At 36.4% G+C, this 89,043-nt stretch carries 73 protein-coding genes, 1 pseudogene and 1 other annotated feature; of the genes and pseudogenes, 17 read left to right on the top strand and 57 right to left on the bottom strand.

Annotated elements, in window-relative coordinates; all coding sequences use genetic code 11:
• Nucleotides 1-29 precede the first annotated feature (29 nt).
• The 7 genes from pyk to dnaE form a co-directional block, all read right to left on the bottom strand.
• Nucleotides 30-1,793, bottom strand: a complete 1,764-nt coding sequence (gene pyk, locus OWO01_RS08175; protein WP_268779958.1) for a pyruvate kinase — start codon at nt 1,791-1,793, stop codon at nt 30-32.
• Nucleotides 1,794-1,839: 46 nt separating this feature from the next.
• Nucleotides 1,840-2,799 (bottom strand): 6-phosphofructokinase, encoded by a 960-nt coding sequence (gene pfkA, locus OWO01_RS08180; RefSeq protein ID WP_268779959.1) that lies wholly within the window; start codon nt 2,797-2,799, stop codon nt 1,840-1,842.
• 196 nt (nt 2,800-2,995) lie between these two features.
• Nucleotides 2,996-3,949 carry an acetyl-CoA carboxylase carboxyltransferase subunit alpha gene (locus OWO01_RS08185; RefSeq protein ID WP_268779960.1) on the bottom strand — a complete coding sequence of 318 codons (954 nt, stop codon included), beginning with the start codon at nt 3,947-3,949 and terminating at the stop codon, nt 2,996-2,998.
• On the bottom strand, nt 3,946-4,809 hold the full coding sequence (gene accD / locus OWO01_RS08190) for an acetyl-CoA carboxylase, carboxyltransferase subunit beta (RefSeq protein ID WP_268779961.1): 864 nt from the start codon (nt 4,807-4,809) through the stop codon (nt 3,946-3,948). The genes OWO01_RS08185 and accD overlap by 4 nt, the downstream gene beginning before the upstream one ends.
• Before the next feature lie 26 nt (nt 4,810-4,835).
• On the bottom strand, nt 4,836-5,450 hold the full coding sequence (locus OWO01_RS08195) for a FadR/GntR family transcriptional regulator (RefSeq protein WP_268779962.1): 615 nt from the start codon (nt 5,448-5,450) through the stop codon (nt 4,836-4,838).
• Nucleotides 5,451-5,489: 39 nt separating this feature from the next.
• A complete protein-coding gene (ystJ, locus tag OWO01_RS08200; RefSeq protein ID WP_268779963.1) occupies nt 5,490-6,671 on the bottom strand; it encodes an NADP-dependent malic enzyme in 1,182 nt (393 codons plus the stop codon).
• A 304-nt stretch (nt 6,672-6,975) separates the two neighbouring features.
• Nucleotides 6,976-10,314: a DNA polymerase III subunit alpha gene (gene dnaE / locus OWO01_RS08205; RefSeq protein WP_268779964.1), complete on the bottom strand. Its 3,339-nt coding sequence runs from the start codon at nt 10,312-10,314 to the stop codon at nt 6,976-6,978.
• 237 nt (nt 10,315-10,551) lie between these two features.
• Between dnaE and ytrH the strand changes: the two genes are divergently transcribed.
• Together ytrH and ytrI are read left to right on the top strand one after the other, a co-directional pair.
• The gene (ytrH, locus tag OWO01_RS08210) at nt 10,552-10,884 is read left to right on the top strand and encodes a sporulation membrane protein YtrH (RefSeq protein WP_268779965.1); all 333 of its coding nucleotides are present in this window, start codon (nt 10,552-10,554) and stop codon (nt 10,882-10,884) included.
• Nucleotides 10,884-11,387: a sporulation membrane protein YtrI gene (ytrI, locus tag OWO01_RS08215; protein ID WP_268779966.1), complete on the top strand. Its 504-nt coding sequence runs from the start codon at nt 10,884-10,886 to the stop codon at nt 11,385-11,387. The genes ytrH and ytrI overlap by 1 nt, the downstream gene beginning before the upstream one ends.
• A 333-nt stretch (nt 11,388-11,720) precedes the next feature.
• Here the strand turns inward: ytrI and OWO01_RS08220 are convergent, their stop codons facing one another.
• The 3 genes from OWO01_RS08220 to OWO01_RS08230 all read right to left on the bottom strand — a co-directional run bounded on the left by OWO01_RS08220 (nt 11,721) and on the right by OWO01_RS08230 (nt 14,341).
• Entirely contained in the window at nt 11,721-12,668 is a 948-nt protein-coding gene (locus OWO01_RS08220; RefSeq protein WP_268779967.1) for a DHH family phosphoesterase, read from the bottom strand.
• Between the two features lie 50 nt (nt 12,669-12,718).
• Nucleotides 12,719-14,035: a DRTGG domain-containing protein gene (locus OWO01_RS08225; RefSeq protein ID WP_268779968.1), complete on the bottom strand. Its 1,317-nt coding sequence runs from the start codon at nt 14,033-14,035 to the stop codon at nt 12,719-12,721.
• A gap of 75 nt (nt 14,036-14,110) precedes the next feature.
• Nucleotides 14,111-14,341, bottom strand: a complete 231-nt coding sequence (locus OWO01_RS08230; protein ID WP_268779969.1) for a hypothetical protein — start codon at nt 14,339-14,341, stop codon at nt 14,111-14,113.
• 359 nt (nt 14,342-14,700) lie between these two features.
• Here OWO01_RS08230 and OWO01_RS08235 point away from each other — a divergent pair, with 359 nt between their 5' ends.
• Nucleotides 14,701-15,171: a universal stress protein gene (locus OWO01_RS08235; RefSeq protein ID WP_268779970.1), complete on the top strand. Its 471-nt coding sequence runs from the start codon at nt 14,701-14,703 to the stop codon at nt 15,169-15,171.
• A 366-nt stretch (nt 15,172-15,537) separates the two neighbouring features.
• Here OWO01_RS08235 and OWO01_RS08240 read toward each other — a convergent pair whose 3' ends face one another.
• The 5 genes from OWO01_RS08240 to OWO01_RS08260 all read right to left on the bottom strand — a co-directional run bounded on the left by OWO01_RS08240 (nt 15,538) and on the right by OWO01_RS08260 (nt 19,383).
• Nucleotides 15,538-15,747, bottom strand: a complete 210-nt coding sequence (locus OWO01_RS08240) for a hypothetical protein (RefSeq protein ID WP_268779971.1) — start codon at nt 15,745-15,747, stop codon at nt 15,538-15,540.
• 227 nt (nt 15,748-15,974) lie between these two features.
• Entirely contained in the window at nt 15,975-17,162 is a 1,188-nt protein-coding gene (locus OWO01_RS08245) for an acetate kinase (protein ID WP_268779972.1), read from the bottom strand.
• Nucleotides 17,163-17,296: 134 nt separating this feature from the next.
• The gene (locus OWO01_RS08250; RefSeq protein WP_268779973.1) at nt 17,297-18,280 is read right to left on the bottom strand and encodes a class I SAM-dependent methyltransferase; all 984 of its coding nucleotides are present in this window, start codon (nt 18,278-18,280) and stop codon (nt 17,297-17,299) included.
• Nucleotides 18,281-18,400: 120 nt separating this feature from the next.
• A complete protein-coding gene (gene ytfJ / locus OWO01_RS08255; protein WP_268779974.1) occupies nt 18,401-18,814 on the bottom strand; it encodes a GerW family sporulation protein in 414 nt (137 codons plus the stop codon).
• Nucleotides 18,814-19,383, bottom strand: coding sequence for a DUF2953 domain-containing protein (locus tag OWO01_RS08260; protein ID WP_268779975.1), 570 nt, complete (start codon nt 19,381-19,383; stop codon nt 18,814-18,816). Before OWO01_RS08260 ends, ytfJ begins: the two co-directional genes overlap by 1 nt.
• 166 nt (nt 19,384-19,549) lie before the next feature.
• On the opposite strand from OWO01_RS08260, the gene OWO01_RS08265 reads away from it, so the two are divergent.
• A complete protein-coding gene (locus OWO01_RS08265; RefSeq protein ID WP_268779976.1) occupies nt 19,550-20,350 on the top strand; it encodes an NAD kinase in 801 nt (266 codons plus the stop codon).
• Nucleotides 20,351-20,447: 97 nt separating this feature from the next.
• On the opposite strand, the gene OWO01_RS08270 is transcribed toward OWO01_RS08265, so the two are convergent.
• The 8 genes from OWO01_RS08270 to ezrA form a co-directional block, all read right to left on the bottom strand.
• Nucleotides 20,448-20,972 (bottom strand): hypothetical protein, encoded by a 525-nt coding sequence (locus OWO01_RS08270; protein ID WP_268779977.1) that lies wholly within the window; start codon nt 20,970-20,972, stop codon nt 20,448-20,450.
• 90 nt (nt 20,973-21,062) lie between these two features.
• Nucleotides 21,063-21,560, bottom strand: coding sequence for a hypothetical protein (locus OWO01_RS08275; protein ID WP_268779978.1), 498 nt, complete (start codon nt 21,558-21,560; stop codon nt 21,063-21,065).
• Nucleotides 21,561-21,813: 253 nt separating this feature from the next.
• Complete coding sequence (locus OWO01_RS08280; protein ID WP_268779979.1) at nt 21,814-23,415, bottom strand: amidohydrolase; 1,602 nt, start codon at nt 23,413-23,415, stop codon at nt 21,814-21,816.
• 123 nt (nt 23,416-23,538) lie between these two features.
• Nucleotides 23,539-23,742 (bottom strand): alpha/beta-type small acid-soluble spore protein, encoded by a 204-nt coding sequence (locus tag OWO01_RS08285; protein WP_268779980.1) that lies wholly within the window; start codon nt 23,740-23,742, stop codon nt 23,539-23,541.
• Nucleotides 23,743-23,874: 132 nt separating this feature from the next.
• Nucleotides 23,875-25,077, bottom strand: a complete 1,203-nt coding sequence (thiI, locus tag OWO01_RS08290) for a tRNA uracil 4-sulfurtransferase ThiI (RefSeq protein ID WP_268779981.1) — start codon at nt 25,075-25,077, stop codon at nt 23,875-23,877.
• A gap of 6 nt (nt 25,078-25,083) precedes the next feature.
• Nucleotides 25,084-26,223, bottom strand: a complete 1,140-nt coding sequence (locus tag OWO01_RS08295) for a cysteine desulfurase family protein (RefSeq protein WP_268779982.1) — start codon at nt 26,221-26,223, stop codon at nt 25,084-25,086.
• 171 nt (nt 26,224-26,394) lie between these two features.
• Entirely contained in the window at nt 26,395-26,745 is a 351-nt protein-coding gene (locus OWO01_RS08300; protein ID WP_268779983.1) for a hypothetical protein, read from the bottom strand.
• Nucleotides 26,746-26,756: 11 nt separating this feature from the next.
• A complete protein-coding gene (ezrA, locus tag OWO01_RS08305; protein WP_268779984.1) occupies nt 26,757-28,463 on the bottom strand; it encodes a septation ring formation regulator EzrA in 1,707 nt (568 codons plus the stop codon).
• A 274-nt stretch (nt 28,464-28,737) separates the two neighbouring features.
• Here ezrA and OWO01_RS08310 point away from each other — a divergent pair, with 274 nt between their 5' ends.
• On the top strand, nt 28,738-29,217 hold the full coding sequence (locus tag OWO01_RS08310) for a GAF domain-containing protein (protein ID WP_268779985.1): 480 nt from the start codon (nt 28,738-28,740) through the stop codon (nt 29,215-29,217).
• A gap of 150 nt (nt 29,218-29,367) precedes the next feature.
• Here the strand turns inward: OWO01_RS08310 and OWO01_RS08315 are convergent, their stop codons facing one another.
• The 9 genes and pseudogenes from OWO01_RS08315 to OWO01_RS08360 form a co-directional block, all read right to left on the bottom strand.
• The gene (locus OWO01_RS08315; RefSeq protein WP_268779986.1) at nt 29,368-30,384 is read right to left on the bottom strand and encodes a glycosyltransferase family 2 protein; all 1,017 of its coding nucleotides are present in this window, start codon (nt 30,382-30,384) and stop codon (nt 29,368-29,370) included.
• A 100-nt stretch (nt 30,385-30,484) separates the two neighbouring features.
• Nucleotides 30,485-32,641: pseudogene (locus OWO01_RS16190) on the bottom strand (beta-glucosidase).
• A 399-nt stretch (nt 32,642-33,040) separates the two neighbouring features.
• A complete protein-coding gene (locus OWO01_RS08330; protein WP_268779988.1) occupies nt 33,041-33,490 on the bottom strand; it encodes a hypothetical protein in 450 nt (149 codons plus the stop codon).
• Nucleotides 33,490-36,570 (bottom strand): beta-glucosidase, encoded by a 3,081-nt coding sequence (locus OWO01_RS08335; protein WP_268779989.1) that lies wholly within the window; start codon nt 36,568-36,570, stop codon nt 33,490-33,492. Before OWO01_RS08335 ends, OWO01_RS08330 begins: the two co-directional genes overlap by 1 nt.
• A gap of 90 nt (nt 36,571-36,660) precedes the next feature.
• Entirely contained in the window at nt 36,661-38,268 is a 1,608-nt protein-coding gene (locus OWO01_RS08340) for an MFS transporter (protein WP_268779990.1), read from the bottom strand.
• Nucleotides 38,258-40,825: a family 78 glycoside hydrolase catalytic domain gene (locus OWO01_RS08345; RefSeq protein WP_268779991.1), complete on the bottom strand. Its 2,568-nt coding sequence runs from the start codon at nt 40,823-40,825 to the stop codon at nt 38,258-38,260. The genes OWO01_RS08340 and OWO01_RS08345 overlap by 11 nt, the downstream gene beginning before the upstream one ends.
• The gene (locus OWO01_RS08350) at nt 40,812-43,196 is read right to left on the bottom strand and encodes a glycoside hydrolase family 2 TIM barrel-domain containing protein (RefSeq protein ID WP_268779992.1); all 2,385 of its coding nucleotides are present in this window, start codon (nt 43,194-43,196) and stop codon (nt 40,812-40,814) included. Before OWO01_RS08350 ends, OWO01_RS08345 begins: the two co-directional genes overlap by 14 nt.
• Before the next feature lie 401 nt (nt 43,197-43,597).
• Nucleotides 43,598-44,914, bottom strand: coding sequence for a sensor histidine kinase (locus tag OWO01_RS08355; protein ID WP_268779993.1), 1,317 nt, complete (start codon nt 44,912-44,914; stop codon nt 43,598-43,600).
• 106 nt (nt 44,915-45,020) lie between these two features.
• A complete protein-coding gene (locus OWO01_RS08360) occupies nt 45,021-45,722 on the bottom strand; it encodes a LytR/AlgR family response regulator transcription factor (RefSeq protein WP_268779994.1) in 702 nt (233 codons plus the stop codon).
• A 697-nt stretch (nt 45,723-46,419) separates the two neighbouring features.
• Between OWO01_RS08360 and rpsD the strand changes: the two genes are divergently transcribed.
• The gene (rpsD, locus tag OWO01_RS08365; RefSeq protein WP_268779995.1) at nt 46,420-47,022 is read left to right on the top strand and encodes a 30S ribosomal protein S4; all 603 of its coding nucleotides are present in this window, start codon (nt 46,420-46,422) and stop codon (nt 47,020-47,022) included.
• A 51-nt stretch (nt 47,023-47,073) separates the two neighbouring features.
• Here the strand turns inward: rpsD and ligD are convergent, their stop codons facing one another.
• Nucleotides 47,074-48,858, bottom strand: a complete 1,785-nt coding sequence (gene ligD, locus OWO01_RS08370; protein ID WP_268779996.1) for a DNA ligase D — start codon at nt 48,856-48,858, stop codon at nt 47,074-47,076.
• Between the two features lie 91 nt (nt 48,859-48,949).
• Here ligD and ku point away from each other — a divergent pair, with 91 nt between their 5' ends.
• Nucleotides 48,950-49,783, top strand: a complete 834-nt coding sequence (ku, locus tag OWO01_RS08375; RefSeq protein ID WP_268779997.1) for a non-homologous end joining protein Ku — start codon at nt 48,950-48,952, stop codon at nt 49,781-49,783.
• Nucleotides 49,784-50,230: 447 nt separating this feature from the next.
• Here ku and OWO01_RS08380 read toward each other — a convergent pair whose 3' ends face one another.
• Nucleotides 50,231-50,899, bottom strand: coding sequence for a hypothetical protein (locus tag OWO01_RS08380; RefSeq protein ID WP_268779998.1), 669 nt, complete (start codon nt 50,897-50,899; stop codon nt 50,231-50,233).
• A 236-nt stretch (nt 50,900-51,135) separates the two neighbouring features.
• Here OWO01_RS08380 and OWO01_RS08385 point away from each other — a divergent pair, with 236 nt between their 5' ends.
• Both OWO01_RS08385 and OWO01_RS08390 read left to right on the top strand, forming a co-directional pair.
• Nucleotides 51,136-52,245 carry a hypothetical protein gene (locus tag OWO01_RS08385; RefSeq protein WP_268779999.1) on the top strand — a complete coding sequence of 370 codons (1,110 nt, stop codon included), beginning with the start codon at nt 51,136-51,138 and terminating at the stop codon, nt 52,243-52,245.
• Between the two features lie 84 nt (nt 52,246-52,329).
• Nucleotides 52,330-53,247 (top strand): cation diffusion facilitator family transporter, encoded by a 918-nt coding sequence (locus OWO01_RS08390; RefSeq protein WP_268780000.1) that lies wholly within the window; start codon nt 52,330-52,332, stop codon nt 53,245-53,247.
• Between the two features lie 193 nt (nt 53,248-53,440).
• On the opposite strand, the gene tyrS is transcribed toward OWO01_RS08390, so the two are convergent.
• Nucleotides 53,441-54,709 carry a tyrosine--tRNA ligase gene (tyrS, locus tag OWO01_RS08395; protein WP_268780001.1) on the bottom strand — a complete coding sequence of 423 codons (1,269 nt, stop codon included), beginning with the start codon at nt 54,707-54,709 and terminating at the stop codon, nt 53,441-53,443.
• 68 nt (nt 54,710-54,777) lie between these two features.
• Nucleotides 54,778-54,987 (bottom strand) — a binding site (T-box leader).
• Between the two features lie 131 nt (nt 54,988-55,118).
• Here tyrS and OWO01_RS08400 point away from each other — a divergent pair.
• Complete coding sequence (locus tag OWO01_RS08400) at nt 55,119-58,067, top strand: transglycosylase domain-containing protein (protein ID WP_268780002.1); 2,949 nt, start codon at nt 55,119-55,121, stop codon at nt 58,065-58,067.
• Between the two features lie 203 nt (nt 58,068-58,270).
• On the opposite strand, the gene motS is transcribed toward OWO01_RS08400, so the two are convergent.
• The 4 genes from motS to OWO01_RS08420 all read right to left on the bottom strand — a co-directional run bounded on the left by motS (nt 58,271) and on the right by OWO01_RS08420 (nt 62,318).
• The gene (motS, locus tag OWO01_RS08405; RefSeq protein ID WP_268780003.1) at nt 58,271-59,053 is read right to left on the bottom strand and encodes a flagellar motor protein MotS; all 783 of its coding nucleotides are present in this window, start codon (nt 59,051-59,053) and stop codon (nt 58,271-58,273) included.
• A complete protein-coding gene (motP, locus tag OWO01_RS08410) occupies nt 59,040-59,867 on the bottom strand; it encodes a flagellar motor protein MotP (RefSeq protein ID WP_268780004.1) in 828 nt (275 codons plus the stop codon). Before motP ends, motS begins: the two co-directional genes overlap by 14 nt.
• 89 nt (nt 59,868-59,956) lie before the next feature.
• Entirely contained in the window at nt 59,957-60,952 is a 996-nt protein-coding gene (ccpA, locus tag OWO01_RS08415; RefSeq protein ID WP_268780005.1) for a catabolite control protein A, read from the bottom strand.
• Nucleotides 60,953-61,247: 295 nt separating this feature from the next.
• Nucleotides 61,248-62,318 carry a bifunctional 3-deoxy-7-phosphoheptulonate synthase/chorismate mutase gene (locus tag OWO01_RS08420; RefSeq protein WP_268780006.1) on the bottom strand — a complete coding sequence of 357 codons (1,071 nt, stop codon included), beginning with the start codon at nt 62,316-62,318 and terminating at the stop codon, nt 61,248-61,250.
• A 209-nt stretch (nt 62,319-62,527) separates the two neighbouring features.
• Between OWO01_RS08420 and pilM the strand changes: the two genes are divergently transcribed.
• Nucleotides 62,528-64,666, top strand: a complete 2,139-nt coding sequence (gene pilM, locus OWO01_RS08425; RefSeq protein WP_268780007.1) for a pilus assembly protein PilM — start codon at nt 62,528-62,530, stop codon at nt 64,664-64,666.
• Between the two features lie 549 nt (nt 64,667-65,215).
• On the opposite strand, the gene OWO01_RS08430 is transcribed toward pilM, so the two are convergent.
• From OWO01_RS08430 to OWO01_RS08485, 12 genes are all read right to left on the bottom strand, one after another.
• Nucleotides 65,216-65,731, bottom strand: a complete 516-nt coding sequence (locus tag OWO01_RS08430; protein WP_268780008.1) for a YtxH domain-containing protein — start codon at nt 65,729-65,731, stop codon at nt 65,216-65,218.
• A 12-nt stretch (nt 65,732-65,743) separates the two neighbouring features.
• The gene (locus tag OWO01_RS08435; protein WP_268780009.1) at nt 65,744-66,175 is read right to left on the bottom strand and encodes a DUF948 domain-containing protein; all 432 of its coding nucleotides are present in this window, start codon (nt 66,173-66,175) and stop codon (nt 65,744-65,746) included.
• 510 nt (nt 66,176-66,685) lie between these two features.
• Nucleotides 66,686-67,978 (bottom strand): UDP-N-acetylmuramate--L-alanine ligase, encoded by a 1,293-nt coding sequence (murC, locus tag OWO01_RS08440; RefSeq protein WP_268780010.1) that lies wholly within the window; start codon nt 67,976-67,978, stop codon nt 66,686-66,688.
• Between the two features lie 118 nt (nt 67,979-68,096).
• Entirely contained in the window at nt 68,097-69,206 is a 1,110-nt protein-coding gene (locus OWO01_RS08445; RefSeq protein WP_268780011.1) for a nicotinate phosphoribosyltransferase, read from the bottom strand.
• 106 nt (nt 69,207-69,312) lie between these two features.
• Complete coding sequence (locus tag OWO01_RS08450; protein ID WP_268780012.1) at nt 69,313-71,445, bottom strand: DNA translocase FtsK; 2,133 nt, start codon at nt 71,443-71,445, stop codon at nt 69,313-69,315.
• 878 nt (nt 71,446-72,323) lie between these two features.
• Nucleotides 72,324-72,926, bottom strand: coding sequence for a YtpR family tRNA-binding protein (ytpR, locus tag OWO01_RS08455; protein ID WP_268780013.1), 603 nt, complete (start codon nt 72,924-72,926; stop codon nt 72,324-72,326).
• 1 nt (nt 72,927) lies between these two features.
• On the bottom strand, nt 72,928-73,752 hold the full coding sequence (locus tag OWO01_RS08460) for a DUF1444 domain-containing protein (RefSeq protein WP_268780014.1): 825 nt from the start codon (nt 73,750-73,752) through the stop codon (nt 72,928-72,930).
• A gap of 86 nt (nt 73,753-73,838) precedes the next feature.
• Nucleotides 73,839-74,153, bottom strand: coding sequence for a thioredoxin family protein (locus tag OWO01_RS08465; protein WP_268780015.1), 315 nt, complete (start codon nt 74,151-74,153; stop codon nt 73,839-73,841).
• Nucleotides 74,154-74,173: 20 nt separating this feature from the next.
• Complete coding sequence (locus tag OWO01_RS08470; protein ID WP_268780016.1) at nt 74,174-75,214, bottom strand: PTS sugar transporter subunit IIC; 1,041 nt, start codon at nt 75,212-75,214, stop codon at nt 74,174-74,176.
• A 407-nt stretch (nt 75,215-75,621) separates the two neighbouring features.
• Nucleotides 75,622-76,134: a hypothetical protein gene (locus OWO01_RS08475; RefSeq protein ID WP_268780017.1), complete on the bottom strand. Its 513-nt coding sequence runs from the start codon at nt 76,132-76,134 to the stop codon at nt 75,622-75,624.
• A 118-nt stretch (nt 76,135-76,252) separates the two neighbouring features.
• Nucleotides 76,253-76,771: a DUF84 family protein gene (locus OWO01_RS08480; protein WP_268780018.1), complete on the bottom strand. Its 519-nt coding sequence runs from the start codon at nt 76,769-76,771 to the stop codon at nt 76,253-76,255.
• Nucleotides 76,772-76,852: 81 nt separating this feature from the next.
• Nucleotides 76,853-77,920, bottom strand: coding sequence for a M42 family metallopeptidase (locus OWO01_RS08485; protein ID WP_268780019.1), 1,068 nt, complete (start codon nt 77,918-77,920; stop codon nt 76,853-76,855).
• Between the two features lie 187 nt (nt 77,921-78,107).
• Between OWO01_RS08485 and OWO01_RS08490 the strand changes: the two genes are divergently transcribed.
• Complete coding sequence (locus OWO01_RS08490; protein WP_268780020.1) at nt 78,108-78,425, top strand: PepSY domain-containing protein; 318 nt, start codon at nt 78,108-78,110, stop codon at nt 78,423-78,425.
• Nucleotides 78,426-78,765: 340 nt separating this feature from the next.
• Here OWO01_RS08490 and trmB read toward each other — a convergent pair whose 3' ends face one another.
• The 4 genes from trmB to thpR form a co-directional block, all read right to left on the bottom strand.
• Nucleotides 78,766-79,407 carry a tRNA (guanosine(46)-N7)-methyltransferase TrmB gene (gene trmB / locus OWO01_RS08495; protein WP_268780021.1) on the bottom strand — a complete coding sequence of 214 codons (642 nt, stop codon included), beginning with the start codon at nt 79,405-79,407 and terminating at the stop codon, nt 78,766-78,768.
• Nucleotides 79,408-79,433: 26 nt separating this feature from the next.
• Nucleotides 79,434-80,231 carry an aminoglycoside phosphotransferase family protein gene (locus OWO01_RS08500; RefSeq protein ID WP_272506076.1) on the bottom strand — a complete coding sequence of 266 codons (798 nt, stop codon included), beginning with the start codon at nt 80,229-80,231 and terminating at the stop codon, nt 79,434-79,436.
• Nucleotides 80,232-80,603: 372 nt separating this feature from the next.
• Nucleotides 80,604-81,506 (bottom strand): NERD domain-containing protein, encoded by a 903-nt coding sequence (locus OWO01_RS08505; RefSeq protein ID WP_268780023.1) that lies wholly within the window; start codon nt 81,504-81,506, stop codon nt 80,604-80,606.
• 10 nt (nt 81,507-81,516) lie between these two features.
• Nucleotides 81,517-82,089, bottom strand: coding sequence for an RNA 2',3'-cyclic phosphodiesterase (gene thpR / locus OWO01_RS08510; protein WP_268780024.1), 573 nt, complete (start codon nt 82,087-82,089; stop codon nt 81,517-81,519).
• A 162-nt stretch (nt 82,090-82,251) separates the two neighbouring features.
• Between thpR and OWO01_RS08515 the strand changes: the two genes are divergently transcribed.
• The gene (locus OWO01_RS08515) at nt 82,252-82,470 is read left to right on the top strand and encodes a helix-turn-helix domain-containing protein (protein ID WP_268780025.1); all 219 of its coding nucleotides are present in this window, start codon (nt 82,252-82,254) and stop codon (nt 82,468-82,470) included.
• Between the two features lie 46 nt (nt 82,471-82,516).
• On the opposite strand, the gene OWO01_RS08520 is transcribed toward OWO01_RS08515, so the two are convergent.
• Together OWO01_RS08520 and OWO01_RS08525 are read right to left on the bottom strand one after the other, a co-directional pair.
• A complete protein-coding gene (locus OWO01_RS08520) occupies nt 82,517-83,254 on the bottom strand; it encodes a pseudouridine synthase (RefSeq protein ID WP_268780026.1) in 738 nt (245 codons plus the stop codon).
• Nucleotides 83,255-83,265: 11 nt separating this feature from the next.
• Nucleotides 83,266-84,906 carry a putative polysaccharide biosynthesis protein gene (locus OWO01_RS08525; RefSeq protein WP_268780027.1) on the bottom strand — a complete coding sequence of 547 codons (1,641 nt, stop codon included), beginning with the start codon at nt 84,904-84,906 and terminating at the stop codon, nt 83,266-83,268.
• Nucleotides 84,907-85,129: 223 nt separating this feature from the next.
• On the opposite strand from OWO01_RS08525, the gene OWO01_RS08530 reads away from it, so the two are divergent.
• The 4 genes from OWO01_RS08530 (at nt 85,130) to OWO01_RS08545 (ending at nt 88,577) form a co-directional block, all read left to right on the top strand.
• On the top strand, nt 85,130-86,386 hold the full coding sequence (locus OWO01_RS08530; protein ID WP_268780028.1) for a BaiN/RdsA family NAD(P)/FAD-dependent oxidoreductase: 1,257 nt from the start codon (nt 85,130-85,132) through the stop codon (nt 86,384-86,386).
• 250 nt (nt 86,387-86,636) lie between these two features.
• Nucleotides 86,637-87,020, top strand: a complete 384-nt coding sequence (locus OWO01_RS08535; RefSeq protein ID WP_336283955.1) for a GntR family transcriptional regulator — start codon at nt 86,637-86,639, stop codon at nt 87,018-87,020.
• Nucleotides 87,010-87,867 carry an ABC transporter ATP-binding protein gene (locus tag OWO01_RS08540; protein ID WP_268780030.1) on the top strand — a complete coding sequence of 286 codons (858 nt, stop codon included), beginning with the start codon at nt 87,010-87,012 and terminating at the stop codon, nt 87,865-87,867. Before OWO01_RS08535 ends, OWO01_RS08540 begins: the two co-directional genes overlap by 11 nt.
• The gene (locus OWO01_RS08545; protein WP_268780031.1) at nt 87,864-88,577 is read left to right on the top strand and encodes a hypothetical protein; all 714 of its coding nucleotides are present in this window, start codon (nt 87,864-87,866) and stop codon (nt 88,575-88,577) included. Before OWO01_RS08540 ends, OWO01_RS08545 begins: the two co-directional genes overlap by 4 nt.
• The last annotated feature ends 466 nt before the right edge of the window (nt 88,578-89,043 follow it).

Below are 89,043 nucleotides of genomic sequence, written 5' to 3' on the forward strand. Positions count from 1 at the left end.
CTGCATAAGCACTTTACGCTGGAACAGAATTATAAAATGCTTGCGTGACCTACGTAAATGTCACCTTTTTTCGCATCAATCGTAATTTCTTTTCCATTTTCGATAGATGTCATTGCTTTTTCAACACCTACAATTACTGGGATGCCAAGGTCTAAACCAACTACTGCTGCGTGAGAAGTTAAGCCGCCTTCTTCCGTAATAATACCACTTGCTTTTTCTAAAGCAGGCATCATTTCTTTGCTGGTTCCGTATGTTACAAGAATATCGCCATAGTTTACGAGTTCGTTTGCTTCTGTTGCATTCTTGGCAACTACAACTTTACCATAGCTACTCCCTTTTCCTACACCTTGACCTTTTGTTAAAACATCTCCAATAATATGGATTTTCATAAGGTTTGTTGTACCACTTTCTCCTACTGGTACACCAGCAGTAATAATAATGCGATCACCTTTACTGAAGTGTCCAGCCTCTAAACCACGTTCGATAGCTAAATCTAATACTTCATCTGTTGTGTACGCGTATTTCCCAATGATTGCTTGAACACCCCAAACAAGAGAAAGGCGACGAGTTACTTTCTCATCAAAAGTAACAGCAATGATTGGTGCTTTCGGACGATATTTAGAAATCATACGAGCTGTATGACCACTTACAGTTGGTGTAAGAATTGCTCTAACATCTAAATTCATCGCAGAGTGATTCACGGATTGGCTGATTGCATCCGTCATAGTCATCTCACTTGATTTTGAACGACGCTCTAGGATTGCTTTATGATCTAAGACAGTTTCAGCTTTTAATGCAATGTTATTCATCGTTTGTACAGATTCTACTGGATAATCACCGGCAGCTGTTTCTCCGGAAAGCATAATTGCATCTGTACCATCAAAAATAGCGTTTGCAACATCAGACGCTTCCGCACGTGTAGGACGTGGGTTTCTCTGCATAGAATCAAGCATTTGTGTTGCCGTGATAACAGGTTTACCCGCAGTATTACATTTTTTGATCATGTCTTTTTGTACAATTGGTACATCTTCAGCTGGAATCTCTACTCCTAAGTCACCACGAGCAACCATTAAACCATCACTTACTTGAAGAATAGCGTCTAAGTTATCGACACCTTCTTGGTTCTCGATCTTAGGAATAATGTTAATATCCTTACCACCATTGCTATCTAAATGTTCTCTAATTGTTAAAACGTCAGCAGCACGACGAATGAAAGAAGCTGCAACAAAGTCTACACCTTGCTCAATACCAAATTTAATATCAGCCGCATCTTTATCCGTCATTCCTGGTAGGTTCACGCTAACATTAGGAACGTTAACACCTTTTTTATTTTTTAATAGACCAGAGTTTAATGCGATCGTTTTCAATTCTTTTTCTGATTCTAAAATTTCAACAACTTCTAATTCAATTAATCCGTCATCTAATAAAATCTTTGAACCGACATGAACGTCATCGATCAGCTGAGGATAAGTAACAGCAAATTTTTCTTTTGTTCCTAGAACTGTCTCATCCATGGAGATATTAATATAATCTCCTCTTTCAATATCAACTTTTCCATCTTTCATCGTACCTGTACGAATTTCTGGTCCTTTTGTATCCAAAAGAATTGCAACAGTTTTACCAGTCTTCTCAGAAGCTTCTCTGATGTTTTTAATTCGAGCACCATGTTCTTCGAAATCTCCGTGTGAAAAATTCAGACGAGCTACATTCATACCAGCCTCAATTAATTGTGTTAGTTTTTCAACCGTTTCTGAAGCCGGTCCAATCGTACAAACAATTTTAGTTCTTCTCATTTTAGATATTTCCTCCTTAGATTTTCAAAAACAATTTATCTTTTAATTATATAGATAATTCACATGAAAGCTTGTACAAACTCATATCAACATTGTGCGGTTGCTTTAGCACTTCAATAATATCATGATCTACAAGCTGATTATTTTGAATTCCTACCATTTTACCCGCTTTTCCTTCTCGAAGTAAGTCTACTGCTTTACCACCTAATCGGCTAGCAAGCACTCGGTCAAAACCGGTTGGGCGACCGCCTCGTTGAATATGACCTAAGACAGTTACTCTTGTTTCATAGTGTGTAGCTTCTTCTATTCGTTTACCGTAATCAATGCCATTTCCAACACCTTCAGCTAAGATGATGATGCTATGTTTTTTCCCACGATCATGTCCACGTCTTAGACGGTCAATCACTTCATCAAAGTCTTGATCACGTTCAGGAATTAAAATACTTTCAGCACCATCAGCTAATCCAGCCCATAACGCTAGATCACCGGCATTTCTTCCCATTACTTCAATCACGTATGTACGTTCATGTGAAGTTGCTGTATCTCGTATTTTGTCTACTGCCTCTACAATTGTGTTTAAAGCAGTATCAAAACCAATCGTAAAGTCTGTCCCCGGAATATCATTATCAATAGTTCCTGGCACACCAATACAAGGATACCCTTTAGCCGTTAGCTTCGCAGCTCCTTGAAATGAACCATCGCCACCAATTACAATTAGCCCTTCAATCCCATACTTCTCTAATTGCTGAATAGCAATTTGCTGGCCTTCTTCTGTTTTAAATTGTTCCGAACGAGCGGAATATAACATAGTTCCTCCACGTTGGATAATATCTCCTACAGAACCAAGCTCCATCTTTACGATTTTACCTTCCATTAAGCCTTGATAGCCATTGTATATACCATAGACCTCAAGATCATGGTAAATCCCTTTTCGCACTACTGCACGTATTGCAGCATTCATCCCAGGGGCATCCCCACCACTAGTTAAAATACCTATCTTTTTCATTTCTTTCACCTCAATCAAATTGTATCATTAACTACCCTATCCATTCTAGCATAAATATATCCTAATTTAATTTCAACTAAGATTATACATGAAAGCGTACAAAATCACACCCCTAAATATGTCGATTTAGGGGGAAATCTGAAAAAATTATTTATTTTTTTCTCTAGGAGCCGAAAATAATGGACAATTTATCATTCTAGATATCAAAGCCACCAATTTTTTTGTACTTACACCATCTTTTTTCAACCAAATCGTCTGGATCTATTTTTGTTAGAAAAGAAAGGGACTTTTGAATATAAACATCCAGATAAGCTACTTGCATAGTCAGATCACGATGAGAGCCACCTCTTGGTTCTGGAATAACTTCATCAATTACCGCTAAAGATTTTAAATCGTTCGCTGTAATTTTCAACGATCTTGCTGCTTGTTTTGCTTTACCAGCATCTTTCCATAAAATACTAGCAGCTCCTTCCGGCGAAATAACGGAATAGGTTGCATTTTCAAGCATATGAAGATGATCAGCCAAGCCAATTCCTAAAGCTCCACCACTACCACCTTCACCAATCACAACAGAGATGATTGGAACACGCAAACTTGCCATTTCCAAAAGGTTACGAGCGATGGCCTCCCCTTGCCCCCGTTCCTCTGCAGCTTTACCAGGGTGAGCACCTTTCGTATCGATCAAGGTTATGATCGGACGATTAAATTTCTCTGCCAATTTCATCTGGCGTAACGCTTTCCGATATCCTTCTGGATGAGGACTACCAAAATTACGGTATAAATTTTCTTTTGTATTTTTCCCTCGTTGATGACCAATTACAGTGACTGGTTGACCTTTATACTTAGCGATTCCTGCTACTATTGCTGGGTCATCCCGATAAAGTCGATCTCCATGTAATTCAATAAAATCAGTAAATAATTGCTCTACATAATCCAATGTTGTTGGTCGTTCAGGATGTCTAGCAATCTGCACACGATCCCAAGACTCTAAGTTCCCATAAATATCTTTTTCTAACTTTTCCAAACGAGATTCTAATGTGCTAATCTCTGCTGTTAAATCCATGTCACTTGCTTTGGTCATCGTTTTCAATTCTTCGATTTTTTCTTTCAATTCAATCACAGGTTTTTCAAATTCTAATACTTGTTTCAATTTTGTATCCCCCCTGATTGATGTAAATCTAATACTGTCGTGAGCATTCGCTTCATCTCTTCTCGAGCAACCACTTTATCAATCTGTCCATGCTCTAATTGAAATTCTGCCGTCTGAAAGTCTTCTGGAAGTTTTTCGCGGATTGTCTGTTCAATAATTCGTCGCCCTGCAAATCCAATCAGTGCACCTGGCTCAGCAAAATGATAATCACCAATAGAAGCAAAGCTTGCCGAAACTCCTCCAGTTGTTGGATTGGTCATTACTACAACCATACAGCCGCCAGATTGATTAAATCGCTGAACGGCCATTGAAGTTTTCGCCATCTGCATGAGACTAATCATCCCCTCTTGCATACGTGCTCCGCCGGAGGCTGTGAAGATAATGATTGGAATCTTTTGTTCTTTTGCTCGTTCAATTGCCCGTGCAATTTTTTCCCCAACAACGGATCCCATACTTGCCATTCGAAATCTTGCATCCATTACAACGATTGCTGTTTCAAAATTATTAATTTTCCCTTTCCCTGTTACTACCGCATCTTTCAATCCGGTCTTTTCCTGATCTTTTTCTAATTTTTCTTGATAGTTAGGAAACTGTAAAGGGTTATTTGATTCAAGATCCCGATCCCATTCTTCAAAAGTATCTATATCCATTAAACTCTCTATTCGTTGGTATGCGCCTATTCGATGATGGTGTCCACACTCTGGACAAACATGTAGATGTTTCTTCCACTCTTTTTCATAGAAGATCTTCGAGCAACCCTGGCATTTTTCTACCAAACCTTCTGGTATATCTTGTTTCGCTTTTTCACTAGGAATAGCAGCATATTTTTTCTTTTTAGAAAACAAGCTTTTCATTTGCATGGATAACGTCCCCCTTTATCAGCGTCTTATCCTTCAGCTGTTTCAAAAATCTTCTCAATTTCTTGATAATGATCCTGGACAAAAACATTCTTTACTTTTAAATAAAAACGATCAGAATATTGCTGGACATGAAAAGTCTCAACGAATTCGTCCATTAAACGCCACATTTTTTCTAATAAATCATTTTTTGCCGATTGAAAAACTACTTGATAAAAAGCACGATGCTTTGATATTGTTTGTCCATTTTTTACTTGGGCTATTTCTTCCCACTGTTCAACTACACCCAAACGATCAGACGCAAATGCCATTTTCAATGCTTCTTTTTCGATTAGTCGCTTTACTTCCAAGATATCAATTTTTGTATTTGGGTCTTGAAAGATAAACATTGCTAACAAGGATAAGGTTCGATATGACTGATAAGAGCGTAAAAATGTTCCTTCACCAGTTTTTGTTTCGATTAACCCTAATAGCTCAATTGCACGCAATCCTTCTCTAATTGATGAACGACTCACTTGCAACTGATCAACCAATTCTCGTTCAGACGGCAACCGATCTCCTGGCTGTAATTCATTCTCTTTTATATAATTTTTCAATTTATCCAAAACATTTTCATATGCTTTTGTTTTTCGAAATGATGTCATAACCAAAACTTTACCCCTTGTCTAATTTATGAAATAACTTTAGTCGATTCGTGCGACACCAGTGTTTTTTGCAGCTTTTGCTACTGCTTTTGCTACTGCAGGTGCAACTCGCTCATCGAATGGATTAGGAATGACATAGTCTGCTCTTAATTCATCTTCCTTAATTAACATGGCGATCGCTTCTACTGCAGCAACTTTCATTTCTTCATTGATGTCTGAGGAACGAACGTCAAGCGCCCCACGAAAAATACCAGGAAACGCCAATACGTTATTCACTTGATTTGGATAATCCGAGCGCCCTGTTCCTACTACAGCAGCACCAGCTTTTATTGCAAGTTCTGGTAAAATTTCAGGATCTGGATTTGCCATTGCGAATACAATTGGGTCTTGTTTCATCGAACGAATCATCGCTTCGTCGACTAGGCCTCCTAGAGATACACCAATAAAGACATCGGCATCTTCCATCACTGTACGGAGATCACCAGCGATATTATTTTTATTCGTAAAACTTGCAATCTCTTCCTTCATTGTATTCATCCCATTTGAGCGTCCTTGGTAAATCGCACCCTTGGAATCACATAAAATCATATCGTTTACTCCGAAATGAGCTAACAATTTTACAATCGCAATGCCTGCAGCACCCGCCCCATTAATAACTACTTTGATTGTCTCAAAAGATTTATTGACTAATTTAAGTGCATTGAAGAGGCCAGCTAATGTTACGATTGCTGTACCGTGCTGATCATCGTGAAAAACAGGAATATCTAGTTGCTCTTTTAATGCTTCTTCAATAGCAAAACAATTCGGTGCAGCAATATCCTCTAAATTAATACCTCCAAAGGTTGGAGCGAGTAATTTTACTGTTTCAATAACTTGATCCACATCTTGGGTATCTAGACAAATAGGAAATGCATCTACATCTCCAAAGTTTTTAAATAAGACCGCTTTCCCTTCCATAACTGGCAATGCTGCTTGTGCACCAATATTACCTAGGCCTAAAACAGCAGAGCCATCTGTGACTACACCGACCATGTTAGCTTTCATTGTATATGTATATGCTTTGTCTTGATTCTTCTCAATTTCCAAACAAGGCTCTGCAACACCTGGTGAGTATGCTAAACTAAGGTCCTCTTCATTTGCTACAGGTACTTTAGCTTGTACCGATAGTTTCCCTTGTTTTTCCTCATGCATTTGCAAAGCTTGATCTCGTAATCTTGTCATCAATTTCTCCCCTTATTCTATGTAAAATGAAACGATAATCAGTTAGAGGTATTAACATCTAACTGATTATTATCCTATTAACCCTGCACGTTACTTCTCCTGAAGAAATGTTACTTTTCCAATAGTGAGTGATCGCTAAGCATGAGTTAGTCATAGGAATATATAAGAATCTTGTTCAGCATTCCATTGGTCTGACCACTCAACCACTCTATTATATCAGATAACATAAGTGTGTAAAGCAGAAGATATAAGCAAAAAAAGTCGAATAGCGCTTAATCGTTTCCTCTCTTATTCAAGTAGTCCATTAAACCTTTTTTACAACAACATTTTCACGTTCAAATAATTGATATAGCTTATTTAAGCATTCCCTTGTAATTTGTAAATTATAATCAGTAGCTAACTGATACGTTTGTTTCTTTTCAACTTGATAGATAAAAATCGGTGTATCTCCCGGATATTTGTTGGCAATTTCTTTCAATTCTTGAAGAAATTCATCCTTTGATCTCGAATCAGTTATTCGAATAAACAAACGTTGTCTTTGTTCTTCGGGGTGGAAATTCTCTATATCAAAGATTTCCATTTCATTGATCACAAGTTGTACCGACTGTTGCCTTTCTTCGGTTTTACCGACAATTCTTACCAACGATTCTTCTTTCAACCACGTTTTTACTTCACGAAAAAGATCAGGAAATAGGACAGCGTCTAGCTCATCTTCTTCATCAATTAAGGTAAGGAATGCCATTTGATCTCCGCGTTTCGTCCGAATTACTTTTATTTCTTCAACAGCTAGCACTGTTTTTTGTTTATTTCTACCTAACACACTTCTCAGTTGCGCAATGCTTAAATAACCACTCGAACGTAAAGATATTCGAACATTGGCAAGAGGATGGTTAGAGACATACATCCCTAATATCTCTTTTTCATAAGCCAATTGTTGCAAAACGGTAAAGGGTTCTACCTTCTGGTAGCTTCCATCCAAGTGCAAATCATTTCCAAATAAACTTTCTTGATCTTCAAAATCTCCAAATAGCTCTCCTTGCTCCATCGCCTGGTCTAGAGTAGCTAAAAGTGTTGCTCGATCAACATTTGTCTCATCAAAAGCACCAGAAAGAATCAATAGTTCAATCGCCGAACGATTTACCACTTTCAAGTTAACTCGTAAACAAAAATCAAACAAATCTTTAAAACGTCCCTGTTTCCGTACTTGTAGTAATTCCTTTACAACAGGTTGCCCAATACCTTTAATGGACCATAATCCCATCCGAATATTTTGTTTATCCACATAAAACCTGCCATAGCTATAATTAATCGAAGGAGGTAATAAGGAAATCCCACGATCACGTGCTTCTCTAATATATGCTTGCATTTTCTCTTTTTGACCGACCACTGCGTTTAGTAATTCAGTTAAAAAATATGCTGGATAATGTGCTTTTAGATACGCTAATTGATAAGCAATTAGGCTATACGCTACAGCATGACTACGATTGAAACCATAATCAGAAAAACGAACAACCCAAGAAAAGATTTCTTCCGCTACATTTTCTTGATACCCATTTGCTTTGCAGCCTTTCATGAATTGATCGCGCACTGTTTCCATATCAGAAGATTTTTTCTTACTTACAATTCGTCGAAGCACATCAGCTTGCCCTAAAGAAAATCCTGCAATTTGATTCGCAATCTGAATAATTTGCTCTTGATAAACTAACACACCGTATGTTGTGGAAAGAATTGATGCTAGGTCAGGATGAATATAAGAAACGTTTTCTTTTTTGTGTTTGCGTTTGATATACGTATCAATAAACGCTAACGGCCCAGGTCGATATAGCGCGTTTACGGCTACAATATCTTCAAAAGAGTTGGGTTTAAGTTCTGTAAGTACCCGCTTCATCCCTTGTGATTCTAGTTGAAAAACACCATTCGTCTTCCCTTTCTGAAGTAAAGAAAATGTCGCTTGATCATTTAATGGTAGTTTATCTAATTGAATTTCTTGATTTTTGTCCCGTTTGATTGATTGAAGAATCCGTTCAATGGTTGTTAGATTACGCAAACCTAAAAAGTCAATTTTTAATAAGCCAACCGCTTCAACATCCCCCATAGCCATTTGGGTGAGGCGGACATCCTGTTGCCCATTGATCAACGCCACCGAATCTACTAGTTTTTGTTCACTAATAACAACACCGGCCGCGTGTGTCGATAAATGCCGCGGTAAACCTTCTAATATTTTTGCCACCTTAAACAATTGTTGTAACTTACTTGACTGTTTCACATACTCTAACAATTTAGCAGATGCTTTTACACTATCCATTACTGATTTGGAACTTTGTTGATTGATTTCATTTAAGATAAAGGTTAGATCTTCTGTTGATATCTCCATTACTTTTGCTAATTCCCGAAGAACAGAGCGCGTTTGAAATGTGCCAAACGTACCAATTTGAGCAACGTGTTCACTTCCATATTTATCTTTCACATAGCTTATTACTTGATCCCTGCGATGATCAGAAAAATCAATATCAATATCCGGCATAGAAACCCTTTCCGGATTCAAGAAGCGCTCAAATAATAGATTATATTTGATTGGATCAACTGCTGTTATCCCCAGTAGATAAGCTACTAACGAACCAGCCGCTGATCCACGACCTGGCCCGACTAAAATCCCTTGTTCTTTTGCATAACGAATAAAATCCCAAACAATTAAAAAATAATCACTGAACTGCATAGAATCGATAATCGATAGCTCATAATCTAATCGTTCAACTACTGCATTCGACCTATTAGGATATTTGACAGGTAGTGCTTCTAAACATCGTTCACGTAGATATGTATCTGCTTTTTCTCCTTCTGGTAGTGGGTATCTTGGTAATCTAGATTGATTGAGTGTTAATTCTACGTTACATAAATCTCCAAGTTGGTTTGCTTTTTCCATTAAGTTTGGATGCTCGGAAAAAGCAAGTTGTGCCTCTTTCGCATCAAAAAAATAGTTACAAGGATTCTTTTCAATATCATTCTCTTTACTTTTCCATGAATCTTTCTTATCCATTGCGCGTAAACACTGATAAGCATCATAATCTGCATCATGTAAATAGCGAACATCCCCAATCGCTACTAATTCGAACTCAGCTTGAACCAAAAAAGGAACATATTGTTGTTCTGTTCGTTTCACACCTAAATGAATAGTATCGTTAAAGCCTGCATCTCTCCATGTTTGTAAATAGGCACGCAGTGCTTCTTGATCATTATTGGTACATAGTTTTTGTAGTACAGTGGTTTCGATCGGAAGAACGACAACTAGATCCTTACAGAACGTTACAAAATGGTTCTTATCTATTTGCCCTTCTGTTTCTGTCTGAATATATGTACTTAGTTGCAATAACTGTTGATAACCTTGATTGTTTTTCGCTAAAACAATTGCATTGATAATTTCCGTTTCAGTTTCTGCAATCGAAACAATCATACCGATAATTGGTTTGATTCCCTGTTTCACACATTCACGATAAAAAGTAATGGCTCCATGCATAACATTTTCATCCGTTAATGCTACTGCTCTCATGTTGTTTTTTTTCGCTTGTAATACCAATTGTTCAATTTTCACCGTACTATTCATCATGCTGTATCCACTACGGACTTGTAGATGAGTAAATGTCACAAGAGCCCCTCCATTCTTTCGATACACTTTTCTTTTTATTATAGCTGATTTTTTCCTTTCTTGAAAATCAATAACATAGACAAGCTAAAGCAATCATAAGATGAAAGCATAAGGACAGCAGATCTAGTTACACTTCATTCGTACCGTTTTACGCGTTTTTGACCAAGTAAATCATTTACTTTTTGAACGATTTAAAAATTCATCTTCTATCTCACTTAGATAAAGGAGTTAATTTACATGGAGGAACGTTTCTTTGCTTCAATGATTCAGTGCTATTTCATTGCTTTAGGGGTTGTAATTGGTGGATCCTTTATTGGAAGTATTGGCGCATTCGCAACAGGCGAACCACCATTAACATTAATGGTCAGAATCGCTAGAAGTTTACGCATCTGGGCAATCGTCGCAGCAATCGGGGGAACTTTTGATGCGATAACGAATTTCGAACGTGGAATACTAGAAGGATCTACGATAGATTTAGTAAAACAAATAATTATTATTGTTACTGCAATGGGCGGTGTACAGACCGCATTATTAGTTATTGAATGGTTTACGCAAGAGGAGATTCAATAATGCACATTCCTCCTTATTATAAGCGAAAAGAATGGCAACGTTTTTTGGCCGGCACTTTTGTTGGGGCAATCTTGGCGTATGCTGTCTTCATTTATATGTATGGACAATTATACGAAAATTGGGTAGAACAAAATATGGATTTACGCGCAGATTTGCAAGAGCTAGAGGCAAGCTACGAAGCACTAGAGAAAAATAATGAAGAATTAGATCAAAGGTATCAACAAAGATTAATGGTTTCTTCGATTGATATTATTATTATGAATCATGAAACCTTTCGCTTAGATCGATTCATTTTACAAGATTTAGAAGAAATGATCAAAGAAGAAGTAAAAGAAATACTCGGGAGAGAAGTATCAAGCGTTACTGAGAATCACGTATTATTACTTCGAATGATTGAAAACAAGGTATACAATATTGAAGGTTCAAGTTATCAAGCGGAGGTAAGGCATTTGTTTATTAGTGAGTCGAGTGAAATTCACTTAGAATTAAAGATAGCCGATTAAGTTTAAAGAAAAGTGAATAGATAAAGTGAAACTTCAATCAGTGGGAATTTTTATGTGTTCTCCCACTAATTCTTAGACCAAAAGGGTCACCTAATGGCCCTTGAAGCCTTCGGGGGTGCTAGCGTCAGTTACTTCCACGTAAACAACTTGGTGTTCTCGTTGTTTTGAATTGGGAGTCTTACGGACGGTTGCTCCGTGATAAAGAAAAACTAACAATCAGTATAGCTGTCTGTCCACACCGCTGATTGTTAGTTTTAAAAAGGAACAAAGAGACGATTGGTTTTGGATAATGGATCTGGCTAACACAAAGGAAATAACTCTATTCCACCTAAGTTACTCACAGACGGCTGTTAACGCCTGAACGAGTTGTTCTGCTTCTTCCCAACTAAACACCGTTGCTCCTGATGCAAGCGGATGACCGCCTCCATTAAATTGTGCTGCAATCTCATTAATAGCAGGACCTTTTGAACGAATACGGGCACGAATTAACTCCTCTTCTTCCACGAAAATAACCCAGGCTTGAATCCCTTTAATATCACCGAGAACACCTACTAGCTTGCTCGTCTGTTCTGCTGTTATATTATAGTTTTCCAAAATATCTTTTGTAACACGAACAGAACTGACTCCATGCTCATTAATTTTTAATTTACTTAAAATATAGCCTTTTAATTGCGCTATCGAAGCATCCATCTCATATAATTGATTATAAAGCTTGGTCCGGTCAAAATTATATTGAACGAGCTCTGCTGCATATTCAAATGTTCGTTTCGTTGTACTAGGAAATAAAAATCTACCTGTGTCACCAATAATTCCAGCATACAACAACTTCGCAGCATGATCCGTGAATTGAAACGCTCTTGATTTACCCACTTGAAACAGTTGATATATCATTTCGGAAGTTGAACTTGAACTTGTATCCACCCAACTAATATCACCATAAGCATCTACTTCTGGATGATGATCTATCTTAATGATTTCTTTTGCCTGAAGATAGCGTTCATCGTCGATACGGCCTCGGTTAGCAGTATCGCACACGATGGCCAACGCTTCATGGAAAAATGCATCATCTACTACATCCATTTTTGCTAAAAAGAGCAGAGATTCTTCTTCCTCTCCCACTACAAATACATGCTTTTCTGGATAACTAGCTTTAATAATCTCTGCCAAACCAATCTGCGATCCGAAAGCGTCCGGGTCTGGACGAACATGTCTATGGATAACAATTTGATCATAATCAATGATTTTGTCTAATATTGTGTCTATTACTTCTATCTGCTTCATAAAATCACCTTTCAAAAATAGAGTCGTCAAGATTGGCCTCACCACTTCATTCAATATCGATCAATCAATTGAGCTATTAAGATTGCTTTTCCTACAATATCTTTATCGTGAAAAACTTCAATATCAATTTTCACCGATTTCCGACCAACTTCTAACATGCGCGGGCGAATTTCAATTGTGTTTTCTAACTGTACGGGCTTGATAAAATAAACAGATAAGTTCTCTACAACTAAATCACCCTTCTTTAATTGCTTAATCATACGACTACCAACTTCTGTAATAAAGGAAACAAACACCCCATAAGAAAGCGTTCCTAGTGCATTTGTCATCTGTGGGGTTACATTAGAACGAAAAATAGGCTCATATGAATCATTCGAAACGACCGTTAACCCGCTCGTTACAATGTCATCAATTGTCTCTCCAACTTGCGGTTGGCGCTGTACATGCTGTAATGCTTTTAGTACATCCTGGCGTGAGATTAGGCCTAGTAAACGATTATGATTATTCACTACTGGGACTATTTCAATCCCTTCCCAAACCATCATGTGAGCAGCATAAGCCAATGAGGTTTCTTTTAAAACAGTCATTGGACTTTTTGTCATGACCTTTTCAACATTTAATTCCTGGGGCTTACCAATAATATCCTTTGATGTGACAATACCGATAACTCTATTCTGTTCATCCACTACCGGGTATCTACTATGTGTTGTTTTTTCGTTTAACTCATACCATCTTTTCAATGTATTATTTTTTGTTAAATAAAACGTATCCTCAAAAGATGTATAAATATCTCCTACAACAACAATTTCTTTTTTGATTAATTGATCATAAATCGCACGGTTTATCATTGCTGCTACTGTGAATGTATCGTAGCTTGTTGAGATGATCGGGAGTTTCCGTTCATCTGCAAGTCGTTTGATATGCTCGTCAGTGTCAAATCCACCTGTAATTAATACCGCTGCACCTTCTTCTAATGCTAGTTGATGGGCCTCGACACGATTTCCGATGATTAGGAGAGAATCTTTTTCCAGATAACGCATCATCGCATCCAATTTCATGGCACCGATAACGAACTTATGTAAAGTCTTATATAAACCTTCTCTTCCGCCTAGTACTTGTCCATCAACAATACCAACAATCTCTGCAAAGGTAAGATGTTCGAAATTCTCTTTCTTTTTTTGTTCAATTCGAATCGTACCAACTCGTTCAATGGTACTCACTAGTCCCTGATTTTCCGCCTCCTTAATCGCACGATAGGCTGTTCCTTCACTAACCGCCAATTCTCGCGCAATTTGTCGGACAGAAATTTTGTTCCCTACCTTTAATGATTCAATAAACAATAAGATCTGTTCATGCTTTGTAGCCAAGGTTTGTCACCTTTCTTTCTACCTGTACTATTATTTCTTTCCCTATTGTTATTATACAGATGTATCAACAAAGTATCAATTTTTCATTCTTTGCATTTGCTTTTTTACCACATATTTTTCATTTGGTTGTGTTTGAATGTTTAATAGAACGGCGAGGTTCGCACCAATAATTAATAAAAAGAACAGAAACCAAACCAACCAAAATAAGTTTACTAATTGAACCGTTGTACTCCCAATCATCGGAAATGCCACATACAACAAAAATAACGCCAATAAAAGTTTTAATAATGCATATTGTTTTTTCATAAAATTCGCTCCTTTGCATGGTTATCATTTAAAAGTATGCGAAATGGAGTGAAATCATGTGTGATTGACTGTCTTTTAGATAGCAATTGGACAAAAGCATCTCAACTGAGAACGGAATAACCAAACCCTTTACAAGCTATTAAAGTGAAACTTCAATCAGTGGGAGTCTTACGGACGATTGCTGCGGAATAAATAGGAAAATCCATCATCTCTTTTTAACTTGAGGAACAGATGAGTATACATACTTTTTATCGCTGGAAGAATAACAAAAAAATAATTGGAATACACTAGACTAAATAGGTTTGGCACAAGTAAAATAGTGGTATAGAGCAATATAATATCGTGAAGGAGTGAGGAGTATGCCAGCAGAACAATACAAACGAATCGTCGTCGCAGTTGATGGTTCACAGGCTTCCTTAAAAGCTTTTAAAAGAGCTGTTCAAGTTGCAAAACGAAATAATGCGGATCTAATCATTGCTCATGTTGTCGATACTAAAACAATATCAACTGCTGAAACGTATGATCAATCGATGATTAATCGTTCTGAATCTTATGCAAATAAATTATTAGAGGATTATCAAGTTCATGCTCAAGAACAAGGTGTGAACAAAACGGAAACGCATATTGATTATGGTTCTCCTAAAGTAAGAATCCCAAAATATGTGGCCAAAACCTTTAAAGCAGACTTGATTATTTGTGGCGCTACCGGGTTGAATGCTGTGGAACGTTTTTTAATTGGTAGTGTTTCTGAAAATATTACTCGTTATGCTCCTTGCGACGTACTAGTGGTCCGAGCTGACGATGATGATGATGATGATGATTTAGAATAAAGTGAAACTTCAATCAGTGGGGGTTTTTAGGTATTCCCCCACTGATTGTTAGTCCTAAAGGATGACCTAAAGGCCTTTGAACCATTCGGGGTGATAGCGTCCGTTACTCCCACTTAAACAACTTGATATTTCTCGTTGTTTTGAAGTGGGAGTCTTACGGACGGTTGCTCCGGGATAAATTGAAGATATTTTATACTATTTAAAAAACAATAAGAAGCTCTATTCTGATGACAAACTATAGCGCAGAAGTAAACGACAGATGAACATGATGTTCATCTGTCGTTTTACTTATGGGAAGGCAACCATCAAACCCTACTGTATACGAGAAAATCTTTTGCGTCTCTTTAATGATGGATAACAGTATGACTAATGAAGCTCTTCGGTAATGAAAAATTCTCCATCCTTCGTATAAAGATATTGTGAGCCAGTAGTAAACGTGACCGAAATGTCACTACCGTTGTGGTAGCATCTATCAATATTGTCTAAAGCAAATGGTTTACCTTCTTCTCGTTGATGACGGGCATTTACGAAACGAACTAATTGCTGACTTTGTTCATCTAACATTTCAAAACCCATTGTCCTTACCTCCTTAGAAAATGATAAGTGATTTCAGACTCTTCTACAGCAAACTCTACTTATTCCTGAATCTCCATTCTAACCTGTTAGAACATACATGAAAGTTGTGAAATTTTAAAAGCGAATGCTAACGCTTACATTATTATTATACAATAAACATTACACTTAGTATAGTAAAAGGTAAGAAAAGTTTAAAAACTTTTCTTACCTTTCTGTTTTTCTATCTATTATTTCGCTAAACGTGCAACATCACGTGCAATCACAACTTCCTCATTGGTAGGAATAATAATTACTTTTACCGGTGAATGTGGATAGTTAATAAAAGTTTCTTTTCCTCTTACGTCATTCAGCGCTGGGTCCCAATAAACACCCATAAATTCTAATCCTTCTAGTACGCGTTCACGAACTGCTTTACTGTTTTCACCGATTCCTGCAGTGAAGACAATTGCATCAACACCATGCATTTTCGCAGCATAAGAGCCTACATATTGATGAATACGACCAGCGAAGATCTTTAATGCAAGTTCAGCACGGTCATCACCTTCACTTGCTTTGTCTTCAATATCTCTTAAGTCACTAGAGAAACCAGACAATGCAAGCATTCCACTTTCCTTGTTTAATACATGTAAAACTTCGTTAACATCTTTCCCTGTCTTTTTCATAATGTAAGGAACTAATGCTGGGTCTAAACTTCCAGAGCGTGTACCCATTGTTACACCTTCTAATGGTGTGAAGCCCATCGTTGTATCGATTGATTGACCATTTTTCACTGCTGCTACACTCGCTCCATTACCAATATGGCAAGTGATCAGACGTAATTTTTCTAAAGGAACGTCCATTAATTCTGCAGCGCGTTCCGAAACATATTTATGACTAGTTCCGTGGAAACCATACTTACGGATACCGTAATCTTGATAATAATCATACGGTAAGCTGTATAAGTAAGATTCTGGTGGCATAGATTGGTGGAACGCAGTGTCAAACACTGCTACCGCTGGAACATTTAGCATAATATCCTTAAAAGCCTTAATCCCTGTTAAGTTAGCAGGATTGTGCAATGGTGCAAGTTCGGATACTTTTTCAATCTCAGCAATCACTTCGTCTGTAACTACAACAGAATCACTGAAACGCTCTCCACCATGAACCACACGGTGTCCAACTCCATCAATCTCTTCTAATGAAGCGATAACTCCTGATGCTTGTAATTTTTCTAATAATAATTCAACAGCTTTTTCATGGTTTGGGATATCCATTGTAAGTTTATCTTCATTTTCCCCATATTCTAACTTGAAGACAGATTCACTGATCCCTATACGCTCTACTAATCCTTTTGCTAAAACTGTTTCTTCTGGCATTTCGATTAATTGAAATTTCAATGAAGAACTACCAGCGTTAATTGATAAAATATTACTCAACACATTCAATCCTTTCGGTTCCCTATTTATTCTATTAAATATACCTGTTACTATTTTAACTAACTAATCACCAAAAATGCAACTTCAAAGTATTTTGGTAGCGATTGCAATTTGTTTTCTTTATTTTCTAACAATTAATACCCTTCATTTTTAAACCATTCATTCATTTTCGCTACAATATTTTCTGTAGCGCGACTATCTTTGAAGGATGGCAATTTAGCCATTAACGCTTGCTTAGGCGGTTTGGTATGTTCTCCTTTTTTCTGTAAAACAAAAATACTTTTCGCTTGTTGATCGGAACGAAAGATGCTTGTAGGTAATTGTAATAATCCAACAACATGAACGTTTGCTTGAATGTATCCATGTAATTTCGTTGCTTGGTCACTATCGAACAAGCTATTTGGAATAACAAATAGTAAGTAACCACCTGGTTTTACATAGTGCACACTTTGTTCGATAAGTAAATGGTGAGCATACGTATGATCGTTTTTTACATGCACATCAAACTGGCTTGCACGTATGTCATCCGGATAATAACCAACTGGTAAATCAGCAACGACAAGATCAACCGGATCCAATAATAATGGTTGAATACTGTCTTGGTGAAAGTACTCTATTTCTGTTTTTTGTAAATTGGCACTCAATACGGCAAGTTGTATTAATGTCGGATCAATTTCACTACCATACACCTTGCCTTCTCTGTTTAATTGGTTAAAAACTGCTGTTAATAAGTTAGCAGTTCCACTGGTGGGATCAAACATACGTAACTGCTTTTTCTCTCCAATTAATTTTTCTGCTAAATAAGCGATATACATCGCTACTGTATCTGGTGTAAGTAAATGTTGCTGTTGTGTAGACCCTTTCATGCTTTTTAACATCGCAAATTCAAGGACTTTTCGAACTTGCTCTTTTTCCAGTTCATCGAACGTTACTTCTTGTACTAACTCTTTTATTATGTCAGTGGATGACTCACTTATACCCGTTGGCAATTCTCCGGTATGTATGTATTCTAAGCCTAGTACTAAGGCATCCATGTAGGTAATCTCTTTTTCTTTTTCGATTAATTCCACTAAGTTATCTAGATTCTCAAAATTTTTCTCGATCAAGGACATTTCCATCTGAGTTCCTCCTCATTTTTTTAAAATTATCTACCTTCTATGTAAAAAGGAATACCCATCATATTATGAAGGCATTCCCGTCTGGTGTCTAGCAATTTCCCCTGATGGTATGGAACCGTATTATCGACGTTTCTTGGATTCGAGCATTTCTTTAATTTTTTCTAGAGCAATTGGCGCAACGTCTACTAGCTTTTCATAAAGGTGCGAATGTTCGTGTAAATGAACGAGCTCTAACCCTTGTTTATGAACAACCAAAAATGCGATAGGTGTAATAGTAGCTCCGCCACCGCTTCCACCACCAAATGGTAAAATCTCTTCCAAATCTTGTTGATCCTGTTTATCATTACTCGATCCTTGAGGAGAAAACTCGCTCCCCCCTGCCGCAAATCCAAATCCCACTTTTGATACAGTAATAATTGTACTTCCGTCGGCTGACTGGATAGGGTCCCCGATAATTGTATTCACATCAATCATATGCTTTAGTTGTTCCATCGCTGTTGTCATTAACCCTTCAATTGGGTGTATTTGATTCATCAATTTTCCTCCTGATCGGTTGTTATTTTTTTCTTCCATTTATTCAATGTAATGAGTGTATGGATAGCTTGTCCGATTCGCATTGAAAAAATACACTGCATACTTGATTGCAAGAAGGTTTGATGATAATAGGGTTTCACCTCATATTTAGGCGTTGCTTTTAATGTGAACTGTATATCTAAAAGAGCATGGATGAATGCCTTTAGCATCCATAAAAAACTACTGACTATCGCAGTATCCGGTGCATCAGGCAAACCGAATTTCGTATCCCAACTGTATTGCTGAATTTTCATTCGGGAAAAGCAGTTGAATAATTGTTGTTTTTCTTTCCATACACGCTTCCATTTTTTTATTTTTTCCGGTTGGAATACATCTGTATTTTCTACGTCTAATTGCAAAAGGGAAAACGCCTTTTCTTGTCGATAAATGGTTAGACCTAGAACCTTTACGCAGATGTCTAATTGACAATTATTGTTTTGAATCTGAACAGTAAGGTCTCCTTTGCACGGTAGCACAAGAAAAATAATAATCAATAATAGGACAACGGCAGATAAAATAAACCAAATCATTTCTTGTACCTCCAAATCTACATGTAAAATGAGTAACGAATGTTTCACAAAGCTAATATGAGTTCGGTTTCTTAAAAAGTTAGCAATCAGAATAAGCTTAATACAGGTTTAGTTTTGTCTAAGATTGGTAATAGAATACTATCAAATTATTCAGGGGGGTTAGAGCATGGAAAACTTCCGTACTATATATCTTCATCACAAAAAAGAGAAACAAACCCAAGAGCAAGTGGACGAAATATCAACAACAGCAAAAAAATATGGTTTTATGCTCACAAATGAGCATAAGCAAGCCGATATTATTATTTGTTTTGGTGATGATGGAAATTTTCTACATGGCGTTCGTAAAACTGGCTTTCGATCATCCTGTTTGTATGTGGGAATGAGTAACACAGACTCACCTGGAATTTATACAAATTTTTCTTATCGTAATGTACAATCTTTCTTTTCCTTACTCAAGGAAAATTCATTTGACTTTGTTCGTTTTCCTTTACTGGAGGTCTCGATCAATAACGAGCCACCAGCATTATGTTTAAATGAAACCGTTGTGCGCTCTTCCATTATTAAGACTCTGGCAATTGATGTATATATTGATAACCACTTTTTTGAGCATTATCAAGGAGATGGATTGATTGTTTCCACACCTTCTGGTAGTACCGGATACAACAAATCTACAAAGGGAGCAGTCACTGATCCAGAGTTACCTTGCTTGCAGTTAACCGAATTGGCACCGCTCACCAATAAATCTTCTAACTCTTTAGGTTCATCACTTATTCTTAATCAAAATCGAACGTTGATATTAGAGATAAAACAGGACGGAAATGACCATCCAATCATCGGTCTAGACAATGAAGCCTATTCCATTCGCAATATTCAATCCTTATTAGTACGGCTCTCCAATCGATCTATTCAAACAGTAAATAATCCTGAGTTTTCTTATTGGGACAATATTACAGCTATCTTTTTGTAGCGCTAGATTTTTGTATCTACTTTCCAACACAAAAAGACAGATAGCCATAAAGGTCCATCTGTCTTTTTGATTGTTGACCGGGCGAGCATTCTTGTTTTTAAGATAACTCCACATCTGTAACAATCCACATATTTCCGTTTCTTTCTAGAACTAAGTTCATGAATACAAGATCTCCAGAATCAAGCTCATCGTCACCATCCAAGAAGAACGCAATATTCATGAATACCTTACCATTATTAACATCCATTAATTCAAAATCGTTAAGTACATAAGATAAATCATGGTTATGTTCTGCAAGGTAAGGTACATGTGTCTCTAATTCGGTAAACAGTATACCTTGCTCTTCAATCGTATAGGCATCTGACGTCAGAGCATGTAATACTTCGAAATCCAACTCGACATAGGCGGTAAGGAAGCGATCCGCAAAATCCCAAGCTTGTGGTAAAAGTTTCATCACTTTTTTTTGCTGGTTTAATTTTTTTTCAAGTTCTTCATTTAATTGATATAATTCATCAATCCTAGTTAGCAATTCTTCATTAGAAACACTTTCCTGATCCATTTCATTGGTTGTCTCATTTAGCGAAGCGTCTTGAACATCATCTTTGTTTGAACACCCCGCCAATACCAGTACCAGCAAAAACAAAGTTAGTAAGCCTTTAATAATATCACTCCTTCTCTTAATTTAGAATAAGTCTAAGATTAAACAGCGTGATTAAATACCACCATCCTCGTATGCTTCTTGTACTAACTCAAAATTCAATGTTCCATCACGATATTTTCCAAAGGGGTCCTCTATATTTTGAATCCAAGCTTTCCCTCCCCACGCATCTACCATTTCATGCCATACAAAACCCTCACCATCAACCTCACCATGGATTGTTACTTCAGCAAAAGCATGAGCTGCGTCTATATACGTAAAGCCTGTAATATCAAACCCAGTAATTTTGTAGTTGTTTTCTTTTAATATGTTTATTTTTTCCATATATAAGTTTTTAGCTTCTTTTTCGTTTAAGGTCGTTCCATCAGTAGGATGATTATCATCGTCCACATCATATAAATATACTGTTTCGAATGCTTTTTCATAGTTTTCTTTAACAAGCGCACCATAATAATCATTCGTCAATCTTCTTACTTCTCGTTCTGGGTTAGCACACCCTATTAAGGATAAACTTATAATTGCAATTGTAAAAACATAGACGATTGCTTTCATATGTTCACCCTCCCTTCTTTCCATTTAATTATGAGAATTACATTTCACTTTGGCTTTTAAATTGGTTAATCATTATCAACGTAACATATTAAGTAAATACGTTCAATGCACCATAACTATGTTTTTGTGTCCAGTTCATATTGCAATACTCACTCTAACCATTATTATTTCTTGCATATATAATTTGGTGAAAATAAAAAGAAACCAACGCTACTATTCAAACCTAATGAACGTTAGCTGTTGATTTCTTTTTTTATTCCGTTCTTTGATACATAATATCCCCATCAACAATCGTCATAACTGCTTTTATTTGATCTAATTGGTCAGGGTGTACATGAAATGGATCTTGATCTAATACGGTAAAATCAGCAAGATTACCTGCCTTTATTTCTCCTCTACTCTTTTCTTCCCCAATGATATAAGCGCTTCCTTTTGTGTATAGCGATATTGCTTCGTAAGTAGACAATTGTTGTTTTTCAATATAGATTTTTCCATCTAGCGTTGATCGTCTTTGAACAAATGCTTGGATTCCTAATAACGGATTTACTTCTTCAATTGGTGCATCGGAACCAGCGGCACAAGGAATATTTTCCTGTAAAAAAGTTTTCCAAGGATATGCTCTTTCTGCACGTTCCTCTCCAATACGATCTAAAACCCATGGAAAGTCTGATGAAACAAACGTCGGTTGAATATCTAAAACTGCGTTTGTCTTTTTCAAGGCATCTATAACATCTTGATTAACTACCATCGCATGAATAATACGATCTCTTCGTCCATTTTTCAGTGGATTTCTTGCCAATAATTTTGCAACGGTTAAAATAGCACGGTCTCCAATCGCATGAATGGCCACTGGAAGTTCTAAGCTTCGTGCACGTTTAATTAGTGCTTCCAGGTTCTCTTCTGTATGAATCGGAATACCGTAATTCGTAGGGTCGTCATGATAAGGTTCATTCAACCATGCTGTTCTTCCACCTAGTGCACCGTCTGAAAAAATCTTCATTGCGCCAAAATTAATATACGCATTACCGTCTCCATAAGAATAATGATGGCGCTCAAAATCATCAATTACTTCGTGATGCACTAACAAGTGAGCACGAAATTTTCGTTTCACACCATCTATACTTTCATGGTATGCATTCCAAGTCTTTTCAAAACTGTTTTCTCCATAATAAGCTAGATCTTCACTATGTCCGCCGACAAGACCAAGCTGCAACAAGTCATCAACCGATTTATCAATCAATTGTTTTAGGTCCGCTTGTGTACGAACGGGAATAGCAACCTTTACTAGATCTTGTGCGGTATCAAGAAAATATCCTGTCATTTCGCCACTAGAATCTCGAGCTATCTTTCCGCCTTGAGGATCAGGGCTATCTGATTTGATATTAGCTTGGTTGATCGCATTCGTATTTGCGATGATCGCATGACGACAAATTCTTGTTAATAAGATTGGATGGCCGTCTGAAATCTCATCCAATTCTTTTCGATGAATGACACGTGGAACCTCCCACTGGTTTTCATTCCATCCTTCTCCAATCAGCCACTGACCTGGGCTTAGAGTCTCTAATCGTTCTTTTATCGATTCTAACACGTATTCAGCACTAGTATGTTTTGATAAATCCAAATGAACAATTTTTTCTCCGTGACCAACAATATGTAAGTGGCTGTCAACAAATCCTGGATAAATAGTTTTTCCGTTAAGATCGATTGCTTCTGTGATTCGATCTTGATATGTATGCTTTAAAGATTTTAGATCACCTGTTGAAATAATTTTACCATTTTCCGTATAAACTGCTTCAATACGATCATTTTCTTCAATCATTGTATAAAATGTACCACCATACCATAACGTTCCCATCATACTCTTCCTTTCTTTATCCTATATTAAAAGATAACAAAATATTTCACTATTGAAAAGGGTAGTGCTCATTACTTGAGCACTACCCTCTTTTATTATCACATAGTCATTTTCTTGTTTAAATTAGTTAGATTGTCCACTTAGTTGTTGTTCAGCCATTTGTACTAAACGTTTAGTGATTTCTCCACCAACTGAACCGTTCGCACGAGATGTTGTATCAGCACCTAAATTAACACCAAATTCTTGTGCAATTTCATATTTCATTTGATCTAATGCTTGGCTAACTCCTGGTACAACTAATTGGTTACTACTGTTGTTTGTCGCCATGTTTGATTCACCTCCTCTTTAATACATTTCTAGAATGTGTACGAGAGGGGTTTTTCATACGGAAAAATTACTGGTAGTTCTTTCATGTGGCGCCTTTCATCGACAAGAAGTACCAATATTCGCTATATGAGATTAAAACAAATCTGCCATAGATCCCTCTACAGCACTGTTTTTCGAGACTGTAACTACTTCAATCGTTTTCATTATTTCTTCTATTTCTTTTGTAACATCTAATTTATTTTCAAACAAAATAACTTTTTCTCGCTTTGGTTTCGTTTTTGGTGCTATCGGAACAAAAATCGTACAGCAATCTTCAAATGGACGAATAGAGATATCATAGCTTTCAATTTGTTGTGCAATTTCAATGATTGCTTCTTTATCCATTGCGATCAGCGGTCGGATTACCGGAAAATTTGTCACATCATTGATCGCATGCATACTTTCCATTGTTTGACTTGCTACTTGACCTAAACTTTCTCCCGTAGTGATAGAAAGAATATTTTCTTGTTTTGCAATCTTCTCACTAATCTTCAACATCATCCGACGCATCACTGTCATCGAATATCCGTGAGGGATTTCTCTGTGAATCTTTTGTTGTAATGCTGTAAAAGGAACCATATGAACTTTAACATCGTGTCCAAACTGAGTTAATAACTCCGCCAGGTCTAGTACTTTTTGTTTAGCCGCTTCGCTTGTATAAGGAGGCGAATGAAAATGAACAGCCTCAATCTTAACACCACGGCGCATAGTTAAATAACCAGCAACAGGACTGTCAATTCCGCCTGATAATAACAACAAAGATTTTCCGGAAGTACCTACTGGTAGACCACCAGCACCTTTTATTTTTTGAGAGGTGATATAGGTAGCATCCTTACGAATATCAATATGCAATTCGATATCCGGTTGATGAACATTAACCATTATCTCTTCTGTATTTGTCAATAAATGCGATCCGATAACATGGTTAAATTCCTGTGAACCAATCGGAAACTCCTTATTTGCTCTTCTTGTTGTAATCTTAAATGTTTGTACGTGATTTGCTTCTTGTAGAGCAAACAATGCGGACTCTTTGATTTCTTCCACATCGTTCTCCGTTTTAATGGCTAAACTTAAATTCTGAATTCCAAAAATGGATTGGCAAATCTTCATAACTGGTTCTGGGTCGGTTCCGTTCAGCAGTATCGTCATGCGATCCCGCGTATTTTTTATTTTAATCTCTGGAAAATCGGTTAATTTATTTCGAACATTTTCATGTAATTGATTTATAAAAACTTTTCGGTTTTTACCTTTTAGAGATAATTCGCCATAACGAATTACAATATGATCATATAACATTATTATCTACCCCATTGTTTGACTTAATTTCTTAATCACTTTTTTTAAAGAGCGTGAAAACAATTCAATCTCACCTGCTGTATTTTGATACGATAAACTAATTCTTAATGCTGATCTTGTGCGATCACGTGGTAAGTTAATTGCTTTTAATACGGCACTATCTACTGATTTCTTTGAAGAACAGGCAGATTTAGTTGAAAGAAAGATATTTCTTTCTTCTAATGCATGTAAAATTACTTCTGGCTTATACCCCGGTATAGAAAAATTCAGAATGTGTGGCGCTTGACCCTCGATTGTGTTTATTTTCACTTCTGGAATGACGGTTAATTCTTTTCTCAATTGTTCATGTAAATCCACCAAATAATCTTGATGATTCTTTTGATGTTCAACAATCAAACGCATTGCTTTTACAAAAGAAACTGCCCCAGCTAAATTTTCTGTGCCGGAACGATAATTCATTTGTTGTGTTCCTCCATGGAATAATGGAAATAAGTTAATTCCTTCTTTTACATACAACAATCCAGTACCTTTTAGCCCATGAATTTTATGTCCAGAAATGGTATAAAGATCAATCCCACTATTTTCGAGTTTTAATTTTGTTTTACCAAACCCTTGCACATCATCGACATGAAAATAGGTTGTCGGTAAATCTTTCACTAGCTGCCCAATCTCTTCGATTGGTTGAATTGTACCTAGCTCATTATTAATATGCATAATACTAAGTAAAACCGTATCTTTCTGAATCGCTTCTTCTACATCTTTTACTTTTACAACACCCGTTTGATCAACCGGTAAATACGTGACAGTAAAACCTAACGATTCCAAGGCTTTACAAGAAGCAAGTACGGAAGGATGCTCAATTTCTGAAGTAATGATGTGTTTTCCGCGATGTTGATTCGCCAACGCTATTCCCTTTATTGCCAGATTGTTGCCTTCCGTTCCACCTGATGTGAAAATTATTTCTTTCGATTTCACTCCAAGCAAATCAGCAGCTTGTTGATGTGCTTTCCTTAATAGCTTGTCCGCTTCCATTCCAAAACGATGGATAGAAGATGAATTTCCATAATATTCTTGAGAAACTTTTTGAAAACTTGCTAAAACCTCTGGTAATGGTTTTGTTGTTGCACTATTATCAAAATAAATCATTACATAACTCCCTTATGCCTTATTGCATTGAAATATCTTATCATAATATTTGCTGGATCAAAACAGTTAATTATTGATTTTTTTCCGATTTCAACCTTGTAAAGCTTGAATAGAGATTTCTACTAGGGAAACATAGCGAAAGTCCCATGCAACAGTGCAAGGGACTTTTCCTTATTGAAGTTGAATACCTAATGCGGCCAACAAATCGTCAACCGAAACTGGGTTGGATCGTTCAAATTCATAAAGTATTTCTTGATTTTGATTACTGCTAGCCATTTCTTCTAATGAAGGCTTGTCGTCATCGTTCGAAATACTAGTAGGACTATCCTCTGGAACTTCTGTCTGCTCCGTACTTGCTTGTTCGAGACGATGTAAAGAGGAGTGAAGCTCAAATCCCAATCGACTAACTCCTTGTAAATCATTACTTTCAAACGTTGGTGTGGGCTCTTGAATTAAAACAAAAAAGCTGGCCCAAACACTAATTGTAATCAAACTAGAAAAAACGAGACTTACTATTTTCATCGCACTCATTCCTAACTAGGTATTTTAATTCTTGATTCTAACCTTTTGATTGCACCAGGCTCAATCTCTTCAAGTGCATGGGTAGCTGTTTCTAAGGCTTGCTCGTAAGCGTAACTTCTAAACAGCTCCTCAGCTTCGAGTAAGTTAGCCGCTAACAATGGATATCTACTTCGGTAACGGTTAGCATATTGAATAACTCTCTCCACTAAATACGCCTGCTCAATTAACAAATTGGTTTTCTCAAGCATGGTTTGAACAGATATTTCAGCTTCTTTTAATGCATGGCTTACTGCTCCCATATCTAGAGGTTGTTGTGCTAATTTTTCCAACACTTGTTCACTTTTTTCTGTAGCTTCATCAAGGGTATTCCAGACAAAGGAAGGAACACCTGGCAAATTACTTTTTTGTAATTTACGATTCGCATCAAACAACTCTCGCTTTAATTGCTGAATCTTTTTCTTTGCTTCGAGCTCTTCTTTACGGATCGTTCTCACTTGTGCTTTAAACTCCTGGTGAGATTCTTTTAATTTTTTTAAATCTTGATAACTCGACTCTAGTTGATCACGCATTGAAATATACGTTTCTTTATCTGCTTCTAAATCTGATGTTAATTGGTGGTATTGTCGCTCTAATTGATGTATCCATTTTTCTAAATTACGATAAAGTTCCATATCACTTTCTTCTAAGTAATACGTTTTTTGTAACTCGGTTACTTCTTCATTTGTCGCATCAAAATCTGCAGCTACTTCTTGGATCAAATTATCAAAAGGATCAAGATGTTTCTCAAGGTACGTTTTCGCTTGCGCCTCTTTTTCAAGTAATAAATATATTTCGCTAATTCTCTCTTCAATCGTTTCTATCATGGAATATAAATCATCGACATCTTTCTTTTCCAAAAGTTCCACTTGTTTTTCTAATTGTTCTTGAAAACCTTTTAACTCTTTTTCCAAATTATGATGTTCAATTCGATACCCTTCCTCTTTCATTTCTTGAATTCCTATTAACAGTTCATGAATTTGGTCTGGTACCTCTCGTTTACATTTTTTATAAATAATCGGAAATTCTTCTATTTTTTCAAATAACAAGTTTAGATTTTGCCGTATTGAATCAATGATTTTTCTCGCTTCATAGTAGTTACCCGAGTCACTAGCACTATAAAATTCATCCAATAATTCTTGTTGTTCATTTATTTCTTTTTCAAAACGATATTCCGCCTGTCCATACAGATGACGGTTCTGAATCAACAGATTACGCAACTCTTTCATTAGTGGTAAGACCTCAGCAACTTCTTTGCGACTTTGTTTTTCGGAGTCTAACAACGCATCCAATTCCGTATACATACGTTCAATTGTCTCTTCGATGTCATTTAACGTTTGCTCAACGGCTTTTAAATTTTTCTTTGCAGTTCCCATACGAAAACGGTCAGCTGCTTCTTCTGCATCTAATAAAAACTCTTCTATATCAGGAAGTGTTCTTGTTAGAATCTGATCCCACGTTTCTTTCCACGACTCAAATTTCTCTTGTGTTTCTCCGGATAGATTCAAAGCCTTGACTCGTTGCAATTCTTTCGTTACACTTCGATTCATAATATCCATTTTCCATGCTTCTAAGCGATCAACTTCATCATATACTTTTTTGCGTAAGATTAATCCAACAATAATTAACGCGATGATTATAAGAATAAAACCTATGATATAGGCAACTGTGTTTTCACCCATGTTAATCCTCCCCAAATGATTTTTCTCTATATCTAAAAATAAATCATTAACTTTATCTCTTTATTTCTTTGATTTGCATAGAATTCTGCTAGTTTATGTATTATCCCTATCATACCATGAACCACTTCTTTTTTGCTAAAAAAAATCAAATTATTTCGTTATCTGACAAATTTCCTAGTTTATTTCCTCAAATATGGAAGCACCTATGTATTGCCACAAGAAATAGGGACGGCTATAATGAATGATATAGATAGAATACACAAGGGGGATATATATGTTTGAAACAAAAGGTTACTCAGAATCTCGAGAAAAAAATTATCAACTCTTACTAAAACAACTAGAAGCACTCATTGAGGACGAAACAGATCAAATCGCAAACTTATCCAATAGTGCTGCATTATTAAATCAATTTCTAACTGAAATAAATTGGGTCGGTTTTTATTTATTAAAAGATAATCAACTTGTCCTCGGACCGTTCCAAGGACTACCGGCGTGTGTAAGGATTCAGGTAGGAAAAGGAGTCTGCGGTACTGCCGTTTCAACGAATCAAACACAGCGTATCGCTAATGTACACGAGTTTCCAGGACATATCGCTTGTGATGCTGCTAGTCAATCAGAAATTGTAGTTCCTGTTCATAAGAACGGCGAGATATATGGGGTATTAGACATTGACAGCCCAATTAAAGACCGTTTTGATCAATTAGACCAAGAATATTTAGAACAATTTGTTGTGAAATTAGAGAAATATTTATAAGAAATTTTAAAATCCTCACCATATTAATGATGAGGATTTTAATTTTTATAAAATCACAAAAGCAACTTAGCTATATCCACCATTTAAATTCTTAATTCCTTATCAACTGTGTATTACCTATCGAAATAGTGCAACTTTAAAAGCGTTCATTTAGTTAAAACCAATGAGTTTTTGAGATACTTTATATGCCATGACACTAATCTTTCTTCCTAGCTTTCCAGGAAGGTTAATTAACCGACCCATCAAACCAAACTTCAGGTTACGATATAATTCAATATTTTCTTCTTTCACATATTTCATCAACATACGTTTTTTTTGGATATTCTCTTTTGTTCCAGAACGAATTAATAGAATCGCTGAAATAACGGTAACTATCTCCAAGTGTTTCAGCATATAATCACGTAATCGCTCTTCTTCAACTGCATCTAAATCAACAGCTTCTATCATAAGCTTATTCACCTTAATTTGTTGATCAATCTGTCTAATCATGACACTTTCATTAACTGATTGGTCGTTTCTTCCTATAAAATAGCGGTAAAAGTCCACATCAATATAAAACATACGTGTAGCATACTTTAATGGTGTATAAACATATAAATTATCTACATAGAAAGTATGTTTAGGCAACTTTAGTTCACTTTTTCTTAATAAGTTGGTTCGGTAAATCATCGAATGCATTAAAATAAATTGACCCTTCTTAAATGGTTTTACTTGTTCCCAACCAAAAACAGTGTCTTCAGGTAAAACCTTTCTGTATTGCATCACTTTTCTATATTTGCTTCCCTGTTTTTCATAAATAAAGTTACTAATAAGAATGTCGATCGTTTCATTAGTTCCGGAAAAACCCCTTAATGTTTCAAGGACTTTTAGATACGCACGTGTATCCACCCAGTCATCACTATCAACAATCTTAAAATACAGACCAGTTGCATGGTCTAGCCCTGTATTAATCGCTTCTCCATGTCCACCGTTTTCTTGATGTATTACTTTAATAATTGCAGGGTATTTTAGAGCATAAGTATCTGCAATCTTTTTCGTCTTATCCACAGATCCATCATTTACTATCAGTATTTCGATATCCTCTCCACCAGTAAGTAATGATTCTATACAGTAGTGCATATAATCTTCAGAGTTGTAACATGGGATAACGACTGTTAAAAGTTTCATTTATTACACAACCTTTACTATACCTGATCACTAGGTACTTGTATAAACTTGACTATCTTTTGAATATAATTTAAATCACTTTATGTATGACTTATTACTCTTATAGTTGATTCATCAAACTCACTATTTTTTTCTGCTTTTTTAGTTTCTTCATCTTTCGTGTTTCTTTAAAGATATGCGCTAATCCTTTAAAGAAATGACCATTGACAATCATGAGAATCCCACCAACCATTGGCATATTTATTGCACCACCAGTCATTCGAGCATATCCACGAAATGGCATATGGTAGACAGACATCATGATAAGGTTTGCGGTACTTTGCTTACCAATCTTCCATAAGAATTTATGCACAAAGCGTAAAGCATGAAAAATAAAACGAGCAAATAGTCCTTTAGCGTATTGGCACTGTGCGATCGTGTCGTTATAATCCAACGGTTGAGTCCGATTCCAGTTTGCTTGCGGTAGCTTTCGTTCAATTAATTTTTCAAACACTTGATCTGCAATGTTCGTAATATCACCATTATAATACGGTGATAACTTAGTAGGTTCATATGGCATGATGCTGGTTGTGCCTTTCACGAATAACTCTGCAGACAATCGAATCTCTTCACTTGAAGAACCAATCATGATTTGATAATTATTTTCTTCTATTTCCCATTGAGATGTTTTTACGTTATAATATCTAAATGTCTGCTCGTTAAATAAAATCGATACACGCTTTGATTCTCCAGGCATTAGAAAAACTTTTGAAAAACCCTTCAACTCTTTTTTCGCTCTAAAGATTTGATTTGATACTGATCCAATATATAATTGTGCAATTTCTTTTCCAGCTTGTTTACCTGTATTCGTTAATGTGAATTCAACACGATTATGTGCAACTTTGATATCATAACTAAATGATGTATAACTTAACCCATAACCAAAAGGATAACGTACCGGTATATTATTTGTATCATAATACCGATAGCCAATAAACTGGGCTTCTCGATATTCTACACTGACTTCCTTGCCTGGAAAGTAATGATAAGTTGGTGTATCTTCATATTTAATTGGATAACTCTCCGCTAACTTTCCCGACGGATTTACCAGTCCAGTTATGATTTTTAACATTGCCTTAGCTCCCGCTTGCCCACTTAGATATCCATGAAGCAAACCTTTTGTTTGATTAACCCAAGGCATTTTAACCTCTGAACCACAGGAAAGAACAACAATAATGTTTTCATTCACTTGATTAATAGCTTCTAGTAATTAAATCTGATTATCTGGTATCGACATATTTGTTCGATAGAGACCTTCTGCTTCCGTTACTTCGTCTAATCCGAGATAGAGTAAAATAACATCCGCTTTCTTTGCCAAACGACAAGCTGCGTCTAATTTTGTCGATTTTTTTTGCCGTAGCGTTGAAAGCCTGCTTCATAACCAATTACATTGAGGTTTAATTCATTTGCACTTGATAGGGTATTATCGAGCTTTGTCAGGTTAACAACGGATGAACCAGCTCCTTGATAGCGAGGATTTGCTGCAAAATCTTCAATGATTGCAATCTTTTTTTCTTTCTTAACAGATAATATCTGTTCATCGTTTTTTAAAAGAACGATCGATTCATCCGCTACTTTTTCAGCAAAATCATGATGAAGGTCTTGATCAAAATCTTGAACGTCATGTTTTAAGCGACATTACAGCCTTCACGTCTGCTTCTTTAATAGCCATTTCAAAAGCGGTTAAATATATTTCACGTAATGTTCTTTCATCTACAATTGTGTCAATCGTCATTCGTCGTTCTTCTTGATTATTAACGGCAAAGTGTTTCACACAGGCAGATATACCTTGAGATTGAATCCCTTTAATATAGGAAGAAGCCAATTTTCCTGCGTGATATGGATCTTCACTGAAATATTCAAAATTCCTTCCACATAAAGGATTTCGCTTCATATTTATACCTGGACCAAGTAAAACATTTACTTTTTGTGATACCGCCTCTCGACCTAAATGTTCTCCAATCTTTTCACCAAGTTCTATATTCCAACTATTCGCAACGGTTGCAGCGGTTGGGAAACATGTAGCAGGAATACTTTCATTCAAACCAAGGTGATCGGCCGCTGCTGCTTGTTTACGAATCCCATGTGGACCATCTGCAAGAAAGATACTTTTAATTCCTAAATGCTTAATGTCTTGTGTTTGCCAAAAATCTTTTCCGGACATTAAACTAGCTTTTTCTTCTAGTGTCATTTGTTTAATCAAGTCATTATGCTTCATTGCATTACCTCTTATAAATAGTGTAGGATGATTCGCGCTTTAAATACTTGAAATATTTTTTTGAAAGTGTTAAATCAATTTGAAAGGGTATTCATTTTATGCTTTTTTAAAAGAGCTTATTCAAATTTTAACACACAGCCTTTTAAATAGATCATTTATTCATCAACGGTAGGTTTTCTTTAATGAATGGTAATCATATTGTGTAGCTGTTGCATTACAACATTTTGGGTTCCACATTTAGTTATTTTCAGTAAGTTTTAAAATATGTAAAAAAGAGGAAACAGCGGTGATAGTGGTTTCCTCTTTTATTAACTACAGATTCGATTTTAATATGTTCTAACAATTCCTAAGCTTCAAACATGAATCCTTTTCATCAGGCCTAGGACCAATGTAAATAATTTAGTAAGCTTTTTTACCAATATCAAAGAATGAAGCAAGGATCGATAATACCCATGTTATTACAAAAATAACTATAAGCATTACTGCTTGCTCTCCAGCTTCGAAAGCTGCCTCATTTCCTAATTCAAGATTTGATCCAAAAATATACCCGAAAGACTCAACTCTCATACTAATGAATCTTACACCTGCCCAAATAATGAGGACAGTTGCAATGATACGACTTACATCTACTAGAATTTTTACGCCTTTAGAGTCTCCTAATTGCGGTAGAATGATTGAAACCAATATAGCCACTATAGCACCGATCAGCATGAAAAGTACATTCATACGCATATCCTCATAATAAGGCTTATTCACATTAGAAATGTAGATGCTTAATGTTGTGATTGTCATCAATCCAACAATTATATAAGCGAAAAATCCTATTTTTTGATTTTTTAAGAAATTCATTATGCTTCCTCCTTCTTAGCTTTTAAGATTGCTAACAAATAGAGTGCAAAACTTAATATAGCAAGTGCCATACCACCATAAATACCTATATTCATAGCTGATTCCCACCAAGGCGTCACTCTAGTTGTTTGAACATTTTGAGCGGCACTTTGAGCATAAGCATACAATTGATATTTCATATTTTCTCTTGCTCTCTCAACAAACGTTTCGTCTTGCGAAACACGATCGACTGTAAAATACGGCCATGAGTCTCTCACTTGTTCCATCGTCTCATTAGAACCAAAGTCTGCCATCATCGTCACACCTGCATTGATAATAGACTCAGGACGGAAGTAACCCATGTTATTAACCATATCAGTTGAAAGTAAGCCGTTAAAACCCCATTCTTCACGTAAAATATTGATTAGAAGTGGTACGGAGTTATTTCCATTCGTCGCACCTATACGGCTAAAGGTGACCATACCACCCAATGCTCCACCATCTTCAAAAGGTCCTTGGAAGGCACGAAGATCTCCCTCACGCGCTTTTTGTTCTGTCATATAAGGAGCGATACCACTACGTTGTGTTTCTTGATCATTAAATGCAAAGTGTTTAGGTCCAACAATAACACCGTAATTAAGTGCTCCTTGAACTGTAGCTATAGACATATAATTTGAAACCATTGGATCTTCAGAATAATATTCGTGGTTTCGTCCATTATAAGGTGTTCGGTGTATATTAGACGCAACACCCCAAATAAGATAATTACCACTCCAAAGACCGTCATTACCCATTAATTCGCCCCACTCATGAGCAAGATCTTTGTTGAATGTACTTGCGATCAATGTTGCATTAGCCATTGTTCCCAATGCATAATCAGCATTTTCATCGTCTTCATTTAAGCCTCTACCACTAAGTGTTCCACCAAATCCGTTTGGTCCATCATTTTGATAAATTAAAGGTGAATTAATTTCTTCGATCACATCACTTGTACTACCACCTTTTGCAATTCTCGGAATCAAAATGTCTAAAGGTATTTGATTTACTAGATGATCCCAACGAATATCATCAATATCATCAACACCTGCCATATCAGTAAAGTTTAATTCATGTTGAATCCCATCTACATTAGCGTCACCATTTTGTATAAAATGATAATTTTCATTGGCAAGATTTTGAACCCATTCATCCACTTTATCACCGTCAATAGCGAGATCATCATAGGTTCGAGGAAATGTACCTTCCCAATCATTTCTAGTTAGATAAGTAGCATAACCAGGTTTATAATAGTTGATATCTGCATCTTCTAATTGATTAACTACAGGAGTACCATTATCAGAATATGCAAAGGTTGTTTCATCTACAAATCCCTCTTCACCGATTTCTACCACAGATACTAGCATATCGTCACCATCAACCGAAAACCCTTGTTCTACAAGAATGTTATTTACTGCTGCATGTGCATTTTCTGCTAATGTAAAGAAGTAATCACCACCATCAAGGATGTAACCACCTTCTCCATCCTTAGCTGACGAATCCCAACTTGCCATATACTTTGCGTCAACAGTAATCGTAACGGTTTCTTGTTCCCCTGGATTAAGTGTATTCGTTTTCTCAAAACCTAATAAGTCAACTGCTGATTTTTCAATATTTTGCTCTCTATTATAATCTGTATAAGGTGTTTGTACATAAAGTTGTGCAACATGCTTGCCACTTGTCTCACCTGTATTTTCAATTGTAGCTGTTGCCGTGATTGTACGCTCATCCATATCAACTTCTAAACTATCAAGTGATTGACTAAATGTTGTATACGATAAACCATAACCAAAAGGATAGGTAACTTCATTTTCATACATCCATGAGGATGCACCATTACCTGCACCTACTGAGCTATCTGCATTTCCAGCTCCAATAATGCTATCATAGTATCGTGTCTCGTAATATTTATAACCGGTATAAATACCTTCCGCTTGGATTATATAGTGGTCAGCTGCCATCGAAGCATCTCCACCAAAACTACCTAACGGCGATGTTGCTGGCAGATCTCCCATCAAAGAACCTGGATAATTTATCGGACTTAAATCATCTAATTCTACTTTACCAAAATTCTGCATTGCAGGAGAATTTGCTGTATGCACAGCATACGTGTCAGTTAAGCGACCTGATGGACTTACTTCTCCTTTTAGAACATCTGCAATACCTAAGAAACCATAAGCCCCTGGAAAACCAACGTAGAGAATTGCATCAACCTCATCATCTTGTTTTAACTCTTCAATTTCCATCGTCGAACTACTGTTAATCATAACAATGACAGTATCAAAGTTACTCTTTGCTAATTCTAAAACAGCTCTTTCATTATTTGCTAAGCCAAGTGGGGTATCAGTTCCGTATTCTTCTGAATCAATACCTTTTTTACCTGGATAAAAGTCGCTTCCCTCAGATCCGGGACGTGAAAATACAACAATAGCAGCATCGTTATATTCATTAAAGCTATCCACATAATCTTCCGATGCACCAGCACCATCTGTAGAATCTGTATACACATTAAGTGCAGGTTCAGAAGGTTCATATGGTATTGAGAAGTTACTTGGTCTATATCCAAAAACAGGGATCGTGTTTCCAAATCTCTCGAATTCACCTGTTTGAATACTACCAAGTGCTGTGTAAATATCTAACATTGTTGGATTGACTTCATACCCCTTTTCTTCAAGTGACTGCGCAAGATTCTTTTGCTCCTCATTAGTAACAGTACTTCCCATCGTACCACCTAAAAATGGATAAGCACTACCCATACCAAGAAGTGTAACCTTAGGATTCTCATTATTTAATGGAAGCGCTTGATTTTCATTTTTCAATAAAACGACACCCTCTGCTCCCATCCTTTCCCCTAATTCCTCATGTGCTTCAATAAGCTCATCTGTTGTTTCATAATCAGAAATAAACCTTGCATCATTAATTGTCTCTGTACTTGTTGTTCCAAAGGCTTGATCAATGATCGGACGCCATTGGTCTGCAACACTTGTTAACCCCATCAATGCAATAGACAATGACAAGAATAATGCTAATAGACCTCGCCATAAACGGATAGATTTCTTTTTCATTTACCTCTCTCCTTTAATAATATTTATTGATATTAACGCTCCTCAGGTAGATTCACAATAGACGTGCACTCACTGAGGAGTGTTAAGTAATCACATTTTTTTCTTACCTTTTGATGTTTTTTTCTTTTCTCTTAAACTTCTGGCTTCTCTTTCAGCCTCTTCTTCTTCAAGTCTTAGTCTTTCCTCTGGATCAATCCATTCACCACCTGAAGATAATACTCGTTCTTTTTGAAACTCTACGATTTTTTTCTGATCTTCCTCAATATGCTTTTCTACATTTAGGAAAAGCATTAAGATTACAATCACGGCGTAGCATATTAATTCAAATCCCAAAAAGGCGAATGCTAACACACCTTCAACGGTTTCGCTTTGAACTGTTGCCAATGGATTATAGCCACTTGCAGTTAGCAGAGCATTAATGAACCCGCTACCTACCCCCATTAAACCAACCATAATAGAACCGTAAACTGACATCGTAAACCCATCACTGCGAAACCCATTTTTAGCTTCTAAATGATCTAAAACATCTGATAGGATAGCAAGCGTAACGTACATCGCAGGAATGGAACCAATTCCCTTTAAGATGAGACCTGCTGATACAACGTAAAGATTATTTACTTCTACAAAACTTACTAAACCACCTATAACAGCGATAATCATTCCATAAAGTACAGCATTTCTTTTGCCAAGCTTATGTGCAATTGGCCAAGCTAACAGCATTCCAATCGCTGTTGGAATTCCGCCGATTAAACCCAATGTACCCATTGCAAAACCTGCAGATGCCTCATCGGTAACGCTATCGAACATCCAGCGCGCATAGAAACTCATGGAACCATTTTTAACCATACCCCCAAACTGGAATAACAAGAAATAAGAAATAATTAACCACCAGTAGGGACTAGATATACAACCTTTAATTTGTTTTTTTACAGAAATTTTTTCTTCTGTTATCGATAACTTTACCGTTTCTTCTGTAATTCGTTCCCGAGTATAAAAGTACTCAAGCAATATCGCAAAAAAGGTAATAACACATAAAGCAATCATCATGATGCGCCAATTGTTATAACTTGCAACTCGATCGATGACACCATTATGCGAAACAAATAAAAATCCTTGTAAGAATATTGGAACTAAAATACTTCCACCAATACCGATTGCCGCAACACCTGATGCATTTGAAAAAGTAGCAAGTTTACCGCGATCATTACTGTTCCGGGTGGAGAGACCCACCATAGAACTATGTGCCGTATAGAAAAATGGAAATGCTACTGCATAATAAAGGTTATAAGATAAACCTATCCAGATCATTTGTACCATTGGACTCAATGATGTTGGTGTTAAGAACAAGAATGCGATTGCAATAACGAGCAAAGGTGCTGATATCAATAAGTAAGGACGGGCTTTCCCTTGCTTCGTTCGCGTTCTATCAATTAATCGTCCTACAAGCAAATTACCTAGTACAACAAAGATCACAGAAGTGAGCGGAATAATTGTTGAAAAGATTCCAAAACGACTTGTATCCGTCCAACCGATAACATCCGAGTAATAACGATTTAAGTATGCACCGAATATAGCATTGGATAGCAGTGCTAAAAACGGACCAACAAAGTACCCGATAAACAATTCTTTTGATTTGACCTTCGCAGAGGTAACTTTTGTTCGAGCAATCGGTGAATCAAAAAATTTATTAGCATTCATTTTCTATAACCTCTCTATCTTCTTGGAATTGATAATGTCCACTAGTTACTACATAAGACTTTCCATTTGGTAGTGTGAGGTTACAAGTTGTTCCTACTGGTACATGGATGTCGATTGAAAATTTATCATCTTTCAAGGTCCAATGGCTTTTTACCTTCCCATATGCTGTTTCGACTTCTGCTTTTGCATAGGTCAATCCACCGCCCAATATTGGTTCAATCTTAAATGTTTTGTAACCACCTTCTATCGGTTCTATACCAGCAATGCGCCGGTACATAAAGTCGCCAACAGCACCATTTGCGAAATGGTTGAAGGAAACCATTCCATTCGTCCCATCATCAGCCCCTGTATTACTTGTTCCATCTTCTCTTAGTGCATCCCATCGTTCCCAAATCGTAGTAGCTCCTGCTTTAATTTGGAATAACCAAGACGGACGGGTATCTGTCAGAAGCATTTTGTATGCCTCATCGATGTATCCGTTATCTGCTAGTGCAAAAAGCACATACGGTGTACCGGGGAAACCTGTACCGATATGATAACTATTTTCTTTAATCATCCGTGCGAGATGGGAAGCAGCTTTTGATGCATCACCTCGATTTAACATCTTATAATGGAGAGGCAAAACATAAGCCGTTTGAAATTCTTTTTTTACTCGACAGTCTTTATCCATTAATAATGATCGGTATGCTGCCGATGTTTCCTCACTCAGTTTCTTGTAATATTTCGCATCGTCTGGTTTCTCTAGTATTTCAGCTATTTGAGCTAGTAAATTTGTTGTGTTCGCAAGACTTGCCGTCGCCGTCCATTTCCCGCGACCCATCCAAGTCCATAAACCACCTTCGGGAGCAACCCAATCACCGTAATGGTGCAATAAACGCCAAATTCGTCGATGTTTACCGACCGAGAAAAGTTCTGCCCAAAACTTACATGCTTTCACATATTTTTTCATCGTAGGGTACATTTGCTTTAATAGACTCACATCTCCACGGGTGAGATATTCTGCCCAAGGAACTAGAATACAAGCATCACCCCAATGATCGACAGCCATAGGGATCATTATTTCCCATTGAAACGGTACTCTAACTAAAGGAACAGTAACAGGGATTCCTCCTCCACGATTCTGTTCTTTCTGTACATCTAGTAACCATTTATCGTAAAAGCGACGTGTATTAAAATTAAATGACGCAGTTGAAGCAAATAGAGCAATGTCTCCCGTCCAACCCATACGCTCATCCCTTTGGGGACAATCTGTGGGTATATCAACAAAGTTTGATTTTGTTCCCCATTTGATATTGCTTTGTAATTGGTTTAACAAATCATTGGAACATTCAAAATATCCTGTTTCATCTACATTGGAATAAAGCGCTCTTGCCGTTAACTCAAGGTTTTCAGGGTCAATTCCTGTTACTCCAACATATCTAAAGCCCATATAAGTCATTGTCGGTGAATAAGTTTGTTGACCTTCTTCACAAATGTATACGCTCTCTTGCTTTGCTGATCTAAGTGGTTCGGTGAACAATTCACCTTCCATTAAAATTTCTGCATGTTTAAATATAATTTTCTGACCTTTTTTGCCTTTGATTTTCGCTGCAACTACACCTGCGAAGTTCTGGCCAAAATCATAAATCCACATACCTGATTTAGCTTTATAGTGCGTAATTGGTTTGAACTTTTCTTTCGCCCGAACAGGTAACCCATACTGCGCTAAGATTTCCGGTTTTATTTTCACCTGTTCTAAAGTTGCTTTTTCCCAATGACTGTCATCCATGTTCACTGTTGCATCATATACTTCACCATTGTAAAACTCTGCTTCTTTTATATGTCCATTCATCGTAACGGAAAATGTTTCATCAGAAGCAATAATTTCTTTTGAACCATCTTCAAATTCAATATGCAACTCACAAAATAGAGCTTGGCGCTTTGCATATACTCGATTTCGTCTAGCATAAGTAAATGCACCTACTGCCCATCCACCAGCAACGGTAAAAAACAGTTCGTTCGATTCTTTTAACTGATCAGTAACATTATAGGTTTGATACTGCAACTGATTTTTATAAGAGGTGAACCCTGGTGCAAAGTAGTCTGCACCAATTTTTTCACCATTTAACTTCGCCTCGTATATTCCCAATGCGGTTGTATAAAGCCGAGCTTTCACCACTTCTTTCTGACAAGAGAATTGACGTTTGAAATGCATCGGTTTAGGTGAAGTTTTTCTTTCCGTGAAATGATAGCTTCCGTTTGTTATCCACTTTGCTTGAAACGGTGTTCCTAACCGCCCTGTTTCAAATGTCAAGGAAGCGGTTGCAGTTTCTCCATGGTTATCTATCACTTCTAGTAACACTTTATATTCGGTAAACGGAACGAGTTCAGGTCCGTTGTACTTAATTCCAATTTGCGTATTTACTTTACGTTGCCAGTTTCCCATCTTTAATGTTGCTACTTCTAATACTACATCTTGTTGATCACTTTCTAGCGCAAAAGAAAATACTGGTTGTTTTTGATCTGTCACACATTCTGCGATCATATCATTGACTGTAAAACGTTTAATAGCTAGCATTCCTCTCCTCCTTTCTTATTGGAATTATTATTTCTGCTGTTCGATTACTGTCTTTTGCTTTTATCGTGACGGAAGAAGCATGTGGGTCATCTGCTTGCACAATAGCCATTGCTTCCCCATAGTAAGTACTTGTTTCTGAATTGGTATAACCTTCTGGATTATACGGACAAGCGTGACCAAGTCCTAATAGTTTCCCGCCAATGACGTTTATACTAATTTTGTTTTTCTCCATTGGCTTTACTATTTTTTCTTCATCTGTATAGGCAATCCGAATGTAGTTTAATCCACCAGATTCCACGATTTTTTCTTCTGATTCCAAGGTTAAATATGTTGGTTCTGCAGCTGTCTTTAATGTATGACGCCCAACTTCATCGCCTGAAGCATCATATGCGATAGCAGTAATCGCTCCCTTTTTATATGGTGTATTAACTACTGTCCGGCAGCCCTTCGTTATTTTTTTCTTTGCAACAATTTTATCGTTCACTAATAAATGAACGGAGGCAGCACGAGCATATATTTCCACTCTTGCTTTCATACCCTCACATCCAGGCCAAGTCCAAGACGGCATTGCGTCAGTCATTTTCCAAGCTGAAGGAGAGTGTTTCCCAGTCTGATATACGGGCTTCACAGCAATCAATGGGCCTTTTGTCTTTTCAAGTGCCACTTTCGTAAATAACGCTTCTCCTATCTCACGGCCAGTAATATCTATGCGACCACTACCCGCCGTCATCCAAGCTGTTTGATCTTTTTTCTTTGGTGCATAGTCTTCGTACACCCATGCGCCAATACCTACTTCACCCAGATAATCAAATCCAGCCCAAACAAAATCACCTATAATTCTTGGGTGTTTTTTAGCGAGTTCCATAAACTCATAGGCATCTTTACAAAATGTTTCTGTGCCAAGAATCAATCGATTAGGATACTTCTTTAAATCTTTTTTATAGCGCAAAATGCCATAATTATAACCAGCACTATCCATATTCTCGAATGCATCCCGTGTTTTTAGATCCGATCCACGGAGTGCAGCACCAATTTTCATTGTTTTGTCGCCCAAAATCCCGGCTAATTTATTATAAAACTCACTACCTACAGCTTTCTTTTTACTGTCTTTACTTGCCTTTTCATCGGTATAGACACCGAAACCTAATGAACTTAAATAATTAAAAAAGATATTCACACCACAAGTTACTGGTCTAGTAGCATCAAGCTTGTGCAAAAACGCTGTCATTTCTTCAGTGATTTTAATTCCCCGTTCTTGTGCTGTTTCAGAAACTTCATTTCCTGTGGAATAAAGAATAACACTTGGGTGATTATAATCTTTATTCACCATATCTTCTAAATCTGCTTGCCACCAGTCACTAAAGTAATCAGCATAGTCATAGCGCGTTTTATGGATATACCACATATCCACATACTCATCCATCATTAACATCCCTAGTTCATCACAAGCTCTTAACATTGCTTTCGAACATGGATTATGTGCCGAGCGTATAGCGTTATACCCAACATCTTGAAGTACTTTCACTTTTCGTCTTTCCGCATCTTCATAAGCTGCTGCACCTAAAAGTCCATTATCATGGTGAACACACGCACCTTTTAATATCACTCGTTCACCATTTATCTCTAACCCTTTATCTGGTCCCCATTGGATGGTACGGATACCAAATGTCGTTTCATATTGTTGTTGTTCAAATTCAACATGGCAAGTATATAAGTTTGGGGTATTGGGAGACCATAGCTTTGCTTCAGGTACCTTCATCTTTAAAGTGACAGTACCGGTAGTTTCTTCAGTTTTCGACACCACAACACCGGTTTGATCTTTAATATCAACTCTCACTTCCCCTGGTGAATTTGTTTCAACTATGACCTCAATTACAGCGGGAGAAATATCTAGTGTTTTTACTTTGATGCCATTCAACTTGACATGCTTGTTTGATAGAACGTGCATATGTACTGGTCGATAAATACCTGATCCGGTGTACCATCTACTATTAGGTTGATCCGCATTTCGAGCAATAACTTCGATAGTGTTATCCGAATCGTATTGCAAAAATTTATTAGCTTCGACATAAAAATTAGTGTAGCCATACGGACGATACATGGCTTTTTCACCATTGATATATACTTCAGCATTTCGGTAAACGCCTTCGAACTCAAATATAATAAATTTATCTTGATATTCTTTTGGTATGAAAAAATTTTTTTTATAAACATAGTCGCCACCCATATGCCAACTAATATTACCTGCACCATCGCTTTTTTCTGTTCGCGGCTCAAGTCGCATTGCATCATGTGGTAATGTTATTTCTGTTTCTGTTTTTTGACCAACTTTCCCATAACACCAACCCTGATTAAAGTCAATTTGTTTCATTTTGATTCACCTCTCTCTGTTAATAATGATTGTTCCCCTTTTATTTATTAATTTCATTTTAGCGCTTTCATTTTTAGCTGAACGTTTTTTTCATGAACTGTCTTTTTTTTATCACGAATGGTTTTTCCCAGATAATTTTTTAACCTAATTCGCACTGGAGAACATGGAGATTGTTAGAACGAATATCATTGTTGATAAAACAAACGCTAAAGTCTAGTCTTCAAAGGCCTCCTCCTTCTTGTTTCTTTTTTTATTAACACGCACTGAGAAGGAAAATCGCTAATTAATATATTGAACTTTAAACATAAGGATTATTTCTTTAACTTGTAATCTATTCATCAAAAAAAGTAGAACCTTAAAAGGTTCTACTTTTTTTGATGATCGTGCTAGGTCATATATATTTAGGTAATTGGAAGGAGCAAACGTAGTTCGAACCATCCACCCTCAGTTCTTATTGTCATCGTTCCATCATATTTCTTCACTGTTTCTTGGATACTCTTTAACCCATAACCATGAAAATTTTTATCGTTTTTTGTGGTTACTGGCAGACCATTGTTAAAAGTTAATTCACCTGTATAACAGTTTTCTGCGCTAACTCGTAAAAAGTTATTTTGCCTACTAACTGTTAAATGGATTAACCTTTTGTCAGTTTCATCAAGTTTTTTAACACTCTCAATCGCGTTATCCAGTATATTTCCAAACAAAGTACTAATATCTATTGGCTCCATAAATTCAAGGGCTTTTCCATCAGCCACCACAGTTAATGTTACATTAATATCTTGACAGTGAAGCTGTTTACCCATAAGAACAATATCTAATACTCTGTTACCTGTCTTATTTTGTGCTTCATAAATTTTAATATCATCTTCTATTTTAACTAAATAATTATAAGTTTCCTGCGACATCGCATCTTGCTTTAATACAGCAATATGATGTTTTAAATCATGGTACTTTTGATTTACCATTTCTATACTTTTTTCAGATATTTCATAATTGGCAATTTGTAAATTTAAAAGGTTTCGAAGTTTTTCCATCTCAAATTTCATATTCATTTCATTGATTTGAATATGATAAGCAAATAGTAAAGCAACACCTCCAAAACCTACTAAGGTCCGTATAATAAAAATATCTCTTACCATACTGCCACTAAAAGGTGTATTTTGATAAACAAAACTAATATTGCTTATGACAAAAACTACGATTACAATAATTGACGCTGAAATCACTTCACGAGTAGTGACTTCATATGCGACATTCACATCTACAAAGCGTTTTTCTAACAAATACATGATGACTAAAATGATACTATAACTTACAAAAATAAAAAGATAGGTAGAAAAATAATTGAAAGAAAAATCTAATTCCACTATTGAAAAATAATAAATTTGATAAACAAAGGAGGCTAAAAATTCCCCCGCGATAAAAGCTCTTGCTGTAAAATAACCCACACTCAACATGGATAAATCACAACTGAAATGAATTGATAATACCATCAGCACAATAGAAACCATAATACTTGGAATAAAAAGCATCATTGGTACATCTGTATTAATAATTTCCATATGAATAAACAACAAGGCTAAAAACAGTAATTGAATCAAATAAAATTTTAGTCCTTTTATTTTTCTTTTGTTTAACATGATAAAAAGTAATGAGCTCATCCAGTACGCAATAGCGTAAAAACCTCCTGGAGTCTCTGCCAAATCATAAGGAGTCATTTAATTACCTCGTTTATAGTCATTTAACAATCCACAAAATATTTTCTCTCTATTGATAACCATTTATCGGTTATAGCAACAATTTTCACAGCTAGGAGTTATTCCATTACACCTCTCCATGATCTGCTAAAGATTTCATGAAATTTTTCCTTTTTGCTCTACTAATTGGTATCTCATCTCCTTTAACCAGTGCACAACTGTCATTAATCCCTTCAACATGACTTAAGTTGACAAAATATCCTCTATGTAACCTAAAAAAACCGTAATCACTAAGTTTATTTTCTAAATCTTTCATGGCACCCGAGGACTCTATTTCGCCATCTTTTGTATAAATGATTAACTTGTGTCCTTGACTTTCAATATAGTAGATATCTGAGACTTCCAACCGGATATAACCATTTGTGACTTTTACTGTGAGATAATGTGTTTCCCTTTTTCGTAATTTTTTGGTCGCTTTATCTAATCTCTCAGAAAAAGAAAAGTAAGTAATCGGCTTCAACACATAATCCATTGCATCAACTGCATAGCCTTTAATTGCATATTGCGCCATATTTGTAATAAAAATAATAATTACTTTTGAATCAATTTTTCTAATCTCTTCTGCAGCTGACATCCCATCCATTAATGGCATTTGTATATCCATCAAAATAATATCAAATTGCGCATCATATTTATTAATAAATTCATCACCATCAGTGTATATTTCGATATCAAGAGGCATCTCTTTCTCCTGTTGAAATCTTTCGAGAAACTCAATTAATTGTTTTTGATATACTTCTTCATCTTCTACTACAGCAATACGTAACATGGCTATTCACTCCTTTATCTGCTTAAATAATACTGAATAAATAACTTAACTTTATTATCACCTAATCTAACACATAAATAAGAAAATATCATTATGTTATATAACACCCTAATGAATTTTCTTACTGAATAGCATAAACGAAAAAAGCACCGAAACAAAGAAGAACTATAATTAATTGATTACATTATTATAATTGACAAGCAATCAACATTTTTTCGCTTCGTATAGTCAATGATCCAATCAATCGAGAAGCGATTTTCAGCTTTCGGGATTTGTTTTATTCCAATGGGTAATACCTAATGAAACTTTTTCAAGGAGTAGCCTTTTGATGAATAACTTCTATAATCAATGATTAGCAAAATTTTCTCCTGCTACCCTACCCAACTTAATCTTGGATTTACTTTTATTATGGCTTACTTTCTCCGAAACCACCTCCAAATTCAAGTGACATATACATATGAATTGGTTTATTCACTTTTTTTAGTTGACTTCCAAACTTTATAAACATATAATAGACTTTGTGTAAAAAAGGTAGCCTCTGTGAACCACCGAATGTTCATTTTGTTCCTTATTTTGATAAGGTGTATCGTGTAACTCTCTGCTGCTGGAGCGATGGTACATGAAAACAAAATGACAGGCGACTATGGAACACAATATCTGTTTTATGCAAATCTTATTATAAAGGAGAGAATGCACTATGGCTCGCTATACAGGTCCTGTATGGAAAAAGTCTCGTCGTCTCGGAATTTCATTAACTGGTACTGGTAAGGAGTTAGATAAACGCCCTTACGCACCTGGACAACACGGTCCAAATCAACGTAGAAAGCTTTCAGAATACGGTTTACAATTACAAGAAAAACAAAAACTTCGCTTCATGTATGGAGTGAACGAACGTCAATTCCGTAACCTATTTGATAAAGCTGCAAAAATCAGAGGTATTCATGGTGAAAACTTTATGATTCTTTTAGAATCACGTTTAGATAACCTTGTATACCGTCTAGGTCTTGCGCGTACGCGTAGACAAGCTCGTCAATTAGTAAACCACGGTCACGTAACTGTTGATGGAGGTCGTGTTGATATCCCATCTTACAGTGTGCAACCTGGTCAAGTTATCGCTATTCGCGAAAAATCTCTAAACCTTACCGTTGTTAAAGACGCAATTGAAGCTAACGCATTTGTACCTGAGTACCTAACTTTTGATGCAGATAAATTAGAAGGTACGTACTCACGTTTACCAGAGCGTTCAGAACTTCCAGCTGAAATTAACGAAGCACTTATCGTTGAGTTCTACTCTCGTTAATCTGCTAACTATTGCTATACCAAAAGCCATGAATTGTTGATAAACAACATTTCATGGCTTTTTTCTATTATTCCACATATCCTGAAACGGACATCCCATCTCGATTAAACGTGGCGGAACGGTTTTGATTGTATAATCTTTCGGGTTCAATTTTTCATTTACTTCATCCCAATATAACGGAGTTGCGACTGTGGCCTCATTTGTTGCTCGTAACGAATATGGTGCAATTATCGTTTTTCCAGGTGCATGTTGTACATAATCAATATATAATCGTTTCCCACGATTTTTAATCAATCGCTCGGTCGTAAAGGATTCTGGGTACCTTTCAACAAATATATTAGCTACAGCCTCCATAAAGGTACGCGTCTGATCAAATGACATGCTTTTCTCCTCTAATGGAATATGAATTTGAAGGCCAGTTTTTCCCGACGTTTTGACAAATGGAATAAATCCTTGATATGCAACCATATCTTTGATCAACAACGCCGCTTTTACTGCCAGTGGAAATTCTCTTAATGAGGGAGGATCTAAGTCAAACACCATTTCATCTGGATAGCCAGAATCAATCGTTTGAAAAGGAACATGAAATTCAATAGAGCCATGATTGCCAAACCATAACAAGCTCCTTAGATCTTGACAAAGAATATCTTGTTCCTCGTCTTCACCCGGAACCGTTTGAATATACTCTGGTGCGTAATTTGGTAAGTGTTTTTGATAAAAGAAATGAGCAGAAATACCGTCCGGATAACGAATCATTGTCAGTCGCTTATTCTTTATTCGAGCTAAAAGAAATGGCGCTACCTTACGTAAATACAAAAGGTAATCCCTTTTTGTCACGTCTGGGTATAACCTTTTTTCTGGTTTAGACAATTCAAGTTCGGCTGGCAATTGCGCTAATCCAACTCGAATGTTATCTCTTGTACATTGTTCTGGCAGTAGGTCGAAATGGAATTGACGAAAAGATGGTTCTCGCAAATCACCCATAGTTGCATCAAGGCAGTTGATTCCAATACATATACTCGGTGGAACATCCCAGTAAAATTGATTTTTCTTTTTTCCATGTTGTTGAATAAATGTAGTCAATGTATTTTTTTCTTCCTTACTAAAGCCGTTCTTCACTTTTCCCAAAAATTCAAATCCATCTTTATTGGCAATTGATAGATCAAAATAGTCATTATCTGTGTTAAAACCAGTAATTACAGCTTCAATCCAACGATAGTTTTTCACCTTAAGCCATTGATCTGTTCGCTTCCCGTGTGAATATCTTGAGTTCTTATGTTTTGCAACTATTCCCTCACTTTGATGAAGTGTTATAAGCGCTTGTATATCTGCTAAGGATTGAAATATTCTTATCTGGTACAATCGATTTTCACTAGCAAATTGATCGATCTTTAATAGACTAGATAACTTTTCAAGTTTTTTTCGCCTTGATTGAAAATCCTCACGCTCTAATGTTCTCTCCTTTAATTGAATCAGATCAAAAATCACAAATGTAGCTGGACGCTTCTCACTAATTGCTTGAATTTTTTCTGCTGCTTTTAATCGACCTCGTTGCTGTACTAAGGAAAAAACGGACTGAAATTCAGTCAATAATACCGCAAGTTCGCCATCAAGAAATAATGGTAATTGGTTTTCCACTAGATGTTGATTTTCTCGACACCATGCTACAATCTCAGGAAAAGAATTCGTCAACTCGTTTCCATTTCGACTCCATAATCGAATGTTATTCGAAGTCCACTCAATTCCACACCGAAAGCCATCATATTTCACTTCATAAACCCACTCTTCACCTGTTGGTGCGTCTTCAACAAGTGTCGTTAACATTGGTTTCCACATCGTTAAGCCTCCCTACTTCTTTCATATTTTTCACTAATCACTGCATTTTTATTTCGTAAACGTGAATCCTACAAAAAAAGAGGTGATTTTATTGCACACAATGTGGAAAGGTACGATTAGTTTTGGCTTAGTTAATATCCCGGTAAAATTACATTCTGCTACCGAAAGTAAGGATGTGAAATTACGTAATTTACACAAAGAATGTAAATCTCCAGTTAAATATGAAAAAATCTGTCCAGTTTGCGAAAAAGAAGTAAAAAACGAAGATATTGTAAAAGGTTTCGAATATACAAAAAACAAATTTGTTGTGCTGGAAGACGAAGATTTAGAGATGATACGAGATGAGAAAGAGGATAAAGCTGTAGAGATTCTTGATTTCGTTAAATTGTCGGAGATAGATCCCATCTACTTTGACAGAAGTTACTATTTATCACCAAATGACGGTGGTGGAAAAGCTTATGCCCTTTTACGTGAAGCATTAAAAGATACAGAGAAAATCGGTCTTGCTAAAATAACGATTCGTTCAAAAGAACAGCTTGCTGTTGTAAGAATTTACAATAACACGTTAGTGATGGAGACGATTCATTATCCAGATGAGGTACGGAATGTTCAAGAAGTGCCGAATGTTCCTGAGGATACCTCGATTGTAAAAAAAGAATTAGATACTGCAAAATTATTAATTGAGCAACTTACAACTACTTTTGAACCTGAAAAATACACAGACGATTATCGAACTGCGTTACTTGATTTAATTGAGAAGAAAAAAGATGGAGAAGAAATTTCAACAGCTCAAGAACCGAAAAGACGAGATAATGTTACCGACTTAATGGAAGCCTTAGAGAAATCATTAAATAAAACGAAACAAGCCAAAAAGAAAGCTCCCAAAAGAAAAACAACAACTACAAAAAAGACCTCTACCGGTTAGATACGAATTTTGCGTGAAGAACATCAATCTAGACATAAACAGTGCAGTAAGTAATATATCATCTGCACTTGAGCAATGCGTACTGTACCTCGGCACAAGGCGTTCTTATGCTGAGGTTGAGGCAAAAAAGAGCCTCCAACCTCGGCGAAACAATCACTTACACCTAGGTTAGGAAACAAAAAAAGCTCCAACCTAGGCGAAACGACCACTTATGACTAGGTTGAGGACGAAAAATGCCACTAACCTCGGCAAGGTGACCGATCTTGCTTAGGTTCAGCGCGAAAAATGCTCCTAACCTCGTCAAGATGGCTTATCTTGCTTAGGTTCAGCGCGAAAAATGCCACTAACCTCGGCAAGGTGATCGATCTTGCCGAGGTTCAGGACGAAAACTAACACCAGCCTTGTCAAGATGATCGATCTTGTCTAGCTTCAAGGTGAAAAATGCAATTACCAAGGGAACCAGCTTCGAATCGCCCGGAATAATCGCTGGAAAAAGTTAAGTTCTTCCTCTTCCTCCTCCTTGATTTCTTCGACGGCATCCTGATCAGAAGTTCTTGCCATAATTCCCATTTCCATCGTTGTAAACTCATCTCCTTGTTCTACAACGATCATATCGTTTCCATAAGCTTGATAAAGAATCTGTGCATTCTCCTCAGAATATGGAACAATTCCTACATTCACAGTACCATTCATTACATTTGAACTCAGATAATTAATCGTGAAATTGTCATATTCCAATCCGCCTGCTTCGATCTCTTTTTGTTTTGCAATTAATTCTTCTTTCGTGTAGAGTACTTCATCAAAGACAATTGCTGATGGTTCTTCAACCAAAGCTCTTATTGCTTCTTGATGAGCTGTATCAACCGGGTCTCTAAATAAAAATACTAATTTATTTTCATTATTTTCATCCCAATCAATATACATTGTTTCATAACTATCACGTAGATGTTCGTCAATATACGTTAAAGCTATTTCCTGATCTTCCAAATAATTAGAAACAACCCTATCTTCCACTTCCTCAATTATTACTCGATCAGTATCTTCTTCGGCAAAAACGGTTGAGAAGGTTATACTCGATAATAGCAACACAAATACGCTAACCTTAATTAATTTCATTCGTTTCATCCTCCTTTTTTAAAATCAGAACAGACGACCACAAAACTCCTAATTTAACATATAGAAAAATCAAAGTTAAGGACGCTAGCATTTAAAATGATTTAACCATTTCTATTCATTTAGACGTTCTAAAATCCCGTTTGTTACTATATCTACAAAAAAAGTCCCAAAATGATTAATCTGTCTAAAAAAGGGTAATAGTTCTTCAGCACGTGTATAAGAAAGGAAATCGATATATGGCTAAAAAAGTGGGACTAATATGTGCTCCAGAATTACCTGAGACGATAGCTGAAAATATCTATGAGGAGCTGATAGACTATTTTAATAGGCAAGTAGATGATAATTATGACTGGGAGATAGAAATTGTTGTTGACCCATTAACCGGCGCTGCTGAATCCTCAAAAGAAATCATCGATGCGGCACTTTCGATTGCAAAAAAGAGAGAATGGGATTATACAATTTGTTTAACAGATCTTCCATTATTTGAAGATAATAAAATAATCCTCGCAGATTTAAACCAAAAATTAAATATTGCTCAGATTTCCTTGCCAGCATTCGGGTCCCCCCCAATGCGGTATCGAGTAAAAAAAGTAATTATGCAAATCATGCAGGAACTTCACTTTAATCATACAAAAGATGATGTACACAAAATGAAACAAGCAATAAAACATTTGTTTAAGAGAAATTTGCGCTTTTCTCCGATTAAACGAGAAGAAGTTAGTATGGATCAGAATAAGGCGATGATTCGTTATTTAGTTGTTCCAAAAATAAATAGTAAATTACGTACAATACTTGGGATGTCTTATGCGAATAGACCTTGGGCTGTCATTTCATCTTTTAAACCAATCATTGCAGTGGCATTCGCAACTGGTGCCTACGCTTTGATTTTCCCTAATCTATGGGAATTAAGTGTCCATTATAATGTTCCACGATTGCTAGGAATCATGTTTATTGCTTGCATGAGCATGATCATTTGGATGATTGTATCCCATAATTTATGGGAAAATAAAACAAAAAATAGTAAGCGAAAAATAAGAAGATTATATAATACAACTACTGTTACTACATTAACCATGGCAGTATCAGTTTATTACATTGTCCTCTTTATTATTTTTAGTATCGCAATTGTTATTTTTATTCCTCCAGAATTGTTTCGAACAATGACAGAATCGGAGGGGGAAGTAGGAATACTTGCTTTTTTACGATTAAGTTGGTTAGCTACTTCTGTTGCCACGTTAGCGGGTTCTATTGGTGCCAGCGCAGAAAACGCAGAGTTAGTAAGAAACATTGCATACGGATATCGTCAAAACAGGCGATATCAGGAGGTGAAAAAACAAAAGGATTGATTAAACTCATCTATGTTTAAACAAACTATTCTTTGAAGTGCTGTGGTACACTAAGAAAGATATTATCTGAAGGAGAACGACAAAATGAAACAGAACATGTATAGAGAACAAACCGTATTAAAAATTTCCGTCTATGGTGCACTCATTTTTTCGGTAGCAGGTATTTTACTTGGGCTAATCATTAATTCCCAAATCGTCCTATTTGATGGTCTGTACTCATTAATTAGCTTAGGACTATCCACACTGTCCCTATTCGCAGCAAAGTTTATGAGAACAGCCGATTGGAAGAACTACCCGTTTGGTAAAGATAAAATTGAACCATTGGTCGTTCTGTTAAAATATTTTGTTATTCTTTTGTTAGTAGTTGCCTCGCTTTTCTCAGCAATTGTTGCGATATTCTCTGGAGGGCGAGAAATTGCGGTTGGAATCGCACTACAATATTCATTCGTTGCAACAGTACTGTGCGTAGGAACAACGATCTACTTAAAGAATGCGGCAAACAAAAGTGATTCTGCTTTAATAAGAGCAGAAGCAAATCAATGGTATATGGATAGCTTTGTTAGTATTGGTGTCTTAGCTGGTTTTCTGATCTCTTATATTTTTTTCCACATCGATTCATTACGTTGGACAGTACCATATATTGACCCAATCATGGTCGTTATTGTATCGATTGTGTTCATTAAAGTTCCTATTACCGAGATGGGCTCATCCATACGTGAGGTTCTTGATATGAAACCAAAAGGAAGGGTTCCTAATCAAATCAAAGCTTTTGTCAAAGAATTGACCATTAAATATGATTTTGATGAACATTTTGTTCGTGTTTCCAAAGTGGGAAAAACACTTTGGGTGGAAGTTGATTTTGTTGTAAAAAATACAGATGTCATAGAAACGTTGGCAGATCAAGATCAAATTCGCCAAGAAATCCATACTTTTTTGGATCAGTATAGCAAACAAAAATGGTTAACCGTATCATTCACTGAAGATCGTAAATGGGCGTTATAATCAGTTATTTTGAGGAGTAGTATTTTTTAGGATTGTGTTTCCTAATGCCTAAGCAATCCAATCTGAGAACACAAAGAAAGATCTGATCTTGCTAACTAGCATAAGCGTGATCCTTACCCACGTTAAAAAATATAAACAGGAGTAAGCATTCGTTAAGTTCCATAAGAATGCTTACTCCTTTTCTTGTCCCTACTTATTGAAAATCAATGAGAAAATACTTTTTCTTTCCACGGCGAATAATGGTAAAACGATCATCAATTCGATCATTTTCTGTTATTTCGTACGACAGATCTTGCTGGCGATCTCCATTGATGTAAATTGCACCATTTTGAATATCTTCTCTTGCTTGTCGTTTGGATGAAGAGATCTTTGTTTCTACCAATAAATCGACTAATAATTTGCTTTCTTTAAAAATCTGTACATTTGGTACGGATTTAAATCCTTGTTGAATCTCTTCACCATTTAGTTGTTTAATATCTCCACTAAACAATGCTGCAGAGATTTTTTTTGCTTGCAGAAGCGCCTGTTCACCATGGACTAATTTTGTCATTTCCTCTGCTAAACGAATGTGTGGCAAACGTTGTTCTGGAGCTTGTTTTAGTTCTTCTTCTAGCATTCCAATCTCTTCAAGCGACAAGAAAGTAAAGTATTTTAAAAACTTTATCACATCCCGATCATCGGTGTTAATCCAAAATTGATAAAATTCATACGGTGAAGTTTTTTCCCCATCTAACCAAACTGCTCCACCTGCTGTTTTACCAAATTTTGTACCGTCTGCTTTGGTTATTAGAGGAACGGTCAAACCGAACACCTTGACCTCCTCTTCTGCTTGACGAGTACGACGAATTAACTCCATACCGGCAGTTATATTTCCCCACTGATCGCTTCCTCCGATTTGTAGCGTACAGTTTTCTTTCTCGAACAAGTTCATGAAATCATAGGATTGCAAAATCATGTAGGTAAACTCCGTAAAAGATATTCCATTTTCTAATCGTGATTGCACAGAGTCCTTTGCTAACATGTAATTCACACCAAAATGTTTTCCCGTATCTCGTAAAAATTCAATCAAGGATAAAGATCCGAGCCATTCTGCATTATTACGTGCAACTGCACCATTCTTTTCTTTCTCAAAATCTAAAATGGTTGCTAATTGTTTTTCAATCTGCTTGCTGAACCAACTTACAGTCGCTTCATCATTTAATTGGCGCTCACTAGATCGACCACTCGGATCACCAATCATTCCAGTTCCACCACCAATTAAAGCGATTGGTCGATGACCTGCTAGTTGAAACCTCTTCAACATTAGTGCAGGTACAAGGTGACCGATATGAAGGCTGTCCGCAGTTGGATCAAACCCGCAATACAATGTAACGACATGGTCTGATAGATGTTTCTTTAAACCTTCCTCGTCTGTTGTTTGTTGAATTAGTCCTCTTTGTTCTAAATCCTGAATAATGTTCATATTACCTTCTCCTCATGTGTTTATTTTTTTTAAAATCAGCAAAGAAAAAACGAGCAGAATTCATCCCGAAAAGGGACGAGTTCTACTCGCGGTACCACCCTCGTTGCAACTGTTTTCGTTGCCACTTGAATACATAACGATACTTGTTTGTACCGTCCTCTATTACAGAAGAAGCTCGAGAGCGTAATTCGTAGAGTTACTTTGCACTGACTCACACCAACCGTCAGCTCTCTAAAACAGGGAGTAACTTCACTACTTCATTCTTTCACAGCTTTTATTTATGCTCATTGTTCTACATTAATAACACAATTCACAATTTTATGCAAGTTACTGTTCTTAAAAGACAAAAAATATTTCACTAATTCATAACTGTGGTATAATATAGGTTGTAATTTTAGGAGGTATTCAAATGGATTTTAAAGAAGGATTCTATAAATTTTGGACGAAGACAAAATCTTTTATCGACAAAGGCATTATCCAGCGTGTCTCACGAATTAGTTATGATGTGATCTGGAACATCATTCTTTATTTTGTCGTTATTACAGTTATCGGAGGTTTTTTTGTTGGTGGCGTTGGAGCAGGGTATTTTGCATCCTTAATAAGGGATGAGCCACTACGTTCTGAAGATTCTATGGTAAGTGCAATCTATAATTATTCCGAAACATCTGAGATCTATTTTGCTAATGATGTTTTCATGGGGGAAGTTAGCTCAGACCTTCATCGAGAAGAAGTTGAATTAGCTGATGTTTCTGAATACCTGATTCAGGGGATTATTGCAACAGAGGATGAGTACTTTAAAACACATAATGGTATAGTTCCAAAAGCGATTATGCGGGCTATGTTTCAAGAATTAACCGGTGCAGCCATGCAAACTGGTGGGAGTACATTAACTCAGCAAATTATTAAAAATCAAATTTTAACGAATGAAGTTTCTTTTGATCGAAAAGCAAATGAAATTATTCTTGCGATGCGTCTTGAACAATTCTTAGAAAAGGACGAAATACTAGAAGCATATCTAAATATTGTTCCATTCGGAAGAAATGCGAATGGTAGAAACATTGCGGGAGTTCAGACTGCAGCAAGAGGAATCTTTGATATAAATGCCAATGAATTAAATTTAGCTCAAGCGGCCTTCCTTTCTGGTTTACCGCAAAGCCCAATAGCATATAGTCCTTTTACCAATTCAGGTCGTGTAAAGGAAGAAGCAGGATTACAACCTGGTTTAAGTCGTATGCGTACAGTCTTATCTCGTATGTTGACAGCGGAGTATATAACGGAAGAGAAATACGAAGAAGCGTTGAATTATGATATCGTTGCTGACTTCGCAGAACGTTCGCCAACGACATATGAAGAATATCCGTATTTAACAGAAGAAGTAAGAATAAGAACAACGGAAATTTTGCTAGAACAATTAGTAACAGAAGATGGGTATACAATGGATGACCTAGACTCAAACGAAGACTTACAAGAGCAATATGAAATTCGTGCAGAGCGAGCACTTCGACAAGGTGGGTACAAAATTCATACAACGATAGACAAAGATATCTATGATGCTTTTCAGGAAGTTGCTGCAAACTATGAGAATTATGGAAGAGACCTACCTGCTCGAAATGTCAATGGTGAGCCAATAATGACTGAAGACGAAGAAACAGGAGAATTGATTCCATTAGTCGCGCCTGAACAAGTAGGAAGTATGTTAATTGACAATCGCACAGGTGCGATCATTAGTTTTGTTGGTGGTCGTGATTTCCAAAGACAACAACGGAATTTTGCTACCAATGCGAATAGGCAATTAGGAAGTACGGCAAAACCTATCCTTGTTTACGGACCTGCTATGGAGGAAGGCGTAGTCCAACCTGGTTCCATACTAGCAGACGTTGAATTTGAACACTTCGATGAATATGGGGAACCATGGAGCCCTTCTAACTTTACACGAAATCGCTATTATGGATTGGTATCTGTTAGAACGGCCTTAGTTAACTCTTACAACGTGTCTGCTGGGCAAGTGTACATCGATTTACTTAAAGAAAGCAGTCCAGTTGAGGACTATTTAATTCCAATGGGTTACAAGAATATATTACCACATCAGTATGGTTATAGATCAAATGCTCTTGGTTCTTTTGAAGCAACAATAGAGGAAAACACAAATGGTTATGCCACATTCGGTAACAATGGTAATTTTGAAAAATCTTACATGATTGAGAAGATCGAATCGTTTGATGGTGAAGTGATTTACCAACACGAAAGTGAATCTGTTGAAGTTTTCAGTAATGAAACGAGCTATCTGATGCTAGATATGATGCGTGATGTATTAACCTCTGGAACGGGGAGAACTGCATACAATAATCTTGTTAATAAAGACGTGGACTGGGCAGGTAAAACAGGAACAACTAATGAATTTAGAGATTATTGGTTTGTTGCAACAAATCCAAACGTTTCATTAGGTATATGGATGGGTTATGAATATAACAATTCGTTAGGAGACGGTTATAGCGCTAGAACTCAATCATTATGGGCCCAATTAGTAAATGCAGCAACAGAGGTCAATCCAGATTTAATGGCACCTTCAGACCGCTTTGAAAGACCGAATAATATTGTATCAAGGTCCTATTGTATGGCGTCAGGTTTACTACCATCTGGCATCTGCGAATCACTAGGATTAGTTGGTCAAGACATCTATAACACTGCTCATGTACCATCTGACGAAGATTACAGTCTCATTGAAGGTAGATATGTTATGCTAAACGGTGAAGCTGTAGTAGCTGGAAATAATACCCCAGAAGAATTTATCCAAAGTGATGGGGTGATTTTTAACCCTGAATGGTTAAGAGATATGGGTTATGATGAATTAGACGATATTTCTCAGCTAATTCCTAGTTCAAGTGGTGCTTGGTCGTCTATAGAGATTCCAAGTACGACGGAAATTGAAGATGATGGAGAAGCGCCGAACGCGCCAACCTCTATATCAAAATCAGGTAATGTCTTAACTTGGAATGCTTCTTCTAGCAATGATGTAGTTGGTTATCGTATTTATCGTGCAAATGATCCGGACAGTTCCTTTGAACTACTGAGCAGCACGACGGATACAAACTTCAATGTTGGTAGTGGAGATGCCGTTTATCATGTTACTGCCGTTGATTACTTCGGGGAAGAGTCCGCCCCTTCTGATGTTTTAGAAGATGGCGATTTTACCGAGGAAGAGCCTGAAGAAAGCGAAGAACCTGAAGATGATGACGGTGATTCGACTGATGAAAATTCAGGTAACGGTGGAGATAGCAACGGGAATGGTGGACAGGAAAACAATGATAACGAAGATGAAGAAAGCGAAGATCCAGACAATGAAGAGGAAGATGAATAGCTTCACTCAATAAGAAGAGGTGTAGAATAATAATTTCTACACCTTTTTTTATTTGCGGTTTATTATTAACTATAGGGGGTTCTGCTTAAAATTGCTTAACACGTGATGACAAGGTGATGTTTACTTAGTATTGATAAGAGGATGCATTCAATATTTCAAAAAAAGAGGCATACCAGAATTTAAAATTCGGCACACCTCCTTTTTTAGTTGAAATCCTGTGATAATTCTAAAATAACAATTTCTACTCGACGATTTCTGCTCCAATTTTCGGGAGAATCATTTTCCACAATCGGCCTAGTATCACCGTAGCCTACTGCAATAAAGCGATCTTCTTCAAAATCATTTGCATTGATAATATAACGAATGACACTACTAGCTCGTGCTGCTGACAATTCCCAATTGGAGGGGAATTGCAAGGTGGATATCGGTCGATTATCCGTATGACCTTCAACACGAATTGTGTTCGGTATATTACTCAACAATATCCCAATTTTGTCTAGAAAGGGCTCTGCTGATGACTTAAGAAGAGCTTGTCCAGAATCAAATAAAATTCGTTCTTGTAAAATCAATACTACACCTTGATCGGTACGGTTAGCAGAAATAACATCTTGAAGCCCTTCTTCACGTAAGAACCTTTCAATTTCTGCTAACAATTCATCTAGTGAATCCATGTCTTCATCTATTTGATCGTTATCAAACTCTTCTTCGTCATCAGAATCGAAGATATTATCTTTAAAATGCCCAGTAGGATCATCCTGTCGAACGTCATGATAGTCCGATGGGTTCTCCAAAGGAACAGAAGAGGGATAATTATCAAAAATAACACGATTACGAAACGATTCTGCTACTGCCTGAAATTTCACAATATCAATCTGTGACATGGAAAATAACAGAATGAAAAAAACAAGTATCAACGTAATCATATCAGAATAGGTCGTCATCCATCTTGGTGCACCTTTTGGTTGCTTTTTATTAGGACGCTTCATTAGCAGCACCCTCCACTTGCTCGTCTGCATCTAATTCACGTTTTTTCCTCATATCATCCGATAAAAATGCACTTAACTTTTCTTTTAAAATTCGCGGATTTTGACCAGATTGTACTCCAATAACACCCTCGATTACAATCTGTTTCATAAAAACTTCCTCTTCTGTCTTGCTCTCGAGTTTACCAGCCATCGGAATAAAGACAAGATTAGCCATTACTGCACCGTAGAACGTTGTTAAAAGCGCAACAGCCATTTGGGGCCCTAATGTACTTGGGTCATCCAAATCATTTAACATTAGTACTAAACCAATCAATGTACCGATCATTCCCCATGCTGGCGCATAATCTCCAGCTTTTTCAATAATGATCCGGCCTTTTTGATGACGGTCTTCCATCGCTGTAATTTCTGCACTCATAATATCTTGAATAACTTCTGGTTCAATTCCGTCAATCGCTAGTAAAACACCTTTTTTGATAAACGGATCTTCTACACCTTCTAGCTCATTTTCAAGCGCCAATAACCCTTCCCGTCTAGCACGTTCTGAAAGTCGTTCGAATAACTTAATTAGTTCTCCTAAATCACTTTCACTCTTATTAAAAGTTTCTTTAACCACTCGACCAGTTAGTTTAATTTGATCAAGGTTAAAATTAATTAATAAGGCCGCAGCAAGTCCACCTATTACAATAACAATAGATGACGCTTGGATAAATGCAATGAAGCCATCAAAATTACCACTACTTGAAATGATACCAAACATAATCATCATGAAACCCAGTGTAATGCCGATTGGTGTTAAAATATCTGTTTTTTTCATATACTCTCTCCCTAACTAAACGTACAATCTTGGTTGAAATAAACATGCCCAGGATATGAATTTTGATATTTTATATATCGACATTAATTTTATTTTGTTGAGTTTCTTTCGATAATTTGATGAGGTAATATTACATTTGCTTCTGATACTTCTTCTTTATTCATATACTTTGTTAATAACCGCATCGCTACTGCTCCTATATCATACATTGGTTGTACAATTGTCGACAACGTCGGACGAACCATTGTAGCAAGTCTTGTGTTATCAAATCCAAAAACTTCGATATCTTCTGGCACTCGTAAGCCTTTGTCTTGAATGGCATGAATGACCCCTAATGCCATTTCATCAGAAGCAACGAAGATAGACGTAGGTCTAGGCTCTAACGTTAGTAATTGTTCAACAGCTTCTATTCCTGAAGCATATGTATAATCACCTTTAATGATTAGGTCATGATTAATTGTTTGATTCGCTTCCTTTAATGCTCGTTCGTAGCCCTTATATTTTAATTCGTTAGCAGCTGTTTCCTCAACTCCAAAAATAAAAGCTGGTTGATTATTACCGTTTTCGATTAACAATTTGGTCGCTTCAAAAGCAGCTTGCTCGTAATCAATATTGACCGATGGAATAGATTGCGTTGGATCCACTGTTGCTGCTAGAGCAACTGGCACTGGTGATGTTTTAAACTCTTTCACATGCTCCTCTGTAATCTTACCACCCATAAAGACAATGCCATCTACCTGTTTCTCAAGCATTGTATTAATGAGTTTAATTTCTCTATCGATATTCTGATCAGAATTACTTAAAATAATATTATACTTGTACATGTTTGCTATATCATCAATCCCACGAGCTAACTCAGAAAAGAATATACTCGATATGTCTGGAATAATAACACCAACAGTTGTTGTTTTTTTGCTCGCTAACCCCCGAGCAACAGCATTTGGGCGATACCCCAATCTTTCAATCGTTTCTAATACCTTTTTTCTTGTGACTGGTTTTACATTCGGGTTGCCGTTTACAACTCTTGATACGGTTGCCATTGATACATTCGCTTCTCTTGCTACATCATATATTGTGATATTCATTTACATTCTACCTCCATTACATTTTATATTACTTTGTTTGTCATTAAGTATATCATAGGATAATGCGATTTAAACCAATTCTATTTTCTAATAGAAACTTCCTCTTAATATTATAGCAAACTCAACAATCAAATGTCTTATATTCTTCTTAATTTGTCAAGGAAAAATGGGTATTATTAGAATTTTCATTGTTAAGCGTTCGTCTAATATCTTTACCCTACCTCGTCTAACCCATTTCAACTCCCTATCTTGAAAAAAAACTGCCTGTTCTTAGTGAACAGACAGTTTTACTTCATTAATACTTCTTATTTACCACTTCACTTATAAACTGGTCAAATTGATCAAAGTTCATCTGTTGCTGAGAGTCTGAAAGAGCCACAGCAGGATCAGGGTGAACTTCTGCCATTATACCATCCGCGCCGATAGCTAGTGCAGCTTTAGCAGCAGGGATTAGTAAGTCTCTTCTTCCTGTAGAGTGCGTTACATCTACCATAACCGGTAAGTGTGTTTCTTGTTTTAAAATAGGAACAGCAGTTATATCTAATGTATTACGTGTAGACGTTTCATACGTACGAATACCACGTTCACATAAGATAATTTGTCCATTACCACGTGAATTAATATATTCAGCTGCATTAATAAAATCAGAAACTGTTGCTGACATCCCGCGTTTCAATACAATTGGCTTATTTACTTCTCCAGCCGCTTTTAGTAACTCAAAGTTTTGCATGTTACGTGCACCAATTTGAATAACATCAAGATATTCAGCCGCTTTTTCAACATCTGCGGGACTTACGATCTCACTAACAACGGCAAGACCATACTCATCTGCAACTCTTTTCAAGATTTCTAAACCTTCAAAACCCAAACCTTGAAAATCATAAGGTGACGTTCTCGGCTTAAAAGCCCCACCACGAATTATTTTTAATCCCTTATTTTTAATTTGTTCCGCAACTTGAGCTACTTGTTCATAACTTTCCACCGCACATGGGCCGAAAATATAATGAGGATTTCCATCGCCGAATTTTGCTCCATTTACATCAACAATAGTGTTTTCTGCTTTCTTCACTCTTGAAACTAGTAGTGCTTTGCTATGATCATCTTCTTGTAATTCTAATCCTGCTTTAAAAATTTGTTTAAACAAATGAATAATTGTTGCGTTCTCAAACGGTCCATCATTATGCTTTTTGATTAAGTCAAGCATGTCACGCTCACGAACCGGATCATAATTCCGATTAGCTCCCTGCTTCTCTTTCACTTGCGCTGTTTGTTGTACTAATTTCCCTCGCTTTTTAATTAAATCTAATATTTCTAGGTTTACCTGATCAAGTTCTTCTCTCAATTGATCTAATTCTTGATTACTCAAACTAATTACCCCCTATTTTTATGTTTTACATTATAATAAAATAATATATATTTAATAATTAGGGATAATTATAGCTAATATTTTGTTACTTGTCACCATTATGTTTAAATATTTAGTATTTTCTTTATTTTTATTTTCTTTTAATTCGTCAAAATAATGTTTTTTCTGTTAAACTCTGAATAGGTGATCTGAAGGAAAGGATTAAAATCATGGATAATTATATTTTCGCATTAGATATTGGAACTCGATCTGTCATTGGATTATTATTAGAACAAACGAATAAATCATACAAACTGATTGATTACGTCATGCAAGAACACGAGGAACGCTCGATGCTTGATGGACAGATTCATGATGTTGTCTCCGTTTCAAAGGTAATTAATGAAGTGAAAGAAAAATTAGAATGTAAACATCAAATTATGCTGTCAAAAGTTTGTGTTGCTGCCGCCGGCCGAGCATTAAAAACCAAAAGAACTAAAATAAGCAAGAATATTGAACAACATCCACTAATTGATAAAGAGGATATATTATTCTTAGAACTGAGTGCTGTACAACAAGCACAACATGACTTGGCTCATGAAGAACAAGGGAATAATGCAAGTACTCACTATTATTGTGTTGGGTATTCTGTTCTACAATACCGATTGGATGACGATTTGATTGGTTCGTTAATTGATCAGCAAGGAAAAGAAGCAGAAGTAGAAATCATTGCAACTTTTCTGCCGAAAGTAGTTGTAGAATCATTGTTAGCTGCACTGCAACGTGCCAATCTAGAAATGGAAGCCTTAACACTCGAACCTATTGCAGCGATTAATGTACTAATTCCAGAATCGATGCGTCGTTTGAATGTTGCATTAGTAGATATTGGTGCAGGAACAAGTGATATTGCTCTTACAGACGCTGGAAGTATTACTGCATATGGTATGGTATCAAAAGCTGGCGACGAAATTACAGAGGCGATTAGCGATCATTTTTTGCTTGATTTTAATGAAGCTGAGCGAGTGAAAAAAGATATTACCGCACATCAACAGGCTACTTTAACGGATATTCTTGGTTTCGAACAAACCATTACTTTCGATGAATTAGCTACAGCCATTGAACCAGCAATTGACCAATTAGCTAGTGTAATTGCTGAAGAAATAATCACGTTAAATAGTCGAGCACCAAAAGCAGTAATGCTCGTTGGTGGTGGTAGTCTAACGCCAAATCTAACAGTAAAATTAGCGAATAAATTAAAATTACCAAACAATCGGGTTGCAACTCGTGGAACAGATGCAATTCGAGATTTAGAATTCGAAGCAGAAATACCGACTGGCCCTGCTTTTATAACGCCGATTGGTATCGCCATTGCGGCGAAACAAAATCCAGTACATTATATCAGTGTAACCGTAAATGATCGTGCAGTACGATTATTTGATATGAAGCAATTAACTGTTGGTGATTCTTTACTTGCTGCAGGTATCTATATCGACAAATTGTATGGCAGACCTGGCATGGCTTATATGATCACATTTAACAATCAGAATATCACTTTACCAGGAACATATGGACAACCACCTAAAGTGTGGTTAAATGACGAACCAATTACCGTCGAACAACCCATTAAACACGGTGATGTTCTACATGTAGAAAAAGGCGAAGATGGTGTTGAACCTGTTGTAACCATTGCAGGTCTAGTTGGTGAAGTAGATAGTTTTACTATATTCTTTAACCAAGAAAAATATAAAATCGAGCCTAAGATTGAAGTGAATGGAAAAAGCGTTCAATCTGATTATCAGATTCAAGACAATGATAATATTCATATCATAGAAACAAAAACTGTACAAGAATTCTTTTCATCCATAAACAAAAAAGATGAATTAGATCAAGTGGGAGATTTTCAAATTGTGGTTGACAATAAAAAAGCGACGCTGGAGAACTTTTCAACTAGATTGAAGGTAAATGGAAAAAAAGTTGACAAAAATATTAGTGTTAGAGCAAATGATAAGATAGAGCTGATAAAAGGTGATCAGCCCACTGTTCAAAAGATTTTATCAAGTCTTCACATTCCAACGGAAAAGAAATTGCATGTGACGTACAATGGAAAACCAATCACCCTAACAAAACAGGTGACTCAAGTATTTCTAAATAATCAAGAACTTCAATACACTGATACAATTCAATCTGGGGCAAAAATTACATGCAAGACAGTGGAAGATAATGAATTCATTTTCCAAGATATCTTTCGGTTTATTTCCATTGACTTAACAAAAATCAAAGGAAATGTTACGATTCAAAAAAATGGGGAATCTGCCGCGTTTTTTGACCCGCTTGCAGAAAATGATGAAATAACTATTGAGCATGAATGATTTTGAAAAATATCCAGGATACGAAAATTTTTTAGGTGAAGAGGCTGGGACAAAAAAATCCCTTTACTCAATATACGAATAATCTTCTTATATAAATAAGTGGAAGAGCACCGCACCTGAAATATACTCGCTTTCCGCGGGCACGGCTTCAGCTAACTCGGATAAGCAAATTTCGCTTTCCGAGTGGATCTTCAGCTCGCGCTGTTCCCGCAGGAGTCTCGCATATTTCAGGTGCTTAATTTCGTTTCTCGGAAAATTAACCGAACCATAATTGACTAAACCTCTACTATAGTTTCGGTTATTATACTGCCTTTTTTCTTTTGTCCCTGCCTCCGCGGTATTACCATCTGTTCCTTCAAACAAATAATTTTTAAGGGGCTGATGGCAAAGCAACCGTTAGCCCCTACTGTATTATTAGAAAATCGTTTACATCGATTTAAAGTGGTTAAAGCACTTATAGATATTGCCACAAAAACTATTTTTCAACTCTTATCTTGCAAAAAAGGTTGTAGCATTAATTTGCTACAACCTTTTCACATAAATAAGTGTTTATTTATTTTTTACGTCTTCTGCTGCTTCTTCTACCGCTTCTGCAACATTCTCTGCTGCTTCTTTCGCAGTTTCTTTGATATGGTCTGCAGCATCATCTGCTGTGCTCACTTTGCTTTTCGCCTTGTTTTTCACTTCGCTTGCCTTTTGCTTAACGTTATCTTTTACTTCTCCAGCTTCCTCATAAGCGTGATTGATTTTTTCCTGTAGAGATTTTTTTGTCTCTTGGAATTTATCTTGTAAGTGTTGCGATTTTTCTGCAACACTTTGCTGAATTTGTGCAGATGTTTCTTTCGCATAATCTTTAAACTCACCAGTTTTTTCTTGAGCAACATCTTTCCATTCTCCAGCCTTATCCTTTAACTCATGTGCGCCTTTATTAATGTCACCACGAAGTTCTTTCCCTGATTTTGGCGCAAACAATAATGCAAAAGATGCACCAACAATACTCCCAACTAAAGAACCGATTAAAAAGTCCTTTGCATTAATGTGATCATTTTTGTTTTCTTTTGTCATTTTAATTCCTCCCTAAAGATTACTATATGGATTTTCATTATTCCCTTTACGCTTGTTAAACAATTGCATTACTACAGTTCCCCATTTAATCACTTGTGCTGTTTCTTCTTTATTTTTTTCTGCTACATGAGAAATTGTCGATGACACATTTCGAATCGACTGGTTAAAGCTATTTACAGTATCTCCAATTCCTTTGACACTATCAACAACCGTGTTTAAACGTTGTGATTTATCATTAATATCCTCTGCCAGTTGATTCGTTCGATTCAGCAGCAAGGTCGTTTCTGTGGTTATACCCTCCATTTGCGTCTCTAAACCTTCTAGCGTATTTGCCATACTACCCATCGTACGCTCTGTTTCCTTTAATACTTTAATTAAATAAACGACTAATGCAGTGAAGGCAAGTGCAAATATTAATGCAGCAATATAAAGTATTATAATCATTCTATTCACTCACTCCAATTCTATGTATAATTTAGTTTCATCTAATTATAGTAATATTTACCCGAAAAAAAATACGATAAACATTTTCTTCTTTATAAAATGACCAAAATTCAGGGAAATATTCTTGTTGCGATTAATTTACATGATCATTTCCTTGTAAATATTATGTAAAACTTCAACTAATATCGGTGTTCGGTATTTCTCTATTGAGTAGTAATCCTAGAAGAGACGGTAAAAACCTTTTGGTGGGCATCAATCCTATTCAAACAGCTTTTATCCCGGAGTAACGGACGCTAGAGCACCCCGAATGGTTCAAAGGCCTTTAGGTCATCCTTTAGGGCTAACAATCAGTGGGGGAATACCTAAAAACCCCCACTGATTGAAGTTTCACTTTATTTCTTGGTGTTTGGAAGTAGAAAGTTTACTAGCGTTTGCACCTGGATAAAAAAAGAAATTCACCATCAACTCTAAATATTTAAGGTCTGATGAATGAATTCCTTCATAAATATGTTAGAATGTCTCTTCGTATGCTTGCTGATATTTTTGGATGTCCCCCGCTCCCATAAAAACCAGCACACTATTCGAAAATTCTTTTAGTACTTCTACTTCATTTAACGCCAAGACCTTACTATCCGAAATCCTTTCTTGAAGGTCTTCGATAGACAGTTTACCTGCTAGTTCTCGTGCTGATCCAAATATATCACACAAAAACACAAGATCCGCCGCTTTCAAACTATCCGCAAATTCTTGCAAAAACATTTTTGTTCTTGTATAAGTATGTGGTTGAAAAATTGCTGTAACCATTCGATCTGGGTACTTCTTACGAACCGAATCGATTGTAGCAGTAATTTCTTTCGGATGATGTGCATAATCATCAATCAAAATTTGATCGTTAAGCTTTTTCTCACTAAAACGTCGTTTCACTCCAGTGAATGTCTTCAATTTTTGGATTTGCTCTGCTTGCATTCCTTCATAATGACAGAGAGCAATTACTGCCAATGCGTTCAAAACGCTATGGCTTCCATATGTTGGTATGGTGAATGAATCATAAAAGTTGTTACGCACAAAGACATCGAACGTTGTACCCCTAGATCCTTCTGCAACATTTTTTGCTTGAAAATCATTGCCATCTTGAAAGCCATAATATAGTACCGGAACCTTTGCTTGAATTTGCTGTAAGTATTCATCATCTCCACAAGCAATAATTCCCTTGTTAACTTGATCCGCCATTTCTTGAAATGCATCAAAAACGTCATCAACACTTGAAAAATAATCTGGATGATCAAAATCAATGTTTGTCATAATAGCATAGTCTGGTTGGTATGCAAGAAAATGTCTTCGATACTCACACGCCTCAAAAACAAAATATTCACTTTCAGGCGATCCCGAACCAGTCCCATCACCAATGAGGTAAGAGATTGGATAAGATTCTTTTAATACATGAGCCAACAAGCCAGTCGTTGAAGTTTTACCATGAGCCCCAGTTACTGCAATGCTTGTAAATTTTTTTAAAAATTCACCCAAAAATTCATGATAACGATAAATCGTTATCTCTTTTTCTCGTGCAGCCTCTAGCTCTTCATGATCATCTCTGAACGCATTTCCTGCTATAATAGTTAAATCGTCTGTTATATTATCTCTGCTGAACGGAAAAATCGGGATTTGTTTTTCCCTTAAAACTTCTTCCGTAAAGAAGGTTTTTTCTACGTCAGATCCTTGGACCTTTTCTCCAGCATCATGAAGAATTTGTGCGAGAGCACTCATCCCCGTTCCTTTAATACCAACAAAATGATAAATTGTCATAACTAAGAACCTCCAAAAGAGCGTTAACCTCTTTAAACATATTAAAAACTATTTGCCCAAAATAATATTTTATCATAGAAACGATAAAAAGAAAGCAAAATACATATTTTAGGTCAACTTATTTAAGGTAGGGTACTTTTTCAAGTCTAGGGTTGGGACGGTATTGTCTTCCAAATTTAGATTCAGGCTTACCGTTTAACATAACATTATCGCCAGTGAATCCAATCTGTATATCCAATAAACTCCGGCCAATTCCATATACGTCAACTGGAACATTGTTCTTTTCGAAATCACGAATTCGATCTTCTGTAAAACCTCCGCTCGCAATAATCTTTACATGTTGGTAACCTTCCTCATCCAAAGCATTACGTAAAGCAAAGACCAATTCAGGGTTTACTCCTCTTGGATCAAAGGTTCCCATAATATGTTGGTTTCTTAGGAAATATTTATCCACCATATTTTTTGACGTATCTAGTCGTACCCCTTTTAAAATAGGCCCAAATTCTCGGGCTACTTTTAAAGCATCGGTGATAACATCGTTATTATAATCCACTAACACCATTAAATCATCATCAGGATACACTTCATGGTAAGCTTTGGATGCTGCAACAAGATCTCCCTCAAACATCTGGATCATCGCATGTGGCATCGTACCCATACCAGTTTTTCCCCACCACTCATTCATAGCATGTGTCGCCTGTGCTGTAGATCCACCAATAAACGCTGCGTATCCATCTCCAGCTTGTTGGGTGTAATGATCATCACGATCTCCCATAAAAATAACTGGTTTCTGTTTACCTGAAGTTCTTCCCGCTTTCACCACATTATATACATTTGTTGCAACAGACGTTCGTCGAGCTAAAATACCATCAATAATCCCTTCCAAGTAACCGAATGATTGGTATGGTCCTTTGATCGTTAACACGGTTTCAAATGGACTTATTTTATCACCATCTTTTAATGAATGAATTTCTAACTGCTCAGGCTGATCAGCAAATGTATGTATTAAAGCAATTGCTTCATCAGTACCACAGATAACCGCGTGATCTTTCTGAAAAAACTGCATAATTACTTCATTATTTGGTCGTTTTTGCTTAACAATTTCTTTGGTTTTTAAAAAATAAACAGCTGAAAACCAGCCGTCTCTCACCCGCTCATCAAACTTGAATGTCTTGTTTGTAAGTCGGTCAATCTCTCCATTTAACTTCTTTGTTATTTCCTTTTTCATCAAGTCTAACTCCCTATCTGATTCACATAAGTTTGTTTGATTCCCTATCTATAATATAAGATTAGGAAATGTAGTACAAGTTTTTTAGCATAACGAAACATCGAAACTATCGAATAACCTCTTCATTACGCATCAAAACGGTTCGAGCTTTACTTCCATTTTGTCCGGAAATAACTTGATTCTGTTCTAATGAGTCAATCAGGCGAGCCGCTCGGTTATAACCGATTTTAAACTGTCTCTGTAATAATGAAGTACTGGCACTATTATTTTCTAAAACGAAGGCTAGCGCTTCTGGATATAGTTCATCTTCATTTTCCTCTTCCATTTGTTGTAGCAATTGCTCTTGTTCGAATAAGTAATTAGTTGGTGCGGTTTTTCTGACAAAATTAGTCACTCTCTCTATTTCATCGTCAGAAACAAAAGCGCCTTGAATTCGTAGCGGTGTACGGGCACCATTTTCAACAAACAGCATATCCCCTCTTCCAAGTAATCTTTCTGCACCATTGGTATCGATTATTGTTCGGGAGTCCACTTGAGAAGACACACTAAACGCAATGCGTGTTGGAATGTTTGCTTTAATTAGACCGGTAATAACATCAACTGATGGGCGTTGAGTAGCTAACAATAGGTGGATTCCACAGGCTCTTGCTTTTTGTGCGATTCGACAAATCGAATCTTCCACGTCTTGGGGTGCTGCCATCATTAGATCAGCCAACTCGTCGATAACAATAACCAAGTATGGCATTTTATCCCCTGCATGCTCCACTTTTTGATTGTAGCGTTCAATATCTCGAGTACTTGATTCTACAAAACGTTTATAGCGATCTTCCATCTCTTCAACTGCCCATTTTAATGCATGCGTTGCTGCTTTCACATCCGTTATTACAGGAGAAACAAGATGCGGTATTTCATTATATGGAGCTAATTCTACCATCTTTGGATCAATTAATAATAGACGAACATCCGACGGGTTTGCCTTATACAATAAACTAATTAAGATGGAATTAATACAAACACTTTTCCCTGACCCTGTTGCACCCGCAATCAATCCATGTGGCATTTTTTTAATGTCTGTAACCACCGTTCTCCCCGTAATATCTAAACCCAATCCAACCGATAAACTCGATGCTGCCATACGAAATGCATTCGACTTAAAGATTTCCTGCAATCCAACGGCTTGAGACGTCTTATTCGGTATTTCAATACCTATGGCATTTTTCCCTGGGATCGGCGCCTCTATGCGAATATCTTTTGCAGCCATATTTAACTTTATATCATCACTAAGATTTTTAATTTTACTTACTTTCACACCCGATTCTGGTTGAATTTCAAATCGCGTTACTGAAGGTCCTTGCATTGCATTAATTACATTTGCACGAACTTGAAATTGCTCTAACGTATGTTTTAATTGCTCCCCTTGCTCCTTGATCCAAGCCTCGTCATAGGTAGTTTTCTCATTGGTATCATCTAAAAGGTGAAGTTGCGGCCGTGTATGATCTATTTTTTTTCTATCTTGATTTGTTTGATAAAATCTTTTTTTATCACTTGGACGCATCCTTACGTTAAACGGATCCTTTTTTATTTCCTGAGGGTCTTTTTTGGTTACCTGCTTATAGCCTGGTTCCATATCTTTTTGTCTTGTTGTAACACTTTGCTCATCTGTTATCATTTCATTACTATGATTGGCGTTCGATTCTAATTCCTCTTTGTTTGCTAACACAGCAGGTAGTCTATTATCAACTTGTACTTCTTGATCACTCCAGATTTTCTCTTCCGTTTCTATCTCTTCATTTGCTGAAATCGTTATATTTTCTTCGTGATGCATCATGAATGATTCTTCTCGATTTTCTTTTCGGATAAATGCCGGTATTTCTTCCAGATCGACTGTCATTCGTCTTTGTTGAAACCCATAAACTGGCGAAGGGACGTCAGACGCACGAAACGGTTGACTACGCTCAGGTTTTTCAAACACAAAAGGCTGCTCTACTATGTTTGGCGATTTATCAGGTATGTTTGTAGAGCGCTCATTTGTTCTAACTGCTCTTCTTATTGTCGGTTCGTTATCTTTATCTAACGGAAAAGGAAAAGAACGTTTTGTCGGATATTGATATGATACCCTTGTGTCCACACCATGGTCACTTCGCTTAATTTCTTCCCATTTATTATTGTTCGTAATTTGACTGGTACGATCTTCTTGTTCAAACCATTGCTTTACTTTTTTCCTAAAATTCTTTAGCATTTGCTTTCACTCTTCCATTGACATGATTAGTTACTATTTTAACAGGTTTTCATCGAATTGAAATGCCCAAAACGAATGTTCTTGGATAAAGTGATACTTCAACCAACGGGGTGTTGAGCTATCCTTCCCCGAATTGTTCGTTGAAGCTTTATAAAAGATAGCAGCCGTTACTATTTTTCAACATGCACAAACTGCGTGGTAAATAATTTATTTTTTTCACTTTAATGATGTTCACGCGAAGGTAGAGGATCAAAAGAACTGTAACTTCTTTAAGGCGGGTTTTTCCCCTAGGTTTAGGGCAGGAGATAACGCTAGACTCGTCAAGATTGCTGATCTTGCTTAAGTTGAGGGCAGAAAATGGCACCAACCTTGTCGAAACGAGCTCTTTCACTTAGGTTAAGCCCTAAAAAGAGATACAACCTCATCGAAACGACCTCTTTCGCCTAGGTTAAACCCTAAAAAGGCTTGCAACCTCGTCGAAACGACCTCTTTCGCCTAGGTTAAACCCTAAAAAGACCTGCAACCTCGTCGAAACGACCTCTTTCGCCTAGGTTAGACCATAAAAGAGCTGCAACCTCATCGAAACAACCTCTTTCACCTAGGTTAAACCCTAAAAAGGCTTGCAACCTCGTCGAAACGACCACATACACTTAGGTTGATCCTAAAAATGGGCTGCAACCTTGTTGAAACGCCTACTTAAACCTAGATTCGCTACCACACAGTCTATACATATGGTGTCTTAATAAAATATAATGACAATCTCAGCTTTATTATCTTTATCATTAAAATCTTCAAAGTAAATTATTGTGTTTTTACTTGTTATAACAATTATTTTAAAATGAAAAAACGCGCGAGACTCTCGCGCGTTTTTAAGAATTTTAAAAATCAAATGTTTCTCCAGCCTTTAGATCACCAGTTAATACATAAATGCCTTTTTCTTCTGGAGCATTAGGAAGGCCTAATTCCTTTTGTGAGCAAATCATACCAAACGAATCTACTCCTCTTAGGTTCGCTTCCTTAATCTCCATACCACTTGGCATAATAGCGCCGACCTTTGCAACAACCACATGTTGCCCTGCGTCAACATTTGGAGCTCCACAAACTATTTGCACCGTTTCCGTACCAATATCTACTTGGCAGACATTTAACTTATCGGCATTCTCATGTGGTTCTTTCGTTTTTACATAACCAACTACAAATTTTGGAGATAAATCCAATTCCAAGCTTTCAGGAACACCATGTCTGTCTAATATTTGATTGATTTTTGCAAGCATAACTTCATCCAGTTTATGCTTACCATCTTCTAGCTCCATGTTGCTTCCTTCTCTAAAAATGTTATAACCTAAAACTTCTTTTGACTCTGTGTCATAAATTTTCGTTACATGACCATACTGATTAAAATCAATTTGGTAACGATCTCCTTGCTTAAGCGGGACAATTAAACAATCACCAATTCCTTTTCTGTTATAAAAAACATGCATCTTATTCATCCTCTTTTTTCTTATCATTAGTAGGTTTATTTTTTGCTAAAATAAAAATCGGCTCGAGGTTCTTATCCTTGTACGTCAATGCCAACGAAGTGATAGGTACTCTACCTTCTGCAAAGAACTTCATGGTCATTTGCGCCAGAATATCGTAACCCATTTCATTTTGGATATCAACAACAATAAGAACATCTTGGTGTGGAACAGCTAGAACTAATTCACCCTTAGCTTCTTGCTCCATTTTTTCTAACCACATCTCATTAAGGATCCTGCTAGCATCATATCCATCGTTCGTAGCTATGAAGAAAAAATCATTCCCTGCTACTTGTTCTTGCTTGGGAGAAATCGGCAATGAACGAAGATTAAACAGCGCGACTTCATAGACATGGGAGTTTGTCCATCCAGCTTGATCAATCATTTCTTGATCAATTAATTGATAAGTATTATTCATATCTAGTGCATAATAAATTCGCGTTTCCGCTGTATGCTCCGTATAAACTAGTGCCTTTCCATCCTTTTTTTCAGTTGGAAAGGATGTGGATCGAATAACCGGAAAGATTTTTTGTTCATTTCCAATCAATTGTTGTTTTTCTCGCATCATGTGTAAAGATTCGGTAACATGATAAACAAGTTCATCAATCGCCGCCTCACCACGAGACTCGTATTTCGCAATGACATTTGGAAGTGAAATGAATACACCTTCATGCGTATCTTTCCACTCTATTCGATAACGATCTTTTTCGCGATCAAATGACTTATGCCACTCTGGTTGACTAAATTTCTCATCCAATATTTTTTTTAGTTGTAAACTCGTTTTCGCCATAGTTATCTCCTCCTTAAGGAGAAATTTATCACGATACATTGTATCATGAAAAATAGCGCTAGAAAAGAATAGTGAACCACTGCTCTTTATCCGAGTTTAGTTAGAAATTCTTCTATTTCTTCTTTTGATTTTCGATCTTTACTAACAAAACGATCGATTTCTTTTCCATTCTCAAATGCCAAAAAGCTTGGGATACCAAAAATATCATGGGAGACACAGATATCAATAAACTGATCCCGATCAACATAGATAAACGTAATATGAGAATATTTCTCTTCTAATTCTGGCAAAAATGGCTCAATAATACGACAATCTGGACACCAGTTTGCCGAGAACATAAAAACTGATTTACCTTTTTCTTTTCTTTCATTAAATTCTTCTTCTGACTGTAACTTTTGCACAAAAAAACCTCCTAAAAATATTATTCATAGTGTATTTTCATATCACCAAATGATATCCAACCTTTATGCCTCATCCATTCAGCAACTGCTAAACTAATTAGTGCTGGACCAACAATATGGATCAATAAAATCATCCAAAAAACATCTAAGGAAAAGCCCATTGTCTGAAAAGCCATAATTTGTCCAACAAAACCAGACGTTCCCATCCCTGCGCCAGATGCGTTGTTCGTCATATCCAGCCATACTGTTGCAAATGGAGCCATCATTGCACCCGCAATCGTTGGCGGTACCACAATCAATGGCTTTTTGATAATATTTGCGATTTGTAACATCGATGTACCAATTCCTTGTGCTAACAAACCACCTAAACCATTTTCACGATAACTACTAACTGCAAAACCAACCATTTGTGCGGAACACCCTACAACTGCTGCTCCTGCTGCTACCCCATCTAATGATAGCATTAACGCAATGGCCACACTAGATATAGGGGCAGTCAAGGCCCAGCCCATTAGAACCGCGACGATAATCCCCATCACAAACGGTTGTTGTGCCGTTGACCAATTAATCACACTACCAAGACCTGTCATAAAGCTATGTACTGGCGGCCCAATAAAGGTAGCAACCAAATACCCCACCAAAATGGTTAGAAAGGGTGTTAATATAATGTCTAGTTTGGTTTCTTTATAGATTAACTTCCCACATTCGGTAGCGAATAATGCACTAATATACGCACCTACAGGCCCTGCTAACTCGTACCCAAACGCACCTGCAAATAAAGCAGAGAACAATACTAATGGAGGCGCTTTTAAACCAAAAGCAATCGCTACACCAATAGCACCACCAACAATTTTATTATCCATTGCAAATGAACCAATCTCTTGCATTGCGTCGGTGAAACTTGAATCCCCTAACATTGTTGCGAATTGCTCACCCAACGTATTAATGATAAGACCAATAATTAGCGAGGAAAAAAGTCCCAAAGCCATATAACTTAGGGCGGTTATTAGATAGGCATGTGTAGATAAATGAACATTTTTTCTGGCAAAAAAACTCTTCAACGCTTCCTCCCCCTTTTCTTTGTATATCTTACACAAATAGAGATGGAAAAACAAGCAAAGATCATGATCCTAGTAGTTGCATTCGCCCATAAAAGCTCTTATTTTATTACGAAACTGGTATGCGAGTAATCATTGTAATTAAATAAGACCTCCAGTGTAATGGAAGCCTTATTAATACTATTTACTTAAAAAATGTTGTTCATTGATTAGTGCCGAGATGGAACAATCTCAATCAATAGATCGTCAATTGTGTAATTAGATCCATTACGTATAGCATACACTTATTTTCTTTATATTATTTTCCTTATAAAACCATTGTTCAATAGAATCACTATCTTTTTTTATAAACTTAAAACTACCACTAAGAAAAAAAGACAACAACTAAGGATAGTCATTCTATTTTTATCTTAGTGAAGAAACACGATAGAATTAATCATCTCCATCATATCTGCTGCGTTTTCCTCTAAATCACCTAATGTTGTTTGTGTCGTTATTTTAACTCCACCAATCCCAACTTGTAGTTCATAACTGTCTTCCTTGTCCGCAACTTTCAAATACCCGAAACGTTCTTCATCTTCAAATGTCTCTAAAAGAGAGAAGTCGTCATTTGCTTTGGCAGAGAGGTAAAACAAGTCACTATCTTCTGCTTCAAAAGTGTTGTAAAACAAAATGAACATTTGATCATCATCGCGAAAAATCAAGTTACTTGGTGAATCTTCCACGACTTCGAACTGATCAGAAATATACAATTGAAAAAGTTCCAATTCCTCATTTGGATCAGGTGATTCTGTATAAAATGCATTTTCTACAGTTTCTTCTATTGTTTCAAATGCTTCTTCTTCTGTTATTCCACTACATCCACTGATAATAGCAAAACTTGCCACAATCATTGGAAGTGAAAATACGAACAACTTGCTCATCTTCATATCCTCCTGAATGATAATTTTCACATTATCTATCATACTATGAATTTCCGATGAAACAAGCATAGATTTGAAATTAACAAAACCTTAATATATTGTAATAATTTTGTTATATTTAGCGATTATTCATCGTCTTTTGGTAAAACAAATATTGTCCTTTCAGTTGTTTGACTACATGAGCAAACATCTCTTCTCGTGTTACGATATTTTCAGTTAATATACCAATCGTTCCTTCGCTTTGTCGAACATCGATTTTATTTGCAAAAGAATCTATTACCCTGCCCAACTCTTGCCCTCTATCTAATTCCACAACTAATTCACTTGGAAGCGGAATCCTCGCACCACTTGCAATGTAGAGCTGGTTATGTGGATCTACTAGTGCACCCCAATTGCACAAAAAGAGGTGATCATGAAGCCGCATTACACCACCTTCTAAACCAATCGCAAGATGTTCTGGGAATCGCTTATGAATTTCATTTGCTCGATTGATGGCACCAGTTAAGGTTTCCTTATCACTAAATGGCTGATCCGAAACAAAAGATGGAACATCAATTGTCTCCACTGTTTCTGTTGGATAAACTAATTTCACGGCACTTTGCTTTGCTTTATTCTTTGAACCAAGAATGATTTTCATTATGCTTAACCCTTTCACTCCTAAGTTTTTCAATCGTAAAAAAATAAGAAGCAGAATAGTTAGTCCTGCTTCTTATTTCCATTAGCTATTAGATCGAATTTGCGCAACCGTATTTTCGTCTGTGTTTTTAACTAATCTTACGATGAGTTCTTTTGCTGCAGCATAATCATCGACATGAATAATAGAAGCATGTGTATGAATATAACGCGAACAAATACCAACTACTGCAGAAGGTACCCCTTCATTTGCTAAATGAACTCGTCCTGCATCCGTTCCACCTTGTGAAATAAAATATTGATACGGAATATCATTAGACTCTGCTGTATCTAAAATAAACTCACGCATTCCACGATGTGTAATCATCGAACGATCAAAAATCCGCAATAATGCACCTTTACCTAATTGTCCGAATTCTTTTTCATCCCCTGACATGTCATTTGCTGGGGATGCATCTAAGGCAAAGAAAATATCCGGTTTAATCATGTTTGCAGCTACCTGTGCACCGCGAAGACCAACCTCTTCTTGTACTGTAGCGCCAGAATATAGCGTATTGGGCAGTGTTTCTCCTTGTAATTCTTTTAACAATTCAATAGATAAACCACAACCGTAACGATTATCCCAAGCCTTTGCTAAGATCTTTTTCTCATTAGCCATTGGTGTAAATGGGGTAACAGGAACAACTTGCTGTCCTGGCTTAATCCCAATTTTCTTTGCATCTTCTTCGTCATCAGCACCAATATCAATTAACATATTTTTTAATTCCATTGGTTTTGCTCGTTGTTCTGGTGTTAAATTATGTGGAGGTATAGAACTAATAACCCCAATAACAGGGCCATTATCGGTCATAATTTGAACGCGCTGCGCCAACAAAACTTGTGACCACCAGCCACCAAGTGTTTGAAAACGCAACAAACCATTTTTCGTAATCTGGGTTATCATGAAACCAACTTCATCCATGTGTCCTGCTACCATTATTTTCGGGCCGCTACCTTTTTTTACACCGAATATTCCACCTAAGTTATCTTGAACCACTTCATCAGCATATTGCTCTAGCTCATTACGCATAAATTTACGTACAAGATGTTCATTACCTGCTGCACCTTGCAACTCCGTTAACGTCTTAAATAACGTTTTAGTTTCCTTATTCATATGTATGACCTCCCATATTCTTGTCCATTATTTTTATTGTAGCGAATTTTGAACTTCATTACCACTCTTGTGACCTAAAAAAGATTTTATGAATAAATAAAATTCATACTTGTTTCAATCTGTTCAATTTACTATATTGCAGAAAATAAGGTATACTATTGATAATCTTAAATTAGAGGTGAATTAAATGAACTGGAAAAAATTATTATTTGCGGGCGGAATTGGTGCGGTGATTGGTTATTCTGTAAAGGCGCAATTAGACAATTTACCAATTAGACCTGAAGAAGCATTAAAACAAGTAAAGAACGCTTTTAGAGAACGTGGGCCAGTTAGCGGGTCATGGATATACATGAAACCTGAAGAGTTAACCTATAATGAGTTAGACTACACTGTTTATCGTGGTGGGATTACTCGCACGATCGATAATGTAAATACACAATATGAATTCTTTATTGATGCCTATACGGGCTCTGTTATCGCTGTCGAAGAAACAAGTTCTATCTAGAAAACATGATCATTACTACATCAAAAACAACAACAAACAAGTTTCTAATTGATTATAGTCAAACACAAATTGTATAAACTGTATATTAGTGAATCCAGGTGTATGTAGGCGTTTCGACGAGGTTAGCGTCATTTTCCAACCTCAACCTCGGCAAAAGCAAGCCTTATGACGAAGTTACAGTACTTTTTTATCCCCCATCCTCACGTAAACATCATTAAAGATAAAGAAGATAAATTACTGAGCTGTTTATGCCCATTGTGGTTGGGATTATTATTCGTTTTACCTGAAAAGAGTATAGAAAAAAATTCAAAAAAAAAAAAAGAGACAAATATGTCTCTTTTTATTTTGGAAATCTTGCTTGGCAACGATAGATTGGTTGTCCTTTTTCTGAGAATTTCTCTTCGTACTCAGTCATCACATTCGTTGGATCTTCGTGAGCGTGAAGATCTAATAAAACTTCTTCAATAATCATACCATACTGAGAAAAACTAGCTAAAGAATACTCAAATAAACCTTGATTATCTGTTTTAAAAACCAACTTACCTTCTTTTTTCAGCACTTGTTCATATTGCTCTAAAAAAGACTTGTGCGTTAATCTTCGTTTTTCATGACGATTTTTCGGCCATGGATCGGAGAAGTTAAGATAAATTTGATCAATCTCTTCATTTCCAAACATATCACGTAAATCTTTTGCATCTTGATTGATAAATTTAATGTTTGAAGGTTGTTGTTCTTCTGCTTTCTGCACAGCACTTACTATGATACTTTTTACGACCTCAATCGCAATAAAATTACGATTAGGGAATTGTTTTGCCATACCTGTAATAAATTGGCCTTTTCCAGCACCAATTTCTAATTGGATTGGCTGTTGTTTTGGAAACGCAGTTTGCCAACACCCTTTATAATTATCTGGGTCAAGGATGACATATTCCTTTTGTTCGTTTAAATAATCATCCGCCCATGGTTTGTGTCTTGCACGCAATTTCATTACTCCTTTAATCAGTCGTTTTAAGACTTACTATATAGCTTTGCTCGTTCAACCAATGGATATAATTCTTTAAGGTCTTTTGTTGCTTCAACAAATTTTCCAGATAATTGATTTGTATAGTAAGTAGAAATGAGATCATAAATCATATACCAGTGCATTCTTGTGTAAAGATTATCATGATTTTGAATGCCATACATCTCTAACCAGTTATCCCAATCCTGTTCAGGAATATACCAATTTAATAACATTCCCAAATCAAGTGCAGCATCACCAATTTGTGCATTATCCCAATCGATTAAATATAATTGACCACAGTTCGAAACGAGCCAATTATTATGGTTTAAATCACAATGGCACACTACTTGTTTCACACCTGTCAGTATAGGTAAGTGGTTTTCCATAAATTTCAACCCTTGATGGATGGCTACAGGAACAACAACATCATTGGATTCCACCGCCAATCGTTTCAGGTTCTGAAATAGAAATGAAGGATCCATTGGTTTTTTACCCATTCGTGTTAGTAAGTCTAGTAATTCTGCTGAATGATGAATTTTCCCTAATAGATTTGCCACCATAGGGTGCTGCATTTCTTCAGGATTTAATTCTTTTCCATCAAGCCACTCTTGCGCAGTGATCACATCACCATTCTCTAAGCGTTTTGTCCATACTAGTTTCGGTACGATTCCTTGAGCAGACAAAACCGCTAGGAAAGGGGAAGAGTTACGCTTTAGAAATAGACGCTTTTGCGCTGATTTTGCATAATAAGCTTCACCAGTTGAACCACCTGCTGATACAATTGTCCATTCCTCACCAAGCATATACTGCACATTTTTCACCTTCCAATCTTTCACTATAGTCCCTTGTTTATTCAATAAAAATAGTATGTTAACTATCTAATAATCAATAAAGTGAAACTTCAATCAGTGGGGGTTTTTAGATATTCCCCCACTGATTGTTAGTTGATCCATTCGGGGTGCTAGCGTCCGTTACTCCCACGTAAACAATTTGCTTTTCTTGTTGTTTTGAAGTGGGAGTCTTACGGACGGTTGCTCCGGGATAAATTTTTATTCGTAAAATTTTTTGTCAAAAAAAGAATGATAATATTAGATTACCTCATAATAGGGGGAAAGATCAAGTTTAATCTTTACTATCTTTTAAAAAACTTTAAGGAAAACCCCCAAGCTTTCCGGTTAAAATTCTTCCTTATCCTGTTGATTCCATTCTGGCCGATTCACTGCAACCGTGTCAGAAAAGGAAAGCAGCGCTTCTGCTACTTTTAACTGATTATGTTTTAATGGGGAAACAAAATTGCGTTTCTCTTGAAGCCATTGTTCGTGCTGATCTTTTCCAACAAAACTAGTCTGATATGGCTCTAAATAAAATTGAATGTGATTTGTACGTGACAGAACTACATTATTGACGGGGATATTTAATGAATTTACAGCCAATATACTTTTCACAATTTTTTCCGTTCTTCTTATCGAAATCATTGGACTTATTATCTTCTTTCTTACATTATTCTCCTCAACAAACCAAGTCCTACCGTCTTCTGCGATAAAATGTTGATCGGACGGCCTCTCTAATAACTGGATAATTTCAATACTAACAGGAGTAATCATAATAATGTCAGCATCGACACTAGCATTTTTCAATTGAAATATAGGATGATACATAAAAAGAAACGTATCCGGAAATCGCTGCATAAAATACTTCAACGTTAAATTCTCTTGATAACTTTTATCAAGAAAAGACATTTCGCTAATGGTCGATGATGCCCAATTGAGTTGAAAAGGGAATAACATATCTAAAAATTGTTGTTTTAGCTCTTCTTTAGTTTTGGGTAGTTGCGATGTTTCGGCTTCCTCCACATCGATTTCCTTACGTCGATTAAAGAATTGTTTAAAATTAATAAACGGAAACTTTTGTTCCGGCTCCTCTGTATCCTCTTCCTCAGGTTCACTGATCCTTGTTTCCCACATTTGAATCATTTTTTTCCAATTCTCTTGCTTTAATCGAATATATTGTCCTGGATAATGAAAAACATCGCGTTGATACCGGGAAATATAATCTTCTAATTTTATCAGTTGTCCCATAAGAATCACCTCATTCTAACTTCCAACTACAGACCTCTTGATATTTTGGTTTTGCTCCTAAGCATATTTTGTATAACACAAAGCGGTCTATGTTTATTTCAATACCTCTTGCAAAGAAACGTTTAATCGTTTGTTGTTCATCCTCGCTTAGTTCTCCTTCTCGCCACTTTTTCGCTATCGTAACATGTGGCCGATACTCTCTTCGATCTGTTGAGAAATTTAATTTATCTGTAATCGCACGAAGGGATTGAACGATATTCAATAGTTCGCACGGGCGATCAGATCCAATCCAAGCTACACGAGGTCGGTCTTTTAAACCAAAGAAACCTAAACCTCCAAGCGAAAGTTTAAATGAAGAAAATGGACATGATGAATCTATCTGATCGATTAATTGTTTTTTTTGCTCATAATCTAAAGCACCTAAAAATGCTAAAGTAATATGAAAATCTTCTTCATCCGTCCACTGACGATAAGACAGATTACTTTCCTTTTGAAATTTTTTTTGCTCTTGCAGTAACCAACTTTTTGTTCTTCTATCAAAAGGGATTGCCAAAAAATAATGAGTTTTTGGTTCCTTTGTCATTAAATATCTCTACTTTCTGTATCATAAGTATATATCGGAATAATCTTAATTTATTGTAAATTGAGTTCGATAACTAGCATTTTGTTAATAAAAGGTGTAAAATATGATTATAGAGATTCAGTTACACCACAATTCTAATGCAGTCATTTAAGGAGTGGTTCTTTGAGTCAATCAACATCCCGTATGCTTACTCGCGTTAAGGCAGTCTACTTATTTATCAGAGAAAATGGTCCAGTGACCACAACAGAAATCGCTGAAGAATTCGAGATTACAGATCGTACTGTCCAGAGGGACCTTAATGTCTTAGAGTACAATGGCTTAGTGTCTAGCCCGAACCGGGGAAGATGGGATATTACGAAAAAGAAAGTGAAAACTTCGTAGTATTAACTGCAACTTTATACCATGCTGACTACTGGTATTTGTCAGCTTATTTTTTTTGTGCATTTTTTTCATTTTTTAGTTGCTTTAAGTAGCTAATTTCCTCATCACTTAACCTTCGATACTCTCCTTTTGATAACTGTTCGTCTAGCTTCCACTCTCCCATTGCCATTCGTTTTAAATAAACGACTTTTTTATTCACTGCTTCAAACATCCGTTTCACTTGGTGAAACTTTCCTTCCGTAATAATCAATTCAATTTCTGACTGTTCACTACTCGTTAAAATGGTTAATTGTCCTGGTTTTGTCTGGTAACCATCATCTAACGTTACCCCTGCTGCGAATTTTTTCCGATCTTCCTCGGTGACTTTTCCATCAATTATTGCATAATATGTTTTTCCCACATCTTTTTTAGGTGACAACAATTGATGGGCTAGCTTTCCGTCATTAGTAATTAAAAGCAACCCTTCTGTATCTTTGTCTAATCGACCGACTGGAAACGGTTGTAATACTTGATCTTCTTCGTCCAATAGATCGATAACAGTTTCATCCCGATGGTCCTCTGTTGCACTTACAACTCCCGCCGGCTTGTGTAACATAAAGTAAACAAATTCCTCATAGTGAACTTCTTCTCCCAAAACGGTAATCTGGTCAGATTCTGGATCCACCTGCGCTTTAGCCGTTTTAATTATCTTATTATTCTGTCTTACATTACCTTCTTTAATTAATTGTTTCACTTCTTTTCTGCTACCAAAACCTGTGTTTGCTAATAATTTATCTATTCTCATTGCAATCTCCTTTATGATCTTGCTCTTCTCGTGATTTTTCCAATAATTCGAACGCGTTCACCTAATATTCTTTCCAATAATGTAGATTGATAACTCAACCATAGATAAATACCTGCTCCGATTGTGACAGCAATAAACAAAATCAACACATTTGCCAATCTTCCATCCTGATAGCTTATCCATCCACTTAATATAAAAGTAACCAACCAGACAGCAAGGCCCATAATGGATGTAAAGATACCAATTAACATCGTCCGTTTTACTATTTGGCGTATTGGAAAATTGATCGCATATTTTATACGCCAAACATTAAGAACAACTGTACAACATGATGCAAATAAAGTTGCAATAATCGCTCCAGTTGGTCCAAACAAATGAATCAAAGGAACATTAAATACAGCTTTGATAAAAATACCACAAAGCAAACTAATCACAGCAAAGCGTTGCTGACTAATCCCTTGCAAGATAGAAGCTGTAACGGTAAAGAGTGCGAAAAACAATGCAACGGGAGCATACCATCCTAATAAAGAACCGTTTAAATCGATAAAATCATTCACTCCATAAAAAGCACCCCATACTTGATAGGAAAGTACAGACATCCCTACCACTGCTGGAATAATTAACAACATAATGATTTGAATCGATTGATTGATTTGCTGAAATAGCAATGTTTTATTACGATCGACAAAAGATTTTGTTAAGGTTGGCAAAGTGGCTAAAGAAAGACCGGTTGATAGTGTAATCGGAATCAGAACTAATTTGTGACCATATAAATTAATGTTCGAAAAAGCATGATCAATTACATCACTTGCATAACCTAGTTCAGCCATTGTTCGGGAAAAAGTAATGGCGTCTACTTGCTGATACAACGGAATAGCTAAGCCAACCATAACAAATGGACCAGCATAACGGAATAACTCATGAAATAAATGTCGTGTAGATAATTCATGAGTTGGTTTTATTTGTCTTCGCAATGTTTGATCCAAATAAGGTTTTCGTTTTTTCCAATACCAAAACAGAACAACTGCCGAGGCAATTGCTCCGATGAAAGCCGAAAACGTCGCAAAACCAACGGCAACAGTTTGGGAACCATCAAACAAATGAATAATGACAAAAACAGAAATAAGTAAAAAGCCAATTCGTACGATCTGTTCAATCACTTGAGAAATTGCAGTCGGTCCCATCGATTGGTGTCCTTGAAAAAAACCACGGGTAATACTCATGGGAGGAATAATTAATAATGCAAAACTAACCATACGAATCACCATTGTTACGTCAGCTATTGTAATACCTACCGCATCTTTCGGGATATAGATTCTTGCTAATAATTCAGCACTACTAAATAACAAGACAAATCCTACGACACCTGTAACCATCATTAAACGAAGCGCTAATTTATACATTCGGTGACTTGTCTGATAATCTCCTAATGAATTATATTTGGCCACAAATTTAGAAACAGCTAGTGGAATCCCTATCGTGGATAAGCTGACAAAAATGCTATAAGGACCATATGCAAGTCCATATAACATCCCACCAGAGGCCCCTACCAAACTCTCAAACGGAATTGTATATAACATCCCGATAAACTTTGAAAAGAAGGTGGCAGCAGTTAATAAAATCGTGCCACGTATAATCGTATTTTTAGACATAAACTCACCTTAAACTTTCTTTAATAATATACAGAACAATTTGATCTTAATCCCACTTTTTCTTTTGAAAATTCTCAAATAGCTATGATTGGATTGTACTTATTTTATCACAAAATATCTAGCTAGTTACCTTTTCACAATAAAGTTTGGCATTTTTTTAACCTTGACGTAAAATATAGTATAATTTGTAATAGTACGCGTTGCAAATGAAAGGATGAATAGATTGATTTATGATGTTACCGTAATCGGTGGTGGCCCCTCTGGTTTAATGGCTGCCATCGCCGCTGCAGAAAATGGGGCCAAAACCTTATTAATTGAAAAAGGAAACAAATTAGGTAAGAAACTTGAAATTTCAGGGGGCGGACGATGCAATGTAACTAGTCGTTTACCTGAAGCAGAGATTATTAAGCACATTCCTGGAAATGGACGATTTTTGTATAGCGCTTTTTCGCTATTTAATAATGAAGATATCATTGATTTTTTCGAAAAATTAAACGTTCCTTTAAAAGAAGAAGATCATGGTCGAATGTTCCCTGTCAGCAATTCAGCAAAAGATGTTGTACAAGCTCTTGTGACCCAATTACAACACTTAAAAGTTACCATAAAAAAGAACAGCCCTGTAGAAGCGATTGACTATGGCACCAACAAACATACCGTTATCTTTAAAAACAAAGAAAAAGTTGATACCAAGAATGTTATTCTAGCGGTTGGTGGGAAAGCCGTTCCATACACTGGCTCAACCGGAGACGGCTATAGTTGGGCAAAAAAAGCAGGACACACCATCACAGAACTCTATCCAACAGAGGTCCCTTTGCTTTCCGATCAAAACTTTATCAAGCAGAAAACGTTACAAGGATTAGCCCTTCGAGACATCGCTTTAACAGTAAAAGATGAGAAAGATAAATCAGTAGTCACACATCGAATGGATATGCTGTTCACTCATTTTGGAATTTCCGGTCCTGCAGTATTGCGTTGTTCTCAATATGTTGTGAAACTTTTACGAAAAGGTAATCAGCAGGTGAAACTTGAAATTGATGCACTTCCGGATAAAAAAGAACATTCATTAATAGAAGAAATTAACGATGAATTAGTAAAACAAAGCAAAAAGAATGTGCGAAATATTTTAAAAGGACTTGTGCCTGAACGCTACTTGGATTTTTTACTTTCTAAGCACTCCATCTCGTCCGATACAAAAGCTGCAAATATTTCCCGGGAAAAGATTTATGCTTTAGTAGGCGATTTAAAAGCTTTTCCTATTCTTGTCCATAATAGCCTCCCCCTAGAAAAAGCGTTTGTTACAGGAGGCGGAGTGTCTATTAAGGAAGTCACACCTACAACGATGCAGTCCAAACGTATGGACGGACTATTTTTTTGTGGGGAAATCCTAGACATTCATGGCTATACTGGCGGCTATAACATAACAGCCGCAATGGTTACAGGTCGCGTAGCTGGATTACATGCCGCTTGGTCTGTAAACTAATTTTTTCTCCCGCAAAACTTCCGAATTGTTTCGGAAGTTTTTTTCTGAAAAAATTTATCTTTAATGCTTAAATATCTTAAGATCAGAAATCCACTGACTAGAACTACTGTTTACTTTTTTCCTCTAACTATTTGATATTAACCGACTGCGCTCTAAATCTCTCTATTTATCACCCAATTTACTATTTTATATTGCATTTTATTTCCTCTTGTTATATAGTTAGTTACATAAGTAATTAACCAATTAGGTGGTGAGCAATTTGACTGATCGTTTGCGTGATGATCGACCAATTTTTCAACAAATCGCCGAATTCATTGAAACAAGTATCGTATCTGGTGACTTAGAAAAAGAGGAACAAATCCCTTCTACAAATGAATTCGCTAAGCATTATCAAATAAATCCTGCAACTGCAGCGAAGGGGATAAATTTACTTGTCGATCAGGGTATCATTTATAAAAAGCGAGGGGTGGGAATGTTTGTGACGGGATCTGCAAAGACAATTATTTTACAAAAAAGAAAAGATCGATTCTATGATCAGTATGTTAAGCCATTGCTTCAAGAAGCACAAAGGATTGAATTAACCGAAACGCAGTTAACAAATTGGATTAAGGAGGGGCTTAAAAATGAAGATTGAAACTAAGCAATTACGTAAAACGTTTGGTAAAGAATCCGCATTAGAAGATTTATCTATTACTTTTTCTGGAGAGAAGATTATAGGTTTATTAGGGAAAAACGGAGCAGGTAAAACCACGTTCATGCGAATACTGTCAGGGCATTTCCAACAAACAAGTGGTACGATTGCGGTAAATGAACAATCACCATTTAATCATAGCGATGTTTCAAAAAATATATGCTTTATTCAAGAATCAAACAATTTTTATGGGAAATTTAGAATTGATGAAGTTCTACAAATAGCAGAAGTTTTTTACCCGAATTGGGATAAAGATCAAGCTGAACATCTCTTAAAAGTGTTCAAATTAAAAAGAAAACAGAAAGTTAAAGCTCTATCCAAAGGAATGCTGTCTGCATTAGGAATCATTGTAGGTCTGGCAAGCAACGCACCAATAACCATCTTTGATGAGCCTTATATCGGTTTAGATGCCTCTAATCGTTCATTATTTTATGACTTGCTTTTGCAATCCTATCAAGATAATCCAAGAATGTTTATTCTGTCTACACATTTAATTGATGAGATCAGCAAGTTATTTGAAGAGGTAGCTATATTACATGAGGGTAAATTGCTTTTGCACGAAACAACCGCTGAATTAGCTGAGAATCATCTGTTAGTGTCTGGAGAAACCTCTGTTGTTGATCAAGCGATCAAAAATAAAAATGTCATTCATCAAACATCAATGTTAGGGAAGAAAAAAGCAGTATTATTTGGTGAGCAACTTGCTACTACAGATGGATTAGAAGTGAGCAAAATTGGGCTTCAGGATTTAGTGATTTATTTAACCAAAGAGGAGGTAGATTCCTTATGATTTCCGAAATTAAAAAGAGTTTATATTATCTTTATAAATTATCATTTCGAACAGTTTTAATTTTTTGGCTTGTATATCTTGGTATTATGGGTTTATTTATGATTCTAGCAGTTACTGCAGGGGGAGGAATAGAGTTCTTTGGTGTTAACTCTCTGCCGAGCTTAATTTTCATGTGCATACATGGAGTGATCTTTTTTAAAGACGGCTTTCCATTTGTGATTAAATATGGCGTTTCAAGACAAGGTTTTCTCTCAACTCTTTTCATCTTTTCTATTATTCTGAGTTCGATTATGACTGGATTAAGTTACTTGTTTGTTAGGTTGATCAACTGGATTGTAGAGCTATTTTCTATTGAGAACTTTGATTTTGTTGGTCTCGATATGGGGGAATATGTTACCTTAACAGATCATAATCCCATATTCTTTGAATGGTTACTTCATTTATCATTATTTATTTTATTTATGTTAGTTGCTTCAGTACTATATCGGTTTGGTTTGAAAATTGGCGGAGTATTATTAGCCATCTTTCCTATTAGTATGTTCATTCGTCCCGTTGCAGAAAAAGCACTGGATTTATTAACCTATTTTGCACTGTTTCATGATAATTACACACCACTTTCTTTCCTTATTTTAATTGTTGGTCTTTCTCTTCTGTTATGGTTCTCTGTTAAAAAAGCTAGTGTTGTTGATCAAATATCATTTAAGGCTTAATTATTTCATTATTAATAAGGAATAAGTTACGGTAATGTGAAACTTCAACCAGTGGCGTTTTTTAGGTATTCCCCTACTGATTGTTAGCCCTAAAGGATGACCTAACCATTCGGATGCTAGCGTCCGTCACTCCCACTTAAACAACTTGTTGTTCTCGTTGTTTTGAAGTGGGGTCTAACGGACAGTTGCTCCGAGATAAAGCGATCTTTTAATTATATGAACAGGAGTGCTAAGTACCAGCTAGAAGCGTAGCACTTACCCGAATCTATAGAGATAAAGGAATCACGGTAAGCTTGCTAACCGATGATAGCTTATCGAAATTGATTCGTGAAGTTGCCTTGTTTTTGGGCTCAGAGCTATGCGTGGTTATATCTGTCCCGTAAAGTTATTTCTATTTAAATTTTTACATTTCAAAAACAAAAAGAAAAACCTTTTAAGAATGAACTTCTTAAAAGGTTTTTCTTTT

Origin of the sequence: Natronobacillus azotifigens (assembly GCF_026805325.1) — a bacterium.
Lineage (GTDB): Bacteria > Bacillota > Bacilli > Bacillales > Amphibacillaceae > Natronobacillus > Natronobacillus azotifigens.

Excerpts from the sequence above, each read along its gene's own strand:
- OWO01_RS08355 (WP_268779993.1), bottom strand. The coding sequence starts at position 44,914 with ATGACTCCTTATGATTTGGCAGAGACTCCAGGAGGTTTTTACGCTATT.
- OWO01_RS08450 (WP_268780012.1), bottom strand. The coding sequence starts at position 71,445 with ATGCTAAAGAATTTTAGGAAAAAAGTAAAGCAATGGTTTGAACAAGAA.
- OWO01_RS08250 (WP_268779973.1), bottom strand. The coding sequence starts at position 18,280 with ATGGAAATGTCCTTGATCGAGAAAAATTTTGAGAATCTAGATAACTTA.
- thpR (WP_268780024.1), bottom strand. The coding sequence starts at position 82,089 with ATGACAAAGGAACCAAAAACTCATTATTTTTTGGCAATCCCTTTTGAT.
- ccpA (WP_268780005.1), bottom strand. The coding sequence starts at position 60,952 with ATGAATATCACAATATATGATGTAGCAAGAGAAGCGAATGTATCAATG.
- OWO01_RS08525 (WP_268780027.1), bottom strand. The coding sequence starts at position 84,906 with ATGTCTAAAAATACGATTATACGTGGCACGATTTTATTAACTGCTGCC.
- pfkA (WP_268779959.1), bottom strand. The coding sequence starts at position 2,799 with ATGAAAAAGATAGGTATTTTAACTAGTGGTGGGGATGCCCCTGGGATG.
- OWO01_RS08350 (WP_268779992.1), bottom strand. The coding sequence starts at position 43,196 with ATGAAACAAATTGACTTTAATCAGGGTTGGTGTTATGGGAAAGTTGGT.
- OWO01_RS08490 (WP_268780020.1), top strand. The coding sequence starts at position 78,108 with ATGAACTGGAAAAAATTATTATTTGCGGGCGGAATTGGTGCGGTGATT.
- OWO01_RS08480 (WP_268780018.1), bottom strand. The coding sequence starts at position 76,771 with ATGAAAATCATTCTTGGTTCAAAGAATAAAGCAAAGCAAAGTGCCGTG.
- OWO01_RS08520 (WP_268780026.1), bottom strand. The coding sequence starts at position 83,254 with ATGAGAATAGATAAATTATTAGCAAACACAGGTTTTGGTAGCAGAAAA.
- ytpR (WP_268780013.1), bottom strand. The coding sequence starts at position 72,926 with ATGCATGTTTTTTATAACAGAAAAGGAATTGGTGATTGTTTAATTGTC.
- ytrH (WP_268779965.1), top strand. The coding sequence starts at position 10,552 with ATGGAGGAACGTTTCTTTGCTTCAATGATTCAGTGCTATTTCATTGCT.
- OWO01_RS08390 (WP_268780000.1), top strand. The coding sequence starts at position 52,330 with ATGAAACAGAACATGTATAGAGAACAAACCGTATTAAAAATTTCCGTC.
- OWO01_RS08400 (WP_268780002.1), top strand. The coding sequence starts at position 55,119 with ATGGATTTTAAAGAAGGATTCTATAAATTTTGGACGAAGACAAAATCT.
- OWO01_RS08330 (WP_268779988.1), bottom strand. The coding sequence starts at position 33,490 with ATGAATTTCTTAAAAAATCAAAAAATAGGATTTTTCGCTTATATAATT.
- OWO01_RS08500 (WP_272506076.1), bottom strand. The coding sequence starts at position 80,231 with ATGCTTGGTGAGGAATGGACAATTGTATCAGCAGGTGGTTCAACTGGT.
- OWO01_RS08220 (WP_268779967.1), bottom strand. The coding sequence starts at position 12,668 with ATGAAGCAGATAGAAGTAATAGACACAATATTAGACAAAATCATTGAT.
- OWO01_RS08430 (WP_268780008.1), bottom strand. The coding sequence starts at position 65,731 with ATGACAAAAGAAAACAAAAATGATCACATTAATGCAAAGGACTTTTTA.
- rpsD (WP_268779995.1), top strand. The coding sequence starts at position 46,420 with ATGGCTCGCTATACAGGTCCTGTATGGAAAAAGTCTCGTCGTCTCGGA.
- OWO01_RS08230 (WP_268779969.1), bottom strand. The coding sequence starts at position 14,341 with ATGAAAAAACAATATGCATTATTAAAACTTTTATTGGCGTTATTTTTG.
- ligD (WP_268779996.1), bottom strand. The coding sequence starts at position 48,858 with ATGTGGAAACCAATGTTAACGACACTTGTTGAAGACGCACCAACAGGT.
- OWO01_RS08265 (WP_268779976.1), top strand. The coding sequence starts at position 19,550 with ATGGAAAACTTCCGTACTATATATCTTCATCACAAAAAAGAGAAACAA.
- OWO01_RS08340 (WP_268779990.1), bottom strand. The coding sequence starts at position 38,268 with ATGAATGCTAATAAATTTTTTGATTCACCGATTGCTCGAACAAAAGTT.
- OWO01_RS08360 (WP_268779994.1), bottom strand. The coding sequence starts at position 45,722 with ATGTTACGTATTGCTGTAGTAGAAGATGAAGAAGTATATCAAAAACAA.
- accD (WP_268779961.1), bottom strand. The coding sequence starts at position 4,809 with ATGCAAATGAAAAGCTTGTTTTCTAAAAAGAAAAAATATGCTGCTATT.
- OWO01_RS08240 (WP_268779971.1), bottom strand. The coding sequence starts at position 15,747 with ATGGGTTTTGAAATGTTAGATGAACAAAGTCAGCAATTAGTTCGTTTC.
- OWO01_RS08475 (WP_268780017.1), bottom strand. The coding sequence starts at position 76,134 with ATGAGCAAGTTGTTCGTATTTTCACTTCCAATGATTGTGGCAAGTTTT.
- pyk (WP_268779958.1), bottom strand. The coding sequence starts at position 1,793 with ATGAGAAGAACTAAAATTGTTTGTACGATTGGACCGGCTTCAGAAACG.
- OWO01_RS08295 (WP_268779982.1), bottom strand. The coding sequence starts at position 26,223 with ATGATTTATTTTGATAATAGTGCAACAACAAAACCATTACCAGAGGTT.
- OWO01_RS08540 (WP_268780030.1), top strand. The coding sequence starts at position 87,010 with ATGAAGATTGAAACTAAGCAATTACGTAAAACGTTTGGTAAAGAATCC.
- OWO01_RS08275 (WP_268779978.1), bottom strand. The coding sequence starts at position 21,560 with ATGAAAGCAATCGTCTATGTTTTTACAATTGCAATTATAAGTTTATCC.
- OWO01_RS08195 (WP_268779962.1), bottom strand. The coding sequence starts at position 5,450 with ATGACATCATTTCGAAAAACAAAAGCATATGAAAATGTTTTGGATAAA.
- motP (WP_268780004.1), bottom strand. The coding sequence starts at position 59,867 with ATGAAAAAAACAGATATTTTAACACCAATCGGCATTACACTGGGTTTC.
- thiI (WP_268779981.1), bottom strand. The coding sequence starts at position 25,077 with ATGTTATATGATCATATTGTAATTCGTTATGGCGAATTATCTCTAAAA.
- OWO01_RS08380 (WP_268779998.1), bottom strand. The coding sequence starts at position 50,899 with ATGAAATTAATTAAGGTTAGCGTATTTGTGTTGCTATTATCGAGTATA.
- OWO01_RS08445 (WP_268780011.1), bottom strand. The coding sequence starts at position 69,206 with ATGAAAAAGGAAATAACAAAGAAGTTAAATGGAGAGATTGACCGACTT.
- pilM (WP_268780007.1), top strand. The coding sequence starts at position 62,528 with ATGGATAATTATATTTTCGCATTAGATATTGGAACTCGATCTGTCATT.
- OWO01_RS08260 (WP_268779975.1), bottom strand. The coding sequence starts at position 19,383 with ATGATTTGGTTTATTTTATCTGCCGTTGTCCTATTATTGATTATTATT.
- motS (WP_268780003.1), bottom strand. The coding sequence starts at position 59,053 with ATGAAGCGTCCTAATAAAAAGCAACCAAAAGGTGCACCAAGATGGATG.
- OWO01_RS08335 (WP_268779989.1), bottom strand. The coding sequence starts at position 36,570 with ATGAAAAAGAAATCTATCCGTTTATGGCGAGGTCTATTAGCATTATTC.
- OWO01_RS08235 (WP_268779970.1), top strand. The coding sequence starts at position 14,701 with ATGCCAGCAGAACAATACAAACGAATCGTCGTCGCAGTTGATGGTTCA.
- ezrA (WP_268779984.1), bottom strand. The coding sequence starts at position 28,463 with ATGGGTGAAAACACAGTTGCCTATATCATAGGTTTTATTCTTATAATC.
- murC (WP_268780010.1), bottom strand. The coding sequence starts at position 67,978 with ATGACAATTTATCATTTTGTTGGTATTAAAGGAACGGGGATGAGTGCT.
- OWO01_RS08505 (WP_268780023.1), bottom strand. The coding sequence starts at position 81,506 with ATGGGACAACTGATAAAATTAGAAGATTATATTTCCCGGTATCAACGC.
- OWO01_RS08545 (WP_268780031.1), top strand. The coding sequence starts at position 87,864 with ATGATTTCCGAAATTAAAAAGAGTTTATATTATCTTTATAAATTATCA.
- OWO01_RS08460 (WP_268780014.1), bottom strand. The coding sequence starts at position 73,752 with ATGGCGAAAACGAGTTTACAACTAAAAAAAATATTGGATGAGAAATTT.
- ystJ (WP_268779963.1), bottom strand. The coding sequence starts at position 6,671 with ATGACAAGATTACGAGATCAAGCTTTGCAAATGCATGAGGAAAAACAA.
- OWO01_RS08285 (WP_268779980.1), bottom strand. The coding sequence starts at position 23,742 with ATGGCGACAAACAACAGTAGTAACCAATTAGTTGTACCAGGAGTTAGC.
- OWO01_RS08280 (WP_268779979.1), bottom strand. The coding sequence starts at position 23,415 with ATGGGAACGTTATGGTATGGTGGTACATTTTATACAATGATTGAAGAA.
- OWO01_RS08385 (WP_268779999.1), top strand. The coding sequence starts at position 51,136 with ATGGCTAAAAAAGTGGGACTAATATGTGCTCCAGAATTACCTGAGACG.
- OWO01_RS08485 (WP_268780019.1), bottom strand. The coding sequence starts at position 77,920 with ATGAATAAGGAAACTAAAACGTTATTTAAGACGTTAACGGAGTTGCAA.
- ytfJ (WP_268779974.1), bottom strand. The coding sequence starts at position 18,814 with ATGAATCAAATACACCCAATTGAAGGGTTAATGACAACAGCGATGGAA.
- tyrS (WP_268780001.1), bottom strand. The coding sequence starts at position 54,709 with ATGAACATTATTCAGGATTTAGAACAAAGAGGACTAATTCAACAAACA.
- OWO01_RS08345 (WP_268779991.1), bottom strand. The coding sequence starts at position 40,825 with ATGCTAGCTATTAAACGTTTTACAGTCAATGATATGATCGCAGAATGT.
- OWO01_RS08310 (WP_268779985.1), top strand. The coding sequence starts at position 28,738 with ATGTTTGAAACAAAAGGTTACTCAGAATCTCGAGAAAAAAATTATCAA.
- OWO01_RS08300 (WP_268779983.1), bottom strand. The coding sequence starts at position 26,745 with ATGAAAATAGTAAGTCTCGTTTTTTCTAGTTTGATTACAATTAGTGTT.
- OWO01_RS08315 (WP_268779986.1), bottom strand. The coding sequence starts at position 30,384 with ATGAAACTTTTAACAGTCGTTATCCCATGTTACAACTCTGAAGATTAT.
- OWO01_RS08435 (WP_268780009.1), bottom strand. The coding sequence starts at position 66,175 with ATGATTATAATACTTTATATTGCTGCATTAATATTTGCACTTGCCTTC.
- ytrI (WP_268779966.1), top strand. The coding sequence starts at position 10,884 with ATGCACATTCCTCCTTATTATAAGCGAAAAGAATGGCAACGTTTTTTG.